Consider the following 115,343-nt stretch of genomic DNA (forward strand, 5'->3'; position numbering starts at 1 on the left):
AGGCGCTTGATCTCATGGAATGCGAGAACACGATCACAAGCCCCAACGAAATTGGAAGCGTCGCAAGCGAAAAGCCGAGGGATCACAACGGATCTCGTCAGCGCTTCGATTGTGTCGACCCGAAAAACGGGATCGCGACCGCCTGCGCCTGAGTATTGTACGTTCATCATGTCGCCCCACACGATCATATCGTCCGACATGACGAGGCCGATGCTGAGCGAACGCGAGGGCATTCGGATGGTTGTGAAGCCCGGCGTCAGAGGCGCGCCCAGATAGCGAAAACCATCCTGAGCAGCGCCGGCACGTATTGCAGCTTGATCATCATAGAAGAAGCTTCCGTTCCCAGCAGCCAGAATCACATCTTTTATCGAAGGAGAGTTTCTCATTGCGCACTCAATCTAAGCGTTGGGCCATGTCGGATCCCGAAGAGCCCAGGCCTCACGTCGCTCATGGCAATCTACTAGCCACCCAACATCCGGCCGCAGAATTTACGAGCAGCTTTGGCTATAGGCGAATTCGAAAAGCATCTGAATTGCGCGAGCCACTCTTGCCTGAGGCACACTTTGACTACTGCTCCAGAAACGAGTTAGGGCCAGGATGGTGTGTCTTCTTGATTTTGGCCCTCATGCGACAGAAACAGCTTTGACCCCGTTAACGAGCTTCAGGTTTTGGAAGGCCCTCACGCCCTCCACACCACCTTCGTACCCATAACCGCTCTGTTTGACTCCGGCATTTGGTGCATCGGCAGACACACCCTTGAGGTGGTTCATGCTTACAGCCCCCGCCACAAGGCTGCGGATCATTCGCTTCTGGATTTCTGGAGATTCGGTGAAGAAATAGGAAGCAAGGCCATATTCGGTATCATTCGCCTCCTCAACCGCTTCTTCAATCGTGTCAAACGGGGCAACAGTAAGAATCGGTCCAAATGGTTCTTCGCGAAGCACCTCTGACTCAGGGTGGACGTTGCTTAGAATTGTAGGGGCCCAATAAAAGCCCGCTCGACCAATGCGTCTACCACCGGTTTCAACTTTCGCTCCGCGATCGACAGCATCCTTCGTCAGGCGTTCCATGGCTTCAATGCGTCTCGCATTCGCCATTGGTCCCATGTCTGTCTCAGGGTCGTCGGGTGCGCCAACTCTAATCTTTTCTGCCGCGCGAACAAGCTTCGCCAGAAACTCCCGGTAAATTGATCTCGCTACTAGAATACGACTGGGAGCGTTGCAGCTTTGGCCTGCGCACTCAAACTTGTATTCCGATATTGCCCAAGCGGCCTTCGAGAGATCCGCGTCTTCAAAGACGATGACAGGGGAGTGGCCGCCAAGCTCTAGAACGCATCGCTGCAGATTGCCTGCGGCAATTTTCGCGAGTTGTTTGCCGACGGGTGTAGAGCCCGTGAACGACAAGGCTCGAACAACAGGCGAGGCGAGCAGGTGTTTAGAGATCATAGGCGGATTTCCGAAGACCAGACTCACAACACCCGGTGGAATCCCCGCCTCCTGTAAAGCTTCGATCATATAGACCCCGGCGCTTGGAGTTTCCTCTGCCGCTTTCAGGATGACCGGGCAGCCCGCCGCGATAGACGCGCCAAGCTTTCGGGCGTTGAGGACGGCCGGGTAGTTCCAGGGCGTGAATGCGGCGACCACACCAATCGCTTCTGGTACGATCATCCGCTTTTCGTCTATAGGAACTGGAGCCGACAGTTTCCCTGCGTGCGTACCATTCCACTCGAGCATTTCGACTGCGCGGGCATACTCTCCCTTCGCTTCGGCCAGGGTCTTGCCTTGTTCCGTCGAAAGTGCAGCCGCCGCTATATCGATTTTTCCCTTTAGGATCCGTGCGGCGCGAATGAGAAGCGCCCCCCGTTCTTCGGCTGGTGTATTCGACCACTGCAGCAGACTCACTTGTGCGGATGTCAACGCATCGTCGAGATCCGACGCCGAGGCAACAGCAACACGCCCGAACTCATGCTCGGTGGCGGGATTGAGAAAGGGCAGATCGGCGCCGTTACGACCTAAGCGCCACGCACCGTTGATGAAGAGTTTGTAGTTTATGCTATCGCACATACGTGGTCGCCGCTCTGCCGTTCGATGTTTGTATCGTTCACTCGTTCGATGCCCCAAGCTACCGCTTGGAGTAAAATCAGGGTTACTATCCCGGTTCGGTGGCTCCGCGATCCCATTCAGCCGACTGTGATAACCGAGCAGCCCATGACCTCAAGCGCGTATGTGCGCGAGAAACGGATGCTGCGCCCACATCGGCTTTCAGTGCAGGCGGTTTAGGCAACTGGTGGCCGAAGTATCCGGCCGCTATTTTCTAGATTTTCTCACCGCCACGCACGAGCTCGTCCATCACGGAGCGGACGGCACTCTCGGCAATCGAAACAATGTCATCAACTTCCGCCTTGGTGGTCACCAGCGGCGGAGCGAAGCCAAGGATGTCCCCGTGCGGCATGGGGCGGGCAATAAGCCCCCGATCGCGGGCCGCCTTGGAAATGCGAGCACCAACTTTGAGAGACGCATCAAACCGCCTCTTCTTATCGCGATCGGCAACGAACTCGATGGCTCCCATCAGCCCGACGCCGCGCACTTCCCCAACGATCGGCAACTGCGCGAACTTCTCCTTGAGTTGGGCTTGGAAGTAGGCGCCGACTTCGCGCGCATTGGCAGGAAGGTTCTCTCGTTCCACGATGTCAAGAACTGCGTTAGCCGTAGCAGCACCGATGGGGTGACCCGAATAGGTGTAGCCGTGCGAAAATGCGCCAACCTTGTCAGCACCGTCTTCCAAAACCTTATAGACCTTGTCCCCGACGATCGCGGCGGAGAGCGGGAAGTAACCCGAAGTCAGCCCCTTCGCGATCGTGATCAGGTCGGGCTCGATTCCGTAGCGCTCCGAGCCAAACATCGAGCCAGTGCGACCGAAGCCCGTGATTACCTCGTCGGCGATCAAGAGAACGTCGTGCTTCTTGAGCACAGCCTGGATCGCTTCCCAGTAGCCCACCGGAGGCGGCGTGATACCGCCCGTGCCAAGCACCGGCTCGGCGATGAAGGCGCCCACATTGTCCGGGCCGAGGCGCTCGATGAGCTGGTCGAGCTCAACGGCGCGACGGGCCGAGAATTCGCGCTCGGTCTCCTCAGGGTTGCAGCCCCAGTAGTAATGCGGAGCGCCTGTGCGCACAATCTGCGGCAGCGGGAGATCCATGCAATCATGGTAGAAGCTCATACCGGTCATCGAACCGGAAAGCACACTGCAACCGTGATAGCCACGCTCTCGCGCAATAATCTTCTTCTTGTTGGGCTTACCTCGAAGATTGTTGTAGTACCAGACGAGCTTGGCCTGTGTCTCATTGGCATCCGAACCCGACATGCCGTAGAAGATCTTATTCATCTTACCGGGCGCCATCTTGACGAGACGATCGGAGAGGATCGCGAGCTCGTCTGTGGTGTGCGCTGCGTAGCAGTGGTAGTACGCGAGGCGATAGGCCTGACGCGAGATGGCTTCAGCTACTTCGGTTCGACCATAACCAACATTGACGCAGTACATGCCGGCAAAGCCATCGATGAACTGATTGCCGTTGGCGTCCTGGATACGGATACCCTTACCAGTTTCGATGATCGTCGGCTCGCCAAACTTACCAGTCGCAAAGTCCTTGAGATGCGTGAAGGGATGCAGGACGCTGTTTTTGTCTTTTTCGCTAATTTCTTTGATATTGATTGCCATTGTGCACCACTCTCTGTTCAAGCTGCGAGGTTCGCAAAGCAGACGTATTTGAGCTCAACGAGACCGCACGTTGAGTCTTGATGGACGAGGTCGGCCGCTTCCATCAGCCCAGATAGATGCGGCCAACGAACTTTGAGGCAACGATCGCCTGCACGCCCATATTCGCGTAGGCGCATGGACCGGGCGTCGCACACATGGACCAAAGCGGCGCGCCCACCCTCCGATTCATCGGTGGCCACAAGGATTTCCTGCTCATCAGAAGGGAACGATGACCATACTCTTTCCAAACGCCTCCTCTCTTGCACTCAACACGCCTTTCACTTACGCCAGCAAGCACAACAGTCGCCGCGAAGGTTACCCCGCGCAGGCTTACTCCTTCCGGCGGCGCGGGCACCGGCTGCTGAATAGATTGAAAGACCATCTGTAAGTCCGGCACGCCCCTTTTGTTGAAATGCCTATGCATTCAGGATACTGATGTGACGCACATATTTGCATCGTATCTCCTGTCGGTCGGAGGATTTCCTGCATCGTACAGGCAGTTGGCGCTGCGATTCACCCCAAGGCTGGAGCCGTTATGCAGTATGATCGAACAGACGCCCGCATCCTCGAGATCGTGCAAAAGAACAACCGTCTAACTTCCGAGGTGATTGGTGAAATGGCAGGGCTTTCTGCTACTGCGTGTCAACGACGCCTGAAGCGGCTTCGTTCAGATGGTATCATTGAGGCCGACGTCTCGATCGTCTCACCAAAAGCCGTAGGAAGACCTCTTCAGATGCTCGTGCTAGTGAGCCTCGAACGGGAGCGCACGGATATAATCGATAGGTTCAAGAAGGCCATCAAATCGTCAGCTGAAGTCGTCAACGGGTTTTACGTCACCGGCGAAGCTGACTTTGTCCTCTACGTCACAGCGCGCACCATGGACGATTATGAGCAGTTCACGCGTCGCTTCTTCTATGAGAATCCAAACATCAAGGGCTTTAAGACGATGGTTATTGTGGACCGTGTAAAGGTGGGCTTTGCAATTCCAATTGAGTCTCCAGAGGATTGAACAAGGCTGATACGACATCTTGCTCGACAGAGTGACGCGTTTGTGCGCTTTTTCACCGCTCACTCGCATAGAAAGCGAGAAACCAGCATTCTCGCTGCTGTAGTTTTTGCTGCGTCGATAGTCTAAGAGCTCTCTTCAGATTTCGCGCGTGGCGGTGAGCTTCGAACAAGCGAGGATCGCGTCTCATTCGTTACGGCACAAAAATAGCGACATCACATCGAATCACCGTGACGTCAATGTCACGTTCACAACGTTACGCAATCGGCATGAGCTTTTTCCAACTCAAGCGCCTGACCTAGCAGACGTGCAGTATTCGGGCGCAGCGATTCTGTTCCAATCACGGCACACCATGGGACTTCTTCCCGACGATGGCCCTACTTTGTCCAAGCAACTCACAAAACTCGGTAGCCCCCATGCTCACAGCGAGAGCTCGATCTCGCGCGCGCGAGGAGACAAGTACCAAGCCAGATTTGCCTGAGAACTGTAGCTCTTTGGCGCGGCTCTCAAACGCAAGACGCGCAAGCGGAGTTGGAAAACACTTGCGCAGTTGGTTGCGGTCAAGCTTAGCCGAGCAAATCTGATCCGGAAATCAGGCGAGAAAGGCGAGGTCGAGAGGAATGATCGATCCATCCAGGCCACAGAACTTCAGCTCCGACGGGATCATCGCTCCGTTACGGTTTCGGACCTACCGACGCGTCTGGCTCGCCAGCCTGCTCGCCAATCTCGGCATCCTGATGCAAAGCGTCGGAGCGGCCTGGGCAATGACTCAGATGACGTCGTCCGCGGACCAGGTCGCACTGGTGCAGACGGCGCTCATGCTGCCGATAATGCTGATTGCGATGCCGGCTGGCGCTATTGCTGACATGCACGACCGTCGCATCGTGGCTCTGGTTGCGCTCTCGATTGAGCTTTGCGGCGCAGTCGCGCTAACCATAGTCGAATGGTCAGGTTTCACCACGCCGACACTGTTGCTGGTGCTTTGCTTTGTCATGGGCAGCGGCATGGCGTTGAGGGCGCCGGCTTGGCAATCCTCTGTCAGCGAGCAGGTGCCGCCCGCCACATTGCCGGCTGCGGTTGCGCTCAACGGAATCAGTTACAATATTGCGCGCAGCTTTGGGCCTGCAATCGGCGGTATCGTGGTTGCAACCGCGGGCGCAGTCGCAGCGTTCGCGCTGAACGCATGGTTCTATCTGCCACTGCTGGTCGCACTGTTCCTCTGGAAGCGTGTCGCCGAGCCCTCGCGGCTGCCGCGCGAACAACTGAGCCGCGCCATTGTCTCAGGCGTTCGCTATATCACCAACTCGCCATCCATCAAGATCGTGCTGACGCGCACGTTCCTAACGGGTATGATAGGCGGTTCGATTTCGGCGCTGATGCCGCTTATCGCGCGCGATCTCTTGCATGGAGGTGCGCAGACCTATGGCGTCATACTTGGCGCCTTCGGTCTTGGAGCGGTGGTCGGAGCGCTCTTTATAGGCGAGGTGCGCAAACGAATGAACGGCGAGGCCGCGGTGCGTGCCTGCGCTCTGTCGATGGGGGGCGCCATCGCTGCGGTCGCCCTGAGCGACAACCCGACTATGACAGCGGCCGCACTGCTTTTGGCCGGCGCGGTGTGGACGATGGCGCTGACGCTGTTCAACATTGGCGTACAGCTCTCCGCCCCCCGGTGGGTGGCTGGCCGATCGCTTGCGGCCTATCAGGCTGCAATCTCGGGCGGTATCGCGATCGGCAGCTGGGGCTGGGGGCGCCTCACCGATAGCGCAGGTGTTGAGGTCGCGCTGCTGGCTTCCTCGACGCTCATGCTACTCTCTCCGCTTCTAGGGCTCTGGCTTCGAATGCCACCCATCAGCGCAAGTGACCAGGATGCCGAGTCGCTGGCCGATCCCGAGGTACGGCTTGCGCTCACCGCGCGGAGTGGGCCGCTGGTAGTCGAGATCGAATATCGCGTCTCGCAAGAGAATGCGCGGGCCTTTCACGACGTAATGCAGGATGTGCAGCTATTGCGGCAACGCAACGGCGCCTATGGCTGGTCGATTGCGCGCGACATCGCCGACCCCGAACTATGGACCGAGCGCTATCACTGCCCGACATGGCTAGACTATTTGCGCCAGCGCAATCGCTCAACTCAGTCGGATCGCGCGCTAGATCGGCGCGCCGCGGCTTTCCATGTTGGTCCTGACCCGGTACGCGTCCGCCGGATGCTGGAGCGCCCATTCGGATCAGTGCGGTGGAAGGAAGACGTGCCCGACCGCACTGCGTCCGAAATCCTGCCCGATAATCCCAAGCGGTAGATAGCGTTAGTCGTCCGCTGGAGCCAAGAGATTTACGGTTTCTGACAAGGCGAAACTCTCGGGTGCAAGGTTCTTGGCTGCGAGAGAACCTGATGCGCCACGAGCGTGCACTCGGACTCCGGACACTGGATATCCTCGGTTTGCCAGTGTGTTCAGAATGTCTCGGTACAGGCCCACTATCTGTGAACGTGCCCGGCGACGCCGGTCGTGTCCTTAACCTGGAAGGTTGTGAGAACCGGCACAGAAGGCATCGCGGACGGCTTTAGCGCCGGAGAGCGCCTGTCTGGTGCGTACTTAATCTGCGTTTTTCCGCAATCCTACAGCCATAAAAAAGGGGGCCACTCCCAAAGGAATGGCCCCCCAAGTCAGGGAGGAGACGTCCCAAGGAGGGACCTCTGGGATCAGGCCGCAGCCTGTTCGATTGGTGAGAATGGCAAGCCGAGGCTCTCGGCCACGGCCTTATAAGTCAGCCGGCCTCGATAAACGTTGAGACCTGCGCGCAGATGCGGATTTTCGAGCACGGCTGCAAATCCCTTGCTGGCGAGAGCCAAACCAAATGGAAGAGTTGCGTTATTCAGTGCCTGGCTGGAGGTGAGCGGAACAGCTCCTGGCATATTGGCGACGCAGTAATGGATGACGCCATCAATCTCGTAAGTTGGATCTCCGTGTGTCGTCGGGCGCGATGTCTCGAAGCACCCGCCCTGATCGATGGCGACATCCACGATCACCGATCCCTTGCGCATCGAGCTCAACATGCCCCGCCTGACAAGCTTCGGCGCGCTCGCGCCGGGCACAAGCACCGCACCGATGACAGCATCCGCCGCAAATACCTCCTCCTCGACCACGTCCATCGTTGAAAATCTCGTGCGGACGCACCCTTGGAACAGTTCATCCAGCTCGCGAAGTCGGGGGATCGAGCGTTCGAGAATTGTGACTTCAGCGCCCAAGCCGGTCGCCATCCGTGCTGCATGCGTGCCGACCACGCCGCCTCCGACCACCACGATCCGGGCCGCCGGGACACCGGGCACGCCACCAATCAACAGTCCCCGACCGCCTGCATGGCGCCTGAGGGCAGCACCGGCCGCTTCGATCGCAAGCCTGCCTGCGACTTCGCTCATCGGCGCAAGCAGAGGAAGCCCACCGTGTCCATCTGTCACGGTTTCGTAGGCGATTGCCGTGCACCCAGACTTGAGGAGCCCCTTGGCCTGCTCCGGATCCGGCGCCAAATGCAAATAAGTGAAGAGGATCTGATTCTCTCGCAGCTGGGTCCACTCAGCAGGCTGGGGCTCCTTGACCTTTACGATCATCTCGCTCGAGGCGAACACCTCTTGAGCGGAGCCAACAATCGTTGCACCCGCCTTGCGATAGCTCTCATCGGTTGCGCCAATGCCGGCGCCGGCATTCGCTTCGATCAGCACGCTGTGACCGGCGGCCACATATTCGCGGACGGCTCCAGGCGTAAGGCCCACGCGGTATTCGTGCGTCTTAATTTCCTTGGGAACACCGACCTTCATCTGCAATCTCCTGATTGAGAAGATCTTCTAATCGAAAACACCGTGCAAACCTGCGACGTAGATGGTCAGAGGGCGCAGAAATCCAGCGACCTTTTGCGCCATCTTGCAGGATTCCAAATAGATGGAATGTCGAATCGATTCCTCGGCTCAAAGCCCCGGCGGATCAGCGAGACCGACATTTCGAATGCAACCAGCTCACTTATGGCCCTGCAATATTCGCGTGCAGCATGGACTAGGATGTGCTTCCGGAAGAGCTCATTTGGCGCTACCAACCACCGAGGACACCGTGTGATCATCCACGATGTATCACGCTCTTCAAATTTGTCGATCACTAACCGAGAGTACCGATTAAAATCGTCCGCAGCAAACCGTGGCGCACATCACCGCCTAGTTCAACCTATCTTGATTTGCATGCCTTTCCTCTGAGCCGCGCGATTCTCTAAAACTGATCTCAACAAATCCGTGGTCGTGGACGGCGCATTACATGCGACATCATCGTGTTTTCGACCCTGTGCTGAGTCAGGCGATCCGCCCACTCAAACGGTTCGATGGGCTCTGGGGTTCGAACCGCGCTTCGGCAAGCTGAATCAAATCCCGAAGATGAGCAATCGGCTGCCTATAGCCACCAGTAAATCTGATACGATGCGCTTGCCTCGGTTCTCTGCTTTCACTGTCGCCTACACCAGCAATGATGCAGCTCATTACCGCCAACAACGGCGATTTTATAGACGACGTCGCTGACATGTAGCGGTTGCGCTATCGCCGTTCAGAGAGGGCCTCGAATGGGATGTTCAGGTCAGCGGCGACATGGAACTCAACGAGTTCTATTTCCAACGTCGGGTGCATTTGCTGAATCGCGCACGGGTGGCCAGATTTAGGCTGAGATCCACTTCTCCCGTCGACTGGTCCGTCGCTGCTTCGAGCACATTCCCATCCTGAACGGACAGGCGACACCCCGAGGCAGTCGCTTCGCTGTCGATATCTCCGAATGCGCAAAAAAGGTCGGTGTCGCGACGTACGAGCTTTTTGGGGCGTGATCGAATTCGCTCATTTGGTGGAGGGAAATCGCGTGACTTCACCGATGCTCTCACCGAGCGCATTCTTCGGCCCCGGGCAGCGCCCTCCACCATGGGAACAACATGGTGAGTGTCCCGCACAAAAAGTTGCTCGGGGCTTTTCTCGCCACGGCGGACCGCATGTGCACACCTTGCTGTTGTCCTACTGGAAAAGGCCAACATCAAGGGAATTCCTATCGCAATCGCGCCCGACCACAATAAATGCTTTCGTGCCGGTCAAGGCGGGACCGACCGGGCCTGCACGACGCGTCGGCCTCTCCAGAGCGGCAGCTTGGTTTCGAGGTCAACATTGACCCCAACAGCGGCGATCGGTATGCCAACCTAGGCTGCTCAAGCATTGGCCGCCTGTGGCTTCGACGTATTGACGTGGCTCAGGCTGCGGCCGGCACCCCTGTGCACATTCGACCATGGCGACGCGGCGTGTCAAGAGATCATGATCGCTGTCGTCGTTAAGCACGTAATGCTGGGTCGCGCGATTGTCCCAGATCGCAACGTCGCCCATCTTCCAGCTCCAGCGCACGATGTTTTCCGGCGCCATAACGTAGGATTGGAACAGATCGAACAGCTTCTGGCCGGTATACTTCTGCAGGCCAACAAAGTGCTGCACGAAATTGCCGAGTACGAGCGTGCGTTCGCCGGTCTCGGGATGTACCCGAACAACAGGAAGCTTGGTTTCATCGATTGCTCCGATGAACACCTCATCCAAATGTTCTTTGTCCGCCTCAGTGGCGTGAGCGTTAACGGTGTAGTAGTGGGCGTTGCTGTGAACCGCCCAGAGATCGTCGGCGAGCATGCGCAGCGGAAGCGGAAGATCGAGGTACGCCGCCACCATATTCGGCCAGAGGCTGTCGCCGCCACAGGACGGAATCATCACACCGCGCAACACGGAGCTCTTCAGATACGCTTCAACGGCGAGATCTGCATGCCGCCGGTGAGCACGAGTACCGTCGTACCCCAAATCTAATCTTAGGGTCGACGATGTCTCCTGGATCGCCCTAACTCTACCATGCGGAACCAGTTCGCTCAGCCGGACGGCGAAACGTTGCTGCTTGGCATCATCAAAATGTCGCTGATCACGGAAGAAAATGACTTTATGCTCGATTAGCAATCGATCGACCGCGCAAAAGACTTCGTCGGCTAAGTCGCCCGACAGCCTGATGTTCCTAATCTCTGCACCAAGCCGGACCGCCCGCTTGATGATCTCGGCAGGCGATATCACGTTGTCAGCGATCATTGTCTCACTCATGATTACATCTTCATAACCGCGACCTTTCGAAACAAGCTCCGCATGCGCAGGTCGCGTCAGCGAAGGCGGAGGCATTCGGAATCTAGGCGGACAGAAAGCCCGCAGCTTGCAAAATGAACACCGTCGCGTTGACGCTCCAAATCGTAGGAGCGATCGGTTTTCAGTCAATGAAATAGAATCAATCTTATTTTCGGCGATGAGCAACGACCCTTTCGTAAACCGGCCGGGTACTGAAATATTTACGATGATCACCTTTCTGTCGAGCAATGGCCCTTCAACAATGTGAGCAAATGAAAACACGTGACATCGTTATGTTCATCAATCAAAGCGAACGCACATGTGTCTATCGGCTATCATTGCTTCCGCGCCGAGGCCTGTGTTCGGATTGGCGTTTCTCAAATACATACTGCCAAAATGATACGAATTCGTGACTACTCAGCTATCATGACACGGCTTCATCGCTAACTTCGATGGCACGAAGACGCATGGCGTGGGATACTGAGCGAGAGGAAATGCTCGACTTCGAGACATGCCTCGCAGACGCCAGCGCAATAGGTCGCGGGGCCCGGCACTTTTTAGTCGGCTTTCCCGGGATCGAAATCGGAAGGCCATTCATGATCAACGATACGAACCGTGAGTGATGATGACTCTGAGGCCGTAGCGGCAGCATACAGGACTAACATAACAATGAGGACAATGTGGAGCACGCTCTATGAGCGGCCTGCCCGTCTCGCTCTGCGGGCCGATGTCAAAGATTTGCGGCTACGCGAGCCGAATGCGGTAGTCGACGCATCGCGCCGTATCGTTGAGGAAATGCATCGCCTTCAGTGAGCGGCTTAGCAAGACAGGGTCTTGGCTGCACATCTTTTTGTTACACTAGACTGCCTTCGCTGAGGTTGGCTGGGGCTTCGATTAATCTCCCGCGATGCTCCCACTTATGGATGTTGACGCGGAGCGAGGCACGACCTCTTCCCACCAGTACCGCTCTCTATCGCTGACCTCATGCACTGACTGCAAACTCGCGTGCACGATCGAAGCTTGGGGAGCTTCTTACATTGCTATTGCAAGATCGTCCGAGCACTTGGACGCAAGGATCAGAACTTGTTAATCCTCGGACGAGACCTCAACCGGGATCGCGAAACCCACCTTTACGCGATCTACTACGACCATTGTCTTGACGGCCTTAATATTCGGATTCGTATAGAAGAAGCGCCTGGTGAACTGCTCATAATGTTCCATGGTGGGCGCGGTAATGTAGAGGAGGAAGTCAGCGTCGCCCGTGACGTAGAATCCATTCACGACTTCAGAAGACGATTTGATGGCCTTCTTGAACCTGTCGACTATTTCCGAACTTTCCCGCTCCAGGCTTACCAGCAGGAGCATTTGAATGGGTCTGCCAACCGCCTTCGGCGAAACTATACAGATATCGGCCTCGATGATGCCTTCGGCACGCAGCCGCTTCAGTCGTCGTTGACAGGCAGTCGCAGAAAGCCCGACCATTTCGCCGATGACGTCAGAAGTCAGACGGTTGTTCTTTTGCACAATCTCAAGGATGCGGGCGTCTATTCGGTCGTATCCCATATCATGCCACCGCTGAGGTGAACTTCACCGCCAGTGCTCTACGATGCAGAAATCGACCGATTAAAGACGAAATGCAACGATTTTCGACGCAAATTCATCAAGATGGAACAATTGGGAACTTCAAGCGTGTCGCATATTCGCCCGACAGCTAAGCGGGAACCAAAAGCCATGGCAACTGCCATGCCTTCGGCCCAACGAGAAATCGTTGCGGACTGAGCCTAGGAAGCCCTCCAGCAATACTGACGCTCAAATTGGGATGAAAAGGATCATCTCGGAACTCGAGCGAGCGCGCGAGAGGTATTGCCACGACATCAACGACACTGGGTGCGAACCTCGCCGCCGCACTGGAAGGACTCCTCGAGAATGTGGCTCCGTCTCATTGGCGACGTCGGATCGGTGAGAATCTCGCATGAGCCTCAACAATGCGATGGCGGGGCGTCGCGAACCCGCAGATCGCTGTTTACGAGCTGCGGAGCCTTATACACGGCACGTCTCGTGTAGGCACCGATCGCGAGGTCTGTTGCCAAATTCGGCAATGTCCCTGACCATGAACCGTGCGCACCGCAACAGCCCGTTGAGCGCTTCTCATTCGTCGATATCGGAAAAGAGACGGGGTGAATGCAGTGATGTTGAAGAACGCGTCCGCTCTGTCATCAGCGGATTCGATCGACAATCGTCGTGACACCTCTCAGATCTCGCTGGGCGGCTCGACGAGCGCCGCGAGCCCTTTGATCTTTCGTAGGCGCCGCAGCCGGCTTGTCGCGGCCACTCACCAGAATTCCGCCAAGAAACGCGACCGGAACCGTTCAGTTAGTTCCTGTTCATGCGGGGAGATGATCCAATCCCGGAGATTTAACGGCTGGAGATTGCTTGAGTACCGGCGGGACTTAGTCCTTGCGACGTCCAACTTCAGGTCCACCAGAGAACCAGATCCCGCCTCGCAAACCCGAGAAAACAGTTCAGCAGAAGGCGAGGCTTCCCATTGCCGGATTGTTGGGTGACACCATGAACGAAGCCGCCGTCGATCAGGGCGATATCTCCCGCCTTGAGTTGAAAATCGTGATAAGGAAGGGGCTCGAGATAAGCTGTCGAATAGGGATAGCCTGTGGTCTCCACGCCCTGCGACCTTCGGTCGCTCTCTGTCGGCTTATGGCTCCAGATCCGCAGATTGCCGCCTTCGTCGGGCATGCTGGGGTAGAAGTTTAGCGCTACAACCGTGTTGTTCGCCACCGCCGGAAGCTCGCAATCTTTTCCGGCACGTAGGACTTGAGCGACGTCATCGTGAGGCTCTAAGGAATACATGCCGGCGCCAGACCAACAGATGGCGCGACAAATATTAGCTTGACCGTGCTCCGAATGAGCCGGCCGCAACTCAATGGCCTGTTTGTGAAGCTCGCGCTTCAACGCGTCGAATAGCGCGCGAACCGGATCAACTAGATTCGCAAAAAGGGCCTCCACGAATGGTCGCGCACTTTCCGCCTCTGCGAAATAGGTGGCTGCATTCCTCGTGTAGTGAGATGCGCCGACATATTGCCCGGGAACGCCATCTTTGCGCTCCTTGAGACCGGGATTTCGATTAAAGTTCGTGGTAATCTCCTCGGCTAGCTCGGGACTGAATGCCTGTTTGATGTGCAGACCGGTGATCTCACCTTTCAGGACTGAGATAATCTCCCCTGTGCTGATTGAGCCAGTTCGTTCTTTGATTGCAACAGGCGAGATCGCTGGCGCTTGAGATACCTGGGCAGTTACCATTGACTTACTCCTGTATTGCCTGCTTGAGGATTGTGATGCCACGATCGAGTTCATCATCCGTGATTGTTATCGGTGGAAGGACTTTGATGACGTCTCGATTTGGCCCTGAAGATTCGATCAGGAGTCCGTTTGCGAAGGCGGCGTCGTGTACACGGTTGACGATCGCCTGTGAGCGACACTTGAGGCCAACCATCAGACCGCGGCCTCGCTTTTCTTCAATGCAATTGGGGAATTTCGCGACGAGATCGTCAAGGCATCGTTGCAGTTTGACAGCTGTCCTCTCGACGCCAGCAGTAAATTTGATGTCTGACCACATTTTGCACATGGCGCCTGCAGTCACGAAGGCAAGATTGTTGCCTCTGAAAGTGCCGCTATGTTCTCCGGGCTTCCATACGTCTATGTCGGGGCGTATCAAAACGACGGAGAGCGGAATACCTGAACCGCTTAGGGACTTGGAAAGGCAGACAATGTCAGGCTCAATCTTCGCGAATTCGAACGAGAAGAAATCACCCGTTCGGCCCGTTCCTGCCTGAATATCGTCGACGATGAAAACAATGCCGTGGTTACGGCAGATGCGCTGAATTTCTCTGAGCCAACGTGCGGATGCAGTGTTCATGCCGCCTTCTGCCTGGATAGTCTCCAGAATGATTGCCGCGGGCCTTTCTATGCCGCTCCCGAGGTCGCCCAAGACGTAGTCGATGTAACTCGCCGAATCGAAAGCTCCGTTCGCGTAGCCGTCGTAGGGGACACGGATAACATCGTGTCGAGCCACCCCGCCCAGCTCCCTGGTAGAGGCTGAACCTGACACAGCTAGGGAGCCGAGCGACATTCCGTGGAACGCATTTGTAAAGGCCATGACGCTCGAACGGCCGGTATATTTTCTAGCTAGCGAAAGCGCCGCTTCGTTAGCGCTTGTGCCAGTCGGTCCAGGAAATTGCATTTTGTACGAGAGGCCCCTGGGCTTTAGGATCGTATCAACAAACACTTCAATAAATTCACGTTTGGCCGCCGTGTGCATATCAAGCGACAAAAGAATGTTCCCGCCGGTGAGATAATCAATTGCCTTTGCAAGGATGTTGGGATTGTTGTGGCCGTAGTTGAGTGCGCCGGACCCCACAAGGAAATCAATATAGCTCTTGCCGGCCTCGTCCCAAATCGTCGCCCCAAGCGCCCTCGTAAAGACGGTGGGAAACGACCGCCCATAGCGACGAACGTTAGATTCATAGAGAGAGAAAACGTCTGTATTCATTCTTGGGGATCCGTCTGCATGTATCTCATCACCGAACACGTTTAGTTGGCGACAAATGTCCAGACTGTAGCGACAGGGTCATCACGATGCATTCCAGGCCGTTGATTTCATCGATCCAGCTACTGGCGAGTCTTATCCAAGAAAGGCGAACAACGAACCTACTAAGCCTAGTAGCTCTTTTTGCAGAGCTACCTCTAATCCTGCAAAGTACGTGTGCGTCGTCGATTTCGGAAAACTAAACCCCTCCTCGATGAGGGCCTCCAAGCTTGAGACTCTGGCCTGAGTTGCGCAGCTAATGACCTGTCCAGACTCGAATAAAAGAATTTGGAGAATGCTCGCTCGTCACCCAAGTGCTACCGCCTCCTCTCGGAAAAGGCGGCGTAGCATTTCCGACTAGCCGCACCGCCTTCCGACCGAGTGCGCCGCCGACTCGGCTGGTGACTCGAAGCAAACGCGAAGACGAAACTGTAAGCTTTCAGGACCTCATCCGCTGCAAGCTGGAAATCCAGAGGGCATCGCGCCACGCAAAATCGACTCCCGCTGAAGTCACGGGATGTGGCAAACGGCCGTTCTCTTGATTATGCGCAAGCAAGCGCATGGCTCTCAATATTATTGACAAGGGCTACCTGCATCGGACAGTGGGCGCAGCTGCTGTTCGCCCGGTATTTCTTAAGAGCGGTTCGCCAAGCAGTTTCTAGGTCAAAACCCGGATGCCGGACGTTGCCGACAACAAACTTATGACTGTCGGGATCACCGATCGCGTAGGAACAGGGATAGAGGTCGCCATTTGTAGAGAGATAGCCCGAAGCGATACAACAATTGCATTCGATGAATCTAACGTTCGGCCGCGGCTCTGCCGTGTCAACGAGAATTGGTGTCGGCAGCTCGAGGCGTGTCGACGTCTGCGCAGCCATTGCGATTAGGGCCGCCTGAACTTCTCTAATCTCCTCAGCCGAGTCCAAATAAGCGTTTTTGTTGTCGATAGCGATACCTGCGGCGAACATCGGCATGATTCTGAAAGTGTCGACGCCGATTGACGATAGCATGCGATAGGCATCCAGCGCCTCATGGATGTTGTGCCGATCAACGATCATCCTAGCCTGCACCAAGGCCCCGCAATTGACTGCCTCCGCCATCTGCCGGAGTGCCGATTTGTGAACTCTCCGCTTTGTCCGAAAGCGGTCAAGCGCCTCCGCGTTTGCAGCATCAAGGTTGAATTGGAAAGTTAGCTTCTCGCGATCGTCGAAGATCGACGCGACATCACGAATCGAAACCTGACCAAGCCCCCCCGTGTTCAACTGGACATGAATGCCTCGTTTGTTTGCAGCGTGAGCTATCAGGGCTGCAGAGCGCGGAAACACGATTTTGAGAAGCGGCTCACCGCCGGTTACGATGACCTTTTTCAAGCTATATCTTTCGACGAGAAGGTCCACAAAATTAGTGATTTCCTTCATCGTTAACTGTGGTGGCTCCAGACGTCTCTTATATCGAGCTCTATACTGTTCGGGAACATAGCAGGGTTCGCAATGAAGATTGCAGTAAAAAGATACGCTTATTTTGATCCGGCCAAAGACGAGCGGAGGCGGGTTGCGAAGTGGCATGACGTCCTTCCAACTTTGGATATCGAGGGCGGAGCAGGATTCGTGCCAGCACGACGCGGCGGAATGCTGACGGCCTCTCGAGGCACAATGTCGCGCCCGAAACAGCCTGGTCAGTTCTATACATCGGCGCTTGCTTTCAAGCAGAAGCACGCGCACGCCATTGCGATCCAGAATTCGCGAGAAGCCGCCGTGGTCGCGACCTCCGCGCCACGTGCATGGACACTGACCTTGCCCCACGGGCTTAATCCAGCTTGAAGTTCGTTCTGGCCCACAACAAGGACCAGAGCATGAAGCGCAGCCGCTTTTCGGAAGAGCAGATCATCGGGATTTTGAAGGAGCATGAGGCCGGGGTTTCGGTTGCCGATCTGTGCCGCAAGCATGGCGTCAGCGACGCCAGCATCTACAAATGGAAGGCCAAGTTCGGTGGGATGGAGGTGTCGGAGGCCAAACGGCTGAAGACGCTGGAAGACGAGAACACACGGCTGAAGCGGCTCTTGGCCGACGCCATGCTGGACAATGCGGCCTTGAAGGACCTGGTGGGAAAGAAATGCTGACGCCCGCGGCCAAGCGGAAAGCTGTCGCCCATCTCCGAGGCGCCTTCGGGATGAGCGAACGGCGGGCGTGTAAAGCCATCGGCTGCTGCCGCATGACCATGAGATACCAAACGACCCGGGCGGACGAAGCCGGCCTTCGCCAGCGCATGCGGGCAATCGCCCAGGAACGTCGTCGTTTCGGCTATCGACGCCTGCATGTGCTGCTCAAGCGGGAGGGCTATCTGGTCAACCACAAGAAGCTCTTCCGTCTGTACCGGGAAGAGCGGCTCGCGGTGCGCCGCCGTGGCGGCCGCAAGCGGGCGATCGGGACCCGGGCGCCGACGACGGTGGCGATGGCGCCGAACGACCGCTGGTCGCTCGACTTCGTGTCGGATCAGCTCACCGATGGCCGCCGCTTCCGTATCCTTTACCGTCGTCGATGACTGCACCCGCGAGTGTCTGGCGCTGATAGCCGACACCTCGCTCTCCGGCGCCCGGGTGGCGCGGGAGCTGGACCGGCTGGTGATCGAGCGCGGCAAGCCGAAGATGGTGGTCAGCGACAACGGCAGCGAGCTGACCAGCAACGCCATCCTGACATGGGCTGATCAGAGCCGGGTCGCATGGCACTACATCGCGCCGGGCAAGCCCATGCAGAATGCCTTCATCGAGAGCTTCAACGGTCGGCTGCGGGACGAATTGCTGAACGAGACGCTGTTCACGTCGCTGGCCCAGGCTCGCGTCGCGCTCGGATGCTGGCGGGCCGATTACAACGATGCACGCCCACACTCGCGGCTCGGATGGAAGACGCCATCCGAGTTCGCCTTCACTTGCCATCCGCGCCGGGATCTGGCGCTGCGCTATGCCGAAGGCTCCGCGCCAGCTCCCGTCGCTACCACTGCCCAACCGGGCAAATCCAACAGCCGGGGCGAACTCAGGTCTGGATAAAACTTGGGGGCAAGGTCAACATCAGTCGTACGGTGGCGAGACTGACAAGAGCGCGAGAAGTCACCCTCTTGCCGGAGCGGGACTCGCAATCGACGGCCGCGAGGCGGCGTCTCGGCTGAAGCGAGTCGCGCACGACCGTTCTCTCAGGAACATTCTGCCCTAAGAAGATGCAAAACGACTTGAGAAGCTGCTCCGTGCTTTCGATGAGCAGTTCCGGAGCGACGGGAATTGGGGCGGTTAGCCCTGAGCCGCGCGCCTAATCTTTGCCTAGGACGATTGGCTTTTCTGGCCGCTTGATGCTCGCTTGCCGCAGGAGGATCGGGCTTTTGCCACGTGGGGTCCGTTGTTGCGCTGCGACGGCAGTATCCGGAAGCGGTAGATCTTCTCCAATGATTTGGCCCAGGATATAGCGAGCCAACACGCTCGCCAAAGACTGTGCCAGATGCAATGCCGCGCCCCGTTGTAACCGCTGAAGGCGATCACGTTAAGTCCAGCTTGTGAAAGTGCGGCAGGTTGTGCGAAGTTATCCCGATCGTGCCGAACCGCCGGCCTCGAACTGAAGACCGCGGAGCTGCGGAAATAGACTGCGCGGGGACCTCAGAGCCAGGCCCGGTGAACGCAGGCACCCAACGCCCTTGAGAGCCCGACGCCGCCGAACATGAGGCGCCTAGAGCGATCGACGCGAAAGGAGGAGAGAACTTCTGGGTGTTCGACGTCCCTTGACCCTCGGGCAAGATTGAGGCCCTCAGATTGTCTGATAAAGGTCGCGTGGCAAAATTGAAGTGAGGCAAGTGGATCTGCTCCTGCCGAATCTGTGACCAGGTTCCCCTGCCCTAAGCATCGGTAGCGACGATCACCCACTCAGCATTCACAGACCCCATTGCCGTGCCAACTTTTCCAGCGCAAACCGCTATCACCGGCGGCGAGGGCCTCACTTTGAGTGAAGATTCTAACTTCTTCCGCGAGCGCGATGCGAACACAGGCCACGCACGTAAGCCAAAGCGGTATCGCGCCAGCGCGCTTGTCGAGCAACGCACCCGGTGTAATTACCGCCGCCGATCTTTTTGTGCGTCTCCCCCGCTTTGAGCACGACTACTACAGCACCGCGCTTCTGCCATTGTTCAGCACGGGTCTCGATTTCCTGCGTCCAACGGACGCAATGCAGAGTGCCGGCGCGCTCAACTTCCATTCGATGCTATGCTTCTCGATCAGTTCGAAGACCTTTTGTGCTCCATGGCCGAGCAGTTCGATCAGCCGTTCCCCGAATGTCGAGCCAAGCGCTTCTGCGAGCATATCGGGCATGCCCCACGTGCCCGCGTTGACCAGCACGACGTTCCGCCCGGAGCCGCCAAATCCTATTTCGGATGCTTCTAGCACAGCGACCCGCGCGCCTCGCTGAGCAACATGAAGAGCGGAAGAAAGTCCGGTATATCCCCCGCATCACAACGACATCGGCCTCTGCGTCGTCCACAAGGATGCGGTATAAGGCGCGGGTGGAGCAGTCATCTTCCAGAGTCCGTGCGATCTCAGATCGTTTCGCATATTCGCCCTTTTCCCTTGGGCTATAGCCCTCAATGCCCTCAGTTCGTGATCGCCCCCACAACAGTCAAGACCAGATCTGTTGGCAACGTGTTTCGTTACTCAGCATAGGCAAGGAGTCGACGCCAGCCGGCAACTCGCGCGAAGCTAAACCCCAGCTGCGCACTTGTGGGCGGAGTTCAACCAGCGCTCGAGAAACTTGCGCAGGGAAATCACCTTCGGCGGCTTCGCTGTTGCAAATGCTTTATCAACACACTGCAGCTCCTTCTCCCAAGAGGCAACAGCAATATGGGAAGCGCCCGTGCCGGTCGCCGCAGTAATCACCCCCGCTGTTTTCTATTTGTGAGCCGATAGCGAGTTGACATTTCACGCGCTTGCGATCGGCGTGCTTTGGCCCAGTAGGGCCATCGGCGGCACATCGTTGCAGTCATTCTGAGCTTCGAGCGACGGGTGGCGAGCAGCCTCCAGTCACCTTGTGCAGCGCGTTATCCGGCTTGGCGCGCGTGCGGAGTCTAGCGTGATCCTAGACATACGTGTCGGCATCATGTAACGGCAGATTCAATATCGGACTGAATGGGCGGCGATCTTTAGAGGTCGACCGGCCTTTTACTCTCCGCGCTCTGCGGCGGTAATCAGCAAACGCGCCCTCCGATCTCATCCTTCGGGCAAATCGTCCAACCAGCAGGCCGCCTCCACGTGCGGCCGGGAAAAGATCTTTCCGATTTTTCGCGAGCCTTGTTTTGATGATATCGCATATACACGCGGCCATCGTCTCCCAGGTCGAGGATTTCCTGTGTAATGGGACATGATGTATTTGAATGTTTTTTGAATGCCACTGAGACGTTGGTTGATGCCGCGCGTAATCTCTAGTCCGCGGCGCAGTAGAACCTGAAAGTGCGATGCGCCCTTCACCGGCCTGCCCTGAAAAAGATAATAAGGGCGCACTCCGATTTGGTGACATTTGGCGAAGGTCGCCGCCAGGATCTCGGGATCCTCGTTGACTTTCGCGAGAAGCACCGACTGGTTGAGGAATTGTACGCCCTGTGCGCGCAAAGACCGAATTTTGCGCTCCGCATCGACCGAAATTTCACCGATGTGATCGAAATGTGTAACAATTATTGCAGTCTTACCCGCTTCATCGATTCGTTGGAACAAAGCCGTTAGAGTAGAATCCTCAAACCGCTTGGGCTCATAAGCCAACATTTTTGTGCCGAATCGAATTGACTCCAAATGTGTGATCGGCAGCAGATGATCAAGAATTTTATCGAGCCTGGCGGTGCTGAGCACGAACGGGTCGCCTCCCGATAGCAGCACGTTCGTCATCTCAGGATGACCGCCAATATACTGCGCAACCTGAGCGAAATCAGGTGCTATTTCATCGGAATCCTTGCCGACAATGCGTTTGCGAAAGCAATAACGGCAATATGAAGCGCAACGGTCCGTTACCAGCAACGACCCGGTCTGGGCGTACTTGTGCTCAAGTCCGGGCACGACCGTGTTGTCGTGCTCGCCGCTTGTATCCAAACTGCCAGGACTCTCGAACTCCTGGATTGAGGGCTCCACAACGTGTTTAAGCTGGTCGTAGTAACCACTGCTGGCAATCTGTTCGCGATAGAAATCTTGTGACATGATAACGTGTGATGTTGTTGACTTGCAGTTCACCCTCGGTGACGACGCGCGTCCCTTCGATGAATTTCATGACTTGTCCTGTAAAATGCAGCGGATTAACTACGCCTCTCATTGCTGCACCTCGTCCTATCGTGGTTAGCTGCGTCCTAGCCGGTACGGCGAGCTACTCACTTATGATACGGCATCAATAATGGATCGAGACCTACCTACTCTGGTCAGGAATACTTGGACTCGATATTTGAGGAAGCAGTGTTGACACGTAGCAGCATTCAACGGCGGCAGGGCGTTCCTGAGCGGTACTGGGCCGATCGGCCGTGGCTTGCGGCAGATGACGTCGCCGGTACCAGGGCGCGCCGCTTGAGGCAGGCAAGATCGCTGACGCTGACGGCGTCATTCCGGATCACTGCCGTTGCTGCACCCAGCTGGCGAAAATAGTGGGAGCTGACGCGCGATCCCAACCGCATGTGCTGATGGCAGATGATGGCGTGAACGATCTCGCCTTCCAGTCGCTCAGCTCGGCGGCCCGCGCACAGCACTTGAAATCCTGGTTAAACACGCCGCGCAGCGCCTCCTGCGACCGGACTTCATCCCATCAACGAGACAGTCCCTGCCCGCTCAGGGCTGCCCCGTGCGAGCCCCGCCGGCGGGAGAGGGAGCGCAGCGGCGGCATGGACGCAGCTCGATCTAATCCCGTCAGACCCTATCCGCAGCGTGCCACCAATCCAGCCGCCGCAAGCTTGGCCAGAATGTCAGCCAGATGCGCGCGGTCACGGGTTTCGATCACGAGCTCGAGTAGCGTCGCCTTGGCCGGCAGGGCCGAGAAAGTCCGCTGATGCGAGACTTCGATGATGTTAGCGCCGGCTTCGGCCAAGAGCGCCGAGACGGCGGCAAGCTGGCCGGCGCGATCGGCGATATCGAGCGTTAACTGCGTTAATCGTCCCTCGCGTGCGAGCTCGCGGGTCAGGACGGAAGCAATGAGCCGCGTGTCGATATTGCCGCCGCTCAGAATGAGACCGACCTTTTGGCCCGCCAAGCGATCCGGTGTGGCCAACACGGCGGCCAGTCCTGCGGCGCCTGCTCCTTCGACGACTGTCTTCTCGATCGAGATTAGCATCGCGACCGCACGCTCGAGCTGGTCTTCGGTGACGAGCACGATGTCATCCACGAGCTCGCGGACGATCTGCCTCGTGATCTCCCCGGGCGCCTTGACGGCAATGCCTTCTGCGAGTGTGTCGCCGCGCATTGGAAGATGTTCGTTCCTGACGGCGTTGTACATCGACGGATAAAGCTGCGCCTGGACGCCAACTATCTTCACGTCGGGCTTGAGCGATTTGGCTGCCACCGCGACGCCGGAGATCAACCCGCCGCCGCCGATCGGGACCACCAGCACGTCGAGATCCGGCACGGCCGCCAGCATCTCCAGCGCAATGGTGCCCTGCCCCGCCATGATCAACCGATCGTCGTAAGGGTGGATGAAGGTCATGCCGCGGGTCTTACAGAGCTCGCGGGCAAAGCGGCCGGCGTCCTCGAGCGTCTGGCCGGAAATGATCACCTCGGCGCTGTGGCGCCGCGTGTTTTCGATCTTCACCATCGGCGTGCCAATCGGCATCAGGATAGTTGCGGGAATGCCGAGCCTTTTGGCGTGATAGGCCACGCCCTGCGCGTGATTGCCGGCCGACATCGCGACGACCCCGCGCTGCCGTTCCTCCGGCGACAGCGCATGAAGACGGTTCAACGCGCCGCGCTCCTTGAACGTGGAGGTGAACTGCAGGTTCTCGGATTTGATCCAGATGTCGCAGCTGCAGATCTCGCTAAGCGTCCGGCTCTTGTTGCAGCCCGTCAGAAGGATCGAATCGCTGATCGTGGCCTCGGCTGCCCTGATGTCGGCCAGCGTAATCGGAAGATCTTTCCGACTACCTTCCGAATTCTGTTTGGCCTGTGGCGTAGTTCCGGGCGCCTGTGGCATGCTGACAGCCTCGCTTGCATGTCTGTAGTCGGTTCCGAATGCCAACCTATATTGCCTGCTGCGCGCCGCGAATGTCGGCGGCACCGGCAAGCTGCCAATGCCGAACTGAAGGCGATGTGCATCGTCGAAGGGTTTGCCAAGGTACAAACCTATATCGCCCGCGGCAATGTGGTGTTTGAAGCCAAGTACGGCGTCGCAAAGGTCAAGGCGGCGCTGGAGAAGCAGCTCGCCGCCTATGCGGGCAAGCCGGTCGGCCTGGTGATCCGCACCGTGGCGGAAATGGCTGACGTGCTCAAGCCCAATCCGTTCCCGAAGGCACCGCCGAACTGGACGGTTGCGATCTTTCTCGACGACGCGCCGCCTGCCGATGCGCTCAAGGCGATGACGGGGCTTAAAGACGAGGAAGTGCACCTCGGAAAGCGCGAAATCTATGTCGCCTACGGCTCCGGCATGGGCCGCTCGAAGCTGAAAATACCGGCTGCCGCGCAGGGCACCGCACGGATCATCAACACGATCGCGAAGCTGGTCGAGTTGGCGTCGAGTGGCTGAGATGAGATCGCTCCCTTCCCCGCCTGCGGGTCCCGTGCGAGGGAGGCTCGGTTGCGACGCGCCGCGACAGGTGGTTGGCCAGCGATGTGCTCGACTTTGGCACCTCAGAGCGGAAATTGTCGCGCGCATAGCTCGGAATCGAAACCGATAAATTCAGCCGCATCCGGCGCAGCTGCTCTTTGTGATCTTGAATGCGTATCGTATCCGCTTGCTCGATAGCCTATGTTTCGGTCTGCAAACTTGACTCCTGAGGCGGGATCGGCGCCCAAAAAAGCGGAGCCCGATGAGGGGTAGAATTTGCGAGCCGATTGACAAAAAGGACGTGAAAGAGACACACAAGTTGGAGTTCGCCTCATATGGACAGCCGCAACGAAATCTCAGTGTTCGCAAAGGTCTTGTCAGGCGTTGACATCTCCATATCGATGACGCGCATCGATGCACGTCGATCTTCATAAATGTACCGCGCGTACCAGAGCGGTCCTATGTCCGGTGTGAAGCTGAAATCGCCAGAATCAAGCGCTCTCCCGATCATTCGGACAGCGTCACTGTTGCCTATTGGCAAGGAGAGCGCCGCATCGGTAAGTGCCGCCGAGCTCACGCCGCCTGCGAGTAACGCACGTGCAATGTTGTCGCCGTGAACGCGCCGCAACGCTGTGACGATTGCCGCTACGGCGTCTGGGTGTTTCAAGGGCACTCTGCGCTAGCCTTGTTGAGCCGCGCCAGAATGCCTAAGCCCCGAACGTCCCGCAGTCTGCGGCGATGTTCGTGAAGGCCAGAACAAACGATAAAGCACTCCGCCGGCGGTATGCTTGCGTCTGGTTCGGTGTTCCAATTGCGAGTGAACGGAGCGGCCTGATACCGCTTGCCACCTAAGGCTCGAAACTTTCTGCGATATAGCTGTTGCCGCGCATCGTGAAGGCACGGTGTCAAAGTGGTGCTACTTGGCATCTGTAGCCCGCCAAGCGCGCGGCCGGTACTGGCCGCCTCGATCGCAAGCCTGCCCGCGACCTCGCGCATCGGCGCAAGCAGCGGAAGTCCCGCCATGCGCATCAGCTCACGGCTTCCTAAGCAATTGCGGTGCACCCAGGCTTTAGGAGCACCTTGGCCTGCTCTGGGTCCGGCACAAGATGCGGACAAGTGAAGAGGATCTGGTTCTCTCGCAGCTGCGTCCATTCGGAAAGCTGGAGCTCCTTGCGCTTTATCACCATCTCGCTCGATGCAAATATATCTTGAGCGGAGTCCAAAATCGTTGCGCCCGCTTTTGTCGTCCATAGCGCCGATGCCGACGCCGGCATTGGTCTTGACTACCACCCTGTGGCCGGCCGCCAAATATTCGCGGATGGCCTCAGGCGTAAGACCCACGTGGTATTCGTGCGCCTTGATTTCCCTGGGAAGACCGACGTTCATTTGGAACCTCCTTACCTGGACGATCTCTATTAATTGGAAGAGCGGTGCAAGTTTGCGAAGCAGGCGCTAAATGGTGCAGAAATTCAGCGCTCTTGAATCTTGTTACGCAGGATTCCAAATCACAGTTCTCAACGACTGGCCCATCGACGACAAGGCGTCTCTGCTCGGATGCATACCTCATTCCATGGGCTTGGGTGGCCTAAAGCTCCGGCGACACATCAACCCGTCAGCACGCTCGATCTCGTATTTTGGGGAGCTCTAAGTTGTCATGCAAGACGGTCGATTTCCCACCCGCGCATTCACTCTTAATCAATGCCCATGAGCAGCGTCACACGTTTGCAAGCTGCCCCCGAGCGATGCCAATGCTCAGGCGCTCGTCCTGCCTTTCAGATGGCAAGGCGAGGTAAGCGGTGTTTAACTTCGGTCCTACTTAGTCGCCGGCAGTGCCCATTCTTCAAAGCCCCTAGCCGTTTAGCCGCAACGATCGCATCCCACAGTGTGCTCCCAGAACTGCAGTGGATTGAATAGTGGCAAATTTCTTTGGCCTTCGTCTGTTCTTCCCTTGGCGTCGGCGCTTGTTCTCCGTAAGCCCAAGATCCTGTCGTGTCGTTCATCTTCAGCTCCTTCAGATTGGCCCCCTATTGCCTACGCCGAGAACGAGCAACGGCCGTGCCAGCGCGCTCCGCGCGCAAAGCGCCTGATGCGCTTTGAATGGTCGCGATGCTAATGGCGCGGGGTGTTTTGAATCTCACAGCTTTTGTGAGCAGCTGTCAGAAACCGGACAGGGATCGAGCGGCTGGCGTATCGGACCTTGCCTACCGATTTAATCCAGGTTGAAGCGAAAAGCAGAGCTCGCGGCGCTACTACCCCACAGCGCATACGGAAAGTAGCCACCGAATCATATCCGCGCTTCAGTCAGATGAACAAGCTGAGCCCCCGCTCTGTAAAGGGCCTCACGGGCGGCACGAAAGCGTCGCTCTTCGACAGGGACGACCGGAAGCGGCAGATCCTTTTCCGCAATATTGCCGAGGACATACGAAGTCAACACACTGCCGAAGACAGTTCCAGGCGCAATACCGCGCCCATTGTAACCACTGAAGGCGACCACGTTGCGGCCGAGCTTGTGAAATCGCGGCACGTTGTCCGAGGTCATCCCGATCATGCCGAACCAGCCGGCTTCGAATTCGAAATCGCCGAGCTGCGGAAATATTCTGCGCAGCGACCTCACCGCCCAAGCCCGGTGAACCGACGCGCCAACGCGGTGAAGAGCTCCAATGCTGCCGAACACCAGACGTCCCGAGCGATCGAAGCGAAACGAGGAAAGGACCTGGCTTGTGTCCCATGCTCCTTGCCGTTCAGGCAGGATGGAGGCCCTTAGATGGTCCGACAAGGGCCGCGTCGCAAAATTGAAGTAAGGTAGATGGATCTGCTCCTGCCGAACCTGCGACCAAGGTCCTTTGCCGTAAGCGTTGGTGGCGACGATTACCCACTCAGCATTCACAGATCCCTTTGCCGTACCGATCTTCCAGCGCGAGCCGGCGTCGCTGACTGTGAGGACCTCACTCTGCGTGAAAATCCTCACTCCTGCTGCAATCGCGACGCGTGCCAGGCCACGCACATAGGCCAGCGGCTGTATTGTGCCGGCGCGCTTGTCAAGCAGCGCGCCGGTGTAGTTGCCGCCACCGATTTTTCTGCGCGTCTGCTGCGCATTGAGCACCACGACGGGAGCGCCGCGCTTCTGCCACTGTTCGGCACGCATCTCGATTTCTTGTAGACCCTTGCGCCCGACGGCGCAATGCAGGGTGCCCGCGCGCTCAAGTTCGCATTCGATGCCGTGCTTCTCGATGAGTTCGAAAACATTTTGTGGTCCACGACCGAGCAAGTCGATCAGCCGCTCCCCGAACGGAGATCCAAGAGTAGCTACGAGCGTGTCGGGCATTATCCACATGCCCGCATTGACCAGTCCGACGTTGCGCCCAGAACCACCGAATCCTATTTCGGACGCCTCGAGCAGCCCGACGCGCACGCCAGCCTCCGCAAGGTGAATGGCGGAAGAAAGTCCAGTATATCCGCCGCCAATCACAACAACATCGGCTTCCGCATCTCCCACAAGAGGACCGGTATCTGCCAGCGCTGGAGCCGTCAGCTCCCATAAGCCGTGCGATTTCGGATCGCCTCGCATCCGACAAACTCCTTCCGCCCAGGATTGGGAATGACGTCCGCCTAAAGATCAGCGCAATTCCCGCAAAAGTAAAATCCCACATTGGGCACGCGATCTGATCGAGCTGAGCGGCACATTTTATGTCGCCTCCATAGAAACCGAAGCCGACATAGGTCTCTCCATTGCAGACGAGGAGAAAGAGCCAGGTTGATGGTCTGGTCCAATCGCACAGAAAGAAAGTGTCCGTCGGCGCAACGCTTTACGGCGCCCCGAACCCGAACCGGCGCCGATCGAGCATGACGAGGTGGTCGAATTGCGCGGCATAGCGCCGCTGCTCGACCGCTCTCCCTCACATCTCTTCGCCTGGGAGCGGCAGCGCGTCCTCATCGGCCAAGCGCTGTGGTCCCAGCCCAGACGGGTTGTGATGGACGAGCCGCTTGCCGCGCTGACGGCTGCTCACATTGTCGGTGAGCTGTTTAAGGCCGCTGACAAACATCGAGCGCTATATCCATTTCTTTTCCCAAACTAAGGACAAGAACAATCTCCCAGACCCGGAACGAAGAAGAGCGGCGGTTGCGATCCCGTAGCACAAACGGAAAGTACTTGAGCTGTATTGCGGTGTGGCTCCAAATCAATCTTCATGCAAGTTACTTCAAAACGGGAGCTTGGAAGAGATCAGCGGTGCTAAACTTCAACCCACGATGTGGCGCTCGACTGAGAAGCCGCACCGCCAATAGCGAGAGCCCGCCCAGCGCGAACAATTGGTCGTGTCACCCGCCCCACGCGAAACCCGGAAGCTCCGTCCGGAGCTGCGCCAGCTTGGTCTCGATCTCGCCCTGCGGCGCCTCATAGCCGTCCCGTTGCATACGCCTCATTCTCCGGCGCCGACAGTGCCTTGCGATCGAGCTTGCCGTTCGGCGTCAGCGGCAGCGCCGCAAGGCGCACAAACGCAGACGGCACCATGTAGTCCGGCAAGCGCGCACTTAAGTGCGTGCGCAGCGTCACGGCAAGTTCAGGCCCTTCAGCTGCGTCGGCGTGCTCGGCAGCCGTAACGACATAGGCGACAAGACGCTTCTCGGCCGCACCCTCCCCTTGCGCCACCAGCACCGCGTCGCGCACCGACGGATGCTCAGTGAGCCGTGCCACGATCTCACCGGGCTCGATCCGGAAGCCGCGGATCTTCACCTGGTCGTCGTTGCGGCCCAAAAGCTCCAGATTGCCGTCCGGCAGATAGCGCGCGAGATCGCCGGTCCGGTACATCCGCGCCCCGATCTCGCCGCTGAACGGATCGGCCAAAAATCGCTCCGCCGTCAGCTCGGGCCGATTTAAGTACCCGCGCGCAACTCCTGCGCCGCCAATGTAAAGCTCCCCCACGGCCCCAACCGGAACGAGTTCACCATGACTATCAAGCAGGTAAATCTGCGTATTCGCGATCGGTCGGCCAATCGGAGGCAATTGCGGCCAACATGCTGGGTCAGCCGCGAGATGGTGCTCCGTAACAACGTGGGTTTCTGTGGGCCCATACTGATGTATCAACCTCGCCCTCGGGTGCAATTCGAAGAACAACCTGAGCATTGGGGTGGCCCGCAATTGCTCACCCCCTGTATAGATCTCCCTCAGAAAGGGCAGCAGCACTCCCTCAGCGCCCCAGACCTCCGCAAAATGGTTCAACGCGACGAACGGGAGGAAAAGCCGCTCGATCGCTTCACCCCACACAAATTCCAGCAAGGCGGAGAAGTCCGCACGGATCACTTCCTGCACGAGCACGAGCAGCCCGCCGTCCCTCCAGCAACTGAACAATTCCTGCAACGACACATCGAAGTTCAGGGTCGTGAACTGAAGTGTGCGTCGTTTGGGCGCGCCAACCTCCGCTGAGGAGTAGAGCAAATTCACAAGCGAGCCGTGAGACCTTTCAACGCCTTTGGGCGTGCCTGATGATCCCGAGGTGTAGATCACATTGGCGAGATGACGTGAGGTGAGGCCCAGCGCACGCACATCCGGATCCGACGCCGGCAGCTGCGCCCAGGCGGGCGTACCTGTCGCGAGATCCACCACCGTGATATCGACCAGCGCATCGGAGCCAAGCGCGGCGCGTCCCGCCGCATCGGCCAGCACCAGCTGCGGCGCCGCATCTTCAAGAACCTGCCGCAGCCGCGCGGACGGATAAGCTCGATCGAGCGGCAGATACGCGCCCCCTGCCTTCAAGATCGCGAGCAGCCCCACCACCATCGCCACGCTGCGCTGAAGGCAGATCGCGACCGGCTGATCCGGCTTCACCCCGAGCGCGATCAGATGATGTGCGAGCCGGTTCGCGTGCGCATTGAGATCGCCATAGCTTAACTGCTCGCCCGCATAGGTCACCGCCATCGCATCCGGCGCCTGGCGCACCTGCGCCTCAAACAGCTCATGGATGCACCGCTCCGACGGATAGGGCGGGGCCGTCCGGTTCAGCTCCTCCAAGAGGTATGCGCGCTCCTCGGACGACAGCAGCTCAACCCGTGCGACCGGCTGCTGCGCATCGGCTATCACAGCACACAATAAGTTTTGCAAGTGCTGCGTCATACGGTCGATCTGCTTGGGCGCCAAGCGACTGGCATCAAAGTGCCACCGAAAGCTCCCATCCAGAGCGCAAACCTCAAAGGTTAGGAAATCACCTGAAAGGGCTGTCTCAGAATTCGGGCTTGAAGCCAAATCACCAGCGCCACAACAGCTATTTGCGGTCACCGTCACGCCAATCGGCCAAGATCGGCGCGATTGTAGCGCCTCCGTGCCGCGCAACGTCGGAGAGCGCGCAATAAGATCCCGCGGAAAACTATCGTGCTCCCTCAGATCAGCGCATTCGGCCGCGACCGCCCTGCGTACCTCTGCGAAATCATGACCGAGATTGATGGTAATTTGCATCGGCACGACAGAGGCGACAAGCACCTGCGCCGCCTTCACGCCGGCTCGCGATCCATTCGGTGCGGGAGTCCATCCCAATTGAAGCTCCGATTCTCCCGTGATGCGGGCGAGATAGATCAGCCAAGCACTCAGCAAGTACTCAGTACGATCAACTGGCGACAACTCGGCCAAAGCACTTGTAATGAGCCAGGAACTCGACTGCCATCTGGGCGAAGCCGCAGTTTCCGAAGACGACAGAAAAGGAAGCTGCAATTTCTTGAACTGCTCTAGCCGCTGTCGCCAAAAATTCTCGCGAGGCGCCAACATTTCATGGGCAATAGTTATGCTCCGCGCCTCCTCATCGCTCAAAATCGGGAGGCGATCGCCTACATCCAGATCGGACTGCGTCGCGACCGCCCGCGCGTCTAGATCCTGACCATCCTGGCCGCCAAACCAAACATCAACATCTTCTGATCCTGTCGCCACACGCCAGTGGCTGAGGTGGATTTCCACCAGGGACCCTGCGGGAAGGCCGCAGCGTGCAGCAGATATCTCCAAGCGCCTGACTGCGATAACATCATCGCCTAGGTGCGCCTTGGGCAGACACAACGGATTGGAATGATGCGGCCCAAAGTCCAAGGCGCGTGTGACCGTTGAGAGATCTTGCGCGGATCGATTCCATCGCAGACAACCCGCAGCATCGGGGCGTCGACGCCTCGGAAAAACGGTTCCGTCCACTGCCGCCTGCGGACCAGCATGGAGCTCTCCATTCGTTAAGCCAACTAGAAGCTCGCGGAAGCCTTCGACAGCGGCTTCATGACATTTGAGGTTCAGGGCCAACGCCGTATCGGTTGGCGCAATAGAAACTTGGCGCTCAACCACCAACTCACCCGTATTAACCGCATCATCGATACGATGCCACGCGATGGCATAGTCGGTCTCCGCCCAAGGCATCGAATGAGCTCCCGCTCCCGGATATCGTGGCAAAGGACCGTCTTGGTAAATGAAAGCGCCTTGACGGACTCGGGCAAACACATCCGGTGGCAATATGAATGGATTTCCTACGGAAAATATCCACTCTACCGGGTCGGCATTCATCAACGCGGAGAGCTCTTCAACACTCTCTATGCACAAGATATTGGCGCGAGCGGCCCAATCCCGGAATATGGCGTCGGCACACAGGGCCGCGCAGACGACATGACCCATCTTACTTACTAGCTGAGCACACCTGATAGCTAGCGTACCACTACCAACAAAGATGCTGGAGCGAATTGATGCGGCCGCTGGTAGTTGCCCATCCCAATTGCCCGGTTTGCAACCGTCTGCGAGCACCGAAGCAGACCAATGTGCCATGTTCAGCTACTCCATGCTGTAGGTTGGGAGTTCTCGGCCCTATGCGCCGCACCACATCGTGACTTAATCCGGTCACACTGGTTTGCAAGAACGGCCAGTGTTGAGATGTATCCAGCGCGATCAACGACAGCGGCACCCGTGATGGAAACGTCAAAGCTTCACTTGATGAAGCCGCGTCAACAGTGCAGCCCCCCATGGCGTAGATTTGGATCAGTCGAGCACGCTTCATCTGTCTTTGTAAGCGGGCAGCTGCGGGACCGCCATGATCGCAACAGATCCTTCACCGTCTCCCAGCAATCGGCGTGCCACCCAAAACATTGAGCAGGTCCTGCTTGAAAAGGAACAAATCCATGCACTTCGCTCCGAGGCGGAGAATACTTAAGCATTAGTGTCGAGTTGCGGACATAACGTCCTCAACTGGACATGACTGAACACGACAATAGAGGTCGTCAAATGACGAAGGTGACCTCTTGAGCAAACTTGCACGTCTGCTTAAGGATGATGCCCAAAGGATGACGAGGTCCCCTGGCTTTAACTTGACGACAATCTTGTCTTTGAAAAGTTTCTCGTAATCAGCGCCTAAACACCACGCCGCTCAAAGTCCTTGCACAAAATCGCCAGGCGGAATCTTGAGTAATCCGCGCTGTCCTGAAATAATCGTACAAAAATCGAAAGCAGCTTTGGTCAACACCACCGATATTATCCCAGAGGGCATTCACATCGCGCTTGAGGATGAGCGAATAACTTCTTTTCGCTTTGGTCATAACACTCGCCAGCAAAAGGCTCCGAATCTCCGATTGTCCTTCCGACATTCGCCCTTTTCCCGCTTTAGAGACACTCTTCTTCAGACAACCCTACACCTTCGCGGTGAATATCGACGTAATGCCCGGGGGGCAGACCGGCGCGATGCCAATCAGCTGCAGCCAAGGTAAATAGCGCTAAGGCTACGGGGATGCGGCCAGCCATGCTTTAGTCTGGCCTGCCGCCGAGATCTGACCGAACTCGATGGCCTGCCGCTCGAACAGCGCGCGATAGACGCCGCCCGGCCACGCGATCAGCGCGGCGTGGGTGCCCTGCTCGACGATCTCGCCGTGGTCAAACACCAGGATGCGATCGAGGCTGCGCACCGTCGACAGCCGATGTGCGATCACGATCGAGGTGCGCCCCCTCATCAGCCGCTCCATCGCCTGCTGGATCAGCGCCTCCGATTCCGAATCGAGGCTGGAGGTCTTCCCGGAGCCGGAACGGCCGACTAGGCCGATGCGCTCGCCGGCGCGCGAGTCCGCCAGCGTGCTGCCGATCTTGGTGTCCCAGGCGTTAGAGACGCGCGCCGCCGGCGCGATGTAGCCGATCGTGAATGCCATCGTCATCGCGACATAGATCACCGCGCCGAGGCCGATCACGCCGCCCAGCACGGCAATGCAGACCGAGCAGGATCATCGAGCCTAGGAGCACCGTCAGCGACGGCAACAATGCCATCAGGATCGTGTTGTTGAGCAGGTCGAGCGCCGACATGCCGCGCGTGATCTTGCGCACGGTCGAGCCGGCGAAAGAGTTGGCGTGCCAGTCAGTCGAGAACCGCTGCACCCGCATGAAGGCCTCGCGCGCCACATCCGACTTCGTCTTTAGCGTGAACGGCACGATCGCCTGCAAGCCTGTAAACCGCAATATGATCGAGAGCAGGCCAAGCGCGAGGATGCCGCCGAACGCGACGAACGCCGAATGTCGCGCAGCCTGGTCGGACGGACCTGATGTCAGCGCGTCCACCAAATGGCCGGAGTAGACCGGCATGAACAGGTCGGCCACCGTTGCCCCTAAGAAGCCGACGAGGACGATCGCGACGCGGACGGGCTGCTTCAGCCGGTGGCGGAACACGAACGGGATCACCACGCTGATCGCGGCGGGTCGTTTGTCGTCTTGAACGGTCATGGCGTCAGCGGTTTCTGCCGCACCCGACATAAGAGCCTTTCGATCCAGACGCGATGTGCCCAATGCTTGGCGCTTGGCGTCGGAGGCGACGCAATAATGCCCGGATTCTAGGAGCTGCGATCGAAATCTTTTGCCCATTTCACCCCCTCTTTGCGTAAGCGTAGCTGAAGCGGTTCAAGCTTTGAGAGTTCCACAGCATGAGAGCATCGATCTGAGACATCGGCCAGCCTGCGCGATCTGTTCGAGAGTTTGTGTGTGCCATGCATGCGGAGCGACGTCATTCATCTTCGCCGGTCTGCAGAAGCGGCGATGGCCGCCTAGGTCCGGCCGCCGCCATGGCTGTGCGAAGGGTGCATTTTGATAACGAAGGAGTCGTTCAGCATTTTCGTGTAGATCGTTAAGACCGTCAGAGTGTTTGCGTCATGGGATCGCGGCGCGGCTTCACCTGGAAGCTCACGTCCGCCCCGATCCGGCCGGAGGTCATTTTGAACCTCCAACCTGCCGCAAACGATCGAGCGCTGTGCTCGATGGTCTTTAGTTGCCACTGGCGCGCCGGAGAAATAGACGAATTGGCCAATGAGCAATTCCGACTACGACGCTTTTTCATGTTTTTTCTTCCGGCGCCTGCGCTTTGACTCTTTCGGAGACCCGTCCTGCGGAGTCGCCCTAAGAGCTCCGTAGCAAGCCTTCTCACACGCCATCAAGATTGAGGGCCGGACTCCATGAAACCTGCGGTCATCCGCAGACTGGCCGTGTTGCATGACCCGGCTCGAAAGGAGGTAAACTAGCTTCATTTGGCGAGCCGAAAGCGCCAGACCGTCAACTATAGAAGCGTTTACGGAACTTAACGCAAATTTCTGAGTATCAAGAAGGACGTTGTCTTCGAGATGTTGTCCAAGGCCGCGTTGCGCATTTTCTGTGAGTGTTCACGCGGTTTTACTGATGCGCAACAACCATACGAGTAGCACCGCCGTTGCAAACACCGGTTGAGAAACTGCCGCGATCACAGGTACCCAAGCGCGCTCAATCTCTGTGAAGACGTGAATAGGCTGAGTTGCCTGGCCGCCGCACGCGCCCAAGAATGTCACAGGCGTGGCAGACGCGATGGTCCGGGCAAAATGGCGGCGTTTACCCAGGTCAGAACGCGGAACGTCGACGCTCTGAGAGAGCTTGCGGTTCGCATCAAATGAATGAGGCCCGCAGAAATTTGCTACGTGTGAGGATCGCACGGCCGTGGCAACAATAATCGGCATCATAGCCCTACTTCTTTGTCGCGATCGCGCGAACCCGACAAAGCGTCGCGGCCATTCCAGTTAGCACGATGGCCTAGCCGACTTGAATAGTTTGAGATCTTCAGATGGCGCAGGCGCCGCTTTGAAACCGCAGCAATAAGTACTCGAGCTCGAGTTCACAATTGTGATGACCGGTCGTTGGCGATGAATTGGAGTGAGAATTGATCAACCCCCCCAACTACTCCGCCGGAGAACTGTTTGCGTTACCAATCGCGAGTCGTTCCGGCAACCCCAGGCGCTGCACCGGAGCTTACGCAAGATCATCAAGACCCGCGGCGGCAGCTTCCCGACGACGAGCCGGCACTGAAGTTGCTATATCTCGCCATCAAGAATGCCGGCATTCATTGGCGCCGGCCGATTGAAAGGAACCGCCGCAATGGGGCAGTTTGCCATCCAGTTCAGTGCGCGCTTTGCGGGGTCGCCGCGCTGACCGCCCTTCACAGAGGCCTCTTACACGAAAAGTCGGACACTCCTCCGACGGACTGGCGCCCGATCTTGCCGCCGCGCAGCAACGATTCTGGCTGAGCGCACACTGCATCGCGCAACTATGAGGGCGATGATGTTCCAGGCCCGGCACTTACCAGCGCAGGCTTACGACTTTCGGCCATGCATTTGGAGCACAAATGCTGTAGACTTCCCCGGTCGTCATCATCGCCCAGACGATCCGAGCCAACTTGTTCGCAACGGCGATAGCGGCGACCATGGGGCGACTCCGTTCAAGCAGAGCTTCGATCCAGCCGCCTCCGATCCGGGAGCGTGCCTTTGGGTACGATGACGTAATTGCCGTCGGCGTCCGTGGCCCAAAAGGCCCGTTATCATGACGCCCTCACCCAATCGTGTGAGTCGGAGGGGCTAACACTACTTTGGCAGATTTATACACTCCGTTGCCTTTCGGCGATTTGTCTTCTGCAGTAGGGGCATCGCTGCGGTCGTGGTCGAACGATGAGTTCGACGATGGCGTGGCGTACGGCCGGCAGGCTCGGCTGAGGCGGTGGACCGTTGATTCTTTTTTTCCCGCCCCGCTTGTGCGAGACGGCGGTGCTGGAGGAATGCGTAAGCGATCATAGTCATGAGAGCGTGTCGATGGAGGCCTTGCCAGGATCGTCCTTCGAAGTGATCGAGCCCGAGTTCCTCTTTCAACTGCTGATGGGCCTGTTCGCAAATCCATCGCGCTTTGATCGTGGCGGCTAACGTGCGCAGATCCGTCTTGGCTGGCAGATTGGCGAGGTAATACTTCTTCTCTCCCGACATTCTGTGTTCACCGATGAGCCACGCTTCGTCTCCTGGAAGGTGCTGCTGGCCTTTGTCCTTGATGCGCTGCGGAGGTCCGTCGGCGGTCCGCACGCGAACTGCGGCGAAGCGAGCTTCCAGCTTTCCCTTGGTCCCGTTTCGCCAACTCACGTTTTGCCACTTGGCATCGGCCAGCATGTCTTCGGCCGGCATCGACAGGATATCCGGAATGTGCCGCTTGCGGGGACGGCCCCGATTGGCAACCGGCCAGATCAGCTTGACGGCGACCGGGTACACCTTGAGGTGACGAGGGATGCCAACGGCCCAGGCAATGCCGCGTGTCGTGAGCCCCTGACGGAACGGCGCACTGAGGCCGTAACCGGCATCCGCCAGCACACAGCCGAAGCGAACGCCGGCTGCGATCGCCTGATCGATCTCAGCCAGCGCGATCTCTGGCTTGGTCCGTGCGGCGCGATGCTCGACGGGAACACCAGCACGCTTCAAACGTGCCGCATCGCTCGTCCAGCTCTCGGGAAGGAAGAGACGCAATGCCACCATGACCGGCACTTCACCCCGCGCAAGCGTCAGCGATACCAACGTTTGGCAATTGGCTGTCTTGCCGAGAGACGAGGCGTATTGCGCAGCGACACCAACCGAACGATCGCCCTTCTTCGGCAACGCGGTGTCGTCGACGACCAGCACCGCATCCTTGCCGCCGACGAGTCGGTCGGCCTGAATGAGCAACTCCGACTCCAATGGCGCCGCATCCCAGACGCCATCAGCGATGAAATGGTGCAACTGGTCATAGTCGCCCGGCGACAGCCGCGCCGCCATCGGCTGCACGCTCTTGCGATCGCCCGGTCCAATCAGCCCCGAAACATACAGCGGACACATCCGCCGTCGCGCCTTATGCCCTAAACGATCCAGGAATGGCTTAAGCCAGCGTCCAAGCTCGCCTTCCCACTTCGACGCCGTGTCCACCATGGTCGGCCCTCCAATGCCGACCACCCATGAATCACTGAAAATCCGATTCGGGAATCCAGTCTCGCCGAACAATCGCTAAAATCTGCCAAAGTAGTGCTAAGCCGTAGGACCAAATCAATCTTCGATGCAAGTTCCTTCAAACGGGAGCTTGGAAGAGATCAGCGGTGCTAAACTTCAACCTGCGATGTAGCGCTCGACTGAGAAGCCGCACCGCGATTAGCGAGTGCCCGCCCAGTGCGAACAATTGGTCGTGCCGCCCGACCCGCGCGAGACCCAGAAGCTTCGGAACTGCGCCAGCGCGGTCTCAATCTCGCCCTGCGCCTCATAGCCGCCCCGTTGCATACGCCTCATTCTCCGGCGCCGGCAGTGCCTTGCGATCGAGCTTGCCGTTCGGCGTCGGCAGCGCCGCAAGCGCGCAAACGCAAACGGCACCATGTACTCCGGCAAGCTCGCACGCTTCTCGGCCGCACTCTCTCCTTGCGCCACCACCACTGCGTCGCGCACCGACCGGTGCTCAGCAAGCCGCGCCACGATCTCACCGGGCTCGATCCGGAAGCCGCGGATCTTCACCTGGTCGTCGTTGCGGCCCAAAAACTCCAGATTGCCGTCCGGCAGATAGCCCGCCAGATCGTCGGTCCGGTACATCCGCGCCCCGAACCTCGCCGCTGAACGGATCTTCCAAAAACCGCTCCGCCGTCAGCTTGGGACGGTTCAGATAGCCTTCCAGACGGGCGCAGCTAAGGAAGAACGAGATCCTCTTCACTTCTCTGCATCTGGCGCCTGACCCGGAGCGGGCCGAGGGGGCTCCTAAATTCTGGGTGCACCGTAATTGCCCGGGAAGCCGTGACCTGATGCATGCCGGCTTCCGCTGCTTGCGCCGATGGCCCTCGTTAAGGGAGATCTATACAGCGGGAGAGCAGTTGCGGGTCACCCCGATGCCTGAGGTCGTTCTTCGAATCGCACCCGAAGGCGAGATTGATAAATCAAGATGGGCCCACAGAAACCCACGTCCTTGCGGAGCACCGTCTCGCGGCTGACCCAGCATGCAACTGCCTCCGATTGGCCGGCCGAGCTTCGCCGTCGTGTTCTGCAGCCGTAACGACATAGGCGACAAGACGGTAAGTGCGTGCGCAGCTTGGCGGCAAATTCAGGCCCCTCAGCTTGGCCTTACGACCTTCTCGCTCGATGCAACTACCTCGCGAGCGGAGTCCACAATCGTTGCACCGGCCTCGCCATACCACTCGTCCGTCACGCCAATTCCGGCGCCGGCATTCGTCTCGACTACCACTCTGTGGCCGGGCGCCGCATATTTGCGGACGGTCCCAGGCTTAGGACCGGCGCGGTTTTCATGCGCCGTGATTTCCTTGGAACACCCATCCTCATTTGCGCAATCCTTACCTGGACGACCTGTTATAATCGGAAGAGCGGTGCAAGCTTGCGAAGCAGGCTCCAGATGGTGCAGAAATTCAGAAGCATGGACATCGGAGCAATCGATATGGCAATCCTCGCCGAGCTCAGCACCGATACGCGGATCAGCCATATCAGAGTGTCGACTCGAACGGCACTATCCCGCACCGCGATCGCGCGCGGCGTCGATCGTGTTTGCACCGCCTTTCGACATCAACCGGCAGTTGCACGAGATACCTGCGCCATGCGGGGGCGGCACCTTACCTTGACCAGATCGCACAAGCGCTGACCGGGCAACCGCACATGCCGATCTAGCCCGTGAAGTGTCGGAGGAAAAATACGGCACGAGGTCCAAAGGAGCTTTCATCGAGCCGTGAGCTCCCAAACAATGCGGACGTGCCCACCTGCAATCGATGGCCGAAAAATATGCATGTCTCTGGCACGCAGCCTACTCTCATCAATCAAGTTCAGGACGCGTCCAACATCTCCCTGGTCGGAGAACACCACATACATTACCCCGGCTGCATTCAACCAGAGATGCGCTCCCGCGAGAGCTGAGGCCATAACTTTATGATCTTCATCATAGCAAGAGCGCTCCAGGTCGTCCTTTGCTTTCCGATTCCAATAGGGGGCGGCAAAGAGAATGACGTCAAATTTTTCTCCGGATTGCAGCGCAGAATAGGTGTCGCTACAGCGCACTTCTGCCTTGTCCAAGTAACCTAATCGCTCGATGTTTATCTCCGTTGTGAGGACCGCTTGCGGATTTATGTCGAGAGCCAGTAGGCGTGCTGCCCCAGCACGGAGTGCTGCAAGCCCTAGCACACCTGACCCGCATCCAAGATCTAGCACCGTTGCGCCAGGGTCGATGCGCCACTTCGACATCAAGGCATCGGGAGCGTGACTTAGGCGCGGTGACAAAACGCCAGGCAAAATGTGTAAGGGCATGCCGCTCACTTCCACATCGTGCGGGCGTTCGCATAGTCGTAGTTCGGCCAGCATTGCATCTACGTCTGTCGTTTGGCGTCGCACAGATACGTCTACTGGGGTATTCATTCAACTCTCCATCTTTCGGTAGAAAAGAATGAGGCGACGAGTCCGGGGGTGTCTTGGATGGTGGACCCGTCGACCTCATGGGTAATGCCATGCTCCATGAGCATGTCCTCAAGCTCGTCCATTATGATCGGGGTCGGGATGGTGCTCTTGCCTGCCATTGTTGTGGATCTGTTCAAAGCGTTGCGATAGTGATCGGCCTGCTTGGACTCTGGGCGTGGTCTAGAACCGCGTTATAAGCGCCATTCTCTTCTAGGAAGTGAGCAAGGTGATGACACATTGACCGGCTCCGGACCGCCGGACTCCACGCACCAGATGTTCTGGTTGATCTGCATCACGTCCTGATTTCGAGATCGTCGAGGCTGCCGGGATTTGTCAGCGAAGCTCGATTCGTGTCCTGCGCCTTCGCGTGTGGGATCAACCAGGTGGAATCCGCCTTCCGCGAACGAGTAGGATCTTTTGACCCATCTCGGCCAGTGCCCTTAACCTGTTCTGCGGCGAGCTCGACTTATCGATACCATGGTTGTCGTAAGAGGTGATCAGTCTCACTGAAGGCATGTTGCTCTCCGTCAACCTATTGTCAAATATTGCGCGGCTGTTCCCGCGCGCTGGTTTCTCTCTCAGAAACGGGCACACGGAGTTAGAGGACGAGAGCATCGCTCGTTACTCGCGTCTGAATGCACTCAGCTCTCCTCTCACTCAGTGTTGCCGTCTCTAAATAGCAATGGCCGTGCCAACAGCACTCAAGCGGGTTAAGCTTCGGGTTCGCTTTGATGACCGTTCGCACCGTACATGGCGGGCGGTATCTTGAACCCGACGATAGCCGTTGTACCACTGTCAGAAACCGGACAAGGATCAGCGGTCGTTTGCGGCGAGAGGCCGTTGTTTCGGCGATTGTTGCGGCAGCCGCCGGATCGGGAATTTTTGCTAGCCTCGTTGACAAAAACTGTCGGGCTCGATCCAAGGAGATCTCGATTCACGCTGACCTGCCCCTGAGTTTCATCCAGCAGCGGTTAAGGTCTCGGGGAGCGTACGCCAAGTGGCGCGGATGGAGGAATCGACGATTGGCGGAGCTGGTCGGGGTTGCGGAGCCGATCGTCGGCGGTACGGTGAGGTGGGCGCCACAGACCGCAGGTCTTAGGTACTCCAACGACGAGTGAGACCTCGGGATTTGCCGCGCGCGCGTCGTCGAGATCGCAGAAGGGTCCCATTGAGCAGCCCATTGCGGGGAAGACGGCCCCGCTCCATCGGAGTTGGCGATATACTGGCGATGTACGAAGCCGCTAAGAGGAGCAATGCACCAATGGAAGTCGCGCCAATTGGTTGGACATCTCGAAACATATATTTCACCTCCATAGTCGGCAAATCGCGCCGCCTGCCCGCTTCCGCCGCAATGCCCTTTAGCCACATCCAAGCCACGGTCCCACACCGTCTTAAGCATGCACCGATGTGAAGCATCAGGAATTAGTTGTTCTTCCGACATTCGCCCTTTTCCCGCTTTAGAGACACTCTTCTTCAGACAACCCTACACCTTCGCGGTGAATATCGATGCGATGCCGGAGGGCAGACCCGCGCGATGCCAATCAGCTGCAGCCAAGGTAAATAGCGCTAAGGCTGCGGGGATGCGGCCAGGCGTGCTTTAGTCTGACCCGCCGCCGAGATCTGACCGAACTCGATGGCTTGCCGCTCGAACAGCCCGCGATAGACGCCGCCCGGCCGCGCGATGAGCGCGGCGTGGGTGCCCTGCTCGACGATCTGGCCGCGGTCGAACACCAGGATGCGATCGAGGCTACGCACCGTCGACAGCCGGTGCGCGATCACGATCGAGGTGCGTCCCTTCATCAGCCGCTCCATAGCCTCTTGGATCAGCGCCTCCGATTCCGAATCGAGGCTGGAGGTCGCCTCGTCCAGGATCAGGACCGGTGCGTCCGCAAGGAACGCGCGCGCCAGCGCGACGCGCTGCCGCTCGCCGCCCGACAGCTTTACGCCGCGCTCGCCCACGAGCGTGCCGTAGCCCTGCGGCAGGTGCACGATGAAGTCATGCGCATTGGCGAGCCACGCCGCCTGTTCGATCGCCGCCATGCTCGCGCCGGGCCGGCCATAGGCGATGTTCTCGGCCAGCGAGCGGTGAAACAGGATTGGCTCCTGCTGCACGATCGCGATTTGGCTGCGCAGCGATTGCTGCGTCGCTTTCGCGATATCCTGGCTGTCGATCAGGATACGGCCGCCGGAGACGTCGTAGAGCCGCTGCACCAGCTTGACGAACGTGGTCTTCCCGGAGCCGGAACGGCCGACCAGACCGATGCGCTCGCCGGCGCGGATGTCGATCGACAATCCGTCATAGAGCGGCGCGCGATGGCCGCCATAAAGGAAGGTGACGTCCTCGAACGTGATCCTTCCGCCCTGAATGTCGATCGGTTTGGCGCCGGGCGCATCGACAATGCCGATCGGCTCGCCGTAAATGGTGACAAGGTCCTCCATGTCGTTCACCGAACGCTGCAGATTGTTGATGTGAATGCCGACGTCACGCAAATAGGCGTGGATGATATAGTAGCTCGTCAGCACGTAGGTGACGTCGCCCGGCGAGGCGCGCCCGGCGATCCACAGCAGAATCGCGCAGCCGATCACGGATGCGCGAAAGCACAAGAGCATCACGAGCTGCACTGTGTTGGTGGCGTTGTGGCGCAGCCAGGTGCGCCGCGCCCGCGCCCGCCAGCGGCTCATGACACCGTTAAGCCGCGCATCCTCAAGCGCTTCCGCGCCGAAGGATTTGACCACTGCGTTGCAGGTGAGCGCGTCCGCCAGCGTGCCGCCAACCTTGGTGTCCCAGGAATTGGAGACACGCGCCGCCGGTGCGATGTAGCCGATCGTAAATGCCGTCGTCATCGCGACATAGATCACCGCGCCGACCGCTATCACGCCGCCGAGCACGGGCCAATGCAGACCGAGCAGGATCATCGAGCCCACGAGCACCGTCAGCGACGGCAACAATGTCATCAGGATCGTGTTGTTGAGGAGGTCGAGCGCCCACATGCCGCGCGTGATCTTGCGCACGGTCGAGCCGGCAAAAGAGTTGGCGTGCCAGTCGGTCGAGAACCGCTGCACCCGCATGAAAGCCTCGCGCGCCACGTCCGACATTGTCGTCAGCGTGAACGGCGCGATCGCCTGCAGGCCGACAAGACGCAGGATGATCGACAGCGGACCAAGCGCGACGATGCCGCCGAACGCGACGAACGCCGCATGTCGCGCCGCCTGGTCGGACGGACCTGATGTCAGTGCGTCCACCAAATGGCCGGAGTAGACCGGCATGAACAGGTCGGCCACCGTTGCACCTAAGAAGCCGACGAGGACGATCGCGACGCGGACGGGCTGCTTCAGCCAGTGACGGAACACGAACGGGATCACCACGCCGATTGCGGTGGGTTGCTTGTCATCTTTAACGATCATGGCGCCAGCAGTTTCTGCCACACGCGCCGTACGACCCTTTCGATCCAGACCCGATGTGCCGAATGCTTGGCGCTGCCGTCCGAGGCGACGCAATAATGCCTGGAGTCTGGGGGCTGCGATCGAAATCTTCTACCCATGTCACACGCTCTTTGCGTAAGCGCTTAGCTGAAGCGGTTCAAGCTTTGAGAGTTCCACAGCATGAGAGCATCGATCTGAGACATCGGCCAGCCTGCGCGATCTGTTCGAGAGTTTGTGTGTGCCATGCATGCGGAGCGACGTCATTCATCTTCGCCGGTCTGCAGAAGCGGCGATGGCCGCCTAGGTCCGGCCGCTGCCATGGCTGTGCGAAGGGTGCATTTTGATAACGAAGGAGTCGTTCAGCATTTTCGTGTAGATCGTTAAGACCGACAGAGTGTTTGCGTCATGGGATCGCGGCGCGGCTTCACCTGGAAGATCACGTCCGCCTTCGATCCGGCCGGGGGTCATCGCAATTTGAACCTCCAACCTGGCGCGCAAACGATCCAGCGCTGTGCTCGATGGTCTTTAGTTGCAACTTGCCTGCCGGAGAAATGGACGAATTGGCCCGTGAGCAGCTCCGACTATTATCCTTTTTCAGGTTTTCTCTTCTGGCGCCTGCGCTTTGACCCTTTCGGAAACCCGTCTTGCGGAGTCGCACAAAGAGCCCCGTAGCAAGCCTTCTCACCCTTGTAGTTGGCCAGCGCTTGGACCAACAGCGACATAACGCGCTGTTTCAGTTCGTCGGGGATAGGCTTGGGACCGTCCAGCGACTTCAGCGCCACCTCGACTAACTCGATCGCGCGATCCTTGTTGCCGCTCTCATAATAATACTGAGCGACCGCCCCATAGGACAGGAACTTGGAGCCGTCGCCGCGTTGCGGAGGATTCAGTGCCAGGATGTGTTCGGACAACTCCTTACCCATCGCAAAGCGCTCGGCTGGCGGGAAGTGGGAGCTGTCATTCGCCGGATCGAAGAGTTGGCGCATCGCGCCGGCCATCCACTGCTCGGATTTTTTGTCGATCGCATCGCGAACCAATTGGCGCATGACTGGCAAGCCGGTCTGCAAGTCGTGCATTTTGTGAAGCAACAGATCCGCATGGAGCACGCGGAAGTTGACGTCGTCCGGCATCACCGCGACGGCCTCTTCGAGCGTCGAAAGCGCCTTCGCCCAATCCTCCGCCTTCATCGCCGGCATAAGTTTGGCGAAGATCGGCACAGTCAGCATTGTGCGTTCGCCTTCGGCGATCCGCTCTGTATCGGCGGCTCTAGCTTCATCGCTGGTGCGCCAGCTGCCGTTAAGAATTTTCGGCAGAACGTCATCGAGTTGCGTTGGAAAACCGATAAAGGCGATGTGGCCGTCACGGTCGACGACGAACGAGGTGGGAATCCCGACAGAAGAGCTGGGATCCATCCAAAGCTTGTTCATTTCGCCTGTGTAGTCGAATCCGATCCGGTAGTTGAGATTCGAGAACTTTTCGGTCAACCATGCGTCCAAGTTGGTTCGGGCCTCGTCCGCCGTTCCAGCTCGTTCATGAGCTGCGACTCCGAGGACCTCAACTCCGCTGTCTTTGTATTTCTCTTGCAGCTGCACCAGATGGGGCATCGCCGCCACACAGGGTCGGCACCAAGTTGCCCAAAACTCGACGATGTACACTTTTCCCGGCTGGAAGCTCGTGAGGGGCTGGCCACGCAGCCAGTTCTCCACCTTGATCGGAGGAGCGGGGGACTCCATGCGCAGCACCATGTTGTTCTCCATAACTATTGCCAAACGTTGCGCGACTTTTTGCGCCAGCTTATCTCTCTCAGAACGGGGCATACGGGTTCAAGGGAAGGAGCATCGCTCGTGTTGCGCTCTGGATTCACTAAGCTCTGACTCAGTATCGCTGGATCTCAACAGCAACAGCCGTGCCAGCTTCTTCAGCGCGCATTAAGCGTCTGACTACGCTTTGAAAAAACTCCACGGAGCCCAAGCCGACCGGTGTTCTAAACCTGACGGGCTTTGTGCCGCTGTCAGCTGTTGGACACGAATTGCGCGCTTCGCGCGGCCAGAAAGGCTGGCTTGTGAGTCACCGAACGAAAAATTGCTAACCCCTCTCCCTGCCCGACAGGATTAGAGGCGAGCGATGCTGTAGATCGGAGTCGAAAAAGCCAAGGCCGTGGACCGGCGACGCGTGTTCGTGTCTATGACGACGGAATCATTCGCGGGGCACTGCAGCGGGTGCTGCTTATCGGAGCGCCTTAAAACTGCCAGTGCTCGCCATCGCGCCCGGGTCCTGCACCACAAACTGGTACTCCGATCAGTTTTGCTGTCCAGTCGCGGGCACGGGGAGGTGCCTGCCACCCCTATCCCGTTCTAAATCGTTGCCTCCATATCGAAAAAATATATCGCCGCTCGAATCGATGCGAGCTAAGGTTTATGAGGGCGTTCATCTCACAAGTTTCTGACCAGGATGCCCGGCTGGCGCTGGCGCCATGAACACTGTCGTCCTCGCGCAAGCCCTGCGGATCGCCATACCCCCGGTGGTCGCCTTCATAGTGCAGATCGTCGAGAACATGTCGATTGCTCCGCCTATAGTTCCAGAATAAGCGTTCGATTGATCTTGCGCGCTAGATTGTCCGTAGCCAACAGTTTCCCCCTGTCAATCAAAGTTAGCAACGGCAGCCGTCAGCGGCTTCTCGCTGACGCCACTTCGCGGCGAGCGCCGAGGTAGAGCGCCTTGATTTCGTCGTGGTCGCGCAATTCGGTCGAAGCGCTGAATAGCCCGGTCACAAGAACGACCGCATGGCCGGAGCGTACCGCGACCGTTCGACTACCGTTCAGCTACCAGGATCGAGAGGCTTGGTGAGCAGACTCCGGACGATTCTGTCCTCAAAACCCCTATTATCGTGTTATCGACAAACCACGTGCCTCTTTAGGGCTTTGAGCCGTGAGTTCAGTATTCTTACGGCCCTCTGCGTGGGGCAGTGTTGGCTTAGCGGAGTCGATCATGAGCCCAACCCACCGCATTATCCAGGAGCCGTCCGGAACTCGATTTTCAAGGATCGTCAGCTTTCTCTACGGATCGGCCGCGGACATCGCTTTCTTCATTACAATTCTATGTGCTCTCGGTTTCGCGAGCGGCCTACTCGTGCCGAAGACGATCGATACGGGCGGGCAGAAATGCATCAACTCGCTTGCCGTAGAGGGGTCGGATGGCTCCGTTTGCCATCCAACACAGCATCAGGACGCGCAAGCGCTTCAAAGACTCCTGGACACAATAAGCGCCGAAGCGCATTGAGCGAAGTACTTATCGCTGCGAGCCTCATGTTGCTAATCTGGTAGTGGCATTCGGCAGGCCGAGGAAACTATGGCGCGGTGACGGCTGCAACAGTCTCATTCGTCGGCTGGATATTCGTGTTCACAAGCACGTTTCTGATCGATCATTTCGAATTGTTCGGACCATATCAAGTAGCACCCGATCTCGCGAGCCGCGCATGCCTGCGCCGCAATTCGCACCCCGCTGCACCACAGAATTTGTGCGGCATCTCATCTATTCGGCTTTCTCATCGCGTCTGAGCCGCGACCGTCACGACGATCGGGTATCTGTTATTTGCAGCCGTGATGACCACTTACATCTTTGTCGGCATCTTCTCAATCATCAGCAATCTTCTGCGGCCAACGCCGTCGTCGGCGTTGGTGACAAATATGTCCCGCGGGGGTAGAGCCTCTCGCGAAAGGCTGCGCCGCCGAGAGAACCGCCATTCCACCAGACCGTGATGTGCGCCTGCCTGGTCTCCTTGAGCTTTGCCACCCAGCCGGTTCACTGCACGGCGTCCATTCGAACATGTGGAAGAACACGGGCTTGTCGACCAGGCAATCAAGGCCAGGTCCGAGAGCTGCGCGAAGCCTAGATGGGCCTTTTCGGTCGAGACGAGTACAGGATGTTCAGCTCGCTGATCACGAGCATGGGAAGAGTGTTGCGAGGACGGAAGCGAAGGCCTGATCCCACTCGTGGAGCTCAAGTTCGAGGGGCTGCCGGGTACCGACGAGACAGCGTTAAACGCGTTCTTTTCCGAAATGATGCCCCTCGAAAGCATAACTTTATCCCCGAGGACGTGTCGAGCGATCTCACGAGGGGTCTGCAGAAGCTTGAGCGCTGTGAGTGAAGGACCAGTCAAGCCGCATTTCAAGCGGCAGGACGAAACGAGAAGGTTCTCAGCCGAAGCGATCGACAAGCTTGAAAGGTGCTTACTCGACCTCGAAAGGATAGGCTGAGCCGGTTCAACTAAAAGCTAGACGGCACCTATATAGGCGACTTCCTGATCGGGTCTGATCTGAGCCTCGCGCGGACTTGCGAGAAGGGTACAATCCCCGAGCGCGATCAGATCCTCGGGTCAGTTCGCCGAATGCCGGATCACCTTCGGATCGCCGTAGTCGCCGCCGGATCTCAGAGCGGCTAAGGGCGACGCCGCCGACATCGCTAGGCTTACGGGCACTCTGCACGGATAACGGCGCTCTGAGAACTCGATCGCTTCACCGGGCGCGATCCGTCGTCAGAACTGAGGCAGGCGCACCACTGTTTGCATCAGAGGATAGTCCGCATCGGGAATTGCTCTCACGAACGCGAGCGAAAAGCATCCATCGCGTGGGCCAATAGTATGCCGATGCTCAAAAGAATAAGAATCCCAATAAGAGCCGAATACATATGCCACCTCCATCGCTCACTTCCTTTGAACTGCGCGACCGCTTACACGTCAAATTAATTCCTGAGCACGAAGTGGGATCGCAGCCAACTGATGAGTCTAAGCCACACCGGCTAGCTGGCAACATGTGGAAGATCAAAGATAGACGCTGTAAAACCCAGCCGTTCTGTTCGAACCGACGTGATAGGCGTAGCGTGGGTGAGCGAAAAACGCGTGTAGTTAATGTGCAGCGGGTACTTGGTTTCTGCGTGGGAATGTCCGAAACGAACGCTCCGGCCCTTGAGATGCCTGTAGCATCTGCGCGCAAGAATTGGGGCGTCCGGATGAACTTTTCAAGCTCGAAAGATGAGAACTCATTGTCTCTTTGGGGAAAGTGTGCGGCGGCAAGTGTCGGCCGGTCGCGCGAACGGCGGACGTTGCCGCTTTGTTGGTAACAATCTGCGCACCTATGCTGAATTGCTTCGTTCGGAAATGGACTGGCGGGAGCTGAACTACACCCCGATTAATTGGTCTGAATAGGCCGCTCCACGGCTTACCAATGAAAGACCTGCAGAAGCACTTGAAAAAGCTCCGCACTGATGCAGCCGAATGCAAATTGATCAGCGATCTGGCGACTGACCTGGAAAAGCGAGAGCTGTTCGCAAGGCTTACGGATCACTTGAGTGTCCTGGCGTCCGAGGTCGAGCGCGCCATATCTGCGAAAGTCTCCCAGCACGGAGACGGAGCTATAAAGACGGTCGCACGATGCTCAAGGATCGGCTCTGGGTTCACGACAGCGGCACTTATGTGAAATTGACGAGGCGGGTAAGCTGACGCACGATTTTGCCTCTATGGCTCCCGAGATTATCCATGATCAGGATGTCGCCGGGACGAAGCGTCGGAAGGAGGACTTTCTCGACGTAGAGGCGGAAACTCTCGCCATCGGTCGGCGCCTCGAGAAACCATGGCGCTTCGATCCGGTCATGGTGCAGTGCGGCCAGGAAGGTCATGGTCTTCCAGCAGCCATGGAATCTTGCTGGGAATCCTCTGGCCACCGTCGCCCACCCCCACAAGGCCGCCATAGCGGTCCTGGTCCAGATCTTGTCGCTGAAGACCAAGCGCTCAGGTTCGAAGGCGATCTTGATATTTGATTCACTGAGCTCGCCGTCTGGCGAGGTCCGGACGGTCGCGTTCGCCAGCCACCACGGATTTTTTGAAGCTGAGCTTCTCGCCGTGGACGAACTCCCACTGAACGGTAATCAGCCTTCAGCCCGCTATCAGCGAGCTCGGCGACCAAGCCGCGCAAGGTGAAGTCGCCTTGATTCGTCCTAAATCCCAGACACGGAGTTCGCCGGAAATCGCCTTCGCCCTGTGGCCGCCGATCCTGCCGGGCGCCACGCTGCCAGTCTCCCGATGGCGTCGCACCCATCCAACGGCCGTGCTGAACGCAACACCGAACTGTTTAGCCGCCTCGTTGCAGACAATCCGCCGGTAAACAACCTACAACGACCCGCTTCCGAAGATCCTCAGAGTAAGGCTTGCCCCTCCATGCTGGCGTCCAGGCCGAGCCCGCATCGTGAACCAGAAGTCCCTGATTTAGGAATCCCAAATCGATTAAAGCTAACCTCATCACGCTTTAGTCCGTCCGCGGCTTTGCTCCAGGGCTTCTTCAGACCCCCTTCGCGATGGCGTCGTTGCACTCCGCTAAACGCTTCGCCGTCATGCGGTTGGATAGAGGACTTGCAGTCGTTCATACTCGGCACTCATGAGAAACCGCCCGGCAAAAGCGGAGGTTTCTTCCTCTCGTCTCACGGGGCAGCCTTTTTAGACGTTGATCCGGGGCGCTCACGAAGCGAGCGAACCGGCAATCTAGAGGTCGCGGCGAGAGATTTCCGGGTGCGCAAACCAAGTCGGCTGCTGCCGACTTGGACCGCTAAGACTCGCAAATTCGGCCACACCCGAGTTCAACGCGCCCTGAAATGACGGATAGAAATGCAGCCGCCTACCCCGTCGTGTTCGAGGTCTCGCCGTCGGTGGGATCGATTTTCTGGTTAAGCCGCGCATGCAGCATGGCCTGGTCGAGTTCGCCTTCCCACCAGGCCACGAACACCGCGGCAATACCGTTGCCGGTGATATTAGTAAGGGCGCGCACCTCGCTCATAAATTTGTCGATCGAGAACACGATTGCCATGCCCGGCACCAGCACCGGATTAACCACTGAAAGCGTCGCCGCGAGCGTGATGAAGCCGGCCCCGGTGATACCACTTGCGCCTTTTGAGGTCAGCATCGCCACGACGAGAATGGTCAGCTGCTGGCCGAAGCTGAGATCGACCCCGAGCGCCTGAGCGATAAACAGCGTTGCCAAAGTCATGTAGATGTTGGTGCCATCGAGGTTGAAGGAGTAGCCGGTAGGCACCACGAGGCCGACCACGGGCTTGGAGCAGCCCAGCCGCTCGAGCTTCTTCATCAACTGCGGCAGCGCACTTTCCGAGGACGAGGTGCCGAGCACCAGCAAGAGCTCATCCTTGATATAGGCGATAAACTTGAAGATCGAAAAGCCAACAAAGCGCGAGATCAGACCGAGCACGACCACCACGAAAAGCGCGGCCGTAGCATAGAACAGCGCGACGAGACCGATCAGATTGCCGAGCGCCGATGGTCCGAACCTACCGATCGTGAAGGCCATGGCCCCGAACGCGCCGATCGGCGCTACCTTCATGATAATGGCGATGACGCCGAACACCGCGTGCGCCGCATCGTCGATCATGCCGCGCAACTTTGCGCCGCGCTCACCCAGCGCCATCAGCGAGAAGCCGAACAGGATCGCAAACAAGAGCACCTGCAGGATGTCGCCGCGCGCCAGCGCGCCGACCACGGTGTCGGGAATGATATTGAGGATGAAATCGACGCTTTTCGAGGCTTCCGCCTGCTTCACGTAGTTGGCGACGGCTGCGGCATCGGGCTTGGCCGCAAGGCCGTGGCCGATCTGGAAAAGATTGCCCATCACCAGGCCGAGCACCAAGGCAAAGGTGGAGACGATCTCGAAATAGACCAGCGCCTTGAGGCCGACCCGGCCGACCTTTTTCGCATCCTGGATGTGCGCGATGCCCGAGACCACGGTGCAAAAGATGATCGGCGCGATCAGCATCTTGATTAGCTTAATGAAGCCGTCACCGAGCGCCTTGACCCAGTCGTTGGTCGCGAGCGACGGCCACAGCCAACCGACCACGACGCCAATCAGGATCGCGATCAGCACCTGAACGTAGAGGATTTTGTACCAAGTTTGCGACGCCCGCGCGGGCGGCGCTGTTGCGATGGTGGTCATGACGCTCCTTCCCAATACGAACTCGAACACCGAGCCGCCGCGCGTTGAGAGGCGACGGCATCAGACGAGCCTTTCATGCCAGCCGTGTCCGATTGAAGACGGCGATGTCGGAAATCCGACAGCCTGCAGCGGCAGGCTGGCTGTTACGTGTGTTTTCTCTCGTTAAGCAAGACGCGCACCACGCGCGAGCCATGCGGCCGTTCAACCCGCCAGACGGTGAACCGACAGTCTCCTGACTAGCTTGGCCGAATGCCAGAACCGTTCGTGCCGCCGAAGGCAGAGGCGTCGTTCAGCGCCACGCGCACCTTGCCCTGGCGCGGCACATGGGACGTGGCGTCGAGATCGACGAGCTGCTTGCGGTCGATGTCATGCTTCGATAGCGCTTTGAGGTCGGCGCCGATCCTGACCTTCAGCTCGTAAAGCTCGGAATTGATGATCGGGCCGATGGCGGAGCGGCCTTCGCGCGTCTCTTTCCAGCTGGAGGCGCAGGTGCCTAGGCCGCACAGCCCGCCCATTCCGGTAATGACGACGCACCTCTCCATTCAGGCCTTCTTAGCGAGCAAAGCCGTGGACAGCGTCCACCGTGTCGCCGATATGCTTGAGATTCGACCAGGCATCATCCGTGTTCATCTCGATCTTGATGCCGTTGGGCTGCTCCAGGTCGCAGATGATATCCGTCAACTCCAGCGACTGGATGGCACGCAAGGTAAGTTCCGTGGCGATCGTTGTCTCGCCGCCGCCCGCTGCGTATTCCTTGGTTTTGGCGATGATTTCCTTCGCGAGTTTGATCTGCCATCCTGTTGCTTCCATCAGGCGCCTCGACGCGAACGCGACGCCGTTCCTCAGCCGAGCCGCGTCGCCGATAGAAGCAGTGACGTGATCGGTGCGCGTCAGGTGCTGTTGCCAATGCAACATTCCGCAACATTGGTAAAATTGATTTTTTGGATGGTAAGCATCCACGCTGCGTATCAATTCCTCGCGTAAAGCAAGAAAGTCGCACCCTGGCCGCCCTCTACTGCGCGCCGGCCCCTTCGGGGTGCAGGTCGACCGCCTCCGGTCTGCCGTCAGCCATCGAGGCCGCGATGGGCGCGGCCCGGGAAACTGAAAAAAAGACCCGACAATGGCGACCATCGGCACCTTCACCTCGAACGGCAATGGCTTTCCGGCTCGATTCGCACTCTCGCTCTAAACGCCAATGCCAAGCTGGTCCGCATCGAGAACCCCTCTGAAGGGCCGCACTTCCGCATCTTGGGGGCTAATGCAGATTATGCGTAGCGTGGGATTATGCGGAGTCGTTGGCTGTTAGTCCCGGTTTTCCAGGTCTTTTGTCGCTGTGCCGCTCCGCATAATAACGGGCTGCCGTCCGCGGTGTCGGTCAGCGCCACCAGATCAGCGCAAACTCGCCATCGTCGCCTTGAGGTTGGCGTAGATCGGCGCGGTGAAGGACGGATCGTCGAGCTTAACCGAGTAGTAGGTGCGGTTGTCCTTCGAGGTCCGGCGCCAGGCGGCACCGATCTCGACCCCGGAGACGATCACGCGCTGGTCTGGCGCCTTGTCGCTGGTGGACGCGGGCTCGCTGGGGACAAGGCGCGCCTTGGCGTCGATCGCAAGCGTCTTGATGGTGCCGGTGTAGGTGCCATCGTTGCTGCGGGTGAACGAACCGATCTGGGACATGGTGGATCTCCTGTGCTGTGTTCAATCCTGCGACCATCGCGGCCTTGTGGCGATCTTGAGCCCCGGGACGGCCAACCCGCACCGTCAGGCCGCCGCGCATGCGGAGGACGGCGCGCGACGATCTTGTTGCTGCGCGAGGAGCGGCGCAGCCGCGGGGAAGAAGATCGCCGGCACGCTATTGCGGGGAACAGGCCGGGTCGCAGACCACATCTCGGGGTCCGCCCAGCAAGGCCCGTCGAATCGTAGGGCATCACGGCACGCCTGGAGAACCCCCCGCTCCCGTCGGGCTCGCATGGCATGATGACCTCCGGTCCTCTTCACAGCGTCAGGTCGGCACAGTGCGCATGTCGGCCATCAGCGACGCATTAATGCGTCTGCCGTCAACTACCAACGCTAGTGATTGATCCAAATGAAAGACACGGCAATCATTGGTGAACGTTGGGCCGATCGAACACCACGTGGCGCGAGCATCACATGCAAAGACTTCGGCATGTAACATCAACCAAGGGTCCGCTCTCGCAAACGAACTTGATACGCCGATTCGCCGGTCGCAGAAATGCCGCGTGCGCAGGCTCGATCCAGCATATTTTCTCTTGGAGATAGCATGATGGACTGTTCAGTGTGATCGCAGCCGCAGGCCCAAAGGGCCTCGCGCATTGGCCGTCAATCGTCCGCCCTCTGGGCTGCCGACAGCACCTCATGATTCCAACTTCGCCGACGTAGGCGAGCACATCGTGGACTCAATCGTGGCAGGTCTCGGGCAGATCAACTCGTGAGCCGCCCGAATGAGGCAGAGCTTGGCCAAAGAAGACTCAACGGAAGCAGAGCATCCATGGCAGTATTCTGTCACGCGGCCGCATTTCGGCGCAGCTTAGTCCTCTCATAGAATGAATTAGACCGTTCGCAGCAGGGAATGAAGATGGCAGCAAGCGAGACAAGCTTTGAGCAATCGGTGATCCTGATCGACAACTTCGACTCCTTTACGTTCAACATCGCCCAGATGGTTGGCGAGGTAAATGGTAAAGAAGCCATTGTCTTGGATAACACTGTGCCGTGGAGGGAAATTCGCAAAATCCCTCATGACCGCATTATTCTCTCGCCGGGACCAGGAAACCCCCAAAATTCAAAAGATGTCGGCTCGACGATGGATGTTCTGGCCGGCAGCGCCGTTCCGGTCTTGGGCGTGTGCCTGGGACATCAATGCATTGCTCATTTCCATGGCGCAGCCGTGTCCCGAGCACCGGAGCCGCTCCACGGCCGGATCCGCAGCATCACAAACTCCGGAACAGATCTTTTCAAGGGGCTGCCGCGTTCTTTCAATGTGACGAGATACCATTCTCTGACAGTGACAGGTGATCTTCCGCAATGCCTTGAATGCACGGCCATGAGCGAGGATGGCATCATCATGGCGCTGCGCCATCGGCAGCGGCCCCACTACGGCGTGCAGTTTCATCCAGAATCCATCTGCTCCCAATACGGACGAGAGATCTTTGTCAACTTCCTCTCCGATGCATGCGCCCCGTCGGCAACCCAAGCCTCGCTTGCGGGCCTGGAGGTGGCCTGATGACCGAGGACGTGTCGCAACTCCGCGACTTTCCTTTCGAGGCGGTCACCTATGTGGCGAGAAGTTCAACGATCTCATGCGGGGTAAGCGCTGAGGACGTTTTCGTGCGCCTCTTCGGGGGTACGCAGCCTGCTTTCTGGTTGGACAGCAGTAGGCTCGTGTCCGGGCTGTCACGCTGGTCCTTCATGGGAGAGCTTGGCGGGTCACGCAGCTATCTGGCGTCCTACGATGCTTCTCGGCAGGAAATCCGGATCGCGCGCGACGGCCGAGGCTCTCCGACAACCGTCTCCCGATCGATTTTCGAGCTTCTTGCCCATAGCCATGCCGCTCACAAGCTGCGGGATCCAGGCGGTGTGCCCGATATTCCCTTTAAAGGTGGCCATGTAGGCTATTTCGGCTACGAACTGAAGTCTCTGACCTGCGGCGTCAGTTCCCCACCTTCGAAATATCCGGATGCCTGCTTTATCTTCTGCACCAGATTCCTCGCCTTCGATCATGAGAATGACCGCATCCACATCGTTGCGCTTTACCCCGAAGCCGAGGCGGCATCCGACGAGGCCGCCCTTTGGGTCAGCAAGACCGAGCGTGACATCGAGCGCATCGAACCGGCCCCCAGTGTCACACCATCGTCCCCCAACGCAAACAGCGCTCCGCTTCAGTTCAAGCTTCGTCAGAGGCGGGCCCGGTACTTGGAAAACATCGAACGATGCCTTTCTGAAATCCGTGCCGGCGAGACCTACGAGGTCTGTCTGACAAACGAGATTACCGTTGAGACAGAGATCGACCCGCTCGGTCTTTATCGGATCCTAAGACGGAGAAACCCGGCCCCATATTCCGCTTTCCTCAGGCTTGGAAATATCTGTGTTGCCAGCTCTTCCCCGGAGAGATTCCTGAGGATCGACAGCAAGCTCATTGTCGAGACCAAACCGATCAAGGGAACCGCGGCTCGACATGCAATCCCGGAGGAAGATGAGCGGATTGCAGAAGAATTGCGCCTGGACGAAAAGAGCCGGGCGGAGAATCTCATGATCGTGGACCTGATGCGAAATGACCTCGGCCGCATCTGCCGCACCGGGAGCGTTCATGTGCCAAGCCTCATGCACATCGAAAGCTACAAAACCGTCCACCAGTTGGTAAGCATCATCCGTGGCGAACTGGCCTCGCCAGACGATATCATCCCCTGCATTTCTGTGTGCTTTCCGGGCGGATCGATCACGGGGGCGCCCAAAATCCGCACCTTAAAGATTATCGATGAGCTCGAACAAGCACCTAGGGGCGTCTACACGGGGGCGATCGGCTATTTGTCTCTCTGCGGGGAGGTGGACCTAAACATCGTCATCCGAACTATCGTCTGCCAGGGACGGCACCTGAGCATCGGTTGCGGCGGCGCCATCGTGGCGTTGTCCGACCCCAACGCGGAGTTCGACGAGATCCTCCTCAAGGCGCGCGAGCCGATCCGTGCAATTGCCGAGGCCGTAACAGGCGACCCGGATCATGCCCTAGTGATCCATGGCGCAGATAACGATGCGAGCGAGGAAATAGTACCCGATTCCGCACATCGTGTTCGCCTGGCGAGATTCCAGGATCGGGACACTATTGCTAAGTGTGTGCAGGCACTTCTCACCGAGCTCGGAGGACCGGGGCCGCAATTCGAGCTACAGGTCGCGGTCGGCGTTGCTGGGCAAATGGCCATGGATTCGCGCCTCGGCTTCGCCTTGATAATGGAGAATGTGCCGGCTGCCGAAGTGATCGGCATTGCCGTCGTCTCCCAGGTCTCCGCGGTCAGGGCTTCAGGCCATTATGGCGTCCTGCAGGAGCTCTGGGTCGATCCGCGCTATCGCTCGGCTCAACATGGGAGATGGCTTCTGGCGGCCGTGGACCGCGAGGCGCGAGCGCGGGGATGGCCCATGATCGAGGTGTCTCTTCCCCTGGCCGGCCGCCCCGGCGCCGAGAGGTTGATCGCATTCTATGAGAGCATGGGCTTCACACCTGCGGGCCAAAGGCGACGAAGGAGGCTGCTGTGACCTGGCTAACCGTACACCTGACACCGGCCTCCTCCGGCCCTGCGGGCCTCATCGCCGATGCGACGGGCTCAATTAAGTCTTCAAGGGAAGTGGAGGACCGAATCAACGAGATCCGGACGGGATTGCAGAGCTCGCCCGGTGTTCAGTCTATCTCGCCCTCTGAAAACATCGCGGACAAGGTGATGATGATCCTGGGGAGCCTTCATGATCCAGGTTACCTTGAGGCGCTCCGGCTCGGGCCACATCCACGAGAGCCCGAAATTACCGAGCTTGCCAGACAATATGCAGCGGCCGGTGTGCCGCAGAACACATCCGTAGACACGGGAAGCTATCAGCGCGCGCTTTTTTCCGCCGCTACCGGCTTCGCAGCCGCGACCACAATCGCCTCTAAGCGAAGTCCGGTGAGCTACGCACTGTGTCGGCCGCCTGGGCATCACGCGGGGCGCAGCTTCATGGGCGGGTACTGCCTGCTCAACAACGCTGCTGTCGCGGCCCTGAGCCTGCGCGCGTCGGGCTTCCACAGGCCGGCCATCATCGACCTCGATTTCCACCCGGGCAATGGAACAAGCGATGTGCTGAGCGCACACCCGGATATCGGCTTCGCCAGCCTGCACGCGAGGACCGACGTCAATTTCCCCTGGATCCCGCAACTTCAACCAGCACTCGGCAGCCACAGGTATCTTGAATTTCTGACCGACCCGAGCCCGGCAGAATACATATCGGCGCTTCGCGGGCTTCTGGAATCCGACTGGGCTATCACGCTGGATGTTCTGGTTGTCAGCTTGGGCTACGATATCGTCGTTGGAGATCCGCATGGCGGCTGGACGCTTCCGCCAGACGTCTACCGAGAAATCGGCCTGGCATTGGCCGCGATCGGCAAGCCGATCTGCATCGTACAGGAGGGCGGCTACCGACTGGACGCTTTGTCGGCCTGCGCAGCGCATTTATCCGCGGGCCTGCGAATTGGAATGAAGGAAACAGGCAGGAGCCATACATGAACGACACTTCAGCCCCCGATGCTGGCCTTCTTCCATTTCGAGACCTCATCAACGAGTTGGACAACCAACTGGTGGAGATCCTCAGCCAGAGACTCTCCATCTGCGCTAAGGTGGCTCGTTACAAGAAGAAGCGCGGGATCGCGATGATGCAACCCGATCGGGTTGCAGAGGTAAAGGCACGCTGCGCCGAGCTTGGGGCGGAACGCGGCCTGCGCAGGGAATTCACTGAAGATATCTATGATACTATCATAGAAGAGGCCTGCGAACTCGAAGCCAGGATCATAGACGAGGAGAGGATCCTCTCCTGATGGTCCGCATTTACACGCTCGGCCCGGCGAGAAGCTGTCACCATCATGCGGCCCTCAAATATCTCGACTTCCAAGGGATCGAGCTGCGAGACATCATACTCGTTGACGAACTCGTCGCTGCGGCGGCGGAGGCCGCAGATCGCGGAGACAGCTATGTTCTCCAATGCAGCGCGCACCTGAATGTCCACTTCCTAACCGAGAAATTCCGCAATCGGCTGCAGGTCGTGGACACCTTCATACTGCCTACTCAAAGCATCGCGGTCGTCAAACGCAAGGATGTGAAGGAGCCTCGGACGCTCGGACTCCCCGAGCCAACGGTGGGGTATATCGACCCAAAAGCATGGAATAAGCTGATTTTCGAAACAACAAAGCCGGTTGTAGAGAAAAAACTCCTTGAAGGCCTGTATGATGCGGGGGTTGCTTACAGCAGATCGGCGCTCGAACATCCCGACGAGCTTGAGATCATACAGGAGATTGGCGAAGTGGTGACGACGTGGCTGCTATACGGCCCTCGTCCCCGCTATTCGGGCACGATTATCGCCAGCCCCTATCCAGAGTTGCATGACCTGCTGCCTTGAACACATCACAATAAGCTGAACGAGCACTGTCATGAGCTTATCCCCTCCCGATACGCGAACGAAACTGATCCTTGCCGCTCTGACCATCGCTGCGTTCGCGATTGGCCTAGATACGTTTGTCGTCATCGGGGCACTCGAAGTGATTTCTCGTGACCTCAAGATTTCAACCGGCGCGGCGGGCTGGATCATCTCGATCTACGCACTCTGCTACGCCGTTTTCGCACCGCTGAATGCCTGGATGTTCAAGGCCGTAAGCCGCCGCAATGTCCAGATCCTATCCGTTTCAATCTTCATCGTCGGCAACCTGATCTGCGCAATCGCTCCGAACTTCCTAACCCTCGCTGCAGCTCGCGTCATTTCGGCCTACGGCGCAGCGATGTTCACCCCGGCAGCCACCGCACTGGCGGCCGAGCTCCTGCCGCCCGCTCGCAAAGGGTTGGCATTGTCCCTCATCTTCGGTGGCATGACCGTTTCACAGGTTGCGGGTGTTCCGGCAACCAGCTGGATCGCTGATGCCATCGGCTGGCGTTTCGCCTTCGGTTTCGTCGTCGTTGCCGGGCTTCTCGCATTGCTGATCTTCGCCCCGATGATGTCCGGTGTCTCTGCCAAGGCGCCGGAGCGCGGAAACGGTCCGGCTTCGAAAGGCTTCTCCAAGGTCGTCTACGGGATTCTTTCGGTTACGCTATTTGTGGTTGTCTCCGAGTTCATCGTTTACTCCTATGTGAGCGTCTTCATCACCGGTTCTCTGCTTACCGGTGTGCCGCTGCTCTCAGCCGCTCTCTTTGCGTACGGTTTTGGAGCTGTGACGGGAAACGCAGCGTGCGGCTTTCTGACCGATCGTTTCGGCCCCTACAAAGTCCTTATTGCGGCGGTCGGCGCACAACTAATTCTTCTCGTAGGTTTGGTTGCATTCGGGCACCATGGTGCCTTAACCGTGCTCATCGCTTTTCTTTGGGGCAACGTGAGCTATATGTATCTCGTCCCGATCCAGCACCGGCTTCTCGGTCTGGCCGGGGACAGGTCGAAGCTCGTTCTGGCAATGAACAGCTCGACCACCTTCGCAGGAATCGCCATCGGCGCTTTTCTCGGCGGCATCCTCGTCGAAGTCAGCGGGGTCACATCCCTTGCTGTAGGGGCCATCCTGGTCGGCCTCATCGGCGTGGGACTGGCTGTTGCCTTCATGCGCGATGTCGCACCCGCAGAAGCTGCGGCTCCGGCATTCCTTAGGTTCGACTAGGGCACACGACCCTATGAGCCAATAGGCAACATTACTCAGCTTCGCCCCGATTCGCCGTGATGTCCTTCGGCAAGTACAGAGTTGAATGGGTAAGTCGACGAATGGAGGCAATCCCCGCGGCGGCGCCCACTTACGCTGAAGACCAAGACGAAGTCTCACGGAGCGTGGTTTGAGCGGACGCCCGTGGTTTAACGGACCTGGGGGATGCTCCCTTCAAGCCGGTTGGGCGAGGCAGTCGACCGCTTGCCGGACCTGAAGACTGTCTACGCGGTCGGCAAACGTCCGCAGTGAGAAACGGAAGCTCGCGCTAGCGCCTTGGCGCTAGCGCGATTTCTCCATGCCACTGGAAATCGAAAGGTGCTGGCGGCGCGATACTTTGCGCAAGCAATTCGCCTGAACCCAAAATGTTTTCTTACGCGAATTCGCGGTTTATGCCACACGTTCTTTTTCCCAAATTCTGCGCACACCGTCTCGTATCGATCCTGGGTCGACAAGTGGCCGGCTTTAAACACTGTCCTGAGAGGCCAGCGGCAGTGCTGTGTCGGAACACCCCCGCGGACGAGTTCGGCGCTACTCACATGCTCAATGACTCTGGCCGTCGACAGTCACTTGACGGATCGTTTTTCGATGAACTCCGACTTCAACATAGATTGAACGATGACAAGCGAGAAAATTAGCGGCGTGGAGTGGGACGGAAACGTATTGGTCGGCTGGGTTTCGATCAACGGGTCTCCGATCAGGGTTGCGGTCGACCAGGACACCGTTCACCGACATGGCCCAGCTTCGACGCCGCGCTCACCTGGAAAATCAAACTTCACGGAGCCGAAATTCTTGAAAGGATGATGCCATTTTGCGTACGACCAATGGATGATGCTCGCCGCAACACGCGTCAAGCTTGAACCAGGGCTTTACGAGTTGAATGCGCAGTCCTGTCTGGAAAACATGGGTCTCACGGTATCCGACGCCGTGCGGATCCTGCTAACACGCACGGCTAACAAAGGGATGCTTCTGCTGGAGCCCGTGAGCAAGAGCCAAACTTACGATAGCTGGTTTCGTGAGAAGGACTGGCGGATAGCCGGCCCAATCTCGATTATTCCGAGGTCGATGCGCATTTAGCGCAACGCCGTACCGCTGCGCTTCGAAAAAGTGGCGGAGCATGAACGGTGAAACTCGTCTGGTCGCGATTCGCGCTGTCCGATCGCAACGGCTTTTTCAGCTACATCGAAGCCGAGAATCCCCGTGCAGCGGTCCATGTTGATGAACAGATTGCCGATGCCGCGCGGGCCTGCTCGACTTTCCTGACAGTGGCCGGCCCGGGCGCGTCGCTGGCACGCGCAAGTTAATCATCCCACGCACATCTTGGCGGGCCTACCTGGTCGACGGTGATACTATTCCCATCTTGCGCGTGCTTCACGGCGCGTGGCCCGACGCACTTACCAATGACGATTGAGGCCGGCTCCGTGCAGTATCCTGCGACCGGAGATGGATCTCTTTTTCTTGAATTGGATGTCCAGGTCGCCGTCAGACTACGATAACCTTCATTAATGTAAATCGGGGGAAGGTCTGCCTCTACTTTAGGGTTCGACCGATCTGCGAGAGGCCTCGCAACGCCGAACGAATGAGAGTCGGCGCTATACGCCGCGGGCAAATCGCGCCAGCTTCGGACGGATTGGTTCCCTCATTCTTGGAAAGTTGGGGATTTCTCATGCGTCTGACTGGTTCGTTCCAGTGGAGTTATGCGCATCTGCAATGGATTCGATTATCTCAAAAGTATCAATTCGTCATTGTCCCACTTAACAGGTGCGTACTTCCAGTCGTGCTGCGTTCAGTGCGCGCAAGCAAGTCTGCTTGCGTGCAACGGTCCGATTTGAGGATGACAAGATGGTTGATCTTGATGCGATACTCGCTCAACCGACTGAGGAAGCACATTGAATAAGTGCATTTTCTGTTCGACTCATTTATTGAGTCGTCCGTGAAGAACATCCTCTCCGCCATCGGCCACAACCGCATCCTCCTTGGCTGAGGGCTCTTTGGTGCCTCTTCCTGACCGCCCTCATCGCAGCCGCCCAGCGACCGGTCACCTCTTGAATCGGCTTCTTAACGGATGACATCGTAGCCCGGATGGAGCGAAGCGTAGTCTGGGAACGGTTAATCTATCTGCGAGAGAGAGGCCCGGATTACGCTTGCGCTTCATCCGGGCTTCTGTAACGGGCCTTGGTTAGTCAATCCCTTTTTGCGTTGTCACTCGCGGGCACGTGCTTCTGTACGGGATCGGCGCGGTGGCCGTCACCTTAGGGGGTGCATGAGGAGCCGGCCGGCCAATCTACGGGGAGCGTGGTTGTGGCCACTTCCCGGATGGCGGCCTGACCGGATCCATCGTCCCGGCGAAGGGACTTCGCTCGGGGAGAGCCTGGTGTCGTGGCTCGCCCAGAACCGATTGATATTCCTTGCTCAGGTTGCCGCGGCCTTAGCCGTCGGGTTGAACGGTGTTGCATCAGCGAGCATGCGGTGCAGGATAACGGCGAGCTTGCGGGCCAGCGCCCCCTTGGCCTTGCGCATGCCCGCACGTTTGGCGATCCGCATGGCCCAGCCCTTCAGCGCCGAGCAGTTTTTGACCGGCTTCGTCAGCATGACGTGAGCCGCCTGATAGAGCGCCTCGCGCACCGATGCATCGCCGATCTTGCTGATGCGGCCGGTGTAATCGGTTTATCCCGATTGGTACTTCTTCGGCGTGATGCCAAAATGCGCCCCGGTCGTCTTCGAGGATCGGAACCGGCTTGGATTGTCGATCGCGGAGGCATAGGTGAGCGCCACGATCGGACCGACGGAAGGCGTTGTCATCAACAGCCTGGCCTGCGGATGCGATCTGGCCAGTTTTTGGGTGTGCTTATCCAGACCATTGAACTCGCGCCGCAGTACGGCATGGGCTTCGAGCAGCGCCTTTGCCACCAATTCCAGGCCGGGATGGCCGGCAACCAGCTCCCGGATACGTCCGGCGAACGTGCCCTCGGTGGTCTTGCCGACTTTCAGGCCAAAGCCCCGGAGTACGCCGCGCAAGCTGTTCTCGACATCGCGCAGCTTCGACTGCAGCAGCTTGCGCGCCGTCAGGACGGCGCGCGTCTCCTGCGCTTCGATCGACTTGCAGTGCACCGGGCGGAACCAGCCGAGCCGCATCGATTGCGCGATCCCGCGGGCCTCATCGCGGTCCGACTTCACCGGCATCGCCTTGAAGGCATCGCGGACGTGCCGGGTCTCCAAAAGCTCAACCGCAAAGCCTGCCTCCCGCAGCGCCGCATACAGCCATTGCGACAGAGGACCTGCTTCAAGCCCGATCCGCTCAAGCGCCAGCCCCAGCGATCGGAACCAGGTGATCAGCGCCTCCGGCTCGCTCGCGACCTTCGTCTCGCGCAAAATCTTGCCAGTGCTATCGACCACGCAAATGGTCGAGCTTTCCAAAGACACGTCGATTCCTGCATAGTGGTACATGGTCGTCCCTCGATGATGCTTGGAGCGGGCTCGCCCGACTCCGTTATTGACACCATCAGTTTGAGGGACGACCGCCTTTCGACCAATAGGCCGCTCGCGAGCGCGCTTCCAAATCGCGCCGTAGCGAGCGGGCGGCCGGCCCGTTACCCCATCTACGGGTCTGACGCGCGGGGCGCTACGCCTCGCGCACCACGGTCTTCAGATAGTTGTACGCCTCGATGATCTCGATCAGGCGGGCTTCGGTGGAGCGGTCGCCGCCATTGGCGTCGGGATGGTGCTGCTTCACCAGCGCCTTGTACTTGGCCTTGACGTCCTTGAGCGTGGCTTCGGCGGTGAGCCCCATCACCTGCAGCGCCTTGCGCTCGGCGTTCATCACCGTGCGGGTCTCGCGCTTGCCCTGCGCGCCGGGGCCAGGCCGCCAGCCGGCGCGGCCGTTGAGTTCGGCAAACACGTTGAAGGGATCGGCGGCTCCGCCGAGGTCTTCCTCGACGTTGCCCTTGCCGCGCTTGGCGCTGGTGTTGACGCCCATCTTCCAGGTCGGGCGATGGTCGGTCAGCGCATCCCTCTGGTAGCGCGCAACCGCTTCCGGATTCATATTGTAGGATTGGTTGTAATCACGGACATGGTCGAGACAGAAGTGCCAGTACTCGCGCGCGTTCTCGCGCCCCTTCCGCACGCGGTGCGAGCCCTTGTTCTGGCAGCCCGCCCATTCGCAGGTGACGGCCTCCTGACCCGCCCGCGCCTTGCGCTTCGCACTCACCTTGGTAGGTTTGATGCGAATGGAGTCGAAGAATTTTGATGAATCGATCGGCATGGCTGACTTTGACTACGCAATACTTGTGCCGGAGGCCGCGAGGCAGGTATTTGTGCCATTGGAGACAGCACCGCTGGCATCGAGGTTGAGGCCAAACACCCAGCTATTCTTCTGCCAGTTTTAGCCGATCTGGCCGCCTGCCAGGAACACAGGAGTATCGACGACGACGCCATAGACTGACGGACCGTAGGGATTACTGAAGGATTTTTGGCCGTAACCGACGCCGACGTGCCCGCCAATATATCCTCCGGACCAGTTCCACAGGGCCGGTGGCAGTTGTACTGCTGGCACAAGGTCCGCCGAATCGGCTGCACCGCTTGCGACCAGCGCAATCGTTGTCGCTCCCCAAAAACGAACTCCAGATCGCATCAAACACTCCGCGGCGCTTTCCCGATCCACAACCGCGCCTTCAAGCTGCCATCAGTGATGGCACCGCGACTGAAGCAAGCAGCGTGCCGCTTGGAAATCGAGGGGGGCGCCAGTTACTTCGTACCGGGTGCATGCGTCAGGTTGTGGACAATAGTCTTGAAGCTGACAATCGCGCTGTAGCGTCCGACCGTATGCTGCGCAGCAGGAAACCGCCTTTCTCGCTGCAGCAGTAGAAGGAGATTCTCGCCTGGACAGGCTTTCGATCTCACCTATGCGAGGCTCATGCGAAACGGTGAAAGCCAATGGATATTACCGACGAGCGGAGCCGGCCTGGACGCTGGACCCGTCTACCCGCACAGGGATCGCACCGGCTACGCCGCGCGTTATCGAAGTTCGGCTGGTTGGGAAAAATCATCGCGAGCGATCAATCACGCAACGCGGCACGCGCAGGAAAGGCTCATCATCAGCGCTTCCAGCTTACCACGAATACCCGCGTGATAATAGCAGTCCGGTTCCGGCTTCGCCGTAGTGCGGAGTGGCTTTGCCGCAACACAATTCTTATCGGTTCTGCTCTAGGAAAAGGAGTTGCCGAGCATGCGTCTCGTGGAGACTAAGCGTAGGCGCCATCCGCAATTCAATTCCGGTTCGGAAAGCCGTATCGGGACGCCTTTCGGGTGGACTGGACGTCGCCTGCCGTTCACAGCAAGAGCGCGTTTTCATGTGCACCAAGGTGAACGACTGCGAACATCAGCAGACCAAGGACCTCGCGGTGGATGGTTCTGCACACCCACGACCCGGCACGCCGCCGACAGCTATCTCGTTATGGCCAAGAGCGTCAAAACGTTTGAGCGCTTAACGACTGCCCTTCAGCGGCTATGCAAACAACGCCGGCCTCGTGGAAAACGGTGACACGTGTTGGTTCTTGCACAATCGATGTCACGGCTTGGTCGCCGCAGGCGACCTGCATCCCGGCGAGCGCCAAGTCCGCTTTCATGAGGAGAGCACCAAACCATAGTCCAGGCGTCTACAAATGCAAGAAATCACAAGCCGGAGCGAGTCTCCGGGCGCGTTCGGTTGCGGGTGCCATGCAGACTACCCGCGTGTCTACTACCAGATCCGGTAGATGCCAACGCCAACTTGAGGCCCTAGCGTCCGGCCGTTTTCCCCTGCCGATCATCGAGGAAACAGTAGTGAAGGCAAAGGACGAGAAGCTAAGAAACGGGCAAAACGGCACACCATGACTGCAGCACCAGGGTGGTTACGCAATGCACATCCTCAGGATCCTCGGTGTTTTGATTTAACGGCCGCAGAAGGCGACGAATGGCGGGACGCGTATGCCTACGGAAAATCGATCAGGCAAAAATCAGTTTGTGGAACTTCAACCGATCGACGCGATCACCGCGATCGATCGCCTTGCTAGATCGGATCCGCAAAGGGTTGCGCTGAGGTACGGCGCAGACGAACTCACCTACAAAGCGCTGCGATTAAGATCGGATGCCCTCGCAAGGACGTTACGAGAGCGGGGCGCTCGCGGCATGGTCGTTGGCTATTGGGGTGAGCGGGACCTCGACTGGGCGACGGCGGTAGTTGCAATTTTGAGGGCTGGAGCAACATACCTGCCGCTCGATCCATCGTTACCGGCTTCGCGTACATCATTCATGATCGAGCAGAGTCGCTGCGCTCTGATTATTGGCCCAGACCAGCTGGATTCGCTCAGCCTATGCCAGGCGAGCAGCAAAGGCACCACGCAATTCATAGCGATAGAGGCGGCGCTGCGCGAGGGCCAGACTTCGCCTGTTGTGCCACCATCGAGCGAGGATGGACTCGCCTACATTCTGTTTACGTCCGGTTCGACCGGCCAGCCTAAAGGCGCAATGATCGAGCGCGCAGCCCTAAATAATCATTTGGTGGCAAAGATTGATGCCCTAACCCTCACTCGGACGGATTGCATCGCGCAGACGGCATCGCACTGCTTTGACATCTCGCTGTGGCAGCTTCTGGCAGGGCTTTGCGTCGGAGGCTGTATCGCGATCATTGATGATGCGACACTGAAATCGCCAGTATCCCTTCTCAAAGCAATTCAAGGGTACGGTGTGACGGTTGTTCAATTCGTTCCGTCGATGCTTGCAATATTTGTTGAATATCTGCAGTCGCTTGCGGCGGCTGAGCGAGCTCTGGACAGTTTGCGGATTATTTCAACGGTCGGAGAACCTCTAACACCCGGACTGGCGCGTGCGTGGCTTGCCTTATATCCCCGGGTCCCGATTCTCAATCATTACGGGCCGACCGAGTGCGCGGACGGCGTTACGCATCATCTGGTTTCCGTAGCGCCTGCGCTGGCTGACCCTTATGTGCCGATCGGCAAACAGATTTCTAACCTTGTGGTTTATGTCGCCGACGGACCGCGGCTGTGCAACACGGGAGAGGTCGGCGAAATCTGTGTTAGCGGCGTTGGTGTCGCCGCTGGTTACGTCAATGATGATGTTCGCACCAAGGATGCCTTTGGGCCAAACCCGTTCTCAAACAACCCGTCGTTCCAGCGCCTATACAGGACAGGTGATCTCGGGCGCGTTCGTTCCGATGGCCTTTTCGAATGTCTTGGTCGACGGGACCGTCAGGTCAAAATCCGCGGGCACAGAATTGAGCTGGGAGAAATCGAGGCCCGCCTCGCCGCTCATCATTTGGTACGTGGCGCCGTCGCGGTCGCCTCCGTCTGCGCAGGCGTAAAGCTTACGGCGAGAGATATAACCAGGGCCGAGGGGGAAACTGGATCAAGACGACTCATCGCGTATGTGTCAGCTCCGGCTGAAGTAACGGAAGGCGAGCTTCAGAACTTTCTTGCCGAAGCGCTTCCCACCTACATGCTCCCAGAAAGAATCATCCACCTCGCCAGTATTCCACTGACCAGAAACGGAAAGGTCGATTTTGGAGCATTGCCGGACCCGACCAGTGTTCGCCCTCCATTGCCGACGCCATTCGAGGAACCGCAAACAGAGCTCGAAGCCCAGCTGTGTCACATTTGGTCCGGCGTTCTGCGTATTGAGAACATTGGCGTGACGGACCAATTCATAAGCCTCGGCGGAGACTCGCTCCAGGCAATGCTCATATTGGGCCAGTTGCAGACCCAGCTCGGAGTGAGAACGGATTTCAGGCTGGTCCTGAATGGAACGATCCGATCTCTTGCGGCTTCGATCTCGGCCCGGGTCGACTCCAAACCGTGCACAGCCCCGACGTACGGAAAGCTTATGCGATCGCCTCTGACGCGAGTTCAGGAGCACCTATGGTTTCTCTCGCAGCTCGATCCGTCTGCCAGGAACTACATCATTCAAGGCGGCCTGCGAATAAGGGGCATGATCGATCTGGCGGCGTTCAATCGCGCCTGGACCGATGTCGTTCATTCCCATCAGGCACTTTCGGCACGCTTTATCGACGAGGACGGTCCGGTTCAGCTTTTTGATACTCCGCAATGCGCAACTCTTGAATTGACTGATGCATCTCATCTCACGTCGCAGGAAGCTGAGAAGCTGGTCGCAGAGTTACGGCGAACAGAGCTGAACGGCCGCTTTGATCTCAGCCAAGGCCATCTGTTTCGCGCGCGCATGATCCGTTTTGGACCTGATAACCATCTCATACTGATCACCGCTCACGAAATTATCATCGATGCCTGGTCGATCTCTGTTCTACTCAGGGACCTTCGACAAAGGTACGCAGATGCCGCGGCGTTCTTGCCGGAGAACCGTGCGTCACTCTCGACCTACGCGGTCTGGGAAACACAACACGCTACTCCAGAGGCGCTGGCCAACCAACGTAGCTATTGGCGTCGTCAGATTGGCGATGATCCGCCGGTGCTTTCGTTTGGAACGGGACGAGCGCGGCCGCAGACAAATTCCTACCGCGGCGCCTCGCATGCGGTGCTGCTTGGCAGCGAGCTCTCCAATCAGGTACGTGAGTTTGCGCGCCGACATAGGTGCACCACGTCGACAACACTCCTGGCATGCTTCAAGCTGCTGCTGCGGACGTATAGCGGTCAGGATGATATTATCGTTGGCATACCGCACGTCGTAAGGGATCAACCTGGCAGCGCCGAAATTGTTGGCTTTTTCCTGAATATGCTGCCAATCCGCACCGCGATCGATGTCGGCCAGTCCTTTGCGGTTCAAGCCTTGCGCATCCAGGGCCTGGTCAGCGATGCCATCGCAAATTCGGCATATCCCTTCGGCTGGATGGTAAGGGATACCCGGCTACATCGCGAAGCGGGACGATCACCGATCTTCCAGGTCATGTTCAACATGTACTCCGAGGCCGCGGAGCCACTTGGCCAACATGAGTTGGATCTGACATTCCGCGAATATGAGACCGGCTATGTAAAATTCGATCTGACCTTGTATGCACAAGATCAGGGCGATGAAATTGCCCTCCAGCTCGCGTATGCGGAAGACATATTTTCCAGCGATCTGATTCTCCGCATGGCCGACAATCTGCGCTGTCTGATTGCAGCCTGCGTTGAGAAGCCGCTTGCGCCCATTAAAGATCTGAGCTGCCTCAGCGCGTCAGACGTCACTATGCTGGACTCGCTGAATAGCTCGGCGCAGCCATATGAGACTGAATGTCCGCTTATCGAAGCGTTCGAGCAAATCAGCGTCTCAAATCGCAGCCAAGTGGCATATTTTGGTGATTTCGGTGAGATCACATTCGACCGCCTGCGTGAGCGCGTAACAGCTATCAGGTCGTTACTGCGGGCTTCCGACGTGGGGGCTGGCGATATGGTCGCCATGCTGGTCGACCGGACGCCTGACGTGGCCGCTGTCATTCTTGCGGCACGAGCCTTGCAGTCCATTGTTGTCCCTATATCGCCGGATTATCCGCGTGATCGGATCGAACATATCTTGCGAGATAGTCAGGCAAAGCTTTTGGTTCACGCAAATACCTCTGATCTTGGTTTTGACGTGCCGTCGATTTCTCTATTGACCCTTGAAGGGTGCGGCGCGCCCGCGCACGATTTTGAGTGCAGCGACAAACCATCAGATCAGGGAATTGCGAGCCTCATATACACCTCGTCCTCAACCGGGAAGGCGAAGGGGGTTCTTATACCGGAATCGGCAATTCTCAATCGACTGAACTGGATGTGGCGACGCTTTCCGTTCGACAGTACCGACGTGATGGTTGTCCAGAAGTCCGCATCACTTGTTGCGTCGGCATGGGAGTACTTTGGGGGGCTTCTGAGAGGTGTGCCCACGCTGATCTTGACCCAAGAGCAGTTGCTCGATCCAGATCTGTTGTTGTGCACGTTGGCGAGACGTCGCGTGACACACTTATTTGCCTCGCCGCCGCTCCTATCCGGCCTCATTGCTTCACAAGAACGGCACCCACGACCGACCGCCTTGCGGTTGGTCACAAGCAGCGCCGAACCGATGCCTTCTTCGCTCCCGGTTCGCTGGCATGCGTATTTCCCGGACGTCCCGTTGTGGAACTTCTATGGTGCTACGGAATGTGCATCCAATGCAGCAGTCTACGAAACATCGGATGCCTACGACGGCTCGTCGCTCGTCCCCGTTGGGCGGCCAATCGATAACGTCAAACTGTACGTGCTCGATGCACAGTTGAAGAGAGTTCCTGTCGGGGTCGCCGGCGAACTCTGCATCGCGGGACGCTGCGTGAGCGCTGGGTACTGGCGAGATCAAGATAGGACCAACCGCTGTTTCGTGCCGAATCCGTATGATGACGGACAATACAGCGTTCTTTATCGAAGTGGCGATATCGCACGCATCTCAACCAGCGGCCTTCTCGAGATTTGCGGCCGATCGGACAACCAGGTCAAAGTACGGGGCTTTCGCATTGAGCTGGAGGAGGTCGAAGCGGCCCTTGAGTCTCATCCGGCAATCGCAAAGGCCGCGGTCGTCGCAGAAGGCGCGGATGACCATCGTCGCTTGACCGCTAGCGTGGTTCCGGCTCGCGACAGTCTAAGCTCTGGAGATATTGTCACCCACCTGCGCCACATATTGCCATCCTACATGATTCCCGCCGCCTTCCGTTTGGTTGACACTATCCCCCTTACGGCGAGCGGAAAGATAGATCGTGCTCGCCTGTCGTCCGTTCCTTACCGCGAGGTCGGGCCTGTTCCATCTGCTGAGCCCCGCACGAGGACGGAGCATATTCTTGCCGGGATCTGGCAGGATCTATTAGGCGCCAAGTGGGTCGGAATCGATCAGAGCTTCTTTGATATCGGCGGAGACTCTCTTCTGAGCGTGCGCTGCGTCACGCTGGCGCGCAAAGCCGGGCTGAATCTCACCGTCGACCAACTCTATCGAACACCGACCATCAGGGAATTGGCGGCAGACGGAGCTGCGGTTACACTCCATAGCTTCCCTTCCGCAGATGGCTCATTGCCAGTTACCCCCGCAATCTCATCTTGGTACCGTCTTGTCGGCTTCGATGAGCATTTCAACATCGGCGATCTGTTCTTCTTGCCCGGCGGCGTCCTGAATATCCAAATCCTGGAGCGCGCCCTTGCCCATGTCATGGATAGGCACGAAGGCCTCAGACTCCGTATTGCCCGAACCGGCGATGGTCTACGCCTGACAATCGGACCTTCCGTGGCCGAACGCCTCGTGGAGGAGATCGATCTTGTCGGAATGAACGGCCTACAGCAGCGTAAGGCAATCGAGAGCATCTCAGCAAGACGTCAACATACCTTTCGCTTTGACGGCCAGACGTCTCTTGTTAACGCCACGGTGTTCCGCACATCGCAAAGCGGCGATTACTATCTGCTGGTCCTGATGCATCATTTTGTAGCCGACGGGATAGGCTATCGACTGTTCCTGGAAGCATTGGATGCGGCGTACAACGCCGTTGCCTCAGGCCACGCCGTGAGTGGTCCTGAGAACATACAAATGCTCTCTCCATGGTTGAAGCGCCTTGAGCACTACGCGAACAGCGAAGCGCCAGCCGAACTCAAATACTGGGAGAGCATTGACTACCGTCAGTTCAATTTACACGTCAGCGCCACTTCATCGGCCGGCGCGAGCTTTTCGAAAGTAACCGCGAGAGAGCTTCACTATGCACGTCTTGAAGGCCGCATGGATGAAGCGAATTTCCGATCCCTTTGGGAAGATCAGGCCAAGTACCATTTTGAGATTGATAAAGAAGCGACAGCTGATCTCCTCAATATTACAGCCAGATCGGCGCATTGCCAGGACGTTGATGTGTTTCTAGCCGCCATATCTGGCGCCTGTGGACGCGTTTTCGGCAACTACTCGCTCTGGATTGATAGCCTTACCTCAACTCGAGGTCGGCTGTTTGACGATCTCGATCCATCTCAGATCATCGGCTTTATCAGCGAGCTCGTTCCGCTTCCCTTGAGTCTCACCGGAACGGAGCCCCGTCCCGATCGTGCTCGTTCAATATACCGCCAGCGCAATGCCCTGCCGCGCAGGGGAATAGGCTTTCGGGCCATAAAATTCCTAAACCGAGATCCAGCCGTGCGGAGCCGGATCGATCGCCTCCCCTTACCCAAAATTGGATTGAATTATCGAGCGGGTTTGCAGCGCCATTTTCCACGCCGTCTCCTAGCCAAGGACCCTTCTCCACTCTGGGTCGGCGAAGACAGGGATGAAGCGGCCGTGATTCGGCTAATCTGGTTCGATGTCGGATATCAAGCCGGCCATCTACAGATCGAAACGAGGTATAATCCAACCGAGATCGGTTATGAGGTGACCCACAATCTTTGCACGGTGTTGCAACAGGAGCTGTTGCAGACGATCAGCGAATTCGGAAGAGCTCGCGACACTTTCAACGATGAATGAGCCGGATGCGGAATTCGTCGTCGAGATCGATCGCGATGTCTCGCCAAAGAAAAAGCAGCACATCGATCTATCGGACTCCAATCTCGCGAGTCTTATCCTGCGGCTCGCCATTCCGTCTGTTGTTGGCTTATCGATCAACGCGTTGCAGCAGGTCGTCAACGCGATCTTTGTTGGCGCACTTGGCACGCAAGCGATCGCAGCTGTCAGCATGACCTTGCCGATCGTGGTCCTGCTCGCGGCAGTCGGACAGGGGATCGGTGTTGGAACAGCGTCGTTCATATCTCGTCATCTTGGCGCTGGTGAGTACCTGGAGGCGAGTCGAGGTGCGAGTACTGCACTCGCGCTCGCCGCTCCGATCGGCATCTGCTTTACCATCGCTCTGCTTCTAAACCTGCGAGGGATATTCGAAACGCTCGGGGCAACTCCAACCATTATGCCCGGAGCGATCGACTACGCGGGTACGCTTTTGTTCGGGTACACCCTGATGCTTCTTAACATCATCAACGGCTTCATCGTCAGAGCCGAAGGCAACACACGATTCAGCATGTGGACGATGTTTACTGCCTTCATACTGAACGCTGTGCTTGATCCCGTCTTCATATTCTTACTGGACCTCGGTGTGCGAGGCGCAGCCCTCGCAACGCTGGTATCTCAAATCGCCGCTATTAGCCTGTATATCGCGTATTTTACGAAGCTTCGCGGGATAGTCCTCGTCAGGATATCTCACATCTCGCTGCGAGCAGATCGCATCAAACAGCTCGCGTTCGTAGGGGCGCCGGCAACCATGACCAGTATTTTATCTGCTATTGCCGTTATGCTCTTGTACGGAGCTGCTGCGCCGTTTGGCGACGATTCCATCGCAGCCGTGGGAATAGCTGTGCGAATCTTGACGATCGGCGCACTGCCTATCACGGGCTTCTGTATAGGCTCTCAAGCTGTCCTTGGTTTCGGTTGGGGCGCACGCGACTTTGCTCGTGTATTGAAGGCTGCGAAGTTCATGCTCTCCGTGACTGTCGCTCTTTCCGTCGCTTATTCTGTGGCCGTTGTGATTTTTGCCCGGCCTTTGGTCAGGCTGTTCAGCGATAGCGATAAGGTCACGGAAATTGCCGTCTCGACCTGCATCGTCTTCCATCTCTTTTTTGGACTTTTCGGTATTCAGAGTGTCGTGACGACAATGCTTCAGTCGTTCGGGAGAGCACGCCTCAGTGCGGTTGTGTCCTTGGCTAGGCAGGGCTTTCTCTTCATACCGGCCGTACTGTTATTCCCGGTCATATGGGGTTTCAACGGACTGTTGGCCAGTCAAGCAATTGCTGAGCTGGGCGCCGGAATGATCGCGCTGTTCGTCATGTTCCGCCAGTTCGCTGAGCTCAATCGAGCGCTTCTGGATGCTCAGTCTTGAAGATGATTCTGGTGAAGACCTCGTCAAAATGCTTCTTATCGACCTCGCGGACACGGGCCATTCGGGCATAGTCGGAGACACTGCTGTGAACGGCCCAGAGCTCGTCTGCAAGCCGTTGCAGCGGCGGCGGCAGGTCGAGATGAGCAGCCGCGCTGCTTGACCAGACAGTATCGCCGCCAAATTGGGGACTACAACGGCTTGCAGCACCAAAATCCTAGGGAATAGCCATCGGCAAGGTCCCACCGGCCTGCCACATCGGCCCGGCCAGCTCCGCGAGCAGGATCAAGCTCGAGGATCGATTTCCCTTGGTGACAACGAGCGTCGGAAGCGGCACCAGCTTTCCCAAACGGGCAGCGAATCGCCCCTGCTCGGCGGCATCGTGATGACAATGGTCGCGGAAAAGATGACCTTGTGCTCGAGTAGCACCCTTTGATCGCAGCAATCGTCGGATCCCGCAAATGCGTGCCGGTGGCGAAAACAGCGCATCAAACCGTTCATTAATCAAAGGAAATAGCTCATCCTGGCGCAGACACAGCGTAGCCGCGTGTTTTGTCCTGCTGTATTGTCGCGGATACAACAAGCGCAGGCGCCAGAAGCAATAAGACTTCTCGGGCGCCGCCCGACGCACGCAACACCGCGATCAGCGCATACACGTCGGGTTCCGGCTCCGGCAGTGAGCTTTCAGAAAGTTGTCCATTTGGCCCTGACCGAGGAAGCTGAGATTGTCGTGCTTCAGTTTCGGTGGGGAGAGCCGAATGGATACCCACAAGAATGCGCCTCTGACGCCGAAAGGTCGAGAGGCAATGGTGCGGAGCGTGAGCGAGGGCGGCTCTTGCCCTTGGTGCGGGCTCGATATGGCGCGCAGGCCCGCGGACATCATGTGGCGTCGAAAGACAACACCGATTCACGAGCTCGAGCGGTACATGTGCTGCCGGCACTGCTCTGAGCTACAAGGCTATCCTTTCGAGCGCAGCCATTGGTTGCGCTGCGCCAAAACAAATTACCGATCCCGATCCGCGACGCCGAACGCGATCGCTGGCGTTGTCCGGGGGTTTCATGGACGCGGCAAAGATTGCAATGGGCCACGTGCAGGCTCACGGCTGCGCCGTAGTGATCCAGCTTTTGAGATGGTGAGTCGCGCGAATCCACTTTCTTGCTCATGCGGAGCGCAAGGTGCTCCACATAGTTGGTCGAAATGTTCTAGGATCGCATTCGAGACGGATCCAAGCATGCATGGCTAAACAATTCACTCAGCGAAGCTCGAAGCCGACCCTCCCTGCGGCAGATGAAGGCTTGACCAGCCATGCCGTGCTGGGCGCGACGATCGGCAATATGCTCGAATTCTACGATTTCGGGACCTATAGCTTTTTCGCCATCCAGATCGGTCACGCGTTCTTCCCGGCGAAGGATCAGTTCGCCAGCCTTATGCTGTCGCTCGCGACCTTCGGAGCGGGTTTCGTGACCAGACCCATCGGGGCCATTGTGATCGGCTCGTACTCGGATCGAGTCGGACGCCGGCCCGCAATGACCGCCAGTTTTGTCATGATGAGTGCCGCGATACTCGTGTTGGCTGTTACGCCCTCGTACGACACGATAGGGATCGCCGCTCCGTTATTGGTTATTTTCGCGCGTTTGGTGCAGGGCTTCGCCCTGGGAGGCGAAGTCGGTCCGACGACGGCCTATCTGATGGAAGCGGCCCCGGCCGGACGCCGGGGCCTTGCCGTCTCGTTTCAGCCTGCCAGCCAACAAATAGCTGCAACGGCCGGAGCGCTGGTCGGAGAAATGCTCTCCCTCACCATGACAAGCGAGTCGCTGGATGCGTACGGATGGCGGATCGCGTTTCTGCTCGGTGCCTGTACGCTGCCGGTTGGACTTTGGTTGCGCAGGGCCCTGCCCGAAACGCTGCACCGACCTGAAGCGCCGGCCCTCGCCGTCGAGCCCGCAAGGAAATTGCGTGCCAGCCGCCGCATCATGAGCTTGGGATTGATCATTTTGGCCAGCTGCACGATTATCACCTATGTCACGGAATATATGACGACTTATGCACTGAACACCCTGCAAGTTGCCGCGCCTCTCGCCTTTGCGACCACGCTCGTCAGCAATGCAGTAGGCATTGCTGCCGCACTCCTGGGCGGTTGGCTCGCAGATCGGGCCGGACGCCGGCCCATCATGATATGGCCGCAAATCGCCGCGCTGCTGATGACCTATCCGGTGTTCTTGTGGATCGTAGAGAGCCGCAGTCCCATGGCGCTTCTCGGAGGTCTCGGCGCGCTCACCCTGGTCGGAACGATTCCGTATAGCGCCTTCTATGTCGGCATGGCCGAAGGCTTGCCCAAGAGCATCCGCGGCGGCGCCTTCGCGACGATCTACGCTGTTGCGATAGCGACCTTCGGCGGCACAGCTCAACTCATCGTCGCTTGGCTGACCCACGTTACTGGGAACGCGCTGGCGCCCGCTTGGTACATGCTTGTCGCTACCGCGGCCGGGCTCTGCGCCATGCTGATGATGCCCGAGACGGCACCGTCGAAAATTCGGGCCGCGAATACGCGGAGCCCGTAACAGCTTTGGATAATGCGACAACGGGTTACGGCTCCAGCCAGAGCCGCTTGCTGCCGCTCATCCTGTCGGCGGCGAAAACGATCAGTGCGGCCTTCATCTTCAACCCGACGAGAACGTGTTTGAGATTGGAGATCAGTCGTCGCTGCACTTCCTGATGGAGCCCCTCCGGGAGACATTTCCGGATCCAGGCCTGCGGTCGAGAGATTGACGTAGCCTGAGGGCTGCTCTGGTAGCTCGATAAGGCAGAACAAATTCGGCCTCCGTGTATGGTCGTGTCCCACAACCTCTAGGAGAGCGTGCCTTGCGATCGCGGTCAATCTGCTTCGTGCGTCCGGTTCGCTATGCCGGCGCTGCGGGATCTCCTTCTGGCCGGTTGAGACGATCTTCAACACGCCGTCGGACAAGCTTGACGAAGGCTATTGTGAGGGCCGCGATGGCCTTGCCGATGCCGGCGGTCGGAATTGTGACGGTACGGCTCATGCGCTCCCCCTTCGTGCGCCTATCGTTCCACCAACGTCCGGGCGCGACTTGACGATGTGCGAGGTTTCCGCCTGCACGAGGCCGTCCTTTACGATGCGACAGATCATGCGGTGCGAGCCCTTGAATGCAGTGCCGGTCCACTTTTCGAAGCTGTCGGAAGGGGGCGTTTCCCAAGTCAGTTACTTGTGTTCGGCTGCTTCGTCGCCATGATTTTCCACGTGCCAGACGATCTTGTAGGGTGGCGGCACGTTGGTGGACTCGACGGTGAATCTCAGGGCGACCTTCTTCGGCAGTACGGAGGAGCCGCTTTCGTACCGCTTGTACGTCTTGCCTCCCTCCGTCCTCGCGAGATCGCATCGAATCTTGTCGAAGTAGGAAGTCGGCAGGATGGCTCCGAAGCATCAGTATTGGAACCAATGACAGCTGCGGACGATCTATTCGGGTTCGTACCAGAGGCTCTCGATCTTGCCATTTACCAAATGTACCGTGACTGTACCGTCAGGCCGCAGGTGTATTTGTGTTGATCGGCTAATTGGATGTAGGCATCGCCGATCTCTTTTGTCCGCATCCTTGGATCAAGTTTAGCGATAAGTTTTCCGGTCCCGCGTATCACTACTTCGACCGCCACGCCCTGCAACACGCTAATCAGAAACGCGTGCAGGGCTCCCGGAACGGTTGTAAAGCCCAACCAGTTCAGCGCTAAGACAAGCAAGCCGCATTCGTGGGTAGATTTTTCGTCGTCAAAGTTCGGATCCCACTCCAGCACTTCGAAATCTGAATCTGCATCAAGAAGTTCGTGAAGTGTTTTTCGACGCAGCCTGTGCGCATCCCATGCCATTTCCCCATCGTCCGGCTCATTGGCAAGGCGGTTGCTTAAATCGCGATATACCCATATGCGCATGGTCTCAATTTGAGGCATGCTCTCCTCCTGACATCGCACATGGTCAGCATGATGCCTCCAGATATGCTTATTGCACTCTGCTGTTGAGGCCCCACTTGGCCGCGTTACCGCGGCGGGATCTGTTCCCTACGCGTGAGATAGGTTTGGAAGTCTACAATACCAACGCTCCTCGTACCGATTCTCCCACCGGAGGCAGACGTTTCCGCGCGATTGGCAGACACGCTCCAGAGGCGCCGGAGGGTCTCTGACTTGCGCGTAATAGCAAAACTCCAATTCGATCATCTTCGTGCACACCCGTCTGGTCTCTCCAACTAATGTCGGAACCAACCCTGACGGGCATATCGAAGGCAAGGCAGGTATGAGATGCTCTAGGCCGGGAGGCCCAATCCGCGTGTCGGGCGCTCTTTCAAGGACGCTAATAAAGAGGCCTTCTGGAATGGTGATTCCTTTGGTTGCCAAAAACAGATGGACGTCGGCGCGCGCCTCTCTCCAAGTATCGTCGTCCCCTCGAAGCGCTCTGCAGAGCAAGCACGACATCTTCTGTAAGGAAGTCAGAAACCACGCTAAAGCTTTGTCGGGTAAGCTGGCTTCCTTGGCGTGGAGTGACGGGAGCGGGCGTGGTCATGGGCGAAACTCCGCTTTGGCCTCGAATTGCGACGAGTCCGAGCTTCCGGAGCTAGATCAAGGAACCTGACATTCTCCAGATGACCTTCGAATAGTACTATCATTTTCCAAGATATCTGGAAGCCGAAACGGGACTGGGCCCACGGCATGGCCTGGTGCAGCCATGGCTCACTCGCTCGCTTCTGTCGGCCACTGATAGAGCGGACATTTTGCCCTCCGCGAGCTACTGTACTAGAACGTCCCTTCCTCGGCTCGTTTTGCAACAGGGCTTTTGGCGCGTCGGCAGATGGACGCTAGTGAGATCAATTCGCAGTAAGGCACGTCGAGCCTGGAACCAAGTTATGTCGCATGAGCCCCCTTGCACTCCCAACGAAGGGGGCGCAAGCTATTGCTGTAATCACTTGAAGGGTCGACTTACACGATGCGATCGGTGGGTGATCACTTTTACACGACCTCAGCGGCCGAGCGCGATAACGCCATCGCCACTCTAGTCATCTGGAACGCAAAGTTCGTCACATTATATGATAGCTCGAATCTCTCGATGGAGGAGAGCGCTTGTGACGAATGCGGGTGTGAGAGGCCGGCCCATCGCGCCGTTGGTGCTGAGTGCGCAGGAGCGAGCGTACTTAGAGAGGCTTCCGGACGACGCGAACCGGTAAAATGCCGTTAGCACGAAGTTGTGCAACACCGCCTGGAATGCGATCGCAGGATTTTCTGCGAGCGCATCCCGCAATGCCAGCGTACGATGAGCCGTCAGCTCGGTGATGAGTCGATCCGGCAGAGGTTTCGCCGCATCCTCATCATCTTCTTCGGCATCGACCGAGTGACCGGCGACTGCGATCACCGTGCGCTGGACGGAAGTGCTAGCCCCCTGCCCTTCGGTCGACGACAGATCAGCACCCTGTGCGACATCAGGATCAGCTGCTGGCACGTCATCCTCTGGCCGGACGTAGCCTCGGTCCACAGAAAGGCGTCCTTCGGAATCGATGCTGATGAAGATGCCAGCTCGGGCGATCTCGGCCGGATCGTAAAGCACCGGCCGGTCTTCGAACGCCATCAAGGCCTGCTCGATTTCGCCGAGACGCTGATCGACCTCGTCGGGCAATTCGTCGGCATCCTGGTAATCGGATTCAAGCTTGGCTTGCTCGGCATTGAGGGCGTCCATGGTGGCTTGCTCCTCAGGCGAGAGATCGACAGGTTTGCCCTCGAGTTCGCGCAGGCCGTTCGTATGTCCGTACGAGAAATCGACCGCTATCGAAATCCACTTCCAGCCTTCGGCGGCGATCCTTTCCGCTTCGAGTTTCAGCTGGTCGGTGACAAGACGGTCCAACAACAAGGCAACGTCCTGCAGATATCCGCCATCGTCATGTTCGAATAGGTCTCGCATGACGCCGCCGCCTGCTTGCTCGTAAGCTGCGAGTCCAACAAACCGCACACGGCGATCCGACGCGCAGACCGTCGTTTCGGTCAACAGGCGCCGAATCTGGTATGGCTCGTCATAGCCTCGTTCCCGTCGGCATCAAACACGGCTCGGACATTCAGGCTCTGCAGGAGCGTACGCGCCGCGATGCTTTCGGCGAGTTGCTCGATCGAAATGCCCGCCTTCACATGACGGACGTTGGATTGGCTCAACACCAGCTTGTTGAATGGAATGTCGCGTGAGGGTGATAGGGTGATCTTTGGGACAGCCTTCGTCATGTCGATTCTCCACGACGGGCGGCCGAGAGCCTCTCTCTCGGCCTCCAACCCGTCGGTGCGCTAAATGAGATGCGTCCCCTCGCCTGCTTCGCCGGCATCTGGACGAATTGGACGTCCGTCCGAAAGGTCAAGAAAGGCGAGACCACCAACGACCTCTACGCGTTCCTCACGACGGAGCCGAATGCAGAGGTCGGCGCCATCCATCCCAAGGCCATGCCGGTGATCCTGACGACGCCGGAAGAGGTCGAGTCCTGGATGACGGTCCCTGCGAACGAGGCCCTGAAATTGCAATTGCAAAGGCCGCTTCCGGATGGAATCCTCCGGGTCGTCGCCCGCGGCGTCAAGGAAGACCCAACAGGGCCCACGAGTGACCGACGAGACTGATTACCAAGGGGCCATCACCGCATCAGCGCAAGATCATCCATGTCGATATGGATGCCTTTTACTCATCAGTGGAGCAGCGGGACAACCCGGAATTGCAGGGCAAGCCGGTCGCGGTGGGCGGATCCAAAGGGCGCAGCGTCGTAGCTGCTATGAGCTATGAGGCGCGCAAGTTCGGGGTTAGGTCGGCGATGCCTTCGGTGACAGCCAAACGGCAATGCGCAGAGTTGATCTTCGTAAAGCTGCGCTTCGAAGTTTATAAGGAGGCCTCTCGACACATCGCACGACGCAAGGCTGATTTCGATCCTGCCAACCGTGCCGGTATTGAGTGGAATCTCCTTCGTTCCGTGAGCGGTTCGGCACCACGCGAGAAACCGATGATTGTCAGCTATTGTGGTTCGCAGCGGCGCGGCAGTCTTGGTCGCAGCGAGGTGCTGCTGGCAGACCTCAATGGCGATCGGCATGTTTTCGATTTCGAGACGTTGCTAGACAACGTCTGCGAGGATCGCGTTCCAAGCGCCGCACCACGACGCCGATCAAAAACGCGCAAGGCTTCTCGCCGGCTCACTCGCAAAAAAGGATATGCGTGCCCTGGCGGGCTTCCAACAACTCGCGTCAGTTCTCAGGCCTGGCAGTCGAGAATATCGCGGTCAATTCCGGCCATTTCGCTGAATTTATTCTTGAGATGACCAACCAATCCCGGTCCTTTGACGATGACGCCTATTTCCGCCCCTCGTGGCTTCCATGGATTGGAGGTTGTCGCGAGCCAGTTAAAACTCGTGATCAGCAAAGTGTCATCGTCCCAGGTGACAAATTTTCCGTGAACCTGATCGACGGCAAACAGTTTTATGCCTACTTCAGAAAGCGCGGCCGCGGTGCGCTCACGCTCTTCTGGTGAGACGCTTTTAGCGAGCTTGTTATGGATGAGCGTTACGGCGACCTGGTTTCTGTCGGTCGCGCGCATCGGCACGAAGACCGAGGTCTCACCGGCCGGCCCCAACAGATCGCAGACGGCGACGATGCTGGAGTTTGCGCTATCACGGGCTTCGCGAACCGCAGCCAGATGCTCATGATCTCTCAGCACCGCCACGCGATGTGGCCCATCGCTCCGCGCGTCAATCCGGCGACATTGATTGCGGAGCTCCGCCAGACGATAGACGTCCTTTGTCCACTTGCCTGATGATGGGATCCGAAGGAACGCCAGCGCCGAAGCAAGTGTGGCCACAACGTGCGGCTCCCGCAGCCTGATCGACACTTCAACTGATCGGTAAAGAGAGGAAAGCCAATTGCACGAGCCGACGTAAGCTTCATAGGATCCGTGAGGCCCCGAATCCGCCAAGACGATCTTGGCATGAGATCCGGTCTCGGTTTCGGCGAAGCGCAGATATGATTTTGTATGTGGAGACAGCTTGTCGAACATCGCCTTCGCTTCTCGAAAATCTTTCAGCGCCTCCTCGTTCAACTCCTCGTTTCGTTGACCCCACAGGAGATCAACTCTCACCTTGCGCTTCGCCGCGGCCTCCAGATCAGGCATCAAACGGCGCACGGCTTCCGTTCCCACGAAGCAGGTATGGATCATGACGAACGATTTCGCATCCGACAGGACGCGTTTCAGCTCCGAGAGATGAGCAGGCCCGCCTACCACGAGATCGTCCGCCGTTACCTCGGCATAGCTATAACCATCTTCCGTTTCCAGTTGGGTTTCGGCACGACCGGTCACTTCTTCAGCAGCTATATCGTCGCCCGCATCCGGCGCGACAGTCGCAGCGTCCACGATCGTTTGGCGAAATTCAGGAGAGGCGTATTGTGGCAGTCCCTCGACCTGGTCACCGGAGATTTGCACCGATGCGAAAAGACGCTGGGCCGTGATCCTGTGGTCGACCCACTCCTCGAAGGTCTCGTCCTCCTTCATGTACAACCGATCGACACTGCCTGTCGGCGACATGGTCAACTTGAAAACCCTGGGTCTCAGAACGAAGGCATTCTCGGGAAGCTTGTCCTTGTGTATGAGGGTGAGATCCTCGGGCTGGAAAAAGCTCATGGTAATCCGCTCCATGCACAAGGTATCGCGCCTGCGCAGGTTACGGGTATCTTCCGGCAGCTTCTTTAGTGCCGCTGCTTTTTTGCCACCTGCCGTCGCTTCAAACGCGACACGGCCGGAGCTCGTGTGAATGTCGACCCATCCGACACCGATCAGCTCGATCAGGCATTCGACAACCAGCCGGAGCGGGACGCCGGAGAGTTCAGCAAGCTCGAGGGAAGTTGCCCGTTCTTGGGCGAGCTTCCACAAGACCATGTGCTCGAATGCACTCCAGGTGCGGCCCTGCTTGACGATATAATCAGCCCGAACCTTGTAGATCGGAATATAGACTGTCATCCGGGCCGTCACTTTTGAGCCCCTCCAAAGTCCTTCGGCTGAATTCGCTTCACTCGGCCGCGCTTCTCCTCTGCGATCAACCACCGCATCAATCTGGTGATGTGAGCAAGCTCGTCCTCCTCGTTCGGTTCCGAAGAGACGTCCACCCGGCTCGCCAGAAAATTCCAACTGCCCACCAGGACAAGCTTCTGCCTTGCCCGACTTAGCAGAACATTGAAACGACGCCGGTCGGCCAGGAACCCAAGACCTTTGCCGACCTTCTCATCATTGTTGCGCACGAGCGAGGCAACCACGACGTCCGCTTCACTTCCCTGAAATTCGTCCACCGTTGCGCCCATCCGCTTTGCCTGGCGAATGTCGATTTCAGGATGGAGCAGGTTTTTCAGCTTTCCCGAAGCGATTCTGTCGGAAACCGCCGATATGATCTCGCGAACTTGTGCGCGGTAGGGCGACAAAATCTGAACATGGCAGTCTGTCCCGGCTTGCGAGTAAACTGCGACAATACCTGAACGACGGCATCGATCTCCGCGGCGTTGGTGTATCGGCGCTTGCCGTCGGCTCCTCCCACCTCACCTGTCGCCTGCTTGACCTCCTGCATCCAGGGCAAGTCTACGAAGACGATGCGCTGCTCCGGCATCCATGCGTTGGTCACGACGCCGAACGGCGGACCTTCGCTCTGAAATCTCGCGATAGCATCTTTATGCGTCCGCAGCCTCTCGCGATAGAAGCAATGCGAGATCATTTCGCAGATGTCCGGATGCATCCGATGCTGCAATTCAAGTTGCATGGCGATGGGCGCTTCCGCGACCACGCTTCTCTGGCAGCGTCGAAACATTTCCGCAAAGAACTGGACCATATCGAGCCAGACGGTGCAGCTCTCGGCGAACCTCTGCTGATCCTCATCGTCCAATCCGACATACTCACGACCGACCAGGCCGGGAGCAAATCCAGCTCCGTTCTTCCATGCGTTCAGAATGCGAGGGGGCTCGCGGAACAAGCCCTCGAGCGCTGCGAAATTGAAAGGAGGAAGCTGCTCCTGATCACCGATCAACAGCACCCGGTAGCTTGCCTGAAGCGCCAGAGCGAGGTCGAAACCGTGCGCTTTTCCGGCCTCTTCCACGATCGACCAATCGAAGCGCCGGTTATCCTCCAGCAACTGCGCAAGCTCCCCCGAGTTCGACGTTGCGAACACAACATTGGCCGCTTGGCGAACCAGCGATTCCAGACTGCGTATGTCTCGCGTTGCCGGCTTGCCTTGTTCCAGATCCGCCGCGATCGATCTTGCCCGCTCCAAGATGTGGGTTGGGGCAGACGCCGCCAGCGGGCTGTCCGAAATCGCTCTGGCCAAACGAGCAGTGGTGCGGGAGACGTAGTCGGCGTCTTCCCTGTCGTCGAGACGGACGACGATCGGACGCGTGGTCTGCGGCAAGGTCGCGATACGTTCGGCAAGCTTGCGCCGAACATGCCGGACCGCTTCATGCGAATGTGCGGTGATCAGTGCCTGCGTCGACACATCGACTTCGAGCAAGCGGGTCGTCAACGTCTCGAGAAGCCGCGTTTTTCCGGTCCCCGGTGGCCCCTGGAGCGCGAACAGGGGCTGTGTCTTCCAAATTCGGTTGAGCGCGAGCTGCTTTGATTCATCCATGCTCTCGATAGCATTGCTGCTGCCTGGGCTATCGGTCGTATCCCGTCGTGCTCTATCGGGATCGGCAATCGCGGTCAGTAGACCGGCATGACTCCGCATGCCGTCGATCGCCCTCTGACGCCGCTTGAGTTGCGCTATCGTTCCGCCGAGACCTGACGGCATCAGGTACATCCGGGAATCCAACGTCGGAGCTGGAAGGCCCGCATCTTCATGATAAAAGCGATACCTGATCCCGCCGGGGTGAAAGATCATGCGGTCGAAACGCCAGCGGATGTTGGTCTCTTGTTCGCCGCGCCCCAAAACGCCTTCATAGGCCAGCGTAAAATCCGACTCTTCCGCAAGAGGCATAGAGACAGCATCCCGCGTGAAAAAGTCTCTCATCTGATCGGCTGAACGTGAGAGCTTCAAGTTCAACGCGAGCTCATCGCGCTGTCCGTCGGGAACCGAGGTTACCTCGACGACAGCGCCTTCTGTCTGCTCTTCCACCTCGACGACGCGAACCGGCCAGATCTGGGCGGCCGTCAGCAACGCGTCCAATTGGTTCGTGATCTTGAAGAACTCCAATACTTGATATTGAGCATCGTCCAATTCGGTAGTGGTTGACTCGAACGGGAATACGGCATCCCAGGCCGCGCCGATGCTTCGCGCCCGGTTCAAGTCTCGTGAAAGCTTCGGCGCCGCCCGCACCTCAATCTTCCGCCCATCGAGCGAAGCTACTTTCTCCGTCGGATCCAGCGAAGGCGGGTCGGCGGACTGGCAAAATCCGACGTCCCAGGTCGGCGTATCCCTCTCCCATCGCTGTACGCGGTACTGAAGCAGACGACCGTTCAGCACGTAGTGCTGAGAGGGCGTCTGCCGGACGAGGAGTTGCAAGTCTCCGGTCAAGTCTCTTCGGATAAAGTCAAGCTGTGCCTCAACGTCTGCTGCTCGAATGGCCCCCTTGGCCGCGTTCGCTGTTATATCAGCGATGGCTTCGGAAAGACGGGAGCCCGCCCCCAGATTGAAGCCGATGTACAATGGCTTTCCGATGACGATCGTTCGGTTGCGTACCGAGGCATGCGCCTCCGAAAGCCCCTGCAAGATGGTGGCACTGTCGGTAAATCGCCGTTCGGGATCAGGCTCGAGCAGACCAAGAATGAGAGCTCGCTCGGGAGGGCCGAGATAAGCAAGGTTCAAAACGACTTCACGCAGTCTTTCGACCGTCTTGGTTCCTCTACCGGAAGGCTCGAACCCAAAAATCTCCGTGCAGAGCACACCGAAATCAAACCAATCTGTCGCGAATGAATACCGCGCATCCGATTTCTCGAGCTCCGGCGCCCGCAACCGATCGACCTTGTTGGAACCATCGCGTCCGACGGGCGACGCTGATGTGACGCGGAGCGACCATTCGAAGCCGCTTAAGCGAAAATCACAGTCGCCGCGGTCGTCGCTGAACACCGCAGCCGGCGAGATGGCCCGGTGAATAGTACCTTCCTCGTGCAGCATGCTCACTGCAGTTGCGATACGGCGCAGCCCTTCCCAAACCTTTCGCCGACGCGCCGGTGTTGAGACATCTCTTAGCCAAGGCCGGCGTCCGCGATCTGCGAGCATTTGCGCGAGCGGCTGGCGGTCGCCAGCATCGAGAACGACATAGAACCTTTTCTCTTCAATGCCGAGGTCCCGCAGCTGAACGAAATACTGTCCCGCTCTGGGATATCCTCCGAGGCGGAGAAGGCTTCGGATTTCGTGGTTCCAAAGCGCCCTTAGATCGGCAGACTCGCCGGTCCGTGACCATGTACGGGCGAACAAGAACATGCCGGCATCGCTCACCTCGTAAAGATACGGAAAACGACCAGTCCTGTCGCCGCGAATAATCGTGCGAACGATCCGGTACTTGTCGCCAAGATATTGTGGTGAGCTCACGAATCGGACCCTATAAACGATAAGTTGCAAACAATAGAAACATATGTCGGCAGGAAACAATGGCCGATGCTTGTTTCGACGATTTATCCAAGCGGAAATGGACTTTCTCGATGACCAAGGACCATGGACCGAAGCCGGACGACATCGACCCGTACGAGCGGCAATTACTTCCACCTGACGGGAACTTCGACAACCTTGTTAGCAACTGGAGGCGTGTAAATTCCCGGCTGACGATCTTCCTGGGCGCCGGGGCTTCGGTCGGCGCCAAAAACCGCGCAGGTCAACTCCTGCCTTCTGCGCTGCGGCTGCGGGATGAGATCTGGCTGGAGTTCATGTGCAACGATGAAGAGAGGCGAGCGTTTGGACCGAATACGCTCGGGATGATGACACTCGAGCATGCTGCGGCCTTGGCCGAAGCGCGGGCCGGACGGGGGGCAATAGAGGAATATCTAACGGCGCGATTCGACTGCACCCGACCTCTTTGGCAACACGCTGTGCTTCCCTTTCTCGGACCGAAGGCGCTCTTCACTACGAATTATGATGAGCTCATCGAAAAGGGCTGGCGCCTTCAGATTGGGCAACCAAAAACGGAGGAGATTTTCCTAAGGCACAATGCAGCGCACCTGGATTCTCCGGCTCCCAGAATGTCCTTGTTCAAACCGCACGGGACGATGGAGCTTGCAGCGCGCCAAATCGGGCAAGGAGGACTCGTCATTACAATGTTCGATTACTTTCGTATGATTGGCGATTACAAAGGTATGATCGAACGATTCCTTTCCGACTTCAACCAGAGCTGCGTACTGTTTATCGGATACGCTTTCATGGATATGGACATAGGAGCCGAGCTTTTTCGTCTTAGACAGGATAGAAAGATTCCATGGTACGCCGTGTTCCCTCGGGACGATGCCGACGTTCGGAGGATGTACGAGCAGAAGTTCGGCATCCTGCAGATCAACCGGCGCTCACTTGACTTCCTTGTAGAGCTCGATGATCGAGTTGACTTCATTGCAGACAAAAAATGGAAGTTCGATCAATTATCGAATCTTAGAGGGGCCGGCTTGATTCAATGAGTGGTGCGAATTTCTGGTCAATGCCGGGGTCGCAGCGATAAGTAATCATCGTACGTGCACGTATCGCACGCAAGAGGATCAGGGCCTACAAGGGGGGAGGCAAGACCATTAATAGCATGATCAACCCCGTAGCCGTTAATGGACTGTGGGCGCCTGTGGATATCGAACATGAGTGAAAGCCGCCGGCGGTATTGAGGCCATAGGGGCACGATGTGATTTGTGTCATCTTGCGCATCTCTTACGTTCATGCTGAGGCGTTTTGTCGACATCAGCTTAGATAGGCTCTATACGATGGCCAAATCTGTTTCTCTTCCTAACGGCCGGTTCTGGAAGGCGCAAACTGCCGCACTTGATCACTTCAAGAACATGCTCAAGCGGTATGCCGACGAGCAAACTGTCGAAGACTATCTTGATCACGATGATCTTGTCGCCCTTCTCGAGCGTTACGATGCCGTCATCATCGACGGACCGACGAAGATTGGGCGTGGAATAGACTATTTTTTCCGGCGCCAAAATGCTGGCGAAGGCTTTTCAACACCCGGCTTTTGGGTGCGTCGGGTCGACGGCAGCGAAACCGACCTCAGTTACATCCAGGCCGTAAAAGGGCAACCGAAGTCGAATGCGCAGGAGTTCTATGATGCCTGCAGAGCCGCCGTGGCGGCCGATCTCCTGGCGGCGAAGAAACGTCATTTCACCGCTTTTCGCTGATAGTACGGGCCGCGTCCCTTGCGACCTCACCGGCGAGTTGCTTGCTTTCCCTGACGCCCATCTCGATCATGCTTATCCGACTTTTGGGCAATTGGTCATAACATTCCGCGCCGCGCGTGGTTGGCAGCATGGCGCGCCTAATGGAACGCTGACCTTGCCGGCAGACGCGCAGACTACCACGACCTTTGTCGATAGAGCCGTCGCGGAGGCCTTCCGGCTATTTCATCACGGCGCAGCGACGCTCCGGATCGTTGCACGACACCGAAACCTCTCGATGTCAGCGGGTCAGCGGCGACCGAAAGTGAAGTTGCCAGTAAAGATTTAGGATGAGGTGTCCGCGCCATGGACCCATTGGAAAAAGACGCTGGCTACACGGTCACATTGCGATTCCTGATAGCACGCGGCTGGCGGATGAAGAGCTCGCGTTATTGCTCCGCTCCGTGATGGACGTTGGAGTATCCAAACAAGGCTCTGCTCGCGCAATTCTCAGCCGCCGAACTGGATCTCAATCGCGGGTGGGCGTCCACTGCATGCATTCTCCACATCGGTCGAGCAACAACAATCCGGATCTTTGCTGCAAACCGGTCGCCGTCGGCCATCCTTAATGCCCACCGTGGTATTGTGACAATGCCTCAGCGGATCCGCGCATCATCGAATGGCGGCAGAACCTGACCAAGATATCTTTTCAGTAGCGGAAAAACCTGCGAATCGACGAGATTGGCTTTATGAGCACGTTGCAGAAGACGATTGCAGACAAGTTCCTCGCCAAATTGGCCGAGGACGAGGACTTCGATTCAAAAAAGATCGAGCAGATTACCGGTCTCTTAGCGGCGGATAAGAAGCCTAAGGCTGACGACTTCGCCAAGGTATTCGCGTCTGATGACGCCGGCGACATCGAATGATCAAGCTCGAGAGCGCCCATATCGAAGAGGTACGTGGTATTCGCAAGCTGGATATCACGTTCGGCAAGAATACGTTCTCGGTATCCGGTCCCAATGGATCGGGTAAGAGCGGCGTGATCGATGCAATCGAGTTCGCGCTAACTGGCAAGATGAGTCGTCTGACCGGTGCGGGCACCAAGGGCTTGTCCGTCGCCGAGCATGGGCCCCACGTCGATAAGACCAAATTTCCGGACGCGGCCTTCGTCAGCCTGACCGTTCATTTCCAGGAACTTGGGAAGACGGCGACCATCACGCGCAAAGTTTCCGCTCCAAAAAAGCCGACGATCAATCCCAACGAACCTGATATCCGGGCGGCCTTCGACGAAATCGCCGGACATCCCGAAATTACACTGTCGCGCCGCGACATTCTGCGCTTCATCTTGATCGAACCCACCAAACGGTCAGAAGAGATTCAGGCGATCTTGAAGCTTGACGAGATCGGCCAGACGCGCGCGGCCCTGAACACCGCTGGCAACAGACTTCAATCTGCGCAAAAGCTCGCGTCGACACAGGTCGATACCAGTCGGGACACGCTGCAGCGGCACCTGCAGATTGCGGAATTCCGCGCGCCCGACCTCCTCAGCGCGGTCAATGCGCGGCGAAAGACTCTCGGGCTGCCGGAGATCGCGACGCTTGCAGCGGATACTAAGCTCGATGCGGGACTTTCCGGCGGCGATAAACTGCCAGAGTTCAACAAGGCATCCCAATTGCGCGATCTTGAAGCCCTTTCCGGCGCCTTGGAGAAGATTGGGCCTGCCGGCGCAGAGCCCACCACAGTTATTCTGGCGGCAATCGCCCATCTTGAAGCCGATCCCTCGCTCCTGGATGCATTTCAGCGCCGCGCTCTGATCGAGAAGGGCCTTGAACTGTTGGACGGCGCCGAGTGTCCACTCTGTGATCACTCCTGGGATAATGAAGATCACCTGCGCAAGCATCTGGAAACGAAGCTGTCGAAATCTGGAGAAGCCGCCAAGCTTCAGGCTGAGATGCTCGGCGCTGGTTCAACGCTCGCACAGTACAGCGCACGGCTGGGCGGGCTCATTGCGCCAGTTGTCAGAATCGCAGCCGAGCACAATGATGCCGCCCGCCAGCTGCTTGATCGCTGGGCGCAAGATCTTGAGACCTTCAAAGGCGGTCTCTCCGACCTGCAGGGCCTTGTCGGCATGAAATCGCGGCTTGAACGCGGCTGGCATGGTCTACCGGGTCAGCTCGCAACAATGCTCGTTGCTATTAGGGCCGCCGTAGACGCGAAACCCGACCAGACAGCCCATGTAGACGCGCATACCTTTCTTACGACGGCACAGTTGCGCCTCGATGATTATCGCGAGGCTATGCGTAAAGGCACCGCGGCCCAAAAAGCAGCCAAACTCGGCAAAGCCGCTTATGAGGCCTACTGCGATGTCATGGAGACCGAACTCAATGCGCTCTATGACAGCGTCGAAAAGGACTTCAGCACTTACTATAAGGCGGTCAACGAAGACGACGAAGTGAAATTCACGGCGAAGCTCAGCCCAAGCGAGGGCAAGCTGGATTTTAACGTCAATTTTTACGAGCGCGGCCTATTTCCGCCGGGTGCCTATCACAGTGAAGGCCATCAGGACGGGATGGGCGTGTGCCTTTATCTGGCACTCATGAAGCGTCTTTTCGGAGATCGCTTCACGCTTGCATTGCTCGACGACGTGGTCATGTCCGTCGATTCCGGACATCGCTATCAATTCTGCAAGCTGCTAAAATCGTATTTCCCCAATACCCAGTTTATCATTACGACCCACGACCGCCTTTGGGCGGAGCAGATGCGCTCGGCAGGTCTGGTTACCACCAAGACATCGCTCGCATTTCACAGCTGGACCGTTGATACAGGTCCGCTTGTCGAATCAAATGAAGAAATCTGGGACGAAATCGCGGCCGCACTTTCGCGCGGCAAGGTCGAAACCGCCGCCCATGGATTGCGGCGTCATCTTGAATATGCGTCTCGGCACCTAGCAGACCAGCTGGCGGCGCGGCCTGCGTTCCGCAGCGACGGAAATTACGAGCTTGGTGAACTACTCCCGAGCGTTCTGGTTCGCATGAACGAACTCTGCGGCAAAGCTGCGGATGCCGCCCAATCCTGGGGCAATACCGCGGCAAAAGAGGAGGCTCTTAGCCGCAAGACGGCGCTATCCGAGTCAAACGGCGCACGCAGCGTTGAACAGTGGGCCGTCAACAAGGCGGTGCATTACAACGAATGGGCCAATTTCGGCAAAAAAGATTTTGAACCCGTCATCGCCGCGTTCAAGAGCCTGCTCGAATGCTTTCGCTGCGATGACTGCGGCTCGTGGCTTTACGCTTCGCCCAAACCAATCCCCGAGTCTCTGCGTTGCGCCTGCAACAAGGTCACCCTAAATCTCAAATCGAAACCCAAGTAGACGCGTATCTTTTTCGTAAACCATTGCCATCCTCATAATTCTCTATTTGGAACAATCACTTACGGAAGACACCAGGCCTTCACTTGCTCAATTGCTGATCTCTCCGTTCAATATCGGGATTAGGTCATGCTGCGGCGTGATTCGCAGGAGCATCCATGGGTTTCAAGATCAAGGGACTAGATGACCTTCAGCGCGAGATGACGCTTCTCAGCCAGGTCGCCGAAGCGCTGGACGGCAAGCTCACGACCGTCAACTTTGATCCCCATGATCAAACAAGCGTCGAGCGCGCCATAGCCGACATGAAACTAGCGATTGACCAAAAGGTGAGCGGCTTTCGGAGCAGCACCATGGTCGATAACCTCGTGGCTGAGCTCAAGCAGAAATATGAAGAAGACATTCTAGCGCGTGCTGCAGCGGCGAGACTGGCGGACGGAGACAGGACGGTGGGTGGAAACGTGGACCAAGGCATTATGAGGCAGATCGAAAACACCGTGAACGACCTGCGCTCGGCCGAATTCAATACGTTCGACCGACACATCAAAAAGCTGTCGCGCCTGCTTCATTCGGAAACGCTCGAGCCGATTTCGAGCGCTCTGATTGCGGATATCGATCTTGATGCCTGGATCAAGTCAGGAGAAGCGACACAAGGTGGCATGGTCGGCAGCGCCACGCTGGAATGGCCGAGCGATCCGCAGAAAGAGCTCGGCTTGGTTATTCTCCTGATCGACAGATTCGCCCGGATCCCTGACGCGGCCATGGATTTCTCGCACACGTTTTACTATGCCGGGAACAAGCTGACGGCCAATGTGCAGAACATGGCCGCACAGATGATCGTACCGTTTGCGCGAGATTACATCGAGCATGTCAAGAGGGCCACGGGTACGACAGAAGCCACTCTGCTGCCGGTCCGCTCTGGTCCGGCGGCACGCAAGGTCTTCATCGTCCACGGCCACGATGAGGGCGCGCGCGAGTCCGTCGCCCGATTTCTTGAACAGCTCGAGTTCGAGGCGATCATTCTGCACGAACAGGCCAACCAAGGCCGCACCATCATTGAGAAGATTGAAGCACACGGCGAAGTCGGCTTTGCCGTCATTTTGCTGACGCCAGATGACATCGGCGGCATGAAGAACAGGGATGATCTCCAGCCCCGCGCGCGACAGAACGTCTTGCTCGAATTAGGGTATTTCATCGGCCGCCTCGGACGAGCACGTGTCTGCGCGCTCAAGCGCGGCGATATTGAGGTGCCCTCCGACTTTGGAGGCGTTGTCTATGAACCATTCGATGCCGGCGGCGCGTGGAAACAGGCCCTGAGCCGTGAATTGCAGGCTGCAGGATTCGATATCGATTGGAATATCGCGATGAAGAAGTAGCTATGGCGGGCAAGTAGGGGTGCCAATGACCGCAAATCCACATTTGCGCAACTGCACCTTCACCGATCGAGCGCTTCATCGCGGGGAAATTTCTTCACTCTCGTTTCCGGGTTCGCCTTCGCATGCCGCGCCGACCATTGCCCGATAGTACGGAGCTTTACTCGTCGGTAGTCGCGAAATGGACCTCGCACAGCATCGAACTCGTCCACGTAAATGTGCGGGCCCTCAAACCACTCATCGCCTTTGTCGTCGATATCGATGACTGAATCGTACGGAAGTACAAGGTATTCCTCGAGCCAAGCCCTGTTTTTCTCCGGCAACGCGTCCCAAATGGTCATAGCATTCGCACGAGCGGCCGCGAGTTGATTCACAAGCTTCTCGTCGTCCTCCGTGCGCCACGGATTGTTGTGCGGGGCGGAGTCGTCCATGCATTCCGCAAAATCCCAGGCCACGCCACCATCATCGATGAATGCGAGATGGCGGTGTCTTAGGACATGTAGTCCGTCATGGTGACAGCCTTCATACCGATAGACGCACCATCGTCTCGCCCGGAGTTTCTCGCGCTGTGTTTCATCGGCATATGGATAGCGGTCATCACTGGCGTCTCTCACCAGAACTTCCAAACCGAAACTCTGCAGCAATCGCTGCGCCTTACGTTTGACGACGAGCTTTCGGCGCACCTCCGCGCTTAATGAACGCTGGCGGATCCGCTTTGACACTCCAAAGAACGTGAACAATACGTCGTCATTCTTGGGTTGGTAGAGCATGTCTTCCAGCTCGCCCTTGCCCCAAAGATATGCTTCCTGGAACCCAAGCTCCCGCGTCCTGGTTCGGAAAGCGTCGCGTGCCGCTTTGGAGAAATCACATGCGGCGGCGAAGATGATTCCATGGAGCTGTTGGCCGCGAGGAAGCGCATCCAGATATGCCGCCATCTTTTTCGGCGGAATGGATTTTTCGCGTTTACATTGAATTAGCCAGACGCGGTCCTTTACGTCGCTATCGGTTCGGTTCTCACTGCCATCATCATCGTCGTTGTCGCCATCAATTCCACCGTCGAAGTTACCCTGCACAGCTTCATAGCCGCGCGCGTCGAACCCTTCATCACTCCCGGTTCGCCCCGTAGCCTCAAGCTCACGCCATTGCCTGAAATCGTAGAGGAGACGGCGCACCAAGTCCTCAAACCGGCGGGGCTCCAGATCCTCGAAATGCAAGGGACCGGTCGTTTTCGTCGGAATCGACTTCGTCACCATCCCTTCACGACCTCACGAACTTCATAAGCGGAGCGATATCGTGATTGTCCGCTGCCTGGAGGGCGGCGACATAGGCGTCGCGCAATGCGCCAGTTTCGTGAATGGTGCCGCTGCCCCAAGTAAAGGCCTTGCCGCCGAGCTTTTCGATCAACAAATCGGCCATCATGCGCGCATGCCGGCCATTGCCGTTCGGGAAACCATGAATCTGCGTCAGGCGATGATGCAGCCGCACCGCGATTTCATCGGGCGGGAAGGTCTTATTTTCTACCCAGAAGCGTACGTTATCGAACATCACCGGCATTTCGGCGGCAACCAGATGCGGATCGATGCCGATGTTCAGTTCCTTCTGGCGATACTTTCCCGCCCACTTCCACACTTCGCCGAACATCTGCTTGTGCAGGTTCTTCGAGAAGCCTTCGTCGAGCAGCGCCTCGGCGCCGCCGCGGCGACGGCCTCCCCACACCGCTCCTTTCAGGATGTTTTCTTCCTCGGCTTCATTGAGGTCGGCGCGCGTTGTGACCCATGTCTGGATCAGGTCGCCGCGCAGCGCTGGATCGAGCGGCGTCGCGTCGTTCGGCTCCTGAAACAGATCAGTCTCGGTCATTCCAGAGATCCCGCTCCTTCACATTCTCACGGATATAGGCGTCAATCCGCTCGTCCGTGTTGCCGTCGGCCGTCTCCTGGGCTTCGAGCCTCATCGTGTGCGCAACCCGGCCGAGCTCGCGCTTTGCGATCTTGCGCGCCCGCCCGAGTACGGCGCCTTCAAGGGAGTCGTTTGGTACGAGCGCATAGACAAGCGTGCAGTCGAGGGCTTCTGCTGCGCGCCGCAGCGTCTTCAACTGAATGCTGCCACTCTCTTCCGATTGCTCCAACGTCTCGACGCTCTGCGGCCGGACAGCGAGCCTTCGTGCAAATTGCACACCCGTCATGCCGAGGGCATCACGGATGGCGCGCACCCACCCTTTCGGTGGCGCATGGAACCGCTCCACGGGCTTGAGCCCCTGGAGACGATCGTCGAGCCTTTGTCGGGCGCGGTGACGTGTACCGGTTTTCATAGTATAGCCTGATTCCAGAAGACTATTCTCAGGTTCTAACCTTAGTCTCACGCCATAATATCAGGGTCTAGGTTGATATTCTATGAATAAAATCAGGTCATGGCCTGCCAGCTAACCCTTTGAAATTCAAAAGGGGAGCTGGCTTCTGTCGATTCCAGCCGCGAACCTAAGAGCGTTCCTGGCCCAGACGTCCCCCTCACGCGCGGCCAGTTCCAATGCCAACGGGCCAGTCAGCAGCCAGGATGGCAGCCGCGGCTGACCACGCTGGGCGGCATACTTCGCGCGGCATCCGGCAACGAAGCGATCCTTCCGCGCCATCACGTCGGGAAAGGATTGCAGCTGTACCGCGGGATCGTAACGCATATGCGTGCGATACCGCAGATACACCGGTAGCCCATCAGAGAGCTGCCACGCCACCAGTGGCATGGCGGCCGCCGCGAAGGACGAGCCGTGCGGCAGATAATGCGGCCCCAGATCGACAATCGTATCCTGAACCTCGACCCAGAAATGCGAGGGCTGGTCGCTACCGTAGCCAAATCCCTGCAGACCGGCTCGTTCCCCCGAGCGGGCAACAACGAACGCTACGAAATCCCCGCCGGCGAGGCAGGTGTCGAAGCCTTCATCCTGCAACAACGCAAACACGGCAAAAGCCGCATATAGGCAACGCTTGTCAAAATCATCCGCGAACTCACTGCGGAGCGTCTTGTCCACAATTGCCAGTGTTCGCACTATCGCGCTTTCGATTCGCATCCTTCGAGTATAGCGCCGTACGCAGGTATTGGTCCGTTTTGAACGGACTCTTTGATGATGATCGTGCTGCCGTGACGCTATATGCTGGCCCCGATGACCGAAGACAATGAGACGCCGCTATCGCAATGCGATGTGCCGCCTGAGCGAAGACCGGCTCTGGAGTCTTATCATACGCCGTCTCGTCGATAGTGGCTCCGATGTTATTTCCCTGCGGCGCCTCATCAAGGATGTGCGGCGAAATTTCAATCTGTTCACGCGGGAAAACTACGTCTGCCACGATGGGCTGCCCTACGACTATGCAGCGGTCCAACACAACGAAATGCTGGAGCGCGCGGGCTCCGGCGCGTTTTGGGGCCATACATCGGATCCAAAGGCGTGGGGCACCTCGCAAATGGCCCACGAACAATTCGACAGACTGTCAGGCATTGCGTCGACCAACCGCAACCGCGAGGATCGATTGCCGTTAGCCCTCATCGATACGGTTGAAGGCTGGCTGAACAATAGCGGCGCGGACGAACTCGCGAAATGGAGCCATGCGTATCTTGCCCACGCCGGCACACCGCAGAAACGTGAAGAAGTGGCTCATCTGCTGGTTACAACGAATAAGATAACGAACGCGATTAAGGCGCTGGCGCGCGTTACCGAAGCGGTGTCCGCTTATATTCTGTTCGCGAGCGGGCGGTTGAACGGCCTGATGCCAACCGCACAGTTCGATCAGTTTGAAAAACTCGATCAATCGGTCATGCGCGCCGATCGCGTAGACCAGGCCCACATCCTCTGGGATAAGCTCAGCTCAGAAAGCGATTCCTGCCTTGAGGATGTTGGCCGCGATCTGACCCGGACCTAAGCAGGTGCCTGACCCCGCAAGTCAGCGGCTGGGCACGGTATGCGCGAACTGCGCCAGATCTGCGGGGCGCGCAGAAACTTGAGTACCCTCATTGAGCTTCATCGCCCAGTCACGCACCTGATCGGTAAAGGCCTTGTCCTCTTCGCCCGGCAGAGGTATGCGCCGAGCCTGGCTCCGCTTCTTTGTGCGATCTGGGAGTTGCGACAGGCGGAATGGACCGAGTTCAGCCTAGCTGATGGCAGAAGCGCGTACGGATGATGTGGTGGTGGGCGGACGAGCTCGACCGGCTAAGTGAGCACGGTCGTGTCATCAAAATGATTGCCTGAGATAAAGGGGATTCAAAGTGGGGTGCTCCCTTAAGTCGCACCTCCATTAGTTCGACATGTTGGTGTCAAGCAGCGCCAGAAGTGAGCGCACTACTACTAGTCGCCGACGTCCGATCGTTGTCGTGACGATACGCCCAGCTCCTATCAACTCGCAAATCTTCGTGCGTCCCAAGCCGGTCACTTCGCATACATCGTCAATCGTGCAGGTGAGCCGCTGCGTGAATGGCATCGTGCTCGGTTCTGCGCATTCGGAGCGGATAGACTGACTTGTGACTGTTATCCGCCAGTTTTCTCTCGTCGATTGAATCTCACATGGCCTCCTATTCGCACAAGGCTCGGACAGGACAAGAGTTGATGGTGGGACGAGCAACGTCAATTCGAACATCCGAGGGCGCTCGCGTACGGCAGCGCGCATCAGCGGCGGATTGAATATTTCCGGACACCAAAGGCGACGAGGAAATTTTTTGCGAATGCGCCAGCCACAGTGGGGCATCGCACCGAGACTAGTCTATGTCGGCAGCAAATTTCCCAAGCGTTCGCCGCTGTTCACCAGCGTCTTATTCAACCATTATTCAACGAACGCGGCTGATGGCTACCTAAGTGCCTGAGTTTGCTGGCGCTCCCTAGGGGAATCGAACCCTGTTCAGCCTCGAGAGGCCGCGTCCTGACCGCTAGACGAAGGGAGCTAAACCACTGAAATTGCGCCTAAACTTGCGATCTCATCAACTTCCTGCGTCTGGCACGTGGTAGATTACCACATCTAACCCATTGAACTTACACACACGGTTGGTTCATTGGGGCCTATAAGCGTCCGACCGTTTTCGCATGACGGATGCGAGCGATGCCGGAAACCACCTCACAGAAGATGATCGGCGCGATCACCATCTTGATCGGCTTGATCAAGTCGTCGCCGAGTGCCTTGAACCAGTTATTAGTTGCGAGAGACGGCGACAGCAGCGACGAGGACACCGATCAGGATCGCGATCAGCACCTGGACATAAAGGAGGTTGTACGAAGGTCGAGACGCCCGCGCGGACCGCCGCAGTTTTCGATCTTGTCATGATTTCCTCCCCAAATACGAACTCGAATATCTGGTCGCCGCGCGTTGAGAGGCGACCGACATCACACGAGCGGCCACCTTGTCCGGTTCAGACGACGATGTCGGAAGTCCGACAATCGGCAACGTCATCCAAAAGCAGGCAGTTACGCGTGTTTTCTCGCCAAGCAAGGCGCTCACCAGATTCTGCGAGCGGCACGCCAATTGCTGGGATCAGGAGCAAACCCGCCGCAAGCCAAAGCGCTCGCAGCGGCCCCGTCTCAGGACTGCCCGATGAGCCGCGCTCGATTGATCCCGATCAAAGCACTGATGCCGCTTATGCTCGGAAGTGAAAACCGGCGAACATCAATGTCGCAGTTGCCGCCAAGTTCACCGAGCCGGCCGGGGACATCGCACCCTTCAACCAGAAATCCGGACAGAAGGCCGTGTTCGGCGCGAGCCAACAGCTTTCTAGCCAGATTACGCACTGCGGGTCGTGCCAAATGATTCTCACGGCCAACGATTCCCGCCCGAAGAAATTGGGCGAGGATATTCTCGCCGAACGTGAAAGCCGGCTCACCTACGCTAGCGGCAACCTGGTGCTCTGGAGCAGGACGGCGAAGTTCGTGAACGGCTCCGACACGTTCACGACGGCATCTATCCTAAAATTGTCGATCTGCAACTCCGCCGCGGCGCTCTTTGGCGCAACTGCAGTGGAAGCGACGAAGGCCATCGACGTCTATGAGGGCATGCAACTGGAGCCGGTCGAGGGCGCCACCATCACGCAGGCCTACCAATTCGTCGGGACGGAATATGCCGAGCTCAGCGCCGCCCCGCTTCCGCAACTCGCAGACAGCAAGACCCGTTTCGCGCTGGCTCGTGCCGCAGGAGTTTGTGACCCGATCTCGCAGGACGTGGTGCGGTTGGAGACTGACGCAATAACCGAGCGACGCGCGCCTTCCGTAAGGGGCCCGGTAGTCTACGCAAGCATTGCGCGAGCATGACTGTATGCTCGAACGCTTAGGTTGACGCGCATGGATGGCTTTTCACCAGAAATCTGGCAGTCGCTCGGGCTCACGATCGAGCTCGCGAGCGTGACGACCGTGATCCTGCTGATCGTTGGCACGCCGCTCGCGTGGTGGCTAGCACGCTCGAAGAGCCTTTGGAATGAGGCGGTGGCCGCGATCATAGCGCTGCCGCTCGTGCTGCCGCCAACAGTACTCGGTTTTTATCTTCTCGCCCTGCTCGGCCCGGTCGGCCTTCTCGCCTCTCTCTGGGACGGGCGCACGCTAGCCTTCACCTTTGCGGGGCTCGTGGTCGGATCGGTTTTGTCCGCGCTGCCTTTGGTGGTGCAGCCCATCCGCAACGCCTTCGCTGCCATGGGTGACCGCCCGCTGGAGATCGCGGCCACTCTGCGCGCCTCACCGTTATATGCCTTCTTCACGGTCGCCCTGCCTCTGGCGCGACCGGGTCTTCTGACAGCCGCCGTGCTTGGCTTTGCGCATACGATCGGCACGTTTGGCGTCGTGCTGATGATCGGCGGCAACATTCCTGGGCGCACCAAGGTGCTGTCGGCTTTTCTCTTCGACTTTGTCCAAGAGTCGCGCTGGCGCGAAGCAAGCTGGCTTGCCGGCGCCATGGCGATGTTCGCCGTTGCGGTAGTCCTCACCTTAACCTTGATCGATAAATCCAGCAGAAGGAGGAGCACGTGAGGACAGCCACACCGGGCCGGATTGAAATTGCCTTCAGCGGCAGTATCGCTAGCTTTCCACTCGATACGCAATTCAGCGTACCGGCCAAAGGCGTGGCGGCGATTTTCGGCCCGCCAGGGTCCGGCACGACTGCGGTGGCGCGCTGCATCGCTGGCCTGGAGCGTTTGCCGGCCGGCTTCTGCGCCATCGATGGCGAGGTATGGCAGGACGAGACTACCTTCCGCCCACCGCATCTGCGTCCCATTGGCTATGTGTCTCAGGAGGCGGGTCTTTTTCCCCATTTGTCGGTCAGGCGCAACTTGCTTTACGGTGCGCCCAAACCCAAACCGATGCCGATCGCGTTTGATGAGGTGGTCGAACTGCTCGACCTAGTGCCGCTGCTCGACCGCTCTCCCTCGCATCTCTCCGGCGGCGAGCGGCAGCGCGTCGCCATGGGTCGCGCGCTGTTGTCTCAGCCCAGACTGCTTGTGATGGACGAGCCGCTTGCCGGGCTCGACAGCTGCGCCAAACGTGAGATTCTGCCGTTCGTCGAGCGCCTGCCCGAGAAGCTCGCGCTGCCGATGATCTACATCGGCCATGACATGGCGGAGATCGAACGCTTTGCCGATTATCTCGTTATGATGGAGCGCGGCATGGTAACCGCGGCTGGGCCGCTGCATGTCTTGCAGAGCGATCCTGCGCTGCCGCTTGCGGCGAGCCGCGAAGCCGCCATCAGCCTTGATGCCGTGGTGAGCGGCTATGATGGGCGCTATGGGCTTCTTCTTCTCCGCCTCAAAGGTGCGCGCCTGTTGGTGCCGGCGCCGCCGCTTGCACTCGGCGTGCACCAACGGCTGCGCATCGCTGCCTGCGACGTCAGCGTCGCGCGCGAAGCGCCGCGCGCAGGCTCCATCCTCAATGTCTTTCCGGCGCGCATCAGAGCCTGTTTGCCGCTCGGCGCGACTGAGATCACGCTGGTACTTGCTCTCGGCACCGGGGGCTCGGGCACGGAGATTTTGGCGCGCATCACGCGTTTCTCCTTTGATTCACTAGGGCTCAAGGATGGAGTGGACGTATTCGCCCAACTCGAGCGCGTCTCGCTGCTCTCGGCCTCTGAACCGCCATTGCAAACCATAGCGGCTTCCACACCAACAGCAGATCCTCGACAGGCAAGCGCCGCGGGTGAAACGAGAAGCTCGGCACGAGAGGCGAGCGGCGTCATCTTAAGCCTCCACTCTTGTCGTGCCACGCATGTCCGATTGAAGACGCCGTTATCGGAAGCTGACAAAGCGACCCCCTAGCATTCCACGGGCACGCTGGCAGCTATGCGCTTTTCACTGTCGTCAACCAAGGCGCGCACCATGTTCCCGAATGGCACGCCGATTGCTGGGATGAGGAGCAAAGACCCGCCGCGGCCAAAGCCACCGCAGCGGCCCCGTCCCAGGAATTCACGATGACGCTTACCCGATTGATCCTGATCAATTCAATTCTGACGCTGCTTATGGTCGGAAATGCAGAAGCGGCGGAGATCGATGTGGCGGTCGCCGCGAACCTCACCATGCCGGCCAAGGAGATGCAGCGTCGTTTAAGCAGAAGACCGGGCGAGGCCCCGTTGAGCTTTGGCGCGAGCGGACAGTTTTACGGCCAGATCGCGCAAGGGGCGCCGTTTGAGGTGCTTCTCTCGGCCGACGATGCTCGCCCGAGCAAACTGGTCGAGAACCGTCTCGCGCTTCCGCAAAGCCGCTTCACCTATGCGATCGGCAACCTCGTGCTGTGGAGTTCGACTCAGAAGTTTGTGAACGACGCGGAGACTTTTACAAAACCGTCGATCTACAATCCGGCCGCGGCGCTTTATGGCGCAGCCGCGGAGCACGCTGTGAAAGCGCTCGGCACCTGGGAGTCGACGCAGCCGGAGCTGGTCGCGGGATTCTCGCCTCTCTCTGGGGCGGAGGCACCCTCGCCTTCACCTTTGCCGGGCTCGTGGTCGGATCGGTTTTGTACGCTCTGTCTTTCGTGGTGCAGCCGCTGCCGAACGCCTCCGTGGCCAAGCTGGCTCGCCGTGGGCATGGTGATGTTCGGCCTTGCGGTAATCCTCACCGCAACGTTGATCGAGAAGTGCAGTGCAAGGAAAGCCCGTGAGGACAGCCACACCAGACCGGATTGAAATCGCCTTCAGCGGTAGGCTCGCTAGCTTTGCGATCGATGCGCAGTTCAGTGTACGGGCTAAATGTGTGGCGGCGATCTCCAGCACGGCGCGCATGACGCGCCGCTGCCTATGCGCTAAGGCTCAACTATGGAATGGACGTATTCGCCCAGGTCAAGGGTCGTCTGGCTGGTTCACGACCTCTGAACGCTAGGGCACCGCGCCATCTACGCCAGCAGTAGATGCTGGACAGGCAAGCGCCGCGGTGTGAAACGATCCGAGAGGATTAAGCCTATGATCGCCAACCTCGCCGAGATCGATCCCAAGCGCGTCGCGGCTATCCTCTACAGGCCGGAACAAGACGCGGATACACTGCTCGCCGACTTCACCCGGGATCTCGCGCGGCAAGGCGTGCGCGTCGGCGGCATCGTCCAGCGAAACTTCAAGGGCGCAAACGGCACGAAAACCATGCTCGTGCTCGAGGTTGCGACGGGGCGCGAGATTCCGATCTGTCAGCCACTCGGCAGCAGCGCCATGTCCTGTAAGCTCGATACTAATGGGCTTGCCGATGCCGCAGTTGTCGTGTCCCGCGCGATCAAGCGGCACGTCGATCTCCTCGTGATCAACAAATTCTCCAATCAGGAGGCATCCGGCCGGGGCCTGCGCGACGAATTTGCTGATGCGATCATTGCTGGCGTGCCGCTCCTCACCGCCGTCCCCGAAAAATGCCGTGCCGCCTGGCGGACTTTCACCGGGAATGTCGGTACGACGCTGCTGTGCGAGCGCCAGGTCGTGGAGAGATGGTGGCGCGACATCGCCCTGCGCCTGCCGCGCATCCCCCGTTAGCGGCTATTTACCGATCATCAGATCCGACAGGCTGATCACGGGCGGGAGGGCATCGACAATTTGGCCCCGAGAACGTCCGCCGCGTCATTGGCATCGATCAAAACACCGTCAGTCCCAGTTCCCGCTCCACCTCAAATCAGCGGTTCTCGTGCGCGTCGTGAGGGCGATCAGTGGCTTGGCGGAACATTGCCGCGCGCTGGGTTTCATCTTAATCAAGCGCATTCTTTTGGCATTATAACAGACCCGAACAGTTGGCTTGAGCTAATCGTTCGAAGGCGCACAACCGGTCGAGCACGGCATCAGTTATTGATGCAGGACGGCAGGACCATTCAATCGAAACCATGTTGTTGAGATGCCTCCACGACGAGCATCCGATTGTTGCATTTCCGCCAGTTGAACCGCGAGATCACCTGGCATATCGCTTGCTTCGCTTGAGGCCGGAATCATCTCTCTCCGCGCGAAGCAATCTTGTGAGGATAAAATGCTTGGAATTGGAAGTAAGTTGCCGTCGTTCGAAATCACAGGCGTGAAGCCCGGTTTTCACCTGCACGAGGAGAACGGGCAGAGCGCGTTCGAGACGCTGACGGAGAACAGCTTCCCTGGGAAATGGAAAGTCATCTTCTTCTATCCTAAGGATTTCACCTTCGTCTGCCCAACCGAGATTGCCGAGTTTGCCCGGCTGTCGAAAGATTTTGCCGACCGCGATGCGGTCGTGCTGGGCGGCTCGACCGACAACGAGTTCTGCAAGCTCGCTTGGCGGCGCTCGCACAAGGACCTGCACCATCTGCCGATCTGGCAGTTTGCCGACACCAAGGGCGGGCTGGTCGATGGCCTTGACGTGCGTTCGCCCGACGGCGTCGCCTATCGCTACACATTTATCGTCGACCCCGATAATACGATCCAGCACGTCTACGCGACCAATCTCAATGTCGGCCGCAGCCCGAAGGACACGCTGCGCGTGCTGGACGCGCTACAGACCGACGAGCTCTGCGCCTGTAACCGCGAGATCGGCGGCGAAACCCTGAAGGTTGCTTGAGGCATCATGTCGATTGAACAGCTAAAGGACCAGATCCCCGATTTCGCCAAGGACGTGAAACTCAACTTGGCGTCGATGATGGCGGATGAGACGCTATCACCGCAGAGCAAATACGGGCTGTTGCTCGCCACCGCGATTTCGGCCCGCAATCCCGTGGTGATCGCCGCAATGGAATCTGCGGCGGCCGTCGTGATGACGCCGGCCGAGGTCGCGGCGGCGAAATCCGCAGCCTCTGTGATGGCGATGAACAACGTCTACTACCGCTTCGTTCACCTCGCCTCCAATCCGGAATACAAGACGATGCCGGCGCGGCTGCGCATGAACGTGATCGGCAATCCCGGCGTGGACAGGGCCGATTTCGAGCTGTGGTCGCTGGCGGTAAGCACCATCAACGGCTGCGGCGCCTGCATGGACGCCCATGAGAAGGCGCTGCGGGAAGCCGGCGTCAGCTCGGCGGCCATCCAGACCGCGGTCCGCTTTGCCGCGATCGTGCAGTCGGTTGCGGTTGCGATCGAGGCGGCCGGCATGGGCGTGACCCAGGCGGTGGAGTGATCCACCACTCCGCGCTCTTTGCCGAGGGTGTTCTGGAATCGAAATGCGGTTGATAATCCAACAACTTCAGGCGCATTTGGGAGAATGCGCCCCCCTCAGCAATTTCAATAGCTTGGCAGCCCTCTCCAAAAGAAAATAGCGCGTCCGGCTGGAGCGCACGTTCGCGGCGCCTACCGTCAGGCGAGGCCTTCCAATAGTGATCAGATCGAAGTTAAGGAGCTCTGCAGCTTCGGTACTTTCGTCGGTATGCAGCTAAGAAGTCTTCGTCGGCGCAGATGCACCGTCCTGACGGATCTTTTGCCTTGGGATCGTGAAGATGCGACGCTAGTGGACGAAGCAGGTTAATCCGTGTGCTTGTGGTCTGCAGGTTCAGAAGCCCGGAAGCATGCTTCACGAGATCCGCCGCCAACATTATACCAGCGAGAGCCGACTGAAATGACATCGGCACAACGGCTCTTACAGACTGCGCTCCGTCTGTCAGGCGCATAACAATCCCCCCGCAGATTGCCCGCTGGTGAAACGATCGGACGGACTGGCCGACAAACTCTTTAAGGGCTTCGGACGGGATGTCGAAGGCCTTGGCGACACGCTCGACGAATCCTACATCCACCGGCCTGTTCGTCTGAAGGAGATCCCGGATCTCCTGTTGAGCCTCCGGCATCTTCAGCTCCTCAGCCATCTTCTCGTCCTCGTCCTTTTCCTTCGCATGAGGCAAGTAAAGGCAGGCCAGACATGCCCGGCCGTCATCAAAGCCATGGCGCGACACTCCGAGATCAAGCTCCTGTGTCCAGGCGTTTACGATCCATTTCGGCAACGCCCCCTGCACGGCAATGCGGTCCGGAGCGTTGTCCAATCCGACAGCGACTCTTTCGAACATCCAATCGTTCCGGTCGCTCACATAGACGTCCCATTTGGCACAATGCGCCGACACTTCCAGCACCGTGTCCGCGAGCGCGGCACGCGCCAGATCCGCTTTTGGTGAACCAACATCGCACTGGCCGGCCAGCACGTATCGCTGCAGATTCGAAAGATCGACCTCCTCATGGTCCACCAGACGGAGCGATCCCTTAAGGCCCACTGCTCGAGCCAAGGCCCATATAGCGCCATTCCCGATCGCGCCGAGCCCGACGAGGTGAGTCTCGCCGATATCCGTTCCCTCAAAGCTCGGACCGGAGTCAGGGGTACCCTGGGCGTAGGTCAGCATTGATAGGTCGATAAGTTCGTCAGCGTCGCCCTGATCCAGCTGGTCGGCAAATACCGTCCGAAAGACATTGGCTGCGGCGAAGCATGACGCAGCTCCCGCGCCAAACGGATTCATCGACTCGCCGGAGCCAATCAGACCGCGGCTCGAAAGCTTGGCTCTCCATCCGTCCGAGCCGATGAAAAAGGTCGGACACTTAGTGCGCGACGGACTGCTTCCAACGACCACGGAAACTGTGACGGCCTTTCTGGTCTTGGCCAGCTCGATCTCAGGATTTATGGACTTCGCCAGGAACTCCAGGATTGGAGCATGATCCTTCGCTTTTGCATCGAGCGGCAGCAGCGCGATCGTCGGATAAAGACGCGACAACAGCCTGATGATCATATCCAGGCTGGCCCTGCCTTCCGGCGACTGCACGGCTGCGCCGTCGAAAGACACTTCGATCACTTGCGCGGCAAGCCTGTCCTCGAACGCCGACACCTTGAAATTGGTCAGCACCCGCGACGCCGCCGACGCCGCACGGTCCATGAAGTTGGCCATGGCCATCGTTCAATCCTTGATTAAAATCATCCGCGTAACCTGGCCAACCGACAGGGGGCGCCACACTCCAGCCCCGTCAAGCCGGTACGATGCGACGTTCCTGAGATCGAAGGGCGCTCGCGCGAAGTCCGGCACGACCAAAGACAAGCACCCCACCGTCGTGGCGATCGCGTACTCGTCGTCCGTGCTGGAATGATAGGCTCGGCCGGGATGACTGTGTATCTGGGCAATGAGCGCAAGCTTCTCCCGGTACAGCCATACATTTATGCGATGCAGCTCTTCAGGTCCTGTTACGACGCACACCCCGTCGGCAGTACGTATGTGGCGCTGGGCGGGAATCAGAGTCCTATGTACCTGAAAATGGTGCCCCGTCTGACGGCCTACCCAAAGGCCGAGACCTTCATGACCTTCACGTCCCACTTTCCGCAAATGGGCATGGACTTCGTCCACGCAGCCACGCGGTACCGAAAGGACCGTAACGTCCGCGATCTGATTCATTCCGGTACGGCCAGTAATGAGGCCAGCACGTTTACCGCCGGGATCTGGACCTGCACCTGCACCTGATAATGCTCAATCGGTGATACCCCGTGGTGCCAGATCTTTTCGAGGATAAAAACTAAGGATCCTTCGCCAGAGCTTCGATGCATCAGCCAAGAATCACCGGTGTGAGCGGGATTGTCGTGGTATTCGCGAATGCCGGGAAGACAAATAAATGGCCGATCATCAGGGCTGTTGTACTGAATCATGTTTGTCACTTGCACCCCGCCCTGCTGGGCCAGCGCCCGAATGGTTTCGGGAGTTGCGCCGGGGATTGCCGCACGGCGAAGCATTTGCACCTGGAGCAATTTGGCGGGTATCGGTTCGCGCGTGAAAGGGTCCACGAACCTGACGGAGGGCGGCCGCAGATCGTAATCCGTAAAATTCAGCACGATGGCAGCGACGATCGGAGGCGGTCTCGGCTTAGTCGCCGCGAAAACCACGAAAATTTCCGGAAACTCTGCGTCAAGCAGGATCCAGCCCCTCTTGCGATAGGCCGATTCCATGCTCCGATAGTTGGCAAGCTCCCGCTCGAACTTTACGCGCGAGACCTCGGGATCGACAGTTTGGAGATCAGCCACCGGCCACGCCAGCCTTGAGACTCAGGAACAGCGTCACTTCATTGCCAAATCCAAACTCGCCTACCTTCGTGTCCGCATCCAACAGCTCGCCCGCTTCGTTCTTGATCTCCCAATTCTCGGGCGGCTGAGCCAGGTTCTTGGTCTCCTCCAGCGCCTTTTGGCGGACCACATGCAGCGGCTGCTGCTCTACGGCCTTAATGACGACAGGCTGACCGTTCACGACCATCGTGAATTCGACGAAATCCGCGCCCTGATCACTTCCCGCCTTCTTCTCATTCTTCATTTTTGGTCCTTTTGTGTGTGGGCGGCGCTTGGAATCGATGCTGCCGATTGTATGCAGGGGACGAGGTGTTAAAAAAGGGAGCATGCCACAAGACGCAATCGAAAAGCCTTCATTTGGCGCGTGCGTACGCAGTTTTCAGGCGTTAGCGCTTTTTCGTCCACATCTCCGACCCGTTGCGGCTTAAGCCGCCCAGACCGGCGGCCCGCCAGTGAGCAACATCCGGAACACGTCGTCGCCACACTGGCGCATGTGGCTCAAGCTGGACAACCGATGCCTCGTGCCCTTCAACGGCTTTGCCAAATACGCACCGAACCGACCCCCGAAACGAAGAAGAAGGATGTCGTATGGTTCGCGCTAAACGAGGATCGGCCGCTCTGTGCCTGCGCTGGCATCGGGACCGAGTTCAGGGGCGACCGCGGCACCAAATCCAAGCCGTTCCCAATGGCAGAAGGAAGACCCAAAAATTCACCAAGCCATTAACGATCTAATCAAGGACATCAAGCGCAATCCACATAAGGGGCTCGGGAAACCGGAGCCCCTTAAGCATGATTTGAAGGGTTGGTGGTCGCAGCGCATTACCGGAGAGCATCGACTTGTTTACCGCCTCATTGGAAAGGGCGAGACCCAGCAACTCGACATCGCTCAATGTCGATACCACTACTGAGCTGCTGGTCCGCAATCCCGCCTTCCGAGACCTATTTCGGAGGCGTGCGCAAGCCGAAGTATAGATTGCTTAACGCTAAGCATACCACAGACAGCCCTTGAAGGGGGCTGGTCTCGGTTTGTTGGGGGAAGTTATGAGGGCTTTAAACGGCGAAAGAGGCCCCCTAGTTCGGGAGCCTCTTTCAAAGATGTTTAGACTCAGGTAGCGGCCCAACGGCAAATGTCGCAACGCGCCATCACTCCCGGAGTGGTCAGGTTTATCGCTAATTCGTGCTCCCCTGTCAAGTTCCCTAAAAAAATAGTCGGTTGCAGCCTAAATGCCAGATATCTCTTACGAATTTTTAACGAAGTTCTTTACCAACTATTTGCCCTTCTCCCCAACGCCGAGCCAGGTTGAGGATTTTCAGTCCGATTTGACCCTTGTAAGTCCCTACCTACTTGAGGCCTCCCTGATCGAAGTCAAGGAGGGAACCAAGGGTGAAATACTAAAATACCTCCCTAACGATTGGCGACCGGCGATCTTCTCCGTATATAACCGCAAAGTGGCTGAACACGCCCAGCTGTTCCCGGTCTTTCACTCTTTCGAGAACGCTTTGCGCTCAACTGTCGCAGTGACCTTAGAGCAGCACTACAAGCATCCACGGTGGTGGCGCGCCATTTACGAGGAGCTAAAGAAGGGCGGGAGGGCCAAGAATATTGCCCAGATCGGCGGCGTTCCACTCGCCCGCCATGCGGCCTTTAGAATCGGCACGGTCATCTTGGACATTGAGGGCAAGCAGTTCCCCAATGGGCCGATTGATGCAATGGCGAACGGCTACGAGTTTATGCACGATTGTCATTTGGCCCACATACGGCAGCTTATTGAGGAACACTGGGCGGTATTCTCCCCAAAATTCCATCCGCTAAGTGCAGCCGACTTCACCGCCAAATTGAGAAGGTGCGGGAGGAGCGGAATGCGGTTTATCACCACCGATCACTATCGGGCATGTCGGATGTTGTGTCGGCCGCCGAAGAGCTTTTGGACAAGCTCAATTTCTGCCTGAAATTCGTTCACGGCAAAGTCACAGACTGCGAGCCGACAAAACTTGCCTTTTCGGTCGAAGCCGAGAAGAGGCACCGCACTTGGGTAGTCTAATTTCAAACTGAGACACTACCTCCGAAGATCCCGAGAGCTGAGACGACGAACCGCGCCGTCTTGTTGTCCTGGCGAGGACGATCAGTTGGTGCTCATCAAAAGATATATTCGGGCGCCAGCCATTTGTGTGGGACGCCGGTCGTCAGACCGCCATCGATGACGATCTCGGAACCGGTAAGATAACTGGACTCGTCGCTGAGCAGGAACAAGACTGCCTGCGCCACTTCCTGCGGCCAGCCTGCCCGTCCAAGTGGAATGGGGAAAATGGAGGGATCGAAGCTCTCGGTCATCGGCGTGGTGATGAAGCCGGGATGGATCGAGTTGACGCGGACGCCCGAGGCCGCGGCCTCCAGCGCAGCAGACTTGGTTATGCCCCGCACGCCGAATTTGGAAGCGACATAGGCATGAAGCCCGGCAGTGCCCCGCAGCCCCTCGACGGACGAGACGTTGACGATCGAACCTCCGCCCGCGCGCCGGATTGCGGGCAGGGCCGCCTGCATTCCAAGGAACGCACCGGTTAAGTTGACGGCAATAATCTTATTCCACTGATCGAGCGCGAACTGCTCGATCGGGGCCATGCTGACGATGCCAGCATTGTTAACCAGCCCATGCAGCGCGCCGAAGCTGCTCTCGGCGGTCGCGACCGCCCTGGCCCACTCCTCCGGCTGGGTGACGTCCTGACGCACATAGATGGCGGAAGTGCCCAGTTCAGCCGCGAGAGCCTCTCCTTCTGTATGAAGAATATCAGTGATTACGACCTTGGCGCCCTCAGCGACAAGCAGGCGGGCATGAGCTGCACCCATGCCGCGAGCTCCGCCGGTCACCAGAATGACCTTTTCGTTCACACGTCCCATGATGTTCCTTGCTCGCTTCGTTGATCAGTGGCGGTGCAGCGGGGCGATCAGCTCGAGCCCATCTTTCTCGCGTAGACCCAAACTGGACACCTTGACGATCTCGCCGCCCGAAACTATGCGCGCCTTGTCATTCCAGAAGAACTCTTGATGGTACTCCATCAGTCGTTCGCCGACTTGGCCGCACGCCCGCTCTAGGGAAATGGAGGTCAGCAGTTCGTAGGTGCAAGTGGAATTTTCCTTGAACATGCGCCCCGCCGCGCATGACCTGCCATCCTTCGCCACGGGCATGGCTCCAGTCGCCGAACTGCTCCATCTTCTCGAAGGGACGACATTCTCGCCCGACAGTCCCGCCCTCCTTGATGAGATAGGCTGCTGCCGCCTACCGGCGCCGGCTCCCACCAAACAGGCGTTCGCGGAGCCGCCTGCTGCGTTGGATCAGGCTTTGACGAGGCGAGGACAACGCACATGAGGTTCTCCGGCGTGCAGCGGCGGGAAGATCCAGGTCCTTCTAATCAGCGCGCCAATGATGGCGCGCAGAAAAGCTTGGAAAATCTGATTGCGAGGCAAAGCTCCCGCGACCGTTCCGCGCGCCGGGCACGTCACCAGCTACCGCCATTTGATACGGCCTCTCCGCACAAGCAGGGCGTGGAGACATGGATCTGCCGTGAGATCGTCTCAATAAAAGGGCGATCACACTGCGCCTGCCGTTCAGCTCTCAACCAAACTTGAACAACACACCATATCCGCCGCGCGGATAGCTCCATTCGATGTCGCCGGTGGGCTCGCCGATGACGCGGCAGGTGCCGCACTCAATACAGCCGTCGACGGTGACCTCGACCTGTCCCTTATCGTTAAGCTCATAGCAGCGCGCTGGGCACACCTTTAAAAGTGCAAGCAGCTGCGGGGACGGCTTCGTGTGTGCGCGCACTTTGATGTGGGGACGACCGACGTCAACGAGATAGCGGTTGTAGAACAGCTTGTCCTCGACGCGCACTGATGTCTCGACATTCATATTTCAGCTTCCTTGGCTTCGATTTTGGCTGGTTAGCGCCAGGCACGGGCGAGGCGGAATGCATCGCCAAATAGACCGGTCCAGGACCGCGCGTTGACAAAGGATCTCAATGTCACCTTCTCTTTCTCAGCCTTCGGCGTACCGTCGACGCGTACATAGTTCTGCATCGCCCTGGAGACGAGCTGCGGATAGGTGAGAAAGAAGTTTTGCGAGTTGGTATGCATCAGCATCGGCATATCCCTGTGCTTCTTGAGATCCTTAATCACGAAGGAGTCGTCCAGCATCTTCTTGTAGACTGACAGATTTGCCGCGGTCATGGGTTGGCGGCGCGATTTCACCTGGACGATCGCTTCCGCCGCGATGCGGCCCGAAGTCATCGCGAGGTTAGAGCCCTCGCGATGAATGGCATTGTTGAGCTGCGCCGCATCGCCCACCACCACCCAGCCATCGCCATAGAGCTGCGGGATCGCCTTGTAGCCGCCTTCAGGGATGAGGTGCGCGGAATATTCCTTGACCTCCGAGCCCTCGATCAGGGGCGCCACGGATGGGTGACGCTTGAAACGGTCGAGCAGCCCGTATGGCGTCTCTCCGGTGCGCTGAAAGTCGGCGACGATACAGCCGATGCCGATCGAGATGCACTCCTTATTGGCATAGATGAAGCCCATTCCGGTCATGCCACGGGAAATGGTGCCGGCCGCTTCGACAACGACGCCTTCGTCGCCCTTGAGATTGAAATGGGCCTCGATGGTCTCACGCGGCAAAAAGTGCATTTCCTTGACCGCGAGTGCCACCTTGTCGGGCTTGGGCCGCTCGCGCAGGCGCGCATGTGTACCGAGAAGGCCATTCACGCCTTCGGCCAGCACCACGACATCTGCGTGGATTTCGCCGTCGCGGCGATCCGTACGAACACCGATGACTTTCCCATGGGCGTCGCGCGCGAGCTCAGTGACGGTGGTCTCGCACAGCACGGTCGCGCCGGCCTCGCGCACTTTCGAGGAGAACCATTTGTCGAACTGCGCGCGGATGATGGTGTACCGGTTCGGCCGCTCCTCGTTGAAGTCTTCGGAGCGGTAGTGCACGCCGAAATGGGAGCGATCGTCCATCATCCAGAACCGTTGCTCGACGAGATGACGTTCGAGCGGCGCGTCATCGCGGAAGTCCGGGATCAGCTTTTCGAGCATGTCGGCATAGAGGATTGCGCCCTGAACATTCTTCGATCCGGCATATTCACCGCGCTCGAGCTGCAGCACCTTCATGCCGCGTTTAGCCATGGTCAGCGCCGCCGCGTTGCCCGACATGCCGGCGCCGACCACGATTGCATCGAACTTCTCCTCGATCACAACAACCTCCTCTAGCTCGCGATCCGATCGCGCGAATGCGGCGAAAGCCGTGCACGAAATGCGGCCGTCAGCGCCGGTAACAAGTGCATAGCGTCGTTGACGACGCCGATATGGGCAAAGTCAAAGATTGGCGCGTTCTTATCGGTATTGATCGCGACGATCAGATCGGCGCCCTCCACGCCGACCCGATGCTGGATCGCGCCGGAAATGCCTGCGGCGATATAGAGCTTTGGCCGGATGGTCTTGCCCGTCTGGCCGATCTGCCGGTCGGAGGTGACCCAGCCCTTTTGTACCAGCGGACGCGAACAGCCATATTCGGCGCCGAGCACGGCGGCGAGCTGCCGTACCAGCTGGAAACTCTCCGGCGAGCCCAACCCCAGCCCGCCGGCGACGACGACGTCGGCATAGGCGAGATTGGATTTGGCCGAATCACGGTCCGGCACAAAGGACAGCACCTTGGTAACGATGTCTTCTTCGAGCAGGCGGAGCGGATGGATGATAATACGGGCGGCATCGCGCGCGACACGCTCTGGCATCGGCATCACGCGCGGGCGGACGGTTGCCATCTGCGGCCGGTAATTCAAGGTGTAGATCGTGCAAAGCAGCGATCCGCCAAAGGTCGGACGCGTGGCCGCAAGCGAACCATCCGCGTCGACGTCGAGCTCGGTGCAGTCGGCGGTGAGACCCGTCAGTAGTGTGGTGGCTACCGAGCCTGCAAGATCGCGACCGAGCGTGGTGGCGCCCAACAGCAGGATCTCTGGCTTGTAGGTATTGACGAGATCGGTCAGCGCCTTGGTGTAGGACTCGTTACGATACTCCGACAGCACATTCTCGGTCACGAGATAGGTTAGGTCGGCGCCGTAGCAGAAGGATTCGAGCGCGGCGTTGCGCGTGGTCTCGGCCTCCGGGCCGATGACGACCGCAGCGAGATCAACCTTCAGCTTGTCGGCAAGCTTGCGACCTGCACCCATGAGTTCCCAGGAGACGGGATGCACCTGGCCGCGCTCCTGCTCGACGAAGACCCAGATGTGCTTGTAGGCCTTAAAGCGCTCGGGCAATTCTTTTTTGATTCCTGCGCGGCCGCCCGCGGCCGGCGTGGGAGCTTTGGTGATGTTGCTCATAGCTTTGAATTCCCCTCAGAACCTGCGCGGCTGCGCCACAAGATCGGTCTCTAGCTTGGGTTGGCCCTTCAAGATGGGTTTCATCAGCACCTCCATCGGCTGCTTGGCGGCTTCCACCAGCCCCGCCTTCTCGGCACGTGGCGACGGCGCAAAGGCGCACTTGACGATAGTCGGCGAGCCGGGCACGGCGCATTTCGAGACGTCTTCGACGCAGGCCTCCTGCGCGCTCCATTTCACAACCGGCCCCAGCGCCGCGCGCAGGGCGTCGGTCATGACGCCGCGGCAAATCTGGCTGGTCGCTCCCGCCATGGTTGACCCAGGCAGGGCAGCTTTGTGCGCAACATCTGCACGCCGCGTTCGGCGCGGCGCTCCGCCCGTCCACCGTGGTGAGCGCGGTGATCTTGCCGCCGAACTTGTCACGCAATTGGAGCGCGGCCTCAAGGGCGAACAAGGCGTATCGGTTGATGATGCTCGCCCCCCCTGATGCACGATGGCGTTGGTCACGGGATTGACGCGAATCTGCGTGGAATCGGGAACCTGCTTGGTGCAAACGATACTGTGCATGCCTTCTCCAGAGGTAGCGTGGAACGCGAGTTACCCATTGGCGGTCATCTCCCGGTCAATCTCAGCCTCAATGGCATCAATGGCAACTTCGAACGGCATTAACGCGAGCGTGAGCCATAAGATGATGCCGGTGCGAGCGGCGAGCAGTAACGGCAACATGATTGGTCTTGCTCCAAATCTCATCTCGGACGGCAACAATTCTGTGTAGTCGGCGCTAATGACCGACTTGGCCGGAGAACAGCAAGTGTCGTACCAGTTGGGGACATCAAAAATTAGACGTCCATTCAATGACTTGAGAAAATTGATCAAGACTGGCCGCTAACATCGCCGACAATACAATTCCGACATACGTCGCGAATGCGACAGCGCCGCTTCGCGCATTGCTGTACAGAGTTGATCTGGATGAAGAGAAATATGGCACAACGCACCACACCGACATGGCTTGAGGCAAATCTAAACTGATGTGTGAGGCTATTTCAGCGAGCTCAACGGCACGAAGGCCGCCGGTTTCTTGGGCTCCGCGACCGCATCCTTCAAGACCTTGAACACCCGCTGGTCGATCGGCGAGGACGCCACGAAGTCGGCATAAGCCTGCTCCAGCACCGCCTTGCACCGCGCCGTGACCTCGGTCTCCGCGCTACCTTCGAATTCTTCGTTGGCGAGATATTGTCCCATGCGCTTTAAGATATGCAGGCGCGCGACATTGACGATCTTGGGGTCGTAATCGACGCCAAGCAGCGCAAAAAAATCTTCGGCCGAGGAGGCCTTGTTGAGCCGATCCAGGATGCCGACTGCCGCCTGTGTGTTGCTCATCGAAAAATCTCCTTTGGGTTAGGTCGCCGGCCTGTGGTCGGTCCGGCTGGTCATCTCCTTGCGACGCTGCTTCGCGCAGGCGGCGCTGCATATGGCCTCCCACGGCCTATGTCTTCGCGGATCAGCGAGGGCTTCCGCGGCACGCCGGCGGTTTCGAAGTGATCGGCAGTAATGATGCCGGACCATGGCCGCCTCACGCACCATTGGTCAACGAGCGCTCGCAGACGTCGCGCCAAATCGCCACCACCGTCTCGCACGCGACCGGCCGCTTGTGCTCGATGGCATGTTTGCGCACCCGCGACAGGATCTGTCTTGCCTCCTCGGCGCTGGCGGCGAGCTGCAATTCGTCAAGTAACGTGGTGATCGACGACAGCCCGGAATGCTTGCCGATCACAATACGGTTGGAGCGACCAAGCAAATGGGGGTCGAGCGACTGATACGTGCGTTGATCCTTCATTAAGCCATGGACGTGAA

79 protein-coding genes, 1 tRNA gene and 20 pseudogenes (2 of these 100 cut by a window edge) are annotated in these 115,343 nt (G+C 58.2%); 37 read left to right on the forward strand and 63 right to left on the reverse strand.

Annotated elements, in window-relative coordinates; translation table 11 throughout:
* The 3 genes from LMTR13_RS26000 to LMTR13_RS26010 form a co-directional block, all read right to left on the reverse strand.
* Nucleotides 1-386, reverse strand: the 5' end (the start) of a protein-coding gene (locus LMTR13_RS26000; RefSeq protein WP_065730271.1) for a methylaspartate ammonia-lyase. The gene continues 898 nt to the left of window position 1, outside the view; only the first 386 of its 1,284 coding nucleotides appear in the window; its start codon is at nucleotides 384-386; the stop codon falls past the left edge of the window.
* A gap of 237 nt (nucleotides 387-623) precedes the next feature.
* Nucleotides 624-2,063, reverse strand: a complete 1,440-nt coding sequence (locus tag LMTR13_RS26005; protein WP_065730272.1) for an NAD-dependent succinate-semialdehyde dehydrogenase — start codon at nucleotides 2,061-2,063, stop codon at nucleotides 624-626.
* Between the two features lie 250 nt (nucleotides 2,064-2,313).
* Complete coding sequence (locus LMTR13_RS26010; protein WP_065730273.1) at nucleotides 2,314-3,717, reverse strand: aspartate aminotransferase family protein; 1,404 nt, start codon at nucleotides 3,715-3,717, stop codon at nucleotides 2,314-2,316.
* Nucleotides 3,718-4,291: 574 nt separating this feature from the next.
* Here LMTR13_RS26010 and LMTR13_RS26015 point away from each other — a divergent pair.
* Together LMTR13_RS26015 and LMTR13_RS26020 are read left to right on the forward strand one after the other, a co-directional pair.
* Entirely contained in the window at nucleotides 4,292-4,765 is a 474-nt protein-coding gene (locus LMTR13_RS26015) for an Lrp/AsnC family transcriptional regulator (protein ID WP_065730274.1), read from the forward strand.
* A gap of 617 nt (nucleotides 4,766-5,382) precedes the next feature.
* On the forward strand, nucleotides 5,383-7,056 hold the full coding sequence (locus LMTR13_RS26020; RefSeq protein WP_065730275.1) for an MFS transporter: 1,674 nt from the start codon (nucleotides 5,383-5,385) through the stop codon (nucleotides 7,054-7,056).
* 401 nt (nucleotides 7,057-7,457) lie between these two features.
* On the opposite strand, the gene ald is transcribed toward LMTR13_RS26020, so the two are convergent.
* The 6 genes from ald to LMTR13_RS26050 all read right to left on the reverse strand — a co-directional run bounded on the left by ald (nucleotide 7,458) and on the right by LMTR13_RS26050 (nucleotide 17,075).
* Nucleotides 7,458-8,570, reverse strand: coding sequence for an alanine dehydrogenase (ald, locus tag LMTR13_RS26025; protein WP_065730276.1), 1,113 nt, complete (start codon nucleotides 8,568-8,570; stop codon nucleotides 7,458-7,460).
* Between the two features lie 1,359 nt (nucleotides 8,571-9,929).
* Nucleotides 9,930-10,892: a TauD/TfdA dioxygenase family protein gene (locus LMTR13_RS26030; protein ID WP_083219226.1), complete on the reverse strand. Its 963-nt coding sequence runs from the start codon at nucleotides 10,890-10,892 to the stop codon at nucleotides 9,930-9,932.
* A gap of 1,104 nt (nucleotides 10,893-11,996) precedes the next feature.
* Nucleotides 11,997-12,473 carry an Lrp/AsnC family transcriptional regulator gene (locus tag LMTR13_RS26035; RefSeq protein WP_065730277.1) on the reverse strand — a complete coding sequence of 159 codons (477 nt, stop codon included), beginning with the start codon at nucleotides 12,471-12,473 and terminating at the stop codon, nucleotides 11,997-11,999.
* A 909-nt stretch (nucleotides 12,474-13,382) separates the two neighbouring features.
* Nucleotides 13,383-14,225 carry a 2OG-Fe(II)-dependent halogenase WelO5 family protein gene (locus tag LMTR13_RS26040; protein ID WP_065730278.1) on the reverse strand — a complete coding sequence of 281 codons (843 nt, stop codon included), beginning with the start codon at nucleotides 14,223-14,225 and terminating at the stop codon, nucleotides 13,383-13,385.
* Nucleotides 14,226-14,229: 4 nt separating this feature from the next.
* Nucleotides 14,230-15,474 carry a diaminobutyrate--2-oxoglutarate transaminase gene (gene ectB / locus LMTR13_RS26045; protein WP_065730279.1) on the reverse strand — a complete coding sequence of 415 codons (1,245 nt, stop codon included), beginning with the start codon at nucleotides 15,472-15,474 and terminating at the stop codon, nucleotides 14,230-14,232.
* Nucleotides 15,475-16,052: 578 nt separating this feature from the next.
* Nucleotides 16,053-17,075: a radical SAM protein gene (locus tag LMTR13_RS26050; RefSeq protein WP_083219227.1), complete on the reverse strand. Its 1,023-nt coding sequence runs from the start codon at nucleotides 17,073-17,075 to the stop codon at nucleotides 16,053-16,055.
* Between LMTR13_RS26050 and LMTR13_RS41935 the strand changes: the two genes are divergently transcribed.
* Nucleotides 17,001-17,330 carry a hypothetical protein gene (locus tag LMTR13_RS41935; RefSeq protein WP_197521197.1) on the forward strand — a complete coding sequence of 110 codons (330 nt, stop codon included), beginning with the start codon at nucleotides 17,001-17,003 and terminating at the stop codon, nucleotides 17,328-17,330. The two genes, LMTR13_RS26050 and LMTR13_RS41935, sit on opposite strands and share 75 nt — an antisense overlap.
* Before the next feature lie 32 nt (nucleotides 17,331-17,362).
* Nucleotides 17,363-18,553: pseudogene (locus LMTR13_RS26060) on the forward strand (IS3 family transposase).
* A gap of 1,095 nt (nucleotides 18,554-19,648) precedes the next feature.
* Here the strand turns inward: LMTR13_RS26060 and LMTR13_RS42860 are convergent.
* The 3 genes from LMTR13_RS42860 to LMTR13_RS26075 form a co-directional block, all read right to left on the reverse strand.
* Nucleotides 19,649-19,930, reverse strand: a complete 282-nt coding sequence (locus LMTR13_RS42860) for a hypothetical protein (protein WP_236843130.1) — start codon at nucleotides 19,928-19,930, stop codon at nucleotides 19,649-19,651.
* An 816-nt stretch (nucleotides 19,931-20,746) separates the two neighbouring features.
* Nucleotides 20,747-21,721 (reverse strand): KamA family radical SAM protein, encoded by a 975-nt coding sequence (locus LMTR13_RS26070; protein WP_236843131.1) that lies wholly within the window; start codon nucleotides 21,719-21,721, stop codon nucleotides 20,747-20,749.
* A gap of 700 nt (nucleotides 21,722-22,421) precedes the next feature.
* A complete protein-coding gene (locus tag LMTR13_RS26075) occupies nucleotides 22,422-23,687 on the reverse strand; it encodes a threonine ammonia-lyase (RefSeq protein ID WP_083219502.1) in 1,266 nt (421 codons plus the stop codon).
* Between the two features lie 51 nt (nucleotides 23,688-23,738).
* Here LMTR13_RS26075 and LMTR13_RS26080 point away from each other — a divergent pair, with 51 nt between their 5' ends.
* Nucleotides 23,739-24,236, forward strand: a complete 498-nt coding sequence (locus tag LMTR13_RS26080) for a DUF1697 domain-containing protein (RefSeq protein ID WP_335622047.1) — start codon at nucleotides 23,739-23,741, stop codon at nucleotides 24,234-24,236.
* A 954-nt stretch (nucleotides 24,237-25,190) separates the two neighbouring features.
* Here LMTR13_RS26080 and LMTR13_RS42865 read toward each other — a convergent pair.
* The 10 genes and pseudogenes from LMTR13_RS42865 to LMTR13_RS41245 all read right to left on the reverse strand — a co-directional run.
* Nucleotides 25,191-25,643 (reverse strand): annotated as a pseudogene (locus tag LMTR13_RS42865) (alanine dehydrogenase); the annotation flags it as partial.
* Between the two features lie 898 nt (nucleotides 25,644-26,541).
* Nucleotides 26,542-27,825: an NAD(P)/FAD-dependent oxidoreductase gene (locus LMTR13_RS26100; RefSeq protein WP_065730285.1), complete on the reverse strand. Its 1,284-nt coding sequence runs from the start codon at nucleotides 27,823-27,825 to the stop codon at nucleotides 26,542-26,544.
* A 328-nt stretch (nucleotides 27,826-28,153) separates the two neighbouring features.
* A complete protein-coding gene (locus LMTR13_RS43445; protein ID WP_156795801.1) occupies nucleotides 28,154-28,300 on the reverse strand; it encodes a hypothetical protein in 147 nt (48 codons plus the stop codon).
* A gap of 350 nt (nucleotides 28,301-28,650) precedes the next feature.
* A complete protein-coding gene (locus LMTR13_RS39825) occupies nucleotides 28,651-31,890 on the reverse strand; it encodes an amino acid adenylation domain-containing protein (RefSeq protein ID WP_197520918.1) in 3,240 nt (1,079 codons plus the stop codon).
* Between the two features lie 719 nt (nucleotides 31,891-32,609).
* A complete protein-coding gene (locus LMTR13_RS41230) occupies nucleotides 32,610-32,801 on the reverse strand; it encodes a hypothetical protein (protein WP_156795802.1) in 192 nt (63 codons plus the stop codon).
* 180 nt (nucleotides 32,802-32,981) lie between these two features.
* Nucleotides 32,982-33,966: pseudogene (locus LMTR13_RS43240) on the reverse strand (ABC transporter transmembrane domain-containing protein).
* Nucleotides 33,967-34,892: 926 nt separating this feature from the next.
* Nucleotides 34,893-35,222 carry a hypothetical protein gene (locus tag LMTR13_RS41235; RefSeq protein WP_156795803.1) on the reverse strand — a complete coding sequence of 110 codons (330 nt, stop codon included), beginning with the start codon at nucleotides 35,220-35,222 and terminating at the stop codon, nucleotides 34,893-34,895.
* Between the two features lie 613 nt (nucleotides 35,223-35,835).
* A pseudogene (locus LMTR13_RS43970) lies at nucleotides 35,836-36,027 on the reverse strand (hypothetical protein); the annotation flags it as partial.
* Nucleotides 36,028-36,116: 89 nt separating this feature from the next.
* A complete protein-coding gene (locus LMTR13_RS26120; RefSeq protein WP_065730288.1) occupies nucleotides 36,117-37,472 on the reverse strand; it encodes an IS701 family transposase in 1,356 nt (451 codons plus the stop codon).
* Between the two features lie 193 nt (nucleotides 37,473-37,665).
* Nucleotides 37,666-38,193 (reverse strand): annotated as a pseudogene (locus tag LMTR13_RS41245) (hypothetical protein); the annotation flags it as partial.
* Here LMTR13_RS41245 and LMTR13_RS43450 point away from each other — a divergent pair.
* A pseudogene (locus LMTR13_RS43450) lies at nucleotides 38,192-38,376 on the forward strand (alanine dehydrogenase); the annotation flags it as partial. The pseudogenes LMTR13_RS41245 and LMTR13_RS43450 sit on opposite strands and share 2 nt — an antisense overlap.
* A 252-nt stretch (nucleotides 38,377-38,628) precedes the next feature.
* Here the strand turns inward: LMTR13_RS43450 and LMTR13_RS39840 are convergent.
* From LMTR13_RS39840 to LMTR13_RS26185, 9 genes and pseudogenes are all read right to left on the reverse strand, one after another.
* On the reverse strand, nucleotides 38,629-39,012 hold the full coding sequence (locus tag LMTR13_RS39840; RefSeq protein ID WP_083219230.1) for a hypothetical protein: 384 nt from the start codon (nucleotides 39,010-39,012) through the stop codon (nucleotides 38,629-38,631).
* A 230-nt stretch (nucleotides 39,013-39,242) separates the two neighbouring features.
* Nucleotides 39,243-39,932 (reverse strand): 50S ribosomal protein L11 methyltransferase, encoded by a 690-nt coding sequence (locus LMTR13_RS26135; RefSeq protein ID WP_065730291.1) that lies wholly within the window; start codon nucleotides 39,930-39,932, stop codon nucleotides 39,243-39,245.
* Nucleotides 39,929-40,487 (reverse strand): annotated as a pseudogene (locus tag LMTR13_RS42885) (P-loop NTPase family protein). The gene LMTR13_RS26135 and the pseudogene LMTR13_RS42885 overlap by 4 nt, the downstream one beginning before the upstream one ends.
* Nucleotides 40,488-41,537: 1,050 nt before the next feature.
* Nucleotides 41,538-43,376 (reverse strand): ABC transporter ATP-binding protein, encoded by a 1,839-nt coding sequence (locus tag LMTR13_RS26140; protein WP_065732984.1) that lies wholly within the window; start codon nucleotides 43,374-43,376, stop codon nucleotides 41,538-41,540.
* A 602-nt stretch (nucleotides 43,377-43,978) separates the two neighbouring features.
* Nucleotides 43,979-45,139 (reverse strand): TlpA disulfide reductase family protein, encoded by a 1,161-nt coding sequence (locus LMTR13_RS26145; protein ID WP_156795804.1) that lies wholly within the window; start codon nucleotides 45,137-45,139, stop codon nucleotides 43,979-43,981.
* A gap of 3,721 nt (nucleotides 45,140-48,860) precedes the next feature.
* On the reverse strand, nucleotides 48,861-49,139 hold the full coding sequence (locus LMTR13_RS26165) for a transposase (protein WP_335622102.1): 279 nt from the start codon (nucleotides 49,137-49,139) through the stop codon (nucleotides 48,861-48,863).
* A 920-nt stretch (nucleotides 49,140-50,059) separates the two neighbouring features.
* Nucleotides 50,060-51,382 carry a C4-dicarboxylate transporter DctA gene (gene dctA, locus LMTR13_RS26175; RefSeq protein ID WP_065730297.1) on the reverse strand — a complete coding sequence of 441 codons (1,323 nt, stop codon included), beginning with the start codon at nucleotides 51,380-51,382 and terminating at the stop codon, nucleotides 50,060-50,062.
* 340 nt (nucleotides 51,383-51,722) lie between these two features.
* Nucleotides 51,723-51,924 (reverse strand): annotated as a pseudogene (locus tag LMTR13_RS39850) (beta-ACP synthase); the annotation flags it as partial.
* A 10-nt stretch (nucleotides 51,925-51,934) separates the two neighbouring features.
* Nucleotides 51,935-52,192: an acyl carrier protein gene (locus LMTR13_RS26185; protein ID WP_156796036.1), complete on the reverse strand. Its 258-nt coding sequence runs from the start codon at nucleotides 52,190-52,192 to the stop codon at nucleotides 51,935-51,937.
* Nucleotides 52,193-52,502: 310 nt separating this feature from the next.
* On the opposite strand from LMTR13_RS26185, the pseudogene LMTR13_RS42890 reads away from it, so the two are divergent.
* Nucleotides 52,503-52,648, forward strand: a pseudogene (locus tag LMTR13_RS42890) (DUF736 family protein); the annotation flags it as partial.
* 123 nt (nucleotides 52,649-52,771) lie between these two features.
* Here LMTR13_RS42890 and LMTR13_RS26190 read toward each other — a convergent pair.
* Nucleotides 52,772-53,056: a DUF736 domain-containing protein gene (locus LMTR13_RS26190; protein WP_418219724.1), complete on the reverse strand. Its 285-nt coding sequence runs from the start codon at nucleotides 53,054-53,056 to the stop codon at nucleotides 52,772-52,774.
* A 913-nt stretch (nucleotides 53,057-53,969) separates the two neighbouring features.
* Between LMTR13_RS26190 and LMTR13_RS26195 the strand changes: the two genes are divergently transcribed.
* The 8 genes and pseudogenes from LMTR13_RS26195 (at nucleotide 53,970) to LMTR13_RS26230 (ending at nucleotide 61,215) form a co-directional block, all read left to right on the forward strand.
* On the forward strand, nucleotides 53,970-54,620 hold the full coding sequence (locus LMTR13_RS26195; RefSeq protein WP_065730299.1) for an anthranilate synthase component II: 651 nt from the start codon (nucleotides 53,970-53,972) through the stop codon (nucleotides 54,618-54,620).
* Nucleotides 54,620-56,644, forward strand: coding sequence for an aminodeoxychorismate synthase component I (pabB, locus tag LMTR13_RS26200; RefSeq protein WP_065730300.1), 2,025 nt, complete (start codon nucleotides 54,620-54,622; stop codon nucleotides 56,642-56,644). Before LMTR13_RS26195 ends, pabB begins: the two co-directional genes overlap by 1 nt.
* Nucleotides 56,641-57,642 (forward strand): arginase family protein, encoded by a 1,002-nt coding sequence (locus tag LMTR13_RS26205; protein WP_156795805.1) that lies wholly within the window; start codon nucleotides 56,641-56,643, stop codon nucleotides 57,640-57,642. Before pabB ends, LMTR13_RS26205 begins: the two co-directional genes overlap by 4 nt.
* On the forward strand, nucleotides 57,639-57,950 hold the full coding sequence (locus LMTR13_RS26210; protein WP_065730302.1) for a chorismate mutase: 312 nt from the start codon (nucleotides 57,639-57,641) through the stop codon (nucleotides 57,948-57,950). Before LMTR13_RS26205 ends, LMTR13_RS26210 begins: the two co-directional genes overlap by 4 nt.
* Complete coding sequence (locus tag LMTR13_RS26215; RefSeq protein ID WP_065730303.1) at nucleotides 57,950-58,528, forward strand: hypothetical protein; 579 nt, start codon at nucleotides 57,950-57,952, stop codon at nucleotides 58,526-58,528. The genes LMTR13_RS26210 and LMTR13_RS26215 overlap by 1 nt, the downstream gene beginning before the upstream one ends.
* Before the next feature lie 31 nt (nucleotides 58,529-58,559).
* Nucleotides 58,560-59,765, forward strand: coding sequence for an MFS transporter (locus tag LMTR13_RS26220; protein ID WP_065730304.1), 1,206 nt, complete (start codon nucleotides 58,560-58,562; stop codon nucleotides 59,763-59,765).
* An 867-nt stretch (nucleotides 59,766-60,632) separates the two neighbouring features.
* Nucleotides 60,633-60,925: pseudogene (locus tag LMTR13_RS26225) on the forward strand (type II toxin-antitoxin system RelB/DinJ family antitoxin).
* A 3-nt stretch (nucleotides 60,926-60,928) separates the two neighbouring features.
* Nucleotides 60,929-61,215, forward strand: a pseudogene (locus LMTR13_RS26230) (type II toxin-antitoxin system RelE/ParE family toxin).
* A 1,001-nt stretch (nucleotides 61,216-62,216) separates the two neighbouring features.
* On the opposite strand, the pseudogene LMTR13_RS26235 reads toward LMTR13_RS26230, so the two are convergent.
* The 3 genes and pseudogenes from LMTR13_RS26235 to LMTR13_RS41250 form a co-directional block, all read right to left on the reverse strand.
* Nucleotides 62,217-63,251, reverse strand: a pseudogene (locus LMTR13_RS26235) (IS110 family RNA-guided transposase).
* A gap of 175 nt (nucleotides 63,252-63,426) precedes the next feature.
* A complete protein-coding gene (locus LMTR13_RS26240; RefSeq protein WP_065730305.1) occupies nucleotides 63,427-64,065 on the reverse strand; it encodes a J domain-containing protein in 639 nt (212 codons plus the stop codon).
* Between the two features lie 120 nt (nucleotides 64,066-64,185).
* Nucleotides 64,186-64,434 (reverse strand): hypothetical protein, encoded by a 249-nt coding sequence (locus LMTR13_RS41250; RefSeq protein WP_236843135.1) that lies wholly within the window; start codon nucleotides 64,432-64,434, stop codon nucleotides 64,186-64,188.
* 1,334 nt (nucleotides 64,435-65,768) lie between these two features.
* Here LMTR13_RS41250 and LMTR13_RS26245 point away from each other — a divergent pair.
* Nucleotides 65,769-72,236 (forward strand): non-ribosomal peptide synthetase, encoded by a 6,468-nt coding sequence (locus LMTR13_RS26245; protein WP_065730306.1) that lies wholly within the window; start codon nucleotides 65,769-65,771, stop codon nucleotides 72,234-72,236.
* Nucleotides 72,229-73,635: an MATE family efflux transporter gene (locus LMTR13_RS26250; protein ID WP_065730307.1), complete on the forward strand. Its 1,407-nt coding sequence runs from the start codon at nucleotides 72,229-72,231 to the stop codon at nucleotides 73,633-73,635. The genes LMTR13_RS26245 and LMTR13_RS26250 overlap by 8 nt, the downstream gene beginning before the upstream one ends.
* A 214-nt stretch (nucleotides 73,636-73,849) precedes the next feature.
* Here the strand turns inward: LMTR13_RS26250 and LMTR13_RS42900 are convergent, their stop codons facing one another.
* Nucleotides 73,850-74,263, reverse strand: coding sequence for a hypothetical protein (locus LMTR13_RS42900; protein WP_236843136.1), 414 nt, complete (start codon nucleotides 74,261-74,263; stop codon nucleotides 73,850-73,852).
* A gap of 605 nt (nucleotides 74,264-74,868) precedes the next feature.
* On the opposite strand from LMTR13_RS42900, the gene LMTR13_RS26255 reads away from it, so the two are divergent.
* On the forward strand, nucleotides 74,869-76,194 hold the full coding sequence (locus tag LMTR13_RS26255; protein ID WP_065730308.1) for an MFS transporter: 1,326 nt from the start codon (nucleotides 74,869-74,871) through the stop codon (nucleotides 76,192-76,194).
* A 25-nt stretch (nucleotides 76,195-76,219) separates the two neighbouring features.
* On the opposite strand, the gene LMTR13_RS43195 is transcribed toward LMTR13_RS26255, so the two are convergent.
* From LMTR13_RS43195 to LMTR13_RS41950, 5 genes and pseudogenes are all read right to left on the reverse strand, one after another.
* Entirely contained in the window at nucleotides 76,220-76,342 is a 123-nt protein-coding gene (locus LMTR13_RS43195) for a hypothetical protein (RefSeq protein ID WP_257784719.1), read from the reverse strand.
* A 191-nt stretch (nucleotides 76,343-76,533) separates the two neighbouring features.
* Nucleotides 76,534-76,674, reverse strand: a complete 141-nt coding sequence (locus LMTR13_RS41260) for a hypothetical protein (RefSeq protein WP_156795806.1) — start codon at nucleotides 76,672-76,674, stop codon at nucleotides 76,534-76,536.
* A 179-nt stretch (nucleotides 76,675-76,853) separates the two neighbouring features.
* The gene (locus tag LMTR13_RS43860; protein WP_197521180.1) at nucleotides 76,854-77,063 is read right to left on the reverse strand and encodes a nucleotide-binding domain-containing protein; all 210 of its coding nucleotides are present in this window, start codon (nucleotides 77,061-77,063) and stop codon (nucleotides 76,854-76,856) included.
* Nucleotides 77,064-77,146: 83 nt separating this feature from the next.
* Nucleotides 77,147-77,593 (reverse strand): hypothetical protein, encoded by a 447-nt coding sequence (locus LMTR13_RS26260; protein ID WP_156795807.1) that lies wholly within the window; start codon nucleotides 77,591-77,593, stop codon nucleotides 77,147-77,149.
* 1,240 nt (nucleotides 77,594-78,833) lie between these two features.
* Nucleotides 78,834-79,897 (reverse strand): annotated as a pseudogene (locus tag LMTR13_RS41950) (DNA-binding protein); the annotation flags it as partial.
* Between the two features lie 57 nt (nucleotides 79,898-79,954).
* Here LMTR13_RS41950 and LMTR13_RS26275 point away from each other — a divergent pair.
* Nucleotides 79,955-80,281 (forward strand): annotated as a pseudogene (locus tag LMTR13_RS26275) (SOS response-associated peptidase family protein); the annotation flags it as partial.
* A 47-nt stretch (nucleotides 80,282-80,328) separates the two neighbouring features.
* Nucleotides 80,329-80,586: pseudogene (locus LMTR13_RS39855) on the forward strand (Y-family DNA polymerase); the annotation flags it as partial.
* A 314-nt stretch (nucleotides 80,587-80,900) separates the two neighbouring features.
* Here the strand turns inward: LMTR13_RS39855 and LMTR13_RS26285 are convergent.
* The 3 genes from LMTR13_RS26285 to LMTR13_RS26295 are packed head-to-tail and all read right to left on the reverse strand — an operon-like array spanning nucleotide 80,901 to nucleotide 86,202.
* Nucleotides 80,901-82,655 (reverse strand): phospholipase D-like domain-containing protein, encoded by a 1,755-nt coding sequence (locus tag LMTR13_RS26285; protein WP_156795808.1) that lies wholly within the window; start codon nucleotides 82,653-82,655, stop codon nucleotides 80,901-80,903.
* An 8-nt stretch (nucleotides 82,656-82,663) separates the two neighbouring features.
* Nucleotides 82,664-83,110: a C-terminal helicase domain-containing protein gene (locus LMTR13_RS43110; protein WP_197520921.1), complete on the reverse strand. Its 447-nt coding sequence runs from the start codon at nucleotides 83,108-83,110 to the stop codon at nucleotides 82,664-82,666.
* On the reverse strand, nucleotides 83,038-86,202 hold the full coding sequence (locus LMTR13_RS26295; RefSeq protein ID WP_156795809.1) for an AAA domain-containing protein: 3,165 nt from the start codon (nucleotides 86,200-86,202) through the stop codon (nucleotides 83,038-83,040). The genes LMTR13_RS43110 and LMTR13_RS26295 overlap by 73 nt, the downstream gene beginning before the upstream one ends.
* A 110-nt stretch (nucleotides 86,203-86,312) precedes the next feature.
* Here LMTR13_RS26295 and LMTR13_RS26300 point away from each other — a divergent pair, with 110 nt between their 5' ends.
* From LMTR13_RS26300 to LMTR13_RS26315, 5 genes are all read left to right on the forward strand, one after another.
* On the forward strand, nucleotides 86,313-87,272 hold the full coding sequence (locus tag LMTR13_RS26300) for an SIR2 family protein (RefSeq protein WP_065730316.1): 960 nt from the start codon (nucleotides 86,313-86,315) through the stop codon (nucleotides 87,270-87,272).
* Nucleotides 87,273-87,563: 291 nt separating this feature from the next.
* The gene (locus tag LMTR13_RS42905) at nucleotides 87,564-87,980 is read left to right on the forward strand and encodes a DUF3223 domain-containing protein (protein WP_236843138.1); all 417 of its coding nucleotides are present in this window, start codon (nucleotides 87,564-87,566) and stop codon (nucleotides 87,978-87,980) included.
* Between the two features lie 725 nt (nucleotides 87,981-88,705).
* On the forward strand, nucleotides 88,706-88,882 hold the full coding sequence (locus tag LMTR13_RS41955; protein WP_197520922.1) for a hypothetical protein: 177 nt from the start codon (nucleotides 88,706-88,708) through the stop codon (nucleotides 88,880-88,882).
* Nucleotides 88,879-91,326 (forward strand): AAA family ATPase, encoded by a 2,448-nt coding sequence (locus LMTR13_RS26310; protein ID WP_065730317.1) that lies wholly within the window; start codon nucleotides 88,879-88,881, stop codon nucleotides 91,324-91,326. The genes LMTR13_RS41955 and LMTR13_RS26310 overlap by 4 nt, the downstream gene beginning before the upstream one ends.
* A 155-nt stretch (nucleotides 91,327-91,481) precedes the next feature.
* A complete protein-coding gene (locus LMTR13_RS26315) occupies nucleotides 91,482-92,696 on the forward strand; it encodes a TIR domain-containing protein (RefSeq protein WP_236843140.1) in 1,215 nt (404 codons plus the stop codon).
* Between the two features lie 59 nt (nucleotides 92,697-92,755).
* Here LMTR13_RS26315 and LMTR13_RS26320 read toward each other — a convergent pair whose 3' ends face one another.
* The 4 genes from LMTR13_RS26320 to LMTR13_RS26335 form a co-directional block, all read right to left on the reverse strand.
* A complete protein-coding gene (locus tag LMTR13_RS26320) occupies nucleotides 92,756-93,943 on the reverse strand; it encodes a restriction endonuclease (protein ID WP_197520923.1) in 1,188 nt (395 codons plus the stop codon).
* A 7-nt stretch (nucleotides 93,944-93,950) separates the two neighbouring features.
* Entirely contained in the window at nucleotides 93,951-94,550 is a 600-nt protein-coding gene (locus LMTR13_RS26325) for a mobile mystery protein B (protein ID WP_065730319.1), read from the reverse strand.
* Nucleotides 94,537-95,001, reverse strand: a complete 465-nt coding sequence (locus LMTR13_RS26330) for a mobile mystery protein A (RefSeq protein ID WP_065730320.1) — start codon at nucleotides 94,999-95,001, stop codon at nucleotides 94,537-94,539. The genes LMTR13_RS26325 and LMTR13_RS26330 overlap by 14 nt, the downstream gene beginning before the upstream one ends.
* Nucleotides 95,002-95,127: 126 nt before the next feature.
* Nucleotides 95,128-95,712, reverse strand: coding sequence for a hypothetical protein (locus LMTR13_RS26335; protein WP_156795810.1), 585 nt, complete (start codon nucleotides 95,710-95,712; stop codon nucleotides 95,128-95,130).
* Between the two features lie 145 nt (nucleotides 95,713-95,857).
* Between LMTR13_RS26335 and LMTR13_RS26340 the strand changes: the two genes are divergently transcribed.
* The gene (locus tag LMTR13_RS26340; protein WP_065730322.1) at nucleotides 95,858-96,598 is read left to right on the forward strand and encodes a hypothetical protein; all 741 of its coding nucleotides are present in this window, start codon (nucleotides 95,858-95,860) and stop codon (nucleotides 96,596-96,598) included.
* 940 nt (nucleotides 96,599-97,538) lie between these two features.
* Here the strand turns inward: LMTR13_RS26340 and LMTR13_RS26350 are convergent.
* A tRNA-OTHER gene (locus LMTR13_RS26350) sits at nucleotides 97,539-97,610 on the reverse strand.
* 118 nt (nucleotides 97,611-97,728) lie between these two features.
* Nucleotides 97,729-97,969, reverse strand: a pseudogene (locus LMTR13_RS39865) (cation:dicarboxylate symporter family transporter); the annotation flags it as partial.
* Between the two features lie 401 nt (nucleotides 97,970-98,370).
* On the opposite strand from LMTR13_RS39865, the gene modA (LMTR13_RS26355) reads away from it, so the two are divergent.
* The 7 genes and pseudogenes from modA (LMTR13_RS26355) (at nucleotide 98,371) to ahpD (ending at nucleotide 104,225) form a co-directional block, all read left to right on the forward strand.
* The gene (modA, locus tag LMTR13_RS26355; protein WP_236843499.1) at nucleotides 98,371-98,964 is read left to right on the forward strand and encodes a molybdate ABC transporter substrate-binding protein; all 594 of its coding nucleotides are present in this window, start codon (nucleotides 98,371-98,373) and stop codon (nucleotides 98,962-98,964) included.
* 30 nt (nucleotides 98,965-98,994) lie between these two features.
* On the forward strand, nucleotides 98,995-99,672 hold the full coding sequence (gene modB, locus LMTR13_RS26360; protein ID WP_065730325.1) for a molybdate ABC transporter permease subunit: 678 nt from the start codon (nucleotides 98,995-98,997) through the stop codon (nucleotides 99,670-99,672).
* A pseudogene (gene modC, locus LMTR13_RS26365) lies at nucleotides 99,669-100,751 on the forward strand (molybdenum ABC transporter ATP-binding protein); the annotation flags it as partial. The gene modB and the pseudogene modC, both read left to right, overlap by 4 nt.
* Nucleotides 100,752-101,116: 365 nt before the next feature.
* Nucleotides 101,117-101,812, forward strand: coding sequence for a molybdate ABC transporter substrate-binding protein (gene modA, locus LMTR13_RS43865; protein ID WP_418219725.1), 696 nt, complete (start codon nucleotides 101,117-101,119; stop codon nucleotides 101,810-101,812).
* Between the two features lie 273 nt (nucleotides 101,813-102,085).
* The gene (locus LMTR13_RS26375) at nucleotides 102,086-102,637 is read left to right on the forward strand and encodes a DUF2478 domain-containing protein (protein WP_065730328.1); all 552 of its coding nucleotides are present in this window, start codon (nucleotides 102,086-102,088) and stop codon (nucleotides 102,635-102,637) included.
* 481 nt (nucleotides 102,638-103,118) lie between these two features.
* Nucleotides 103,119-103,673 (forward strand): peroxiredoxin, encoded by a 555-nt coding sequence (locus LMTR13_RS26380; RefSeq protein ID WP_065730329.1) that lies wholly within the window; start codon nucleotides 103,119-103,121, stop codon nucleotides 103,671-103,673.
* Between the two features lie 6 nt (nucleotides 103,674-103,679).
* Nucleotides 103,680-104,225: an alkylhydroperoxidase, AhpD family gene (gene ahpD / locus LMTR13_RS26385; protein ID WP_065730330.1), complete on the forward strand. Its 546-nt coding sequence runs from the start codon at nucleotides 103,680-103,682 to the stop codon at nucleotides 104,223-104,225.
* 211 nt (nucleotides 104,226-104,436) lie between these two features.
* Here the strand turns inward: ahpD and LMTR13_RS26390 are convergent, their stop codons facing one another.
* Complete coding sequence (locus LMTR13_RS26390) at nucleotides 104,437-105,972, reverse strand: E2 ligase fold family C protein (protein ID WP_065730331.1); 1,536 nt, start codon at nucleotides 105,970-105,972, stop codon at nucleotides 104,437-104,439.
* Between LMTR13_RS26390 and LMTR13_RS42920 the strand changes: the two genes are divergently transcribed.
* Nucleotides 105,965-106,162, forward strand: a complete 198-nt coding sequence (locus LMTR13_RS42920; protein WP_236843535.1) for a hypothetical protein — start codon at nucleotides 105,965-105,967, stop codon at nucleotides 106,160-106,162. The genes LMTR13_RS26390 and LMTR13_RS42920 overlap by 8 nt on opposite strands.
* A gap of 11 nt (nucleotides 106,163-106,173) precedes the next feature.
* Here the strand turns inward: LMTR13_RS42920 and LMTR13_RS42925 are convergent.
* The 3 genes and pseudogenes from LMTR13_RS42925 to LMTR13_RS26405 all read right to left on the reverse strand — a co-directional run.
* Nucleotides 106,174-106,464, reverse strand: a pseudogene (locus LMTR13_RS42925) (Mov34/MPN/PAD-1 family protein); the annotation flags it as partial.
* A complete protein-coding gene (locus tag LMTR13_RS26400; protein ID WP_065730333.1) occupies nucleotides 106,461-107,084 on the reverse strand; it encodes a putative metal-binding protein in 624 nt (207 codons plus the stop codon). The pseudogene LMTR13_RS42925 and the gene LMTR13_RS26400, both read right to left, overlap by 4 nt.
* A complete protein-coding gene (locus LMTR13_RS26405; RefSeq protein WP_065730334.1) occupies nucleotides 107,077-107,367 on the reverse strand; it encodes a DUF2604 domain-containing protein in 291 nt (96 codons plus the stop codon). The genes LMTR13_RS26400 and LMTR13_RS26405 overlap by 8 nt, the downstream gene beginning before the upstream one ends.
* A 190-nt stretch (nucleotides 107,368-107,557) precedes the next feature.
* On the opposite strand from LMTR13_RS26405, the pseudogene LMTR13_RS42930 reads away from it, so the two are divergent.
* From LMTR13_RS42930 to LMTR13_RS26410, 3 genes and pseudogenes are all read left to right on the forward strand, one after another.
* Nucleotides 107,558-107,808, forward strand: a pseudogene (locus LMTR13_RS42930) (SOS response-associated peptidase); the annotation flags it as partial.
* Nucleotides 107,753-108,031: a Txe/YoeB family addiction module toxin gene (locus tag LMTR13_RS39875; RefSeq protein WP_083219503.1), complete on the forward strand. Its 279-nt coding sequence runs from the start codon at nucleotides 107,753-107,755 to the stop codon at nucleotides 108,029-108,031. The pseudogene LMTR13_RS42930 and the gene LMTR13_RS39875, both read left to right, overlap by 56 nt.
* A gap of 316 nt (nucleotides 108,032-108,347) precedes the next feature.
* Nucleotides 108,348-109,073: a hypothetical protein gene (locus LMTR13_RS26410; RefSeq protein WP_065730335.1), complete on the forward strand. Its 726-nt coding sequence runs from the start codon at nucleotides 108,348-108,350 to the stop codon at nucleotides 109,071-109,073.
* A gap of 187 nt (nucleotides 109,074-109,260) precedes the next feature.
* Here LMTR13_RS26410 and LMTR13_RS26415 read toward each other — a convergent pair whose 3' ends face one another.
* The 9 genes and pseudogenes from LMTR13_RS26415 to nifV all read right to left on the reverse strand — a co-directional run.
* Nucleotides 109,261-110,019 carry a glucose 1-dehydrogenase gene (locus LMTR13_RS26415; protein ID WP_065730336.1) on the reverse strand — a complete coding sequence of 253 codons (759 nt, stop codon included), beginning with the start codon at nucleotides 110,017-110,019 and terminating at the stop codon, nucleotides 109,261-109,263.
* Nucleotides 110,020-110,043: 24 nt separating this feature from the next.
* On the reverse strand, nucleotides 110,044-110,301 hold the full coding sequence (locus LMTR13_RS26420) for a hypothetical protein (RefSeq protein ID WP_156795812.1): 258 nt from the start codon (nucleotides 110,299-110,301) through the stop codon (nucleotides 110,044-110,046).
* Nucleotides 110,302-110,734: 433 nt separating this feature from the next.
* Nucleotides 110,735-111,031, reverse strand: coding sequence for a ferredoxin family protein (locus LMTR13_RS26425; protein WP_028350609.1), 297 nt, complete (start codon nucleotides 111,029-111,031; stop codon nucleotides 110,735-110,737).
* A 32-nt stretch (nucleotides 111,032-111,063) separates the two neighbouring features.
* The gene (locus LMTR13_RS26430) at nucleotides 111,064-112,371 is read right to left on the reverse strand and encodes an FAD-dependent oxidoreductase (RefSeq protein WP_065730338.1); all 1,308 of its coding nucleotides are present in this window, start codon (nucleotides 112,369-112,371) and stop codon (nucleotides 111,064-111,066) included.
* 11 nt (nucleotides 112,372-112,382) lie between these two features.
* Complete coding sequence (locus tag LMTR13_RS26435) at nucleotides 112,383-113,492, reverse strand: electron transfer flavoprotein subunit alpha/FixB family protein (protein ID WP_065730339.1); 1,110 nt, start codon at nucleotides 113,490-113,492, stop codon at nucleotides 112,383-112,385.
* Between the two features lie 15 nt (nucleotides 113,493-113,507).
* A pseudogene (locus LMTR13_RS26440) lies at nucleotides 113,508-114,056 on the reverse strand (hypothetical protein).
* Between the two features lie 30 nt (nucleotides 114,057-114,086).
* A complete protein-coding gene (locus LMTR13_RS41270; protein WP_156795813.1) occupies nucleotides 114,087-114,365 on the reverse strand; it encodes a hypothetical protein in 279 nt (92 codons plus the stop codon).
* Between the two features lie 162 nt (nucleotides 114,366-114,527).
* A complete protein-coding gene (nifW, locus tag LMTR13_RS26445) occupies nucleotides 114,528-114,869 on the reverse strand; it encodes a nitrogenase stabilizing/protective protein NifW (protein ID WP_065730340.1) in 342 nt (113 codons plus the stop codon).
* A 193-nt stretch (nucleotides 114,870-115,062) separates the two neighbouring features.
* Nucleotides 115,063-115,343, reverse strand: partial view of a homocitrate synthase gene (gene nifV / locus LMTR13_RS26450; RefSeq protein WP_065732987.1) — the final stretch only. It continues 907 nt past the right edge of the window; 281 of the gene's 1,188 nt are visible here — the last part of the coding sequence; its start codon lies beyond the right edge, outside the window; it ends in the stop codon at nucleotides 115,063-115,065.

The organism is Bradyrhizobium icense (assembly GCF_001693385.1).
GTDB classification, from domain to species: domain Bacteria; phylum Pseudomonadota; class Alphaproteobacteria; order Rhizobiales; family Xanthobacteraceae; genus Bradyrhizobium; species Bradyrhizobium icense.

Coding starts and splice junctions, on each gene's coding strand:
- LMTR13_RS26035 (WP_065730277.1), bottom strand. CDS start 12,473: ATGGGATACGACCGAATAGACGCCCGCATCCTTGAGATTGTGCAAAAG.
- pabB (WP_065730300.1), top strand. CDS start 54,620: ATGACCGAGGACGTGTCGCAACTCCGCGACTTTCCTTTCGAGGCGGTC.
- LMTR13_RS26330 (WP_065730320.1), bottom strand. CDS start 95,001: ATGAAAACCGGTACACGTCACCGCGCCCGACAAAGGCTCGACGATCGT.
- LMTR13_RS26250 (WP_065730307.1), top strand. CDS start 72,229: ATGAATGAGCCGGATGCGGAATTCGTCGTCGAGATCGATCGCGATGTC.
- LMTR13_RS26425 (WP_028350609.1), bottom strand. CDS start 111,031: ATGAATGTCGAGACATCAGTGCGCGTCGAGGACAAGCTGTTCTACAAC.
- LMTR13_RS26340 (WP_065730322.1), top strand. CDS start 95,858: ATGAGACGCCGCTATCGCAATGCGATGTGCCGCCTGAGCGAAGACCGG.
- LMTR13_RS26315 (WP_236843140.1), top strand. CDS start 91,482: ATGGGTTTCAAGATCAAGGGACTAGATGACCTTCAGCGCGAGATGACG.
- LMTR13_RS41235 (WP_156795803.1), bottom strand. CDS start 35,222: ATGATGCCGATTATTGTTGCCACGGCCGTGCGATCCTCACACGTAGCA.
- LMTR13_RS26260 (WP_156795807.1), bottom strand. CDS start 77,593: ATGCCTCAAATTGAGACCATGCGCATATGGGTATATCGCGATTTAAGC.
- LMTR13_RS26380 (WP_065730329.1), top strand. CDS start 103,119: ATGCTTGGAATTGGAAGTAAGTTGCCGTCGTTCGAAATCACAGGCGTG.
- LMTR13_RS26010 (WP_065730273.1), bottom strand. CDS start 3,717: ATGGCAATCAATATCAAAGAAATTAGCGAAAAAGACAAAAACAGCGTC.
- LMTR13_RS42920 (WP_236843535.1), top strand. CDS start 105,965: ATGGCCATCGTTCAATCCTTGATTAAAATCATCCGCGTAACCTGGCCA.
- LMTR13_RS26165 (WP_335622102.1), bottom strand. CDS start 49,139: ATGGCGGCCTTGTGGGGGTGGGCGACGGTGGCCAGAGGATTCCCAGCA.
- LMTR13_RS26435 (WP_065730339.1), bottom strand. CDS start 113,492: ATGAGCAACATCACCAAAGCTCCCACGCCGGCCGCGGGCGGCCGCGCA.
- LMTR13_RS26410 (WP_065730335.1), top strand. CDS start 108,348: ATGCCAGATATCTCTTACGAATTTTTAACGAAGTTCTTTACCAACTAT.
- LMTR13_RS26145 (WP_156795804.1), bottom strand. CDS start 45,139: ATGGTGCTGCGCATGGAGTCCCCCGCTCCTCCGATCAAGGTGGAGAAC.
- LMTR13_RS39825 (WP_197520918.1), bottom strand. CDS start 31,890: ATGGGTCATGTCGTCTGCGCGGCCCTGTGTGCCGACGCCATATTCCGG.
- ectB (WP_065730279.1), bottom strand. CDS start 15,474: ATGAATACAGACGTTTTCTCTCTCTATGAATCTAACGTTCGTCGCTAT.
- LMTR13_RS26325 (WP_065730319.1), bottom strand. CDS start 94,550: ATGACCGAGACTGATCTGTTTCAGGAGCCGAACGACGCGACGCCGCTC.
- LMTR13_RS26215 (WP_065730303.1), top strand. CDS start 57,950: ATGGTCCGCATTTACACGCTCGGCCCGGCGAGAAGCTGTCACCATCAT.
- LMTR13_RS26285 (WP_156795808.1), bottom strand. CDS start 82,655: ATGACAGTCTATATTCCGATCTACAAGGTTCGGGCTGATTATATCGTC.
- modB (WP_065730325.1), top strand. CDS start 98,995: ATGGATGGCTTTTCACCAGAAATCTGGCAGTCGCTCGGGCTCACGATC.
- LMTR13_RS26190 (WP_418219724.1), bottom strand. CDS start 53,056: ATGTCCCAGATCGGTTCGTTCACCCGCAGCAACGATGGCACCTACACC.
- LMTR13_RS26185 (WP_156796036.1), bottom strand. CDS start 52,192: ATGGAAGCAACAGGATGGCAGATCAAACTCGCGAAGGAAATCATCGCC.
- LMTR13_RS39840 (WP_083219230.1), bottom strand. CDS start 39,012: ATGGCTGATCCGCGTATCGGTGCTGAGCTCGGCGAGGATTGCCATATC.
- LMTR13_RS26100 (WP_065730285.1), bottom strand. CDS start 27,825: ATGCGAGGCGATCCGAAATCGCACGGCTTATGGGAGCTGACGGCTCCA.
- LMTR13_RS26310 (WP_065730317.1), top strand. CDS start 88,879: ATGATCAAGCTCGAGAGCGCCCATATCGAAGAGGTACGTGGTATTCGC.
- LMTR13_RS26245 (WP_065730306.1), top strand. CDS start 65,769: ATGCCTACGGAAAATCGATCAGGCAAAAATCAGTTTGTGGAACTTCAA.
- LMTR13_RS26020 (WP_065730275.1), top strand. CDS start 5,383: ATGATCGATCCATCCAGGCCACAGAACTTCAGCTCCGACGGGATCATC.
- dctA (WP_065730297.1), bottom strand. CDS start 51,382: ATGACCACCATCGCAACAGCGCCGCCCGCGCGGGCGTCGCAAACTTGG.
- LMTR13_RS42905 (WP_236843138.1), top strand. CDS start 87,564: ATGGCCAAATCTGTTTCTCTTCCTAACGGCCGGTTCTGGAAGGCGCAA.
- LMTR13_RS43445 (WP_156795801.1), bottom strand. CDS start 28,300: ATGTTTGTCAGCGGCCTTAAACAGCTCACCGACAATGTGAGCAGCCGT.
- LMTR13_RS26405 (WP_065730334.1), bottom strand. CDS start 107,367: ATGAAGAATGAGAAGAAGGCGGGAAGTGATCAGGGCGCGGATTTCGTC.
- LMTR13_RS26390 (WP_065730331.1), bottom strand. CDS start 105,972: ATGGCCATGGCCAACTTCATGGACCGTGCGGCGTCGGCGGCGTCGCGG.
- LMTR13_RS26240 (WP_065730305.1), bottom strand. CDS start 64,065: ATGCCGATCGATTCATCAAAATTCTTCGACTCCATTCGCATCAAACCT.
- LMTR13_RS26220 (WP_065730304.1), top strand. CDS start 58,560: ATGAGCTTATCCCCTCCCGATACGCGAACGAAACTGATCCTTGCCGCT.
- nifW (WP_065730340.1), bottom strand. CDS start 114,869: ATGAGCAACACACAGGCGGCAGTCGGCATCCTGGATCGGCTCAACAAG.
- LMTR13_RS41955 (WP_197520922.1), top strand. CDS start 88,706: ATGAGCACGTTGCAGAAGACGATTGCAGACAAGTTCCTCGCCAAATTG.
- LMTR13_RS26050 (WP_083219227.1), bottom strand. CDS start 17,075: ATGCCACTTCGCAACCCGCCTCCGCTCGTCTTTGGCCGGATCAAAATA.
- LMTR13_RS26375 (WP_065730328.1), top strand. CDS start 102,086: ATGATCGCCAACCTCGCCGAGATCGATCCCAAGCGCGTCGCGGCTATC.
- LMTR13_RS26120 (WP_065730288.1), bottom strand. CDS start 37,472: ATGGTGGACACGGCGTCGAAGTGGGAAGGCGAGCTTGGACGCTGGCTT.
- LMTR13_RS41260 (WP_156795806.1), bottom strand. CDS start 76,674: ATGAGCCGTACCGTCACAATTCCGACCGCCGGCATCGGCAAGGCCATC.
- ald (WP_065730276.1), bottom strand. CDS start 8,570: ATGAAGGTCGGTGTTCCCAAGGAAATTAAGACGCACGAATACCGCGTG.
- LMTR13_RS26210 (WP_065730302.1), top strand. CDS start 57,639: ATGAACGACACTTCAGCCCCCGATGCTGGCCTTCTTCCATTTCGAGAC.
- LMTR13_RS41230 (WP_156795802.1), bottom strand. CDS start 32,801: ATGACCAAAGCGAAAAGAAGTTATTCGCTCATCCTCAAGCGCGATGTG.
- LMTR13_RS26040 (WP_065730278.1), bottom strand. CDS start 14,225: ATGGTAACTGCCCAGGTATCTCAAGCGCCAGCGATCTCGCCTGTTGCA.
- LMTR13_RS26195 (WP_065730299.1), top strand. CDS start 53,970: ATGAAGATGGCAGCAAGCGAGACAAGCTTTGAGCAATCGGTGATCCTG.
- LMTR13_RS26415 (WP_065730336.1), bottom strand. CDS start 110,019: ATGGGACGTGTGAACGAAAAGGTCATTCTGGTGACCGGCGGAGCTCGC.
- LMTR13_RS26075 (WP_083219502.1), bottom strand. CDS start 23,687: ATGCCACAGGCGCCCGGAACTACGCCACAGGCCAAACAGAATTCGGAA.
- LMTR13_RS26015 (WP_065730274.1), top strand. CDS start 4,292: ATGCAGTATGATCGAACAGACGCCCGCATCCTCGAGATCGTGCAAAAG.
- LMTR13_RS41250 (WP_236843135.1), bottom strand. CDS start 64,434: ATGCGATCTGGAGTTCGTTTTTGGGGAGCGACAACGATTGCGCTGGTC.
- LMTR13_RS26135 (WP_065730291.1), bottom strand. CDS start 39,932: ATGAATACCCCAGTAGACGTATCTGTGCGACGCCAAACGACAGACGTA.
- LMTR13_RS26140 (WP_065732984.1), bottom strand. CDS start 43,376: ATGATCGTTAAAGATGACAAGCAACCCACCGCAATCGGCGTGGTGATC.
- LMTR13_RS26030 (WP_083219226.1), bottom strand. CDS start 10,892: ATGAGTGAGACAATGATCGCTGACAACGTGATATCGCCTGCCGAGATC.
- LMTR13_RS26005 (WP_065730272.1), bottom strand. CDS start 2,063: ATGTGCGATAGCATAAACTACAAACTCTTCATCAACGGTGCGTGGCGC.
- LMTR13_RS41935 (WP_197521197.1), top strand. CDS start 17,001: ATGAAGATTGCAGTAAAAAGATACGCTTATTTTGATCCGGCCAAAGAC.
- LMTR13_RS26300 (WP_065730316.1), top strand. CDS start 86,313: ATGACCAAGGACCATGGACCGAAGCCGGACGACATCGACCCGTACGAG.
- LMTR13_RS26070 (WP_236843131.1), bottom strand. CDS start 21,721: ATGTCACAAGATTTCTATCGCGAACAGATTGCCAGCAGTGGTTACTAC.
- ahpD (WP_065730330.1), top strand. CDS start 103,680: ATGTCGATTGAACAGCTAAAGGACCAGATCCCCGATTTCGCCAAGGAC.
- LMTR13_RS26255 (WP_065730308.1), top strand. CDS start 74,869: ATGGCTAAACAATTCACTCAGCGAAGCTCGAAGCCGACCCTCCCTGCG.